A 113818-nucleotide genomic window follows, 5' to 3' on the forward strand; every position below is an offset into this window, starting at 1 on the left:
CACGACTTTAACGACTATGAAGTCGGTCGTCGTCACGCCCTGCCAATGATCAACATCCTGACCTTTGATGGCGACATCCGCGAAACCGCGGAAGTGTATGACACCAAAGGCGAAGAGTCTGACGTTTACTCCAACGCTATCCCGACTGAATTCCAGAAGCTGGAACGCTTTGCCGCGCGTAAAGCGATCGTCGCTGCCATCGATGCGATGGGCCTGCTGGAAGAGATCAAACCTCACGATCTGACCGTGCCTTACGGCGACCGTGGCGGCGTGGTTATCGAGCCAATGCTGACCGACCAGTGGTACGTCCGTGCTGACGTACTGGCGAAACCGGCGGTTGAAGCGGTTGAGAACGGCGACATTCAGTTCGTACCGAAGCAGTACGAAAACATGTACTTCTCCTGGATGCGCGATATTCAGGACTGGTGTATCTCCCGTCAGCTGTGGTGGGGTCACCGTATCCCGGCATGGTACGACGAAGCGGGCAACGTCTATGTTGGCCGTACCGAAGACGAAGTGCGTCAGGAAAACAACCTCGGCGCCGACGTTGCGCTGCGTCAGGACGAAGACGTTCTGGATACCTGGTTCTCCTCCGCGCTGTGGACCTTCTCTACCCTCGGCTGGCCGGAAAACACCGACGCGCTGCGTCAGTTCCACCCGACCAGCGTGATGGTTTCCGGCTTCGACATCATCTTCTTCTGGATTGCCCGCATGATCATGATGACCATGCACTTCATCAAAGATGAAAACGGCAAGCCGCAGGTTCCGTTTAAGACCGTCTACATGACCGGTCTGATTCGTGACGACGAAGGCCAGAAGATGTCCAAGTCCAAAGGTAACGTTATCGACCCGCTGGATATGGTCGACGGTATCTCACTGCCGGAGCTGCTGGAAAAACGCACCGGTAACATGATGCAGCCGCAGCTGGCTGAGAAGATTGCCAAACGTACCGAGAAGCAGTTCCCGAACGGCATCGAGCCGCACGGCACCGACGCCCTGCGTTTCACCCTGGCGGCGCTGGCCTCTACTGGCCGCGACATCAACTGGGATATGAAGCGTCTGGAAGGTTACCGTAACTTCTGTAACAAGCTGTGGAACGCCAGCCGCTTCGTGCTGATGAACACCGAAGATCAGGATTGCGGTTTCAACGGCGGCGAAATGACCCTGTCTCTGGCAGACCGCTGGATCCTCGCTGAATTCAACCAGACCATCAAAGCGTACCGCGAAGCGCTGGACAACTTCCGCTTCGATATCGCTGCGGGCATCCTGTACGAATTCACCTGGAACCAGTTCTGCGACTGGTATCTGGAGCTGACCAAGCCGGTAATGACCGGTGGTTCCGAGTCTGAACTGCGCGGCACCCGCAATACGCTGGTGACCGTGCTGGAAGGCCTGCTGCGCCTGGCGCACCCGATCATTCCATTCATTACCGAAACCATCTGGCAGCGCGTGAAAGTGATTTGTGGCAACACCGCAGATACCATCATGCTGCAGCCGTTCCCGGAATATAACGCGGCTCAGGTAGACGAAGCGGCGCTGGCCGATACCGAATGGCTGAAGCAGGCGATTGTTGCCGTACGTAACATCCGCGCGGAAATGAACATTGCCCCGGGCAAACCGCTGGAGCTGCTGCTGCGTGGTTGCAGCGCTGACGCAATGCGTCGCGTGAACGACAACAAGAGCTTCCTGCTGAACCTGGCGCGTCTGGAAAGCATCACCGTGCTACCTGCCGATGACAAAGGTCCGGTCTCCGTGACCAAAATCATCGACGGCGCCGAGCTGCTGATCCCGATGGCTGGCCTCATCAACAAAGAAGATGAGCTGGCGCGTCTGGCGAAAGAAGTGGCTAAAATCGAAGGTGAGATTGCCCGTATCGAAAGCAAACTGTCCAACGAAGGTTTCGTTGCCCGCGCACCGGAAGCGGTGATCGCCAAAGAGCGTGAGAAGCTGGACGGTTACGCCGAAGCCAAAGCGAAGCTGATTGAACAGCAGGCCGTTATCGCTGCGCTGTAAAAATCGTGCCCGTACGTTTGCCGGATGGCGCTTGCGCTTATCCGGCCTACGGGCAACGTCAACGTAGGTCGGATAAGCGTAGCGCATCCGACAAAACTGACGGCTCATAAATCCAATAAAGCCTCTGATGCACCCGCTCAGAGGCTTTTTCTTGAATTATCCTCGCTTGCACTCCCCCGCCCCGCAGTGTTATTAACTGCATATGTTTCACCTTTTTGCTATGAGTTCGCTATGAGTGTTATGACACCTGTCTCGGCAACGCTGCGCCGCATAACCGCCGACGACAACGCCGCCATTGCCCGCGTAATCCGCCAGGTCTCCGCCGAATACGGCCTGACCGCCGATAAAGGCTACACGGTGGCCGATCCGAATCTGGACGAGCTGTTTCAGGTTTACAGCCAGCCGGGCTCCGCCTACTGGGTCGTCGAGCAAAATGGGCAGGTGATGGGCGGCGGCGGCGTGGCGCCGTTAGGCTGTAGTGAACCGGACATTTGCGAACTGCAAAAAATGTACTTCCTGCCGAGCGTGCGCGGTCAGGGGCTGGCGAAAAAGCTGGCGCTGATGGCGCTCGATCACGCCCGCGAGCAGGGCTTTAAGCAATGCTACCTGGAAACCACGGCGTTTCTGACCGAAGCGATACGCCTGTACGAACGTCTGGGATTTGCGCACATCGACGAGCCGCTCGGCTGCACCGGGCATGTCGACTGCGAAGTGAGAATGTTAAAGCCCCTCTGATGTCGCAGGGGGCCATCGGGCTTACTGCATCTCGGCGGAGAGCGCCAGACGAATCACGCCGGCCGCGCGTGCCGTTGGCAGCTTCAGCACCTGCGTCCAGAGATCCTGCACCATTGCGCAACCCGCTTTCTCATTCCCCACGCCTTTACTCGGGTCGGCCATTATCTGAATATCCGGCCCATAGCGCTGTACCAGCTCCGGGGTGATAGTTTGCAGATCCTGGAGGGCGAGCTGCTTCTCCTCGGCGGTGACCGTGTGTTTTTCCGGGCCATAGGCAGCGCGCATCATGCTCATATCGCTCTCCATGCGTCGACTCATGATCGTTTGCGGAATGATCCGCACCGGGTTGATTCCCCCCTTCACCGCAGGGAAGAGGAAACGAAAACATTCGTCATCGCCCACTTTCGCCACCGCGGCAATCTGTTCGAGGTTAATCTTCATATATTCAATCACGTTGGCATCGGGCGCCTGCTGTAAACGCGCCATCTGTATTTGAAGGATCTGCGGCTGGATGGTATCGATAATTTGCTGTTCGCTTTTCCCTGCTTCTTTCATTTGCGCCGACTGGCTAAGGATCTTCGTCCACAGCGCGGGCTCTTGCTCCTTCAGCACCTGATAGACCGGCATCGACAGCATCGCTTTTTCGAATTTCTGCGTTTCCGTCAGGCCATAGTCCGGGCTTTCGCGCGGGATCAGGTAGTGCACATCAAACAGATTCCAGCCGATAATTGCGACGACAAAAATCACCGCACCGGAAACCTTGCCTACCCAGCCTTTTTTGCGGAAAACGCCAACGACAATAGCGATGACCGCACCGATGTAGCCCGCTAGCAATACATGTGCCCAGTTCATAAACCATCCTTATTTAAATCAAGCGTTATGGGGATTTCCTCCCCTTTATTACGTTTTGATTATTAAGGTAATGAAAGGTTTTTTCCAGCCACCCTTTTTCGTCCTCAGCGGCATCAAGGGGGACAAAAAAGGGCTAGACCGGCACACCGCTGTGGAAGCGAAACTCGTCATCCGGCGAGGAAATCAGCGCCGCTTCGACTTCACCAAAGAAGCGCACCCGTTCGCTAATATCACTATCTGAAATTTGCTGCGCCAGCGCTAAATAGTCCTGATAGTGCCGCGCTTCAGAGCGCAGAAGCGACAGATAAAACGCCTGTAAATCGGCTTCAAGGTACGGTGCCAGAGCGGCGAAACGCTCGCAGGAGCGGGCTTCGATATAGGCTCCACAAATCAGCTTATCGATAAGCGTCAACGGCTCGTGGGTACGAACCTCTTTGAGCATGCCTTTCGCGTAGCGGCTGGCGGTGATTTTGACGTAGGGAATGTTGCGATGCTGCATCGCCTCGCGCACCTGCCAGAAGTGGTGCAACTCCTCTTTGATCAGCAGCACCATGCTATCGATAAGCCTGCGGCCCCACGGATCGTCGGTTTGCGGCATCACGCTTTTGTTAATCTGCCGATTCAGCGCGGCAAAATCCGGCTCCTCACCCTCGCGAAACGCAAAGGCTTCATACGGCTTCAGCCAGTCAAGGAGCGCCTGAGCTCCCGCCTTGTCGGCGACATATTTACGCACCAGCAGCATTGCGGTTTGCGCCGCTTTCAGCTCGCAAACTAAGTGGTCGGTCAGCAGCAGGGGAAGATTGGCCGGGTCGCGGGCTTTATCGAGCCACGCCTGCGGCGTTTTGCAGTGCAGAAAGTTGAGAACGAGAGAGAGAATTTGCGGGTAATCCATCGGTTATCCTTGACCCTGCGGCAGCAGGCGCTGCCGCAGGTGAATGATGCTTAGTGACGCACACCATCGTCGTCTTCGTCGACCTCATCTTCGTCGTCGTCGTCGCCTTCTTCGCCGTTAGGATCTTCGTAGTAGGTACCCCAACCGTCATACTCAACCTCAAACTTCTCGGCCAGGGTCATCAGCTGTTCAACCTGCGCGTCGATAAGCTCGGCGTTCAGCGCACATTCGCTGAGAATGTCGCAGCAGATCACGGTGTCGCCTTCTTCCACTTCCAGCTCTTCCGGTTCAGTCACTTCATAGCCCAGCTTGAACGCTTCAACCGCCGCCTTTTCCAGCGTTTCAAAATCGTCGGCGGACAGGTGGTGTTCGATGGTGTACAGCGCGTCAGGATCGCTGCCGTCTTCCAGCAGTTCTTCAATAATCAGACGCGTCTCTTCACGCTGCTCTTCCAGGTGTTCCGGGTTTGCCATGGCTCGTTCCTCGTAATGTGGCTGATACTCTTATTGTCACATACCGTTGCCGTTGCCTCCACCTTTCCGAGAAAGATTTGTTATGGGGGTTGCAAATGAATATTCATACATATAAAGTGAATTTTAATTCAATAAGTGGCTTAAGCCAGGTGAGGGAATGATGTCTACTCTGTATAAAAAGAACTTCTTAAAATTACTCGATTTTACCCCTGCAGAAATCACCACCCTGCTGCAGCTCGCGGCAAAACTCAAAGCGGATAAAAAAAGCGGCACGGAGTCGCCGAACCTGACCGGTAAAAACATCGCGCTCATCTTCGAAAAAGACTCAACCCGTACACGATGCTCTTTCGAAGTTGCCGCTTACGATCAGGGCGCCCGCGCTACCTACCTCGGCTCCAGCGGCAGCCAGATTGGCCACAAAGAATCCATTAAAGACACCGCCCGCGTGCTGGGCCGCATGTATGACGGTATTCAATACCGCGGCTACGGCCAGGAGATTGTCGAAACGCTGGCAGAGTACTCCGGCGTACCGGTATGGAACGGCCTGACCGATGAGTTTCACCCGACCCAGCTGCTGGCGGACCTGCTGACCATGCAGGAACATTTGCCGGGCAAAGCGTTCAATGAAATGACGCTGGTTTATGCAGGCGACGCGCGCAATAACATGGGTAACTCGATGCTCGAAGCGGCGGCGCTGACCGGCCTGGATTTGCGTCTCGTTGCGCCGCAGGCCTGCTGGCCGGAAGAGAGCCTGGTCGCCGAATGCAAAGCGCTGGCGCAGAAAAACGGCGGCAACGTCACGCTGACGGAAGATATTGCCGCAGGCGTGAAAGGCGCTGACTTTATCTATACCGATGTGTGGGTATCGATGGGGGAAGCCAAAGAGAAATGGGCAGAGCGTATCGCCCTGCTGCGCGGCTATCAGGTCAACAGCGCGATGATGAAATTGACCGGTAACCCGCAGGTGAAATTCCTGCACTGCCTGCCTGCGTTCCATGACGACCAGACGACGCTTGGCAAAAAAATGGCGGCGGAGTACGGCATGCACGGCGGCATGGAAGTGACCGACGAGGTCTTTGAATCGCCGGCGAGCATCGTGTTTGACCAGGCGGAAAACCGGATGCACACCATTAAAGCGGTGATGGTCGCGACGCTGAGCAAGTAACAGCAGCCACAGGACGCCGGGTTTTCCCGGCGTCGGCATTCTCTGCGGGTGGTAGGCCGGATAAGGCGGAACGTCGCCATCCGGCTTGACCACCGCATCGTGCCTGATGGCGCTACGCTTATCAGGCCGACTTATCTTCACGCCACCAGCAGTTTCACCACCAGCTTACGCACCTTCGCCGGCGCGCCCACGGCACACAGCGGTTTGTGCACTTCTCCCGGGTAAAACACCACGAAATCACCTTCGCTCATGACCACCATTTTTTCCTGCACGCCTTCCGGCAGGAACGCAATGTCTTTGTCCGCTAACCAGTCGGTATCCGGTTTACCCGCAGGCTGGGTGCTGAACGCCATGCCTTCCTGGCCGCTCAGTACGACCTGAATATCCAGGTAACGGGCGTGGTACTCTGCACGGCGGTCGGCAAACGGCTCGGTCATGTTTTCAGACACCATATAGAACAGGCGGCTGCCGTCGATATCGTATTTCCCTTCCGGGGTTTCAGCGGTGACGTTCGCCTTAATGTGGGCAATTGCCTGACGCAGTTCTTCCGGCAGCCAGGGCTGCACATTATGGATATTGCCAATAATCATCGTTCACTCCGCAAATAAAACAATGTTTCAATTTTCAGTTGTTATACGTAAATTTGCGATACCATACCAGCACTTTTTATCCTGTTATTACCATCCTGCCGGTTTAGCGCACACTTTGCCCCCCCGTCGAAATATGAATCAATATGCACATTTTCAGCATAGTTAAGGTATGAGAATCGTTTTCGTTGATTAAAGTGTGAATTCACCGCTTGATCGCCTACTAAAGCTGCGTATAATGCCACCCGTTTTGCCGGGAGGAATTATGGTTCAGTGTGTACGACATCGCGTCTTACCGCGTCTGAAAACAGACGCTGGCCTGCCGTTTTTCCTTTCCGTTGCATCCGTATTCGTAAAGCCCCTTATTTAAGGGGCTTTTTTTTTGCGCCGTCGTCAGGAGATAACCATGGCTAATCCGCTGTATCAAAAACACATCATTTCCATAAACGATCTCAGCCGCGAAGACCTTGAACTGGTTTTGGCGACCGCCGCTAAACTGAAAGCGAACCCACAGCCGGAGTTACTCAAGCATAAGGTTATCGCCAGCTGCTTCTTCGAAGCCTCGACGCGTACCCGTCTCTCCTTCGAAACCTCAATGCACCGCCTGGGCGCCAGCGTGGTCGGCTTCTCCGACAGCGCCAATACCTCACTCGGCAAAAAGGGCGAAACGCTGGCCGACACCATTTCGGTGATCAGCACCTATGTTGATGCCATCGTCATGCGCCACCCTCAGGAAGGCGCAGCACGTCTGGCAACCGAGTTTTCCGGCGGTGTTCCGGTGCTCAACGCTGGCGATGGCGCGAACCAACACCCGACCCAGACGCTGCTGGATCTGTTTACCATTCAGGAAACCCAGGGCCGTCTTGAGAACCTCAACATCGCGATGGTCGGTGACCTGAAGTACGGCCGCACCGTGCACTCACTCACCCAGGCGCTGGCGAAATTTAACGGCAACCGTTTCTACTTCATTGCCCCGGATGCGCTGGCCATGCCGCAGTACATCCTCGATATGCTCGACGAGAAAGGCATCGCCTGGAGCCTGCACAGCGCGATTGAGGAAGTGATGGCTGAAGTGGACATTCTCTACATGACCCGCGTACAGAAAGAGCGCCTCGATCCGTCGGAGTACGCCAACGTGAAAGCGCAGTTCGTGCTGCGCGCCGCCGACCTGACCGGTGCGCGCGACAACATGAAGGTGCTGCACCCGCTACCACGCATTGATGAAATCACCACGGATGTCGATAAAACGCCGCACGCCTGGTACTTCCAGCAGGCCGGCAACGGCATCTTCGCCCGCCAGGCGTTACTGGCACTGGTACTGAATAGCGAACTGGCTCTGTAAGGGGAAATGACGATGACACACGACAATAAATTGCAGGTAGAAGCCATCAAACGTGGCACCGTAATCGACCATATCCCGGCGCAGGTCGGCTTTAAGCTGCTGACGCTGTTCAAACTGACCGAAACCGACCAGCGCATCACCATCGGCCTGAACCTGCCGTCCGGCGAAATGGGCCGTAAAGACCTGATCAAAATCGAAAATACCTTCCTGACCGACGAGCAGGTGAACCAGCTGTCGCTGTACGCGCCGCAGGCGACCGTTAACCGCATCGACAACTATGAAGTGGTCGGCAAATCACGTCCTAGCCTGCCGGCGCGTATTGATAGCGTGCTGGTATGCCCGAACAGCAACTGCATCAGCCATGCCGAACCGGTTTCATCCAGTTTTGCAGTGAAAAAACGTGCCGATGACGTTGCACTCAAATGCAAATACTGCGAAAAAGAGTTTTCTCATTATGTGGTGCTGGCCAACTAATTGCGGTTGGTATTGGTTTTACGCGTCCCTATAATGGCTACGACCTAATTACTGCAGTTCATCTGGAGATATCATGAGCAAAACTATTGCGACGGAAAATGCACCAGCCGCTATCGGCCCTTACGTTCAGGGCGTTGACCTGGGCAGCATGATCATCACTTCCGGTCAGATCCCGGTTGACCCAAAAACCGGTAGCGTGCCGGAAGACGTGTCCGCACAGGCACGTCAGTCGCTGGATAACGTGAAAGCTATCGTTGAAGCCGCAGGCCTGAAAGTAGGCGACATCGTGAAAACCACCGTATTCGTAAAAGATCTCAACGATTTCGCGACCGTTAACGCCACCTACGAAGCGTTCTTCACCGAGCACAACGCCACCTTCCCGGCACGTTCTTGCGTCGAAGTGGCGCGTCTGCCGAAAGACGTAAAGATTGAAATCGAAGCGATTGCCGTTCGTCGCTAGTTTCGATGCAGTATGAAGAAAGGCAGCCAGTGGCTGCCTTTTTTGTTTGGCTGTGGCGTTTTCAACATCCCCCCTGTAGGCCGGATAAGGCGAAGCCGCCATCCGGCAACCTGCGCCATTCTGCCTGATGGCGCTTCGCTTATCAGGCCTACAATCGAGGTTACTGCCAGCCGTAGCGGCGGGTGAAGAACCCTTTCACCATCTGCGTGAAGGTCATGTAGCCCACCAGAATCGCCACCAGCCACGGGAAGTAGCTCAGCGGTAATGCTTCTAATTGCAGATAGCCTGCCAGCGGCGAGAACGGCAGCGCGATGCCCACGGCCATCACCAGCAGCGTCATCGCAAACAGCGGCCACGCGGCGCGGCTCTGTACGAACGGAATGCGGCGGGTACGAATCATGTGCACAATCAGCGTCTGCGACAGCAGCCCTTCGATAAACCAACCGGACTGGAACAGCGTCTGCATTTCCGGGGTATTGGCCTTAAACACCCACCACATCAAACAGAAGGTCAGAATGTCAAAGATGGAGCTGATCGGCCCGAAGAACACCATAAAGCGGCCGAGATCCGCCGGATTCCAGCGCTGGGGTTTACGAATCTGTTCGTCATCCACGTTATCAAACGGCAGCGCCACCTGGGATACATCGTACAGCAGGTTCTGAATCAGTAAGTGTAACGGCAGCATCGGCAGGAACGGCAGGAAGGCGCTGGCCACCAGCACGCTGAAGACGTTACCGAAGTTAGAGCTGGCGGTCATCTTGATGTACTTGAGCATATTCGAGAAGGTACGACGGCCTTCGATCACGCCCTCTTCCAGCACCATCAGGCTCTTTTCCAGCAGGATGATATCGGCCGCTTCACGGGCGATGTCCACCGCGCCGTCCACGGAAATACCAATATCCGCCGCGCGCAGCGCAGGCGCATCGTTGATGCCATCGCCCATAAAGCCCACCACGTGCCCTTCGCGTTTCAGCAGGGTGACAATGCGCTCTTTATGCATCGGGGTCAGGCGAGCAAACAGCGTGGTGCGCTGGGCAAGCTTCGCGAGCTCGTCATCGCTCAGGTGTTCAATCTCGCTACCGACAATCACATCACCCGCATCCAGCCCCACTTCGTGGCACACTTTCGCCGCCACCAGTTCGCTGTCACCGGTGAGAATTTTCACGGTGATGCCGCTGGCCTTGAGCGCCTTGAGCGCCGGTGCGGTGGTCTCTTTCGGCGGATCGAGGAACGCGATGTAGCCCTCGAGGATCAGATCCGATTCATCAATGCGCTGATAGTCGCCTTCGCGAGCCGGGAGATATTTGCTCGCCACCGCGACCACGCGCAGCCCCTGACGGTTCAGGGTATCGGTCACGCGTTTGATGCGGCGTAGCATGGTCTCATCCAGCGGCACAATTTCGCCGTTGTGATACACCTGAGTACAGACGTTCAGGATCTCCTGCAGCGCCCCTTTGCAAATCAGCTTATGTACGTCCGGCTTTTCACTCACCACCACCGACATGCGGCGGCGTTCGAAATCAAACGGGATCTCATCCACTTTCTGCCAGGCGGTAGACAGCTCGCGGGCCGCCACTTCATCGACCCCTTCCAGCACCGCGGTATCCAGCAGGTTTTTCAGCCCGGTCTGATAGTGGCTGTTGAGCCACGCCGTTTGCAGCACACGTTCGCTCACCTTGCCGGAGATATCGGTGTGGTTCTCCAGCACGATTTTGTCCTGAGTCAGCGTACCGGTTTTATCGGTGCACAGAATATCCATTGCGCCAAAGTTCTGAATGGCGTCGAGGTGCTTGACGATCACTTTCTGTTTCGACAGCTTCACCGCGCCGCGCGCCAGCGTCGAGGTGACGATCATCGGCAGCATTTCCGGCGTCAGGCCAACGGCGACGGAAAGGGCAAACAGCGCCGCTTCCCACCAGTCGCCTTTGGTATAACCGTTGATCACCAACACAATTGGCGCCATCACCAGCATAAAGCGGATCAGCAGCATACTGACGCGGCTGATGCCCTTCTGGAAGGCGTTCGGCTCGCTCTCCTGCTCGCTCACGCGACCGGCCAGTTGCCCAAACCAGGTGTTGGCCCCGGTGGCAATCACCATCGCCTGCGCGGTGCCGCTCACCACGTTAGTGCCCATAAAGCACAGGGTGTCGCATTCCAGCGGGTTAGTTTGCTGCGGCTCTCGGGTACGCGCCACCTTCTCTACCGGCAGCGATTCACCGGTCAGCGAAGCCTGCGCGACGAACAGATCGCGCGCCTGAATCACACGCAGATCGGCGGGGATCATATCGCCAGCCGCCAGCTTAATGATGTCGCCCGGCACCAGCTGGTCGATGGGCAGTTCAACCCAGCTACTCTCGCCCTTTTCATTGATAACGCGCAGTACCGTCGCGGTGTTGCTGACCATCGCTTTCAGGGTATCGGCGGCTTTGGTTGAGCGCGCTTCCTGAACGAAATTGAGCAGCGTGGAAATGCCCACCATCAGCACAATCACGCCGGCAGCAAACAGATCTTCAGTCGCATAGGAAACGGCGGCCAGTACGGTCAGCAGGATGTTGAACGGGTTGCGATAGCACAGCCACAGATGCACCCACCACGGCTGCGGCTGCTGTGCCGGCAACTGGTTTTCACCGTGGGCAGCGCGCGCCTGCTCAACTTCGGCGGCATTCAGCCCTTCCGGATGACTATGAAACGCCTGCCACAGCTCGCGCTCGCTGAGCTGAGCCATTTTCAGGCAGTGCTCGCTAAGCGACGGTGGAATCGGCGTATTGGCGACGCTTTGCTGAGTGGGCATCGGATCGCGCTGGACTAAACGGCGCGGCAAATGGCGGCCAAGCTGTGCAAACAGCTGCCGGGTTAAATTTTTCAGCATACAAAATCCCCCTGCGACTACCGCTGGCAGACGCAGTCAGACCCACGGGTACAGTCAATCTGTACCGCACAGGCACTCAATTTTTATTGCAGGGACACGATTGTGGAATGTCACTGCCTCACGTCATCGGCAAGGCAGCGCAATACTGACTTACCGGTAGGTTACTCTCCAGCACGAGAGAGGTGTGGGATCGGGATCCATAAAGCCTCCGGTAAGGTTGATGAAATAAAACGCCGCGAATTATACGCAGAAAATCATAAGTTTTGTGACTATTTGAGCGATATAATAACGGCAAGTCATTCAACAACACGTCAACCATCTGGTCTGACGGTAAAAATATTCACGCGGGGCAACGCTATGCAAGATCGGCTGACTATCAAAGATATCGCTCGCCTGAGTGGTGTTGGCAAATCAACCGTGTCCCGCGTGCTGAACAACGAAAGCGGCGTCAGCGAACGCACCCGCGAGCGCGTTGAAGCGGTAATGATGCAACACGGTTTCTCCCCTTCCCGCTCCGCGCGCGCCATGCGCGGGCAAAGCGATAAAGTGGTCGCCATCATCGTTACGCGTCTGGATTCGCTCTCTGAAAATCTGGCGGTGCAAACCATGCTGCCCGCATTCTACGAGCAGGGCTACGACCCGATCATGATGGAAAGCCAGTTCTCGCCAGAGAAAGTGGCGGAGCATCTGGCGATGCTGAAGCGCCGCAATATCGACGGCGTCATTCTGTTTGGTTTTACCGGCGTCAATGAAGAGACGCTGGCCAACTGGCAGCCCTCTCTGGTACTCATTGCCCGCGACGCCAGCGGCTTCTCTTCCGTCTGCTATGACGATAACGGTGCCATCACGCAGTTGATGCAGCGACTGTATAAACAGGGGCATCGTCATATCAGCTTCCTCGGCGTGCCGACCAGCGACGTCACCACTGGCCAGCGCCGTTACGATGCCTATCAGGACTTCTGCCAGCGTCATCAGCTGACGCCGGTCGCCGCGCTGCCCGGCCTGGCGATGAAACAGGGCTACGACTTCGCCCGCCAGGTACTCACCCCAGAGACCACCGCACTCATTTGCGCTACCGATACGCTGGCCCTGGGCGCCAGCAAGTACCTGCAAGAGCAGCGCATCAATAGCGTGCAGCTGGCGAGCGTTGGTAATACTCCGCTCACCAAGTTCCTGCACCCGGAAATTATTACCGTCGATCCCGGCTACGCCGAGGCTGGACGCCGCGCCGCAGAGCAGCTGGTTACCCTGATCGGCGGGCGCAGCGAGCCGAAACAGATAGTGATCCCCGCCGTTCTCGCCTAAGCGTAATGTCAGCTTTAGTGTGATCGTTGCAACGTTTCGGGAACGTTCCCATTCTCCATAAACGATAAACCCGCTACGCTTATATTCAGCGTATTACTCACGATTCATATCCTGAGCCCGTCGGATCGCCAGCGTAACGGCAGTCTGCATTGACGGCTATCGGGGAGATCTTATCTCTGTTTGAAGGCCCTATCATGAGCAAAAAAATAGACCAAAAGAACATCGATAAACTTATCGAACTGGTCGGCGGACGCGACAATATCGCGACCGTCAGCCACTGCATCACGCGCCTGCGCTTTGTGCTGAACGATCCGGCCAAAGCCTCCCCGAAAGCCATTGAAGAATTGCCGATGGTAAAGGGCTGCTTTACCAACGCAGGGCAGTTCCAGGTCGTTATCGGCACCGAAGTAGGCGACTACTATCAGGCTTTACTGGCGACCACCGGGCAAAAAGAGGCGGATAAAGAACAGGCCAAGCTGGCAGCACGCCAGAATATGAAATGGCACGAGCAGTTAATTTCCCACTTTGCGGAAATCTTCTTCCCGCTGCTGCCGGCGCTGATCAGCGGGGGTCTGATCTTAGGCTTCCGCAACGTCATCGGCGACCTGCCGATGAGCAACGGCCAGACGCTGGCGCAGATGCATCCGTCGCTGCAAACCATTTATGACTTCTTATGGCTGATTGGCGAAGCCATCTTCTTCTACCTGCCGGTAGGCATCTGCTGGTCGGCGGTGAAGAAAATGGGCGGTACGCCGATTCTCGGCATCGTGCTGGGCGTCACCCTGGTGTCACCGCAGCTGATGAACGCCTACATGCTAGGCCAGCAGGTACCGGAAGTGTGGAACTTCGGCCTGTTTACCATTGCCAAAGTCGGCTACCAGGCTCAGGTCATCCCGGCGCTGCTGGCAGGCCTGACGCTCGGCTTTATTGAGACGCGCCTGAAACGCATCGTGCCTGACTACCTGTACCTGGTGATCGTGCCGGTGTGTTCCATCATTCTCGCCGTATTCCTTGCTCACGCCATCATCGGCCCGTTCGGCCGCTGGATTGGCGACGGCGTGGCCTTTGCCGTTCGTCACCTGATGACCGGCAGCTTCGCGCCAATTGGCGCCGCGCTGTTTGGCTTCCTGTATGCGCCGCTGGTGATTACCGGCGTGCACCAGACTACGCTGGCGATTGATATGCAGATGATCCAGAGCATGGGCGGCACCCCGGTATGGCCGATGATTGCCCTGTCTAACATCGCACAGGCTTCTGCGGTTGTCGGCATCATCATTTGCAGCCGTAAGGCGAATGAACGTGAGATCTCCGTCCCGGCGGCCATTTCCGCCTACCTTGGCGTCACCGAACCGGCGATGTACGGGATCAACCTGAAGTATCGCTTCCCGATGCTCTGCGCCATGATTGGCTCCGGCATCGCCGGCCTGCTGTGCGGCCTGTATGGCGTGATGGCGAACGGTATCGGCGTCGGCGGCCTGCCGGGCATTCTGTCCATTAAACCGGCCTTCTGGGGCATCTACAGCCTTGCGATGATTATCGCCGTCGTGGTGCCCATCCTTCTGACCATGGCGGTGTACAAGCGCAAGCTGCGTCAGGGCACGCTGCCGGTCGTGTAAATCTCAACTCTGTTCGGGGCGCAATTGCGCCCCTTCGCCTTCTTAAAGGACAATCCCATGAATACACTTCCCCACTGGTGGCAAAACGGCGTTATCTACCAGATTTACCCGAAGAGCTTTCAGGACACCACCGGCCGCGGCACGGGAGATCTGCGCGGTGTGACGTCTCGTCTCGACTACCTGCAAAAACTCGGCATCGACGCCATCTGGCTGACCCCGTTCTACGTCTCACCGCAGGTCGACAACGGTTATGACGTCGCCAACTATACGGCGATCGATCCGTCTTACGGTACGCTCGACGACTTCGATCAACTGGTTGCCGAGGCGCACCAGCGCGGTATCCGCATCGTGCTCGACATGGTGTTGAATCACACCTCAACGCATCACGCATGGTTCAAAGAATCGCGTAAAAAAGAGAGCCCTTACCGCTCGTTTTACATCTGGCGCGACGGTACGCCGGACGCGCCGCCGAACAACTGGCGTTCCAAGTTTGGCGGTAACGCCTGGCAGTGGGACGCCGAGAGCGGCCAGTACTATCTGCACCTGTTCGCCACCGAGCAGGCGGACCTCAACTGGGAAAACGACGCGGTGCGCGCCGAGCTGAAAAAGGTCTGCGAGTTCTGGGCCGATCGCGGCGTCGACGGCCTGCGTCTCGACGTCGTCAACCTGATCTCCAAGGATCAATCCTTCCCGGACGACCATCAGGGTGACGGCCGCCGCTTCTATACCGATGGCCCACGCGCCCATGAATTCCTCCAGGAGTTCAGCCGCGACGTCTTTACCCCGCGCCAGCTGATGACCGTCGGCGAGATGTCCTCAACCTCTCTGGAAAATTGTCAGCAGTACGCCTCGCTCGACGGTAAAGAGCTGTCGATGACGTTCAATTTCCACCACCTCAAGGTCGACTACCCGGGCGGCGAGAAGTGGACGCTGGCGCGCCCGGACTACGTCGCGCTGAAAACCCTGTTCAGCCACTGGCAGCAGGGAATGCACAACCGGGCGTGGAACGCGCTGTTCTGGTGTAACCACGACCAGCCGCGCATCGTCTCGCGCTTTGGCGATGAAGGCGAGCACCGCGTCACCGCCGCCAAAATGCTCGCTATGGTGCTACACGGCATGCAGGGCACGCCGTATATCTATCAGGGCGAAGAGATTGGCATGACCAACCCGCATTTCGCTACGATTGAGCAGTATCGCGACGTAGAAAGCCACAATATGTACGCCGAGCGGCTGGCAGAGGGGCAACGCGCCGATGAGCTGCTGGCGATCCTGGCCAGCAAATCACGCGACAACAGCCGCACGCCGATGCAGTGGGATGCCAGCACCAACGCCGGCTTTACCCGCGGCGAACCGTGGATTGGCGTCTGCGATAATTACGCCGACATCAACGTTGAGCGCGCGCTGGCCGATCCGCATTCGGTGTTCTATGCCTACCAGCAGCTGATTGCGCTGCGCAAGTCGCAGCCGGTGCTGACCTGGGGTGACTATCAGGATCTGCTGCCAGAACATCCTTCTCTGTGGTGCTACCGCCGTCAGTGGCAAGGGCAAACGCTGCTGGTGCTTGCCAACCTCAGCGGTGAGCACCAGACGTGGCAGCCAACGGAAGACCTTGCCGATGCGCGCGTGCTGATGAGCAACTACGACGATGCCGCAGCCTCCCCTACCGCCATCACCCTGCGTCCGTTTGAAGCTATCTGGTGGCTTCAGGGCTAAGCATCCTGCCCGGTAGCGCTGTGCTGCCGGGCCTGCCTGCATCTCGCTGTTTCCACGCCCTTTTCTGGACATTTATTGCGCAATAAAATTTACATAATCCATAACGCCTGCCATATGTACTCTCGCATTTTTACTTTGTCCTGAATCAATAAAAGCGCAAACAAGTTTGATGCAAATCACTACATATAGAACTTAAAATGCACCCCGGCCCAACATATGGTGTTTATCGACTATTATTGCCACAATGAGAATTACCAAAAAATAGCCGGTATGTGGATAACCTGGGCCGCGAGTGGGGGAAAGTATTGGTTAATAGCACCATTACGCCATTCACCGTTTTCCCACTTCTGTGGATAACCTGTTCTTATAAATAATGGAGTGATCATGACACCGCATGTGATGAAACGAGATGGCTGTAAAGTGCCGTTCAAATCAGAGCGCATCAAAGAAGCAATTCTGCGTGCAGCTAAAGCAGCGGGAGTCGATGACGCAGATTATTGCGCCACCGTCGCAGCAATCGTAAGCCAACAAATGCAGGGCCAGGCGCAGGTTGATATCAACGAAATCCAGACCGCCGTTGAGAACCAGCTGATGTCCGGGCCGTACAAACAGCTGGCTCGTTCCTATATCGAATACCGCCACGACCGCGATAGCCAGCGCGAGAAGCGCGGCCGCCTGAACCAGGAAATTCGTGGTCTGGTCGAGCAGACCAACTCGGCGCTGCTCAACGAAAACGCCAACAAAGACAGTAAAGTCATCCCGACCCAGCGCGATCTGCTGGCCGGTATCGTCGCCAAGCACTACGCCCGCCAGCACCTGCTGCCGCATGACGTGGTGATGGCGCACGAGCGCGGCGTGATTCACTATCACGACCTCGACTACTCGCCGTTCTTCCCGATGTTCAACTGCATGTTGATCGATCTGAAAGGCATGCTGACGCTGGGCTTCAAAATGGGTAACGCGGAAATCGAGCCGCCGAAATCCATCTCGACCGCTACGGCGGTTACCGCACAAATCATCGCGCAGGTTGCCAGCCACATTTACGGCGGTACCACCATTAACCGTATTGATGAAGTGCTGGCGCCGTTCGTGACCGAAAGCTTCAACAAACACCGCAAAATTGCCGACGAATGGCAGATTCCAAACGCCGAAGAGTATGCGCGTACCCGCACCGAGAAAGAGTGCTACGACGCCTTCCAGTCACTGGAGTATGAAGTTAACACGCTGCATACCGCCAACGGCCAGACGCCGTTCGTGACTTTCGGTTTCGGCCTCGGCACCAGTTGGGAATCGCGCCTGATTCAGCAGTCCATTCTGCGTAACCGCATCGCGGGCCTCGGCAAAAATCGCAAAACTGCGGTGTTCCCGAAGCTGGTCTTCGCGATCCGCGACGGCCTGAACCACAAGCCTGGCGATGCCAACTACGACATTAAACAGCTGGCGCTGGAGTGCGCAAGCAAGCGCATGTACCCGGATATTCTCAACTACGATCAGGTGGTTAAAGTCACCGGTTCGTTTAAAACCCCGATGGGCTGCCGCAGCTTCCTCGGCGTGTGGGAAAACGAGAACGGCGAACAGGTACACGACGGGCGTAACAACCTGGGCGTGATCAGCCTGAACCTACCGCGCATCGCGCTGGAAGCCAAAGGTGACGAAGCGGCATTCTGGGCGCTGCTGGACGAGCGCCTGGTGCTGGCGCGTAAAGCGCTGATGACCCGCATTGCGCGTCTGGAAGGGGTGAAAGCCCGCGTGGCGCCAATCCTGTACATGGAAGGGGCGTGCGGCGTGCGCCTGAAAGCCGACGACGACGTATCCGAAATCTTCAAAAACGGCCGCGCATCTATTTCGCTGGGTTATATCGGCATCCACGAAACCATCAACGCGCTGTTCGGCAATCAGCATATGTACGACAGCGAAATGCTGCGTGAGAAAGGCGTGGCGATTGTTCAGCGTCTGCGCGATGCAGTTGACCAGTGGAAAGACGAAACCGGCTACGGCTTCAGCCTGTACAGCACGCCGAGCGAAAACCTCTGCGACCGCTTCTGCCGTCTCGACACCGCAGAATTTGGCGTGGTGGAAGGCGTGACGGATAAAGGCTACTACACCAACAGCTTCCACCTCGACGTGGAGAAAAAGGTTAACCCGTACGACAAGATCGACTTCGAAGCACCGTACCCACCGCTGGCCAACGGCGGCTTCATTTGCTACGGCGAGTACCCGAACATCCAACACAACCTGAAGGCGCTGGAAGACGTGTGGGATTACAGCTATCAGCACGTGCCGTACTACGGCACCAACACGCCGATCGACGAATGCTACGAGTGCGGCTTTACCGGTGAGTTCGAGTGCACCAGCAAAGGCTTCACCTGCCCGAAATGCGGTAACCACGACGCAGCCCGCGTCTCCGTTACCCGCCGCGTGTGCGGTTACCTCGGCAGCCCGGACGCGCGTCCGTTCAACGCCGGTAAGCAGGAAGAAGTTAAGCGCCGCGTTAAGCACCTGGGTAACGGGCAGCTCGGTTAAGGCCGAGCGGTTATCCCCTCACCCTAACCCTCTCCCCACAGGGGAGAGGGGACCGTTTTACCGCTCGCTGTACGGCCGTATGCTGGCCGAAAATCTGGAACGCGAAAATGAACTTCCATCAATATTACCCGGTTGATATCGTCAACGGCCCCGGCACGCGCTGCACGCTGTTTGTTTCCGGCTGCGTGCACGAATGCCCCGGCTGCTACAACAAGAGCACCTGGCGGGTGAACTCCGGCCAGCCGTTTACGACCGAAATGGCCGACCGCATTATCGCCGACCTCAACGACACCCGCGTCAAGCGTCAGGGGATTTCGCTCTCCGGCGGCGACCCGCTGCATCCGCAGAACGTGCCGGAAATTCTCCAGCTGGTTCAGCGCATCCGCGCCGAATGCCCCGGCAAAGATATCTGGGTCTGGACCGGCTATAAGATTGACGAACTCGATGCCGCACAGAGGGAGGTCGTCGACCTTATCAACGTGCTGGTTGACGGTAAGTTTGTGCAGGATTTAAAAGACCCGTCGCTGATCTGGCGCGGCAGCAGTAATCAGGTGGTGCACCACCTGCGCTAATCGCTTTCGTCAGCCGTTTAAAACCGGCTGACGCACTCCATCGCCACCGTTTTAAACTCATCAAAACTGCGGGTGGCCGACAGCCGGGCCATGGCGCGCTCGCGCAGGAAGGTGACGAAAATATCGTAAATCGCCATCGCCTCTTCATACTCGCTTTTACTGATCGCCAGCAGGAAAATGATGTGGGCGGTTTCATCGCCCCAGGCAATACCGTCAGGCGCAATGACGGTGTAGACCACGGTCTTTTTCGCGAGCAGACCCAGCGCGTGCGGTAACGCAATGCCGTCGCCAAGCATCGTGCTGACTATCGCTTCACGCTCCACCACCGAGTCATAAAACTCCGCATCAACAAATCCTTCCTGCTGCAGCTGCTGACACAGCTCGGCAAACAGGCTTTGCTGGTCGAGCGGCCCGTCGATGACCCGGAAATGCGCAGCGTCAAAGTACTTATTCAGCATAAACGGACGCGTCCGATCCACCAGCACCAGCTTGCCAATTTGTTCCAGCTGATAGTCGGTTGGGAACGGGGCAATCGTCACAATCGGTTTGTCTTTTTCACTGATACGCACCGTCGAGATGACAAAGTCTTCGGCGATGGTCTCCCGCTGTTCGTAATCACGCTGGGAGAGCGTGGCAGCGATTTCCACCTGCGGGTATTTGCGCTGCAAAATAGCCTCGATCATACGCGCCATCGCATTACCCGCATCACAAACCAGCAGCACCTTTGGCTGGCGCTGATAGCCAATGTTGTAATGGCGCTCAAGCCCTACGCCGATGTGCAGCACCAGAAAACCGATTTCGTTTTCGCTGATGGTATACGGCGTATATTTTCCCCAGCTCGATACCGCCGCCAGCGTCATATCCCACGCCATCGGGTAGTGCTGCTTAATATTATCGAGCAGCGGATTGGGGATCATTATCTGATAGCGCACGCGGGTGATCATCGTCTTGATATGGGTGAGCAGGTCAGCGTGCAGTTGGGCATCGTCCAGCAGGTTGTAGTTATACTGCTGGTTAATGTAGCGCAGGATGTAATTCACCAGCGCTTCGTCGTCGTCCGCGCTGATGGTTTCCGGGTCGACGTCCTGCACCTGGCGAGCGGCAAGATGCACGCAGAGCCAGGCTTCTTCCGCCGACGAAAAGGGCTTTCCCGCCAGCTGCTGCAGGGCGAGGGCAACCTCATGGGCAGCATCGCGCACGTTCTGCGCGACCTCTTCCGCGCTGAAATCCGCCAACGGAAAACCTTCACTCACCCGACGTACCGCCACGGCGCCGTACAGACAGATAAAGCGCTCGCCTTCATCGGTTACGCGAACATGATGGCGAGGTAATACCTCCTGCAGCACGCCTTCCAGCAGCGTGGGAACGCTCGCATCAAATACGCCTTCGTGAACCACCGGGTTTAACGCCCCTTGCTGGCTCAGCTCCCACAGTAAATCGGTCAGGCAGGCACGAATCGACACTTCGCTACCGAACAGCTTCATCCCATGGCGCGGGCGCGTCTCCAGCGTAAGCTGATAACGCGCGAGGCGCTCACGAACGTCGACCATGTCATTTTGTAGCGTTGCCCGGCTGACGAACCACTCATCGGCCAGGTCTTCCAGCTTAATGGAAAACGCTGAGGTCAAAAAGCGTACCAGCAGAAAATGCACGCGATCCTGGACGGTGCGGGGTATATGCAGCTGCGGCTTAGGCGCCGATGCTTCCAGCGCCTGATAGCGCGAAGGGTCGTCAATTTTCAGCTGATAACCGCTGCCGCGCGCGAGAACGAACTGTGCGCCGTACTGATGCAAAAGCGCGTTGAGCGCCGTAATATCGGCGCGCACGGTGCGGGTTGAAACCGACAGCCGCTGCGCCAGTTCGTCCTGGGGCAGCGTTTCGTTTTGCAGCAGAGTGAAGAGTTGCGCTAAACGTTGATTGGGAAATCGCATGTCGGTTCCTTGATGTTATGGCTTAAGGTTGAGCAGAAATCACCATCTGCGATGGGCTGCCTACCGGGGTATAGTCCGGTAAAAACGTCAGCCGGCCGTCCTTCGGCGCGACGCTAAAACGGGTAATATTATCACTACGCTGATTCATGACGTATAGCCAATGTCCTTGTTTATCAAGCGTTAGCGTTCGCGGATAGTCCCCGCGCGTCCAGATATCCTCTTGATGCGTCAGGCTGCCATCGGCCATCACGCTAAAGTGAGCGATGCTGTTATGCAGACGGTTAGCCACGTAGAGCTGCTTACCGTCCGGGCTCAGCACCAGGCCCGCAGCAAAGCTGGTGCCTTTGTACGCTTTCGGCAATGCCGAGATCGTTTTACCTTCACGCAGCACCCCGCTTTGTTTATCAAGGTGATAGAAAGTCAGCGTGGAAGCCTCTTCGTTAATCAACCAGAGTCCATCACCCGCAGGCGTAAAGACGAAGTGCCGTGGACCGGCCCCGGCGGAAGAGGCGGCGATAAACGGCGGATCGTTCGGCGTGAGCTTGCCGCTGGCGCTGTCCATGCGGTATTGGTAGAGACGATCCAACCCCAGATCGGTGGAGTAAACAAACCGCCCGCTCGGATCGGCGGCCACCATATGCGCATGCGGGCCGTTATGATCGCTGATAGCAAAGCTACCTTCGACGGCCGCCGCTGGGCGCGCAGCCCCCGCAGGACCTTGATCCTGATGCACATCCACCGCCTCGCCAAGGCTACCGTCCTCTTTCACCGGCAGGACGGCAATCGAGCCGCTGACATAGTTTGCCACCAGAAGATGACGGCCATTTGGCGTAAGCGAAAGATAAACCGGGCCCGCGCCGCCGGAAGCCACCTGATTCAGGCTGCTTAGCTCGCCGTTCGCAGCAATGCGCCACGCCTGCACCACGCCTTTTTCCACCTCGCTGGCGGCGTAAAGCGTTTTGCCATCCTGGCTGACGGTCAGCTGCGCAACGTTCGGTAGCGAACTGACGAGCGCTTTATCGCGCAGCTCGCCGGTTTTTCCATCGACGGTAAATCGATACAGACCTTCGCCGTTAGGGTTGTAGGTGCCCACCCAAGCGTACTGGGTCTGCGCGGCGGTGCTGGCGGCAAGCAGAGAGAGTGAAGCAACAAGCAGGTGACGAGCGGTTGGCATGGTGACTCCTTGATGGTTCGGTGGGGGTTTTCCCCCTCACCCTAACCCTCTCCCCTGAGGGGCGAGGGGACCGTTCGGTGCGTTTACGCACGAGAGGCGCAAAAGGCACGGTAGTTTTTCTCCCTCTCCCCTATAGGGAGAGGGCCGGGGTGAGGGGGTTAATCGCACTACTTAACAAGCTGTTTCGTCATATCCAGCAGCTGACGCACATCCGCCGGGCGGGTATTGCCGCTCGCCTTATCAATAATCGAACTATAGATATGGGGGATAATTTTGCTTACCCCAGCATCCAGCGCAATTTTCAGGATTTCACCGTAGTTTTCCAGATCGATCCCGCCGGTAGGTTCCAGCCAGAAGTCATGCCGCGCGCAGGCTTCGGCCACGGCAATAAATTCGTCGCGGTGTTTCAGGCCGCCCATCGGGAAGTATTTGATTGAGCTGCCGCCCATATCCTTCAGCAGGGCAATGGCGGTTTCCAGCGGCACAATGCCGTCCGGCGCGTTGCTGGAGAGCGGGCCGGTGGAGATTTTAACCATGCCGACAGTACCGGTTGGCGACACCAGGCCGTTGACCACGGTCTCGCTCTGTCCCAGCAGCGCGCGACTGGTTGCCACGCCGGTGAAGACCTGGTTAACGTGCTGCGGCTGCACCTGACGGGAAATTTCGCTGACCATCGCCGACTGGTTCGGGTCGCCTGCGCCCAGACCTACAGACAGCGCGTTATCAATCCGTTTTGCGTATTCACGCATATCGGCCACCGCGCTGGCGATGTCCGGATAGTTTTTGGAGAGCACGCCCACCAGCACATGACCTTCCGCCGCTTCATAAATCTCGCTAGCGTTCTGTTTGCTGCCCGCCAGAACGTTCAGGCAGACGCGGTCACGGTAAAAGTTTGGGGTCAGTTTCATGCGTTATTCTCCTTGTTCAACACTTCGGCAATACGGCGAGCCACAATCTCCAGCTGCTGGGCATCCACGCTGCGAACATCGGCTTCAATAATGCCTTCATTCGCCTTGTAGCCGCGGAAATAGATAGCGTATTCACCCTGCTTCAGCGCGTTGACCAACGCGCCGGTATTCACGCCGGTCGTCGCCTCATCAAATTTAATTTCTGCGCGCGCGATATCTCGCCCGGCGCTGTCCCAGACGACGCGCGCGGTCACGCCGTTAAGCGTGTTGAGCTGCGCGATAAACGGCGTCATCTTCGCCACCATTTCAGCACCGCTCTCTTTGGTCGCCGTCAGGTAATGTTCAATGGCGCAGGTCAGGCCCAGAATGCCCTCTTTGCCCACCTTCATGGCGCGGCCGATGCCCATCGACTGACGTTTTACCCACTCGACGTACTGGGTTTTGCCAATCACCAGCCCGCTGGTCGGCCCTTCAATCGCCTTCGCACCGCTGTAGATAACCAGGTCAGCGCCCGCCTGGTAGTAGGCGTGCAGATCCTCTTCCGCCGCCGCATCCACAATCAGCGGCACATTATGGCTGCGCGCGACCGCCGCGGCCTGCGCGACGTTAAGCATGCTTTTCTGCACGCAGTGGTGAGATTTGATGTACAGAATAGCCGCGGTACGCGGGGTGATGGCTGCCGCCAGTTGGTCGGCAGAACACTCATTGGCATAGCCCGCTTCGACCAGCTTGCCGCCGCCCAGCGCCACCATCGTTCCCACCGGCGCGCCGAAGTTCACGTTATGCCCCTTCGGCAGCACAATTTCGTTGTTCTCAATCGGCGTCACGTGCAAATTTTCCAGCAGCCAATCGCTGTCTTTTACCAGCACCGCCGCCACGGATTGTGCGATACCGGCGGACGCACAAGACACCACCGTCGCCCCTTCTACACCCAGCAGCTTCGCGATATAAGCACCGGTTTTATTGACCAGATCTTTCATCTCAAAGTACTGGTTCATCCCGGCCATCGCCGCTTCAACCACTTCCGGGCGCGGGGTAGACACCCCGAGCGCCGTCATACGGCCTGAAGTATTAATCACTTGTTTTAAATCGTATTTCTCAAAAATCGAAGGCATTTTCCGCGCTCCCTTGTTCGGTCAAATAGCCCTTGCCCGCGCGAATCGCGGCAAGCGGCAGCAGAATCTTGTTAGCCTGTAGGCTCTCTTTTTCGGCATCCACCAGCACCGTGGGCGTCTGCGCGAGGGTAAACAGCGTGAGGTCCGCATCATAGCCAACCACCAGCCGCCCTTTGTGCGTCAGGCGAAGGCCGTCGGCGGCGTGAGTGGTCACACAGTCAATCACCTGCGGTAGCGACATACCGATAGCGAGGAATTTTGACATCACCAGCGCCAGCGAGCGCACCGGGCCGTCGATGCGGTTACGGCAGTAGATATCAGAGCTGATGGTGTGCGGCAAAATACCCATCGCAATCGCCCGGCGGGCCACTTCAAAGCTGAAGCTGGCGGTGCCGTGACCGACGTCCAGACGCACGCCGCGTTTCAGCGCCCGGACGATAGAACTGCGCAGTTCACCTTCCGGCGTCAGAATGCGGTTAGGTTTGCCGTTGTAGCAGTGGGTAATGATGTCGCCCGAACTCAGCAGTTCGGCAATCTCGTCGAGGTTTGGCGGGTTGTTGCCAATATGCACCATCAGCGGCAGGTCGCCGTTTTCTTTCTGAATCGCTTTACCCCGCTCCAGCGGCGTAATACCGTTTTCGCCGACCACGCTGCTGCTCATGCGCGCTTTCAAACCCACGATAAAGTCCGGGTGGCGCGCTACCGCTTGCTTCACCGCTTCGGCATCGATATTGGCCATATTGGCCAGTTCGTTCTGGGCAATCAGCCCGACGCGGGAAATATTGAGCAGCGCATAAACATCGGTCGCCGCTTTGCGGGTCAGCTGATAAAAGTCATCAACGTCGTCGGCGCCGGTGCTGCCCGCATCGATCACCGTGGTGACCCCGGTGGCGATACCCACGCTGTCCGGCTCGTCGTGATAAATCGGGGAATTCGGATAACAGTGGACGTGGGAGTCAATCCAGCCGGCGCTGACGTAATATTTGCCGTCCAGCACCACGGTTTTACGGGCAGGCGCGCTAATCTCGCCCAGCGCCGCGATTTTCCCGTCCAGAATGGCGATATCAGTCAGGGTATCGTCGACGAGGCGCGCACGGCGCAGGAGTAAATCAAACATATCTCTCTCCTGTTGGAATGGGGGGCGTGTAGGCCTGATAAGCGCAGCGCCATCAGGCAGCGTTGCCGGATGGCGGCTACGCCTTATCCGGCCTACCGCAAAACTTAGCTAATCGCTACCGGGAAGATGGAGCCGAGGATCATCGCCCCGAGGATCGCACCGCCGGTGATCGGCTTCTGCCAGATGTAGAACAGCAGCGCGCCCACCAGCGAACCGATACCGATAGGAATCGAAGCGGTCATGGCGCTGAGGATAATCAACGGGCCAAGGAAGCGGCCGGAGGCGTTACCCGCGCCCATCATCACGTCGGCCCCGTAGGTGGAGTCGCTCTGGTTAATGGTGAACTTACGCGCCAGGATGATGATGTAGCCAATCGCCAGACCAATCACCAGCCCGGTAATCAGGGAGGCGATAAAGTTGGTCACCGGGAACATGATGCCCGCGCCCAGCAGCAGCGCCGGGACGCCAAGGCCGACACCCGTTTGAATCGCGCCGCCGATATCAAGGATCCCCACCAGCGAACCTTCGATGATACGGGCGAACAGGAAGCTCGCGCCGAACGCCGCCACCGCGCCGTAAGCCCCGGTATCAATCCCGGCCTTCAGCATCGCCACGAAGGCCACTTCGTTGAAGGCGCCAATGCCGTAGAGGTAGTACATGTGCGTCCCGGCAAACACGCCGGAAGAGAGCAGGCCAACGAAGATCGGGAACGACCAGTCGGCATACCAAAAACCTTTATTCTGTTCCATATCAGGCTCCTGTTATTTACCGCTGATTGAGCTGTGGATCAGATCCAGCCAGTTCGGTACGGTCAGGTGGAAGGATTCAATCATCTTCATGTCGAAACCGCGGAAGAAGGCGCTCAGGACGAACAGCGCAACGATGGCGCCCATCATCACTTTGGTCACGCGGTGCCAGCCGCTCTCTTCAACGCCTTTACCAATCAGAATACCCAGCACCAGGCCCGGTACGGCGTTGCCCATAATCAGCTGCGCCGCGCCGCCGAAGATGGTGGCCCAGAAGCCGGATTTTTTGCCCGCATCGATCGCCGCCAGCCAGAAAATAACCGGCATCACGGTGTTCACCAGCAGGTTGGCTGCCGGAACCAGTACTTTAACTGCCGTCACCTGCAGCGCCTGCGGTACGGAAGAGGCGGTCAGGTTGAGGAAGGCCACCACAATCATGCCGATGATGCCGCAGGCAATCGCCATTTTTCGCGGATCATGCAGCGTCTCGCCGACGTTGCGATTCTTAATCATCAGCGCCGCCGCGCCCCAGTTCGGGATAATGCGGTGGTCAACGTCCTGGGTGAAAGAACCTGCTGCAACGGAAGAAGCCCAGGCGTTAAAGAAGAAACCGAGGCCAAAGGAGAAGTGGGAAGCCGGATCGCCTTCACAGGAGTTCAGCTCGCCCAACGTACGAAACGCCCCCATCCCCTGCGTGGTGGGCGCATGAAACATGCGTGCCGCTCCGGCGCCCACGCCGACGCCAACCAGGCCGCCGATAATGAGCGATTTTATTAAAATTATCAGGAACATAGTCTGACCCTTTGGTAAAAATCAGGTTTGCGTGACGAAATCCACTTTATCGATGTCGATGGCGGTCACGTTGACGGTAACGTCCAGCTCCACGCTGTACGTTCGTCGTTCACGGCGTAAAAAGAAGAATAAAAATGCCTCTTTTCGTACCGCTTCGCGCGCATGAACAACCGCCACATCCTGTGGCTCAATACGCAGTAGGATGCGCGATGATGTTTTCATCACCGCTGCCTGCACGTGGTTCAGGGCATCGGCGAACGCCCGTGTTTTGCTCTCGCCTTTGCCCGTGACCCTCACCGTGGTGGTGAATTGCTCTTTCATATCAAGCGCCGTACTTCTTCTTCCAGGCCTCTACCAGGCGTTCGCCCAGCTCTTCTTTGTCCATAAAGCCGAAGCCCAGCACGTTGCAGCCTTCGTTGATGGCCGTCACGCCTTCTTCCACCGAACGCATGCCGTATTTTGCTTTGTAGCCGTACTTAGTCTGTGCGGTAATAGCGCCCGCGCCGCCGCTGCCGCAGAAGGAGATGCCGAAAGTGGCGTTCTCGGCCTTCATCATGTCGCCCAGCTTCATGTCGGCGGCTACGCCCGGTACTACAACTGCACGAGCACCGGCTTTTTCCGCGCCAGCTGCCACTTTTTGTCCTTTACCCAGGCGGTCGCCAATGACTACGGTGATCTGTTCCATTTATTGCTCCTTACAGGTTGTCTTTTGCTACTTCGAAGTGAACGGAAAGCAGCCACGCCTCTTCATCAGGCAGGTTGCCGAACTCCGCGACCACTTCACGGGCAAGCATCATTGAATCGTCAGAAATCTCTTCAAACAGGCTGGCATCCACTTCCGGCAGCGGCTCGCCGCTGATGGACCGGTGGGCCATGGCCCGCACGTGGGAGGTCAGCATTTGCTCCTGCACGTCGTTAGGGGTGATGTCGCGGCGGCGTAACAGTGCGAACACCTGCTGCAACATTTTGTCGGCCAGCCGTTCGGTCTGTAGCGCCTGCTCCCCTGCGTCGTGTATTACCGCTCCGTTATTCACTCGTGTTACCCCGCTAATGTCTCTGGGGATAAACCTAACGCCGGGGGGTGGGAGTTTGTAGCGAGTTGTTTTCCACTTCGAAGTGGAAAGGTAGACGGCTTGAGTGATCGGATTCACACATTCACCACGAAAATAACGATTTCGATATATTCGCGTGATGAATGTCACGTCTGTGGGACAAGGTCATTGGAAAAGTGCATGGTAAAACGAAGGTGAAAAGTGTGATATCGGTGAAGTTTTGCGGCAGAGAAAGACGGAAGGTATCGGGCGATACCTTCCGGAGAAAGGATTAGCGGAACTTCTTGTGGTTCTCGTTGCGGGTGGTTTTGAAATCTTCCGCGGCGGCCTGAGCTTCTTTCACTTTGCCCTCGTTCGCCAGCTTCAAAGCCCCGTCAATCTGACCAATCAGGGTATCCAGACCGTGGCGATAGTCTTTCATTTCAGCGCTGTCAGCCGCTTTGCCTTCCAGCTTCGGCGGGGTCTCTTTTTTGGCATCTTCTGCTGCGGTGCGCATCTTGGTCAGCGCCGCTTTCAGCTCACCGGCGTCGGTGGACTTCTGCACGATCTGCAGATTTTCCGCCAGGGTGTCCATATCTTCGCCCAGATCGGCAAACGCCGACGCCGAACCCAGCGCCAGCGCGGAGACCGCCAGCATCGCTACCAGTTTTTTACGCATTGCTCACTTCCTTTTTATTATTTAAGTAAGCGGGCGCTGCAGGATGCGCCCGGCACGTGATTACTGCCCGGCGATTTTCATCTCCGGTAACAGTACGGAACCACATTGAATATTACTGCGTGTCTCAATATCGTCGGCGATGGTGACCATATTGCGCCACATGTCTTTCAGGTTGCCAGCGATGGTGATTTCACTCACCGGATACTGAATCTCGCCGTTTTCAACCCAGAAGCCGGATGCACCGCGTGAATAGTCGCCGGTGATGCCGCTAACACCCTGCCCCATCAGTTCTGTGACGACAAGACCCGTGCCCATCTCTTTAAGCAACTTTTCAAAACTCAGGCCGCGCCCCTTGATACGCCAGTTGTGGATGCCGCCCGCGTGGCCGGTGCTCTTCAGGCCCAGCTTACGCGCGGAGTAGTTGGTCAGCAGCCACTGGGTGAGGATGCCGTCTTTAATAATATCGCGACGCTCGGTGCGCACGCCTTCGCTGTCGAACGGCGTGGAGGCCAGCCCTTTCAGCAGATGCGGGTGCTCTTCAATAGTCAGCCACTCCGGCAGAATTTGCTTGCCGAGGGAATCGAGCAGGAAGGTGGATTTGCGGTACACCGAGCCGCCGGCGATGGCGCCCACCAGGTGACCAAACAGCCCGGTCGCGACTTCATTAGCGAAGATAACCGGCGCCTGCATGGTGGAAAGTTTACGTGGTTCCAGGCGAGACAGGGTGCGGCGCGCGCACTCTTCCCCTACCCACTCCGGCGTTTGCAGGTCGCCCAGCGCACGGCCGATGGTGTAGGCGTAATCGCGTTCCATGTCGCCGTTGGCTTCGGCAATCACGCAGCTCGACAGCGAGTGGCGGGTGGAGCTGTAGCTTTGCAGCATGCCGTGGCTGTTGCCGAACACCTTAATGCCGTAGTGGCTGTTGAAGCTGCCGCCCTCGGTATTCGTAATGCGTTTGTCCGCTTTTAGCGAAGCCTGCTCGGCGCGCGCGGCCAGTTCGATAGCCTCATCCGGGGTGACTTCCGCCGGGTGGAACAGGTCGAGATCCGGCGCATCAAAGGCCAGCAGCTCTTTATCTGCCACGCCCGCACACGGGTCCGGCGACGTGTAGCGCGCAATATCCAGCGCCGCCTGCACGGTACGGGCAATGGCGTCCGGGCTCAGGTCGGTAGAGGACGCGCTGCCTTTACGATTCTGGTGATAAACGGTGATCCCCAACGCGCCGTCGCTGTTGAATTCGACGTTTTCGACTTCACCGTAGCGCGTGCTGACGCTGATACCGGTGGTCTTGCTGACCGCGACTTCTGCGCCGTCCGATTGACCTGCCGCCAGCTCTAATGCCGTGGAGACTGCTTTTTCCAGCGCAATACGTTGTTCCGCAACTTGTGTGATCACTTTCATCGTCTAAGCCATAATCTGAGGTAAAGTTAAATGAAGTCTAACAGAGAACCCTTTCTCAGTATGCGCTCAAGCTGTTAGTATTAGCCTCTTTTTTAAGGAGCCTGAAATGACAAAGCAGCCCGAAGACTGGCTCGACGAAGTCCCCGGTGATGATATCGAGGACGAAGATGATGAAATTATCTGGGTCAGCAAGAGTGAAATTAAACGTGACGCCGAAGAGCTGAAGAAGCTTGGTGCGGAACTGGTGGATCTCGGGAAGAACGCCCTGGACAAGATCCCACTGGACGCCGACCTGCGCGCCGCCATTGAGCTGGCGCAGCGTATTAAAATGGAAGGCCGTCGCCGCCAGCTGCAGCTGATTGGTAAAATGTTGCGCCAGCGCGACGTTGAGCCGTTCCGCCAGGCGCTGGATAAGCTGAAAAACCGCCACAACCAGCAGGTTGTTGTTTTCCATAAGCTGGAGCAACTGCGTGACCGTATGGTTGATGGCAGCGATGAAGCCATCGAAGAAGTCATGAACCTGTGGCCTGACGCCGACCGTCAGCAGCTGCGTTCGCTGGTACGCAACGCCAGGAAAGAAAAGGCTGGCAACAAGCCGCCGAAATCTTCCCGCCAGATTTTCCAGTATCTGCGCGAGCTATCGGAACACCAGGATTAAGCTTCCGTAAAATGCCCTCTTCGTGAGGGTATTTTTTTGCCATTCGCTAACGTTGGCGCAGACTGTAGGCCGGATAAGGCGTTTACGCCGCCATCCGGCAATCTGCGCTTGCATCGCCTGATGGCGCTTCGCTTATCAGGCCTACCGGCCCATGACGACATCACGTAAATCGCTGTTGAAGCGCTGGTACTGCACCTCATCAATCGGCTGCGGGTAGCTCAGCACAATTAATTCGTGATCGGCGATACCGGCGTGATAGGTCGGATGCGTATGCGGCCACGGGTTAGCGAAGAACCCCATGCCCTCATAAAAACGCAGGCGCTTGTGGGCAATGTCGGTGGTCAACGGGTCAATTTCCAGAATCGTTTTCGGCGCACGTTCGAGGATCTGCCCTAGCAGACGTTTGCCGTAGCCCTGAGAGCGTAGGCTGCTGTCAACCGCCAGATGTTCAATGTAGACGTAGCCGTCAAACGTCCAGCATCCGCTCATGCCAATAAACTGCTCACCGTCGAACCACGCTTCCAGTGCGTAGTGCGGCGAGTTGAGGGCGCGCTGTTTGGCGGGGAGTTCGCGCTGTTCGTGCCAGGGAAAGGCGTGGGTGTATAGGGTGTCCAGTGGGGGGAAGAAAACGGAGTCGGTTGAGGTAATTTTTTGAGCGGTTAGCATTTTTTGGGATTCCGGGGAAAGGGCTGGATCGAGCGAGCCCCCTCACTCCGGCCCTCTCCCAAAACGGGCGAGGGAGAAAACCGGCCGGGCCTTCTGCCCGCATGGCGAGGGAGAAAACCGACCGTGCTAGCGGCTCGATCGGTCCCCTCTCCCCCGTGGGGAGAGGGTTCGGGTGAGGGGAGAAAACCCGCTCAGCGCAACATCAGCGAATTACTCCTGCTGCGCTTTCTTCGCCAGCCCGTCGAGCAGCTTCTGATGAATGCCGCCGAAGCCGCCGTTACTCATCACCAGAATATGGTCGCCTGGCTCGGCGCTTTTGACGATCATATCCGCCAGCGTATCCACGTCGGCGCTCCAGTGCGCAGGCTGCACGCAGGCCTCTGCCACTTCCGCCACCTGCCACGGGATATGCTGCGGCTGCAGCAGGAAGACTTCGTCCGCGCGGCCCAGCGATGGCGCCAGGTCGTCTTTGCAGACGCCCATTTTCATGGTGTTCGAGCGTGGCTCCAGCACGGCAATAATTTTCGCCGTACCGCCGACTTTACCGCGCAGCGCTTGCAGCGTCGCGAGGATAGCCGTTGGGTGATGTGCGAAGTCGTCGTAAACGCAAACGCTGTTAGCTTCACCGCGCAGCTCCAGACGGCGGCGGGCGTTAATAAAGCTACCCAGCGCGTTGGCCGCATCGGCCGGGGTCACACCCACATGACGCGCGGCGGCAATCGCCATCAGCCCGTTATGCATGTTGTGTTCGCCGACCAGGCCCCACTTCACTTCGCCGACTTTTTCACCGTCGAGCAGCACTTCCCACTCGGAGGCGTCGGTATTGAGTTTCTTCGCCTGCCAGTGGCCCTGTTCGCCCACCAGCTCCTGTTCGCTCCAGCAGCCCATCGCCATCACCTGCTTCAGGTTCGCGTCGTTTTCCGGCAGGATAATGCGGCCCTGGCCCGGAACGATGCGCACCAGATGGTGGAACTGTTTCTGGATAGCTTTCAGATCGTCGAAGATGTCCGCATGATCGAACTCAAGGTTGTTGAGGATCAGCGTACGCGGGCAATAATGCACGAATTTAGAACGCTTATCGAAGAACGCGCAGTCGTATTCATCGGCTTCAATCACGAAGAACGGGCTGTCGCCCAGACGCGCGGAAACCTCAAAGTTGCCCGGCACGCCGCCGATCACAAAGCCCGGCTTATAGCCGCACTCTTCGAGGATCCAGGTCGCCATCCCGGCGGTGGTAGTTTTACCGTGGGTACCGGCAACGGCCACGACCCAGCGATCGCGCAGCACGAAATCGTGCAGCCACTGCGGCCCGGACATGTACGGAATGTTCTTCTCCAGCACCGCTTCCACGCACGGGTTACCGCGCGTCATGGCGTTGCCAATGATGACCAGGTCAGGCTGCGGATCAAGCTGGCTGGCGTCATAGCCCTGAATTAAATCAATGCCTTGCTTTTCAAGCAGCGTGCTCATCGGGGGATACACATTGGCATCCGAACCCGTGACTTCGTGACCCAGCGAACGTGCCAGCATCGCCAGACCGCCCATGAAGGTGCCACAAATACCCAAAATATGAATGCGCATACGTCACTATCCTTTTTTTATCTGCCCCGCATTTTACCCATATGTTTGCCGGCAGAGAAATGCATTTCAGGATATTCCGTAGTTTGCTGGCGCGATTCACCTGTGCGATTTTTTTTTATTCTTTGTTAGTATTGTTGCAGCCGTTTTACTCAACATCCACTGTCAGGGAAAGTGTTATGAAAACGTTAGGTGAATTTATTGTCGAGAAGCAGCACGAGTTCTCTCATGCTACCGGTGAGCTCACTGCTTTGCTGTCGGCAATAAAGTTAGGTGCCAAGATCATCCACCGCGATATCAACAAGGCCGGTCTGGTCGATATCCTGGGTGCCAGCGGCGCTGAAAACGTACAGGGAGAAGTACAACAAAAGCTCGATCTGTTCGCGAACGAGAAACTGAAAGCAGCGCTGCGTGCACGTGATATCGTCGCCGGTATCGCCTCCGAAGAAGAAGACGAAATCGTCGTCTTTGACGGCTGTGAGCACGCAAAATACGTGGTCCTGATGGACCCACTGGATGGCTCATCTAACATCGACGTTAACGTCTCTGTCGGTACCATCTTCTCTATCTACCGCCGCGTGACCCCGGTGGGCACCCCGGTTACCGAAGAAGACTTCCTGCAGCCGGGTAACCGCCAGGTCGCCGCTGGCTATGTGGTTTATGGCTCCTCAACCATGCTGGTGTACACCACCGGCTGCGGCGTGCATGCCTTCACCTATGACCCGTCGCTGGGCGTGTTCTGCCTGTGTCAGGAGCGCATGCGCTTCCCGCAGCGCGGCAGCACCTACTCCATCAACGAAGGGAACTACATCAAATTCCCTAACGGCGTGAAGAAATACATCAAATTCTGCCAGGAAGAAGATAAAGCCACGCAGCGTCCGTATACCTCCCGCTATATCGGCTCTCTGGTCGCCGACTTCCACCGTAACCTGCTGAAAGGCGGCATCTACCTGTACCCAAGCACCGCCAGCCACCCGGAAGGGAAACTGCGCCTGCTGTACGAGTGCAACCCGATGGCATTCCTGGCGGAACAGGCCGGCGGTAAGGCCAGCGACGGTAAAGAACGCATTCTGGATATTCAGCCGGAAAGTCTGCACCAGCGCCGTTCGTTCTTCGTCGGCAACGACCATATGGTTGAAGACGTTGAGCGTTTGATTCGTGAGTACCCGGACGCGTAATCGCAGCATCCCGGCCTACATCACCCTGTAGGCCGGATAAGCGAAGCGTCGTCCGGCACGATGCGGTGATATAGCCGGATGGCGGCGTAAACGCCTTATCCGGCCTACAATATCGGAAACCTGATTAAGACACCTGCAACCTGAACGACGCCATTGCCGCCGTCAGCGCCTGCGACTGTTCTTCCAGCGAGCGGGTTGCCGCAGAAGACTGCTGTACCAGCGCCGCGTTCTGCTGCGCGGTTTCATCCATCTGGCTCACCGCAATATTGACCTGCTCGATGCCGCGGCTCTGCTCCTGCGAAGCGCTGGCGATTTCGCGCATCAACTTCGTCATGCGCATGACCTCACCGGCAATCTCGTCCATGGTTTCCCCGGCCTGCTGCGCCAGGTCGCTGCCTTCGTTCACGTGAGTCTGCGAGTCGGCAATCAACTGGCGAATCTCTTTTGCCGCATCGGCGCTGCGGCTGGCGAGGTTCCGCACTTCCCCTGCAACAACGGCAAAACCACGCCCCTGCTCACCGGCGCGGGCCGCTTCTACCGAAGCGTTCAGCGCCAGAATATTGGTCTGGAAGGCAATACCGTCAATCACGCCGAGGATGTCGGCAATACGTTTGGCGCTACCGGTGATATCCTGCATTTTCTCAATGACATAGCACACCATCTCGCTGCCGCGATCGGCGGTATCGGAAACCGCCTGCGCCAGTTTATGCGCCTGATCGGCGTTGTCGGCGTTCTGCTTCACGGTGGCGGTCAGCTCTTCCATACTGGCGGCGGTTTGCTCCAGCGAAGTCGCCGTGGATTCCGTACGCTGCGCCAGATGGTTGTTGCCCGCCGTCAGCTCACGGCTGCCGACATCAATCTGCGAACTGGCGTCACGCACCCGCAGCACCGAGTTCATCATCGACTCGCGCATACCGGCAATCGCCACGTTCAGGCGTTGAATCTCCGCGCCGCTGGCTTCCAGCGAGGCAGGGGTTAAATCGCCGCTGGCCACGCGCTCCAGTTGGCCAATCGCCGCCGCCAGCGGCTTCAGCAGCAGATGACGCAGCTGGAACCAGCCCAGCGCCATCACGCCGGCGGTCAGCGCGATAGCGATGATCATCAGCGTCAGTACCTGATTTTTCGTGCTGTGCACCGCCGCCACTTCGCGCTGCCCGCGCAATTCGCCCCAGTCCTGGAAAGCGTGAACGGCGTTATCAAACTGACGGGAGACGGGAATCATGGTCTTTTCCAGCAGATCATAATAGCTGTCGACATTTTGCTGATTCAGCGCCGTCAGCATCGGTTTGATCGCCTGAACGTTATAAATTTCAAAGCTTTTCGCCACATTAGCCATCAGCTTCGCGCCGTCGGCATCGTCCATCGATGACTGACTCACGCGGGTGATGATCTTCTGCGCCATAGCCACTTCCCCGTCCAGGCCTTTAACGGCTTTCGCCGCATCATCCAGCATACCGATTTCCATCAGCCTGACCGCCTGGCTGGCTTCATTACGCGCGCGCAGCAGCAGCGTGTAACCTTCGTTGAGCTGGGTCATTTGCTCGCTCTGCAGGTGGTCGATGCGCTGAAGCGAAGCGGAACTTTGGGTGAGAGCATAAATGCCGATGCCGCTGACCAGGATCAGCAGGAGGGTCATCACGGCGAGCAGGGACAGCAGGCCGGTACGGATAGAGAGCGTTTTTAGCATCATAGTGTTGTCCGGTAGCAGGGGTACTGTTTGGCGTAAATGATTGGTATCGGCTGCTACCGGAAAAACTTTAGCGTTTCAGTATGTTAGTTCTTTGTTAGCGAGACATCGACGCGGGTTACTGCGGCATTCTGCCGGTTCTCCCACATCACCGTTAGCCCGCGCTGAAGGGCGATAAAAATAAACAGCAGAACCCCGATGGCAATCTTAGTCCACCATGAACTCAGCGTGCCGTCGAAGTTGATGTAGGTCTGAATCAGCCCCTGAATCCCCACCCCGAACAGCGTCCCCAGCACCGTACCGACACCGCCGCTCAGCAGCGTGCCGCCAATCACCACTGACGCGATGGCGTCGAGCTCAACCCCCACGCCCGCCAGCGCGTAGCCCGCCTGGGTGTAAATTGAGAAGACAATGCCCGCCAGCGTTGCCAGCCCCGTCGACAGCATATAAATACGCACGATGGTGCTGCGGGTTGGGATGCCCATCAGATTGGCCGAGGTGGCGTTACCACCAATAGCGTAGACCTGGTTGCCAAAGCGCGTGCGGTGGGCAAGAAATATCCCCAGCACCACGATCAACAACATCAGTAGCCCCATGGCGCTTAGCCGTCCGCCGCCGGGGATCGTCCACGCCAGGCCGGAAAGCGTGTCGTACAGCGGATGATCGATAGGAATCGACTCTTCAGACACCAGATAGCTGACGCCGCGCAGGAAGAACATCCCGGCCAGCGTAATAATAAATGCCGGGATCTTCAGTGCATCAATCAGCCAGCCCATAAACGCACCGAAAGCGCAGCCCATCACCAGCACCAGCGGGAAGGCCACCAGCGGCGACAGCCCCCAGTAGCCAATCGCTTTGGCAAGGAAAACGCCGGTAAAGGCGATCACCGAACCCACGGAAAGATCGATACCGCCAGAGAGGATCACAAAGGTCATCCCCACTGCCACAATGCCCAAAAAAGCGTTGTCGGTCAGAATATTGCAGATGACCCGCGTCGATGCGAAGCCGGGAAACTGGGTCAGGCAGTAGAGATAGCCAAGCACAAACACGCCCAGGGTGATCATCAGCGGCAAATGACGTTTTATCATGGCCCCCGCCTCCTCTTCAGCAGTTGAATAAATCGCGGAGACTGGACGATGAGAACGCACATCACCACCACCGCTTTGACCACCTGATTTAGCTCCGGCGGGAAGCCGGAGAGCAAAATCCCGGTGTTCATCCCCTGAATAATGAGCGCACCGACGACCGACAGCAGCAGGTTAAAGCGCCCGCCCATCAGCGAGCCGCCGCCGATCACCACCGCCAGAATGGCGTCCAGCTCCAGCCACAATCCGGCGTTGTTGGCATCGGCGCCGCGAATATCCGCCGCCACGATGGTACCGGCAATCGCCGCGCAAACGCCGCTCAGCACATAGGCCAGCATCACCACAATACGGGTATTCACACCGGCGTTTTTCGCCGCACGAATGTTGATGCCCACCGCTTCAATAAACATCCCGAGCGCGGTTTTACGGACCAGCACCCAGAAGATCACCAGCGTAAGCAGCGCGATAATCACCGGGGTCGGAAATAACAGCAGCTTACCGCTGCCGATCCACGCCAGCGACGGCGAATCGAAGGTAACGATCTGCCCGGAGGTGATCAGCTGCGCCACCCCGCGTCCAGCCACCATCAGGATCAGCGTGGCGACAAACGGCTGGATTTTAAGGAGCGCCACCAGAATGCCGTTCCACAGCCCCGCCAGCACGCCGGCACCCAGCGCCGCCAGCAGCACAACCGGTAGACTGTGCCCGGCGACGGTCATGGAGGCAGCGGTCGCACCAGCAATGGCCATCACCGCACCGACGGAAAGATCGATACCGCCGGTGGCAATCACCAGCGTCATGCCGATCGCCAGCAGCGCCACCGGGGCCGCGCGGTTGAGAATATCAATCGGGCTACCGAACAGGCGGCCGTCCTGAAGCGTGACCTGGAAAAAGTGCGGTGCCACCAGACTATCGACCAGCAGCACCAGAATTAACGCCGCAATCTGCGGCATGCCCGGTGGCCAGCGGAAACGGCGCTCGGGCTTAGCGGGTTGAGGAACGGTTCGGGGCATCACGGTTAACTCCTTAGGCCGCAATAGCGTTCATGATGGCGGGAACGGAAAGCTCAGCGAGCGGGATCTCCGCCACCTGTTGGCGATCGCGCATGATGATCACCCGGTCGGCGTAGCCCACCAGCTCTTCCAGCTCGGACGAGATCACCAGCAGCGCCAGGCCATCCGCACAAAGGGTTTCGATCAGGCGGATAATCTCCGCGTGCGCGCCCACGTCGATCCCGCGCGTGGGTTCATCCAGGATCAGGAACTGCGGCCGCGTCAGCAGCCAGCGCGACAGCAGCACCTTCTGCTGATTGCCGCCGGAAAGAAACTCCACCGGCTGCTCGGCGCTGGGCGTGCGGATCGCCAGCTGGCGGATAAAGCGCGCCGCAATCTCGTTTTGCTCTTTACGCGGAATCGGCCGTAGCCAGCCGCGCTGCGCCTGGAGCGCCAGAATGATGTTTTCCCGCACCGACGCGGCGGCAATAATGCCGTCGGTTTTGCGATCCTCCGGGCAGAAGCCGATCCCCAGACAGGAGGCCTGATGCGGCGATCGCAAGGTTTGCGGTTTTCCTTTGATCGTCGCCTGGCCGCTGTCGGCGGGATGAATGCCGAAGATTACCTCCGCGGTTTCGGTGCGCCCGGATCCGAGCAATCCCGCCAGGCCAACGATCTCGCCGGGCCTCACGTGCAGATCGAACGGCGCGATGGTGCCTTTTTTGCCGTACCCCTCGAACGAGGCGACCGGTTTATCGCTCAGTAACGTACGCCCGGCGCGCTGCAACGCCTGATGCTCCAGCTCACGGCCGAGCATCATTTTGACCAGTTCAATTTGCGGCAGCTCGCGCGTTTCCCGGCAGCCGACGAACGATCCGTTGCGCAGTACCGTGATCCGATCGCTGACCGCATACACCTGATCGAGGAAGTGGGTGACGAAGATCAGGCTAACGCCCCGATCGCGCAGCTGGCGCATCAGGGTGAACAGCATCTCAACCTCTTTGGTATCCAGACTGGCGGTGGGTTCATCGAGGATCAGCACTTTTGCCGACAGGTCGATCGCCCGGCAGATAGCCACGATCTGCTGCATCGCTACGGAAAAACGGTTCAGCGGCTCACGCACGTCGAGGGAAAAACCGTAGGACGCCATCAGCGCCGTGGCGCGTCGCTCCATCTCTTTACGCCGCAGAAAGCCACATCGCTTCGGCTCACGGCCAATAAACAGATTATCCGCCACCGACATGTTCGGCAGCAGGTTCACTTCCTGGTAGACCGTGCCGATACCCAGCTGCTGGGCATGGGCGGTGTTTTTCGGCTGAATTTGCTGGCCTTCAAGCCAGATGCTGCCGCCGTTGGGGTGATAAACGCCGGTCAGCGCTTTGATAAGCGTGGATTTGCCCGCACCGTTTTCGCCGAGCAGCGCCATAATTTCACCGCGCCGCAGGCTGAAGTTGACGTTATCCAGCGCTTTGACGCCGGGAAAGTACTGACAGAGCCCCTCGGTGCGGAGGATTTCCGGGTTGGTTTCAGTGGTCATGGTGCGCTCCCCCTCACCCTGGCCCTCTCCCCAAGGGGAGAGGGGACGTATTGTGCCTGACTTGCAGCCCGCACCGCTCGGCGAGGGGCTCGCTCCTGTAGGCCGGATAAGGCGCGACAGCGTCGCCATCCAGCATGGTTGCATTGCCTGATGGCGCTTCGCTTATCAGGCCTACCGGTTTGCAGGCCCGATATGTGAAGCGCCATCAGAGGGGGTTATCCCTTAGTACCCCATATTTTTCTTCTTCTCTAACTCTTCTTTCGCCGTATCCGGCAGGTACAGCGTAGACTTGGTGAGGGTCACTTTTTCCGGCAGGGTGCCGTCTTTTTTGAATTTCTCCAGCGCATCAAACGCCGGGCCGGCCATATTTGGCGTCAGCTCGACGCTGGCGTTGGCTTCGCCGGCAATCATCGCTTTGTAGATATCCGGTACGCCGTCAATCGAGCCGGTGAGAATATCTTTGCCCGGCTTCAGTCCGGCCTCTTTGATGGCCTGAATCGCCCCAATCACCATGTCGTCGTTATGCGCGTAAACCATGCAGATATTCTTGCCGTTGTTCTCCGCCTTGATGAAGCTCTCCATCACCTCTTTGCCCTTACTGCGGGTAAAGTCGCCGGACTGGGAACGGATAATCTTGATGTTAGAGGCTTTAGAAATCGCATCGGCAAAACCTTTCTTACGGTCAATCGCCACGCTCGCACCCACCGTCCCTTGCAGCTCCACCACGTTACACGGTTTGCCATCAACGGTTTTAATCAGCCATTCGCCAATCAGCTGCCCTTCCAGCACGTTATTGGCGGTGACGGTGGTCATGTACAGCGATTTGTCTTTCACATCGATAGAGCGGTCGAGCAGGAAGACCGGGATGTTGGCCTCTTTGGCTTCTTTCAGCACCGGCTCCCAGCCGGTGGCCACCACCGGGGCAATAAAGATAGCGTCCACACCCTGGGCGATGAACGAGCGGACGGCTTTAATCTGGTTTTCCTGTTTTTGCTGGCCGTCGGCAATCTTCAGCGTGATGCCGCGTTTTTCCGCTTCCTGCTTCGCGACGCTGGTTTCCGCCGCGCGCCAGCCGGATTCAGAGCCGACTTGCGAAAATCCTACCGTTAAGGGTGCAGCCATGACCATAGACGACATGGCTGCGGAAACTGCTGTAACAAGAAGTAAGCGTTTCCACATAGAGGTATCCTCGTAGGGTTATTGTTGGTCAGAGATTCATCTGCGGAAAAACTATAGACAATAGGGTATGTAACGGAATGCGTTACATCACACTTCAAAAAAGTAAATTAGTTGTTAAGCAACGGTACAATGAGGAGTTCAGGGAGGAGTAGGCGTTGCGCACCCATTGACGGCTATCGTTTTTGTGGAAATTTTGCACGCCGTGCGGTCATTTTTCACCGTGATGTAAACGGTTTCACGTTTTTATTCAGTATGCAGCTAACTTTATGGATTTTTCGGTCATCGGAAGGGGCTGAAAAGTGCAGGTCTGCAGGCGCCCGCGATAAAACAGCTCAAGACTTTCGCAGCGAGTTGGCTATAATACCGGGCACTAGTTTGCCACACATTCTAAAGGAAACAGACATGAGCTTACTCAACGTCCCTGCGGGTAAAGATCTGCCGGAAGACATCTACGTAGTTATCGAAATCCCGGCTAACGCAGATCCTATCAAATACGAAGTCGACAAAGAGAGCGGCGCGCTGTTCGTTGACCGTTTCATGTCCACCGCGATGTTCTATCCGTGCAACTACGGTTACATCAACCACACCCTGTCTCTGGACGGTGACCCGGTTGACGTACTGGTCCCGACCCCGTACCCGCTGCAGCCGGGTTCTGTGATCCGTTGCCGTCCGGTTGGCGTACTGAAAATGACCGACGAATCCGGTGAAGATGCGAAACTGGTTGCGGTACCGCACACCAAGCTGAGCAAAGAATACGATCACATCAAAGATGTGAACGACCTGCCGGAACTGCTGAAAGCGCAGATCACCCACTTCTTCGAGCACTACAAAGACCTCGAAGCGGGCAAATGGGTTAAAGTTGACGGCTGGGACAACGCTGAAGCGGCTAAAGCTGAAATCGTTGCTTCCTTCGAGCGCGCGAAGAAATAAGATTTCTTCCCGAGCCAACAAAAACACCGCCTTCGGGCGGTGTTTTTGTTTGTAGGCCGGATACGACAATGCCGCCATCCAACAAATGTGCACGCTATTGCCTGATGGCGCTGCGCTTATCAGGCTTACCAAAAAATAACGCCACCCGAAGGTGGCGTTGTTGTCATATTCAATACTGGTCTTTATCCAACCAGTTGCCGCTTTCTATCAGCTTCAGCCCGTCGACCGGGCGCTGATAGACGTACATCCAGGCGCTGCCATAGGGCGTCTGGATGAGATGACGTGCATATTCGCCCGCTTTGGTGCGCAGCGCATCCAGTTCGGCCAGCGTCGAGGCGTCAATCCGATAAACTTCACCGTGTACTGTGCCATCGCCGGGCACCGCGCCTGGATAGTGGCCCAGGCTGTACAGTTGATAATCGGTCACGCTGTGATCGCCCAGCCACTGAGCGTTGGTCATCCAGTGGCTGTTGCCTTGTTTGCGCCGTAAACTGCCGTAAACAAATATTCGCATTGCTAAAACTCAAACTGATAGAGCAAATCGAGCGCCTGGTCTACGCCAGACACCGCTTCCAGATACAGCTTAGGCATCAGGCGATAGCGTAACGTGAGCGTCGCTAACGAGTCAAAGATCCCAACGCCATATTTCACCTGCAGACCCGGCAATACGTAACCGCTGACCACCACCTGGGAGGAGTCGCCCACCCCTTGGGTATCCAGCGCCAGATTACTTACGCCAAACGTCTCGCCGATTTTACCCACAACCTGACCACTTTGTGCAACCCCCATACCAATAAGCATGGAAGTCATCGCGGCGCTGTCGCTCTGACCGCTGTCTAATCCCTGTCCACGAATCAGGTAAGAGAGCGCTTCTTGCTGCGACATTGCCGGATCGGAGAAGACTTCCGCCTTCGGCTGATCGGCCGTACCGGTGACGCGAACACCGGCGATCACGTCGTTTTCTGTCGCATCCGGGTTACGAATAGCTTCAATATTCAGCAGCGGCTGATCCGGCGGGCCGGAGAACAGCAGCTCACCTTTACGCACAATCAGATCCTGCCCGTAGGCGTGGAAGCGCCCTTCCGGGATATTGATCTGCCCGTTCAGGCCCAGCCCCTGTTTATCCTGCGCAACTTTCAGATCGCCGGTCAGACGCGCTTTCAAGCCAAATGCGTCCAGCCGTACGTTGTTGCCGACGTGAATAGTCAGGTTGCTGTTGATCGGGATCGATGCCGATTTGGTCTCTTTCGGCTGCAGATCGTTATTCAACATCACTTCATCGCTGGAGACGCCCACCGCGCTTTCCGGGACCTCTTTCACCACAATGCGCGCCCACGGTACATCGACGCTGCCATCGAGCGTAAACAGGCTCGGCGTGGCGTTAAATTCGACGTCCGGTGAAACATCAAGGCGTACCATCGGCGGTACGGTAATCCGCACCCGCGAGCCTTTCGCGGCAATGCGCGCGCGCCAGTTTTCAATCTGCCGCCAGTCCGCGTCGCCGTTCAGGCTAATCTGCCCCTGCGAGGTACGCACTTCGCCCTGCAGCGTCGACGTCGCGCCGTTGAAGTTCATTGTCAGCTGGCTTGGCTGCATATCGAACGGCATAAAGTTACCGTCCACATCGATACCGTTAAGCTGCATCTGACCGAACATCAGCGGGCTTTTCACGTCGCCACCGAGGCGCAGATTCGCATTGACCGTACCGGCCGCTTTTTCGCCGCGCGAGAAAATCGGGTTGATCATCGCTAGCGAGAAGTTACGGACGTTGACGTTACCGCCCAGATTACGCCGTCCCTGTGGGTCGGTAACCTGCACCTGTCCATCTAACTGGCCGTTGTTGGTCAGACGAATCAACCAGCCCAACTCGGCGCGGTTGTTGTGCAGATCGGCGCTGAGGTTAAGCGTATCGAACGCCACCGGCAGCGGCGCGTTGTTGACGATTTGCGTCACCTTAACGTTACGCCCGGAGAGCGTCACTTTGCCCTGCGGCAGCCCTTCTTTGGTGGTATCCCATGCCACATCCGCATTGCCGCTGAATACGCCGCTGGCCTGGGTTTCCTCTGGCATAAACGGCTTGAGCATCGCCAGGTCGAAGCGGTTAAGATTCACCACCGCGCGCCCCGCCGCGCCGGCATCAATCGTCTGCGGCACGCACAGCTCGGCGTTCGGGTTCACCCAGCAGTGTGGCCCGATGCTGATTTTCTGCTCCAGATTGCGGTAGTCCAACGCGATATCGCGGTTGATAGACCACGGGCCGACCGGCGTCTGGAAGCGGGTATTGCTTAACGCGCCCTTCCAGCGTTCTTCTTTACGGTCGAAGCTACCCGCCAGCGCCAGCTGGCCGGAGACCGGCTCGCCCTGAATTTGCAACTGCAAGGAATGCTGCTTTTCGTTGCCCTTCGCCGCCAGATGTACCAGCCCAATATTGACGTCCGGCTGAACGATGCGTTCAACGCGCACGTCAAGGTTGCCGCCGATCTGGTCGGTGGATTTCACGTCGCCATCAACGCGCACCAGGCCAATCGACAGCGCCTGCCAGCGCAGGCCGCGTGCGGTGATATCGGCCAGCAGCTGCGGCGCGTCAACCGTACCACGCACCTTCACCAGCCCTTTGGCGGTACCGCCGAGCCCCGGCAGCATGTTGTCGAGCTTCGGCGCATCGATATTGGCGTCAAGCTCGAGGTCTTTCACCCCCAGCTCGCCTTTCACATCCATGGTGTTGTTGCCCAGCGCGACATGCAGCCCAGGAATGGTCCATTGCAGGTAGCTGTTACCGCGCAGCGCGCCGTCAACGTTGACTTTGTTCTGCTTCACGTTGCCGGTAATTTTCACTTCCGGCACGTTCATCTGCCAGCTGCCGCCGTACAGGCTGCCGTTGGTTTTGATAAGCCCGTCCAGCTTCGACGGCCAATCGGGTGCCAGCTTCGCGGTGTTAATCCCGCGTAGCGCCAGCTCGCCGCGCCAGCTGATCGCCTGCTGCCAGTCCAGCAGCGCGGTCAGCTCGGTTTTGCCTTCCAGCGCCGCCACGGTGAACTTATCGAGGCTCACCTGGCGTTCGTTACCTTTGGCATCCACCGTGATATCCGCCGGCGGCACGCCCTGCCCTTTCACTGCGGTGCGGAACGACAGCGTGTAGTCGGTCATCTTGCCGCCCAACTTCAGCTTCAGATCGTCGGCCTGGAACTGCTTCTCGCCGGTAAATGGCCAGTACAGCTGCTTGCTGTTGACCTCAAGGTTGAACGGCAGCCCGGCTTCTGCCAGCTGCGCCTGCGCCCGAATGGCCATATCAACCGGGCCGGAGAGGTTAACCCCCACTTCCAGCTGCTTGCGCACCGCGCCGCCCACCTTCAGCTTCACCTTTTCCCCCTTCAGCGGGTCAATATTGAGCGTGCTGTTGAGGGTCAGGTCGACCGGCCAGTCGTTAATGAGCGTCGCGGTTCCGCTGGCGTTCACCGTGCCCTGGCTGGAGTCGATGTCCAGCGTGTCGAGCTTCATGTTGCCGTCGATGCTGCTCACCTTCAGCAGCATTTTGTACACCGTCAGGTCGGTGTCGCCGGTGATGCGCAGCTGCTCACCGCTAAAGGATTCGATATTCAGGTTGAGCGGCAGATGAACGTCGGTCATCTCCGGCAGCACCGGTTTGGAGAACAGCTCGGTCAGGGTTTCGCCCAGCGGTTTTTCCTGCGGCTGCGGGTTGTCGATTTTCGGCTCAACCACCTCTTTCTGCGCCACATCGGCGACTTTCGGCAGCGCGATCAATAGCCCTTGCAAGGTCGTCGGCGTCAGCGTCAGGTTCTTCTCCTGCCACGTCAGGCCGCTGGAAAAGTCCATGACCGACACCGTAGTATCATCAATCTTGATATTGACGTTATTCAACGCCACCCGGTTCAGGGTGATGGGATACGGGGTGGAGAGATTCAGCGGGCCGCTGTCTTCTTCCTTTACCGGCGCAGCGGGCGGCATTTTACTGCTGTCGATTGCCACGTTGATGTCGCGCAGCGCGATGTCGTTCACGCACAGGTTGCTGTGCCACAGGCAGCGGAGGTTAACGGCAAGATGAAACTCACCGGCATCTACCGCCACGCCCGGCTGGGTATAGCGCACCTTTTTGAGCGTCAGGTCACGCCAGCCGCCGGTTACCTGGCCAATTTCCAGCCCCGGTACCCAGCGGTTCGCCGCGTTAAACAGCAGATGCAAACCCGTGGTGGTGCCAATCAGGAAGCCGACGATGCCGAGCAGCAGCACCAGAAAAATCAGTACCCCGAGGCTTATTTTTTTCCATAACTTCATAGCTCAGGCCCCAGACCGATATAAAACTGCAATCCATGTTCATCTTTGTCGCCGACCGGAACGGCAAAGTCGAGCTTGATGGGCCCCACCGGCGACTGCCAGCGTACGCCCACGCCCGCGCCTTTTTTCCAGTCGCTCTGGCGAATATCGCTGACCGCTTCACCGCCGTCGACGAACACCGCCCCCCACCATTTCCCGCTGACGTTGTACTGATACTCCAGCGAGCCGGTGGCCAGCTTTGAGGCACCAATCAGCTTGCCGTTATCATCCCGCGGGGCGATGGATTTGTATTTATAACCGCGAATGCTGCGGTCGCCGCCGGCGAAGAAACGCAGATCCGGCGGTACGCGATCGAAGTCGCCGGTTTCAATCCAGCCGAGGTTACCGCGCATCACGAAGCGGTGGCGATCGTAGAGGGTGCGAATCCAAACGTTCTGCGCCTGAATCACCGAGAAGTCGACGTCCGAACCCCATGCGGTATTGGAGTAGTCAATCGAGTAACGCTGAGAATCGCCCCAGGTTGGCATCAAACCACCGCGCGAACGCGTGCGGCTGATAGACACGCCAGGATAGAACAGCATCGTGGTATTGGTGACGTTTGCCTGGGTAAAGTGGTCGAGGCTCCAGCGCAGGTTAATCGCCCGCTGCCAACCGCTGGACAGATCCCAGAAACGCGAGACGGCAAGCGTGGTGGAGTCCGCTTTGGTGTCGTTGAGGTCGGTGCTTTTAAAACCGCCCTGCACCAGATAGTACTGTTCCAGCGGATTTTTCAGCAACGGCATCTTGTAGCTGAAGTCGAGCTGCTGTTCCGGCGACGAGACGCTGACGCTGGTCGTCAGGCTGTGGCCGTAGGAGTTAACCCACGGTTTACGCCATGACGCTTTCACTCGTGGTCCCACGTCGGTAGAAAAACCGCCGCCCAGCTCTACGGTGTTTTCGCTGCGCGGCGAAACAACGCCATGCAGCGGTAAAACCTTAGTTTTTCGGGATTTATCAAACTCTGGCGCCACCACTACCGAGTTAAACCATCCGGTCGCTGACAGACGACGGTTCAGTTCAGCCAGATCGCTGGACTGGTAGTCATCGCCTTTTTTGAACGGCACCAGATGCTGCAGATAGTCTTCACGAATCTGCGAACCTTCGAAGGTCACATCGCCGAAGCGGTAACGTTCGCCGCTGTCGTAGTCAATGTCCCAGAACGCCTGATGGCGGTCGAGCGCAATGCCAAGCTGGCTCTTTTTAAACTCGCTGTCAAAGTAGCCTTTACGCAGCGCCACGCTGGTTAACGAACTTTTGAAATGATCGTAATCACCATGATTGAGCACCGTGCCGATTTTCGGCCGGGTTTTCAGCAGCGCTAAATAGTCGCTGTCGGTGCGCGCCCCGCCGCGCAGGATGACATCGGTGCCGCCAATGCGCACCGGTTCCCCCGGCGTCACTTTCGCCAGCAGCACCTGACGGCCTTTCGCCGGCGGCGGCTTCAGTTCGAAGTCGATGGTCGGTTCATAATAACCGAGCGCCTTTAGCCCCTCACGAATGGCATCGTCCACGCGCGCACGGAAGCGGCGATCCGGCGTCACCTCATCGCTGTCGATCGTCGAAAGCTGGGCTCGCACATTTTTTTGTAGTTCACCGGAAAGCCCTTCAACCTGTAGACGGATGTTTGCTGCACTGGCAATGCCGCTGGTCAACAGTAGGCTCACCACACATAAATGGCCGATTTGTCGCACTTTTTCTCCTGAATATCCTTGTTCCCACCCCAACGGGAAACGAAAGTCCGCTCCGCGGCCACGACTGCGTTTTTGTCTGTTTCACGCTCTGACGGCGCGCGACATTCAACGTCAGCACAAAAAACCCACTCTTTGTCGGGTTGAAATAAAGACAGAGCCCCAAATTATTCTTATGTTTAAATTTAGACGTATTCGGCGCGTTTATTGTGTTAAAAGACACGTCAGGTTACAACCTTAACGGAAATTACTGTTCCCCGGAGGCCATCCTCATGAGCTTGTTTGACAAAAAAAATATTGTATCTCAATCGGATGCACTACCCGGAAGAAATACACCCATGCCGGTCGCTACGCTCAATGTTGTGACGGAACACTCAATGACCCACGTACCGGAAGGTATGGAGGTCGCGCTGTTCGCGATGGGCTGCTTCTGGGGCGTTGAGCGCTTGTACTGGCAGCTACCCGGCGTTTACAGCACCGCAGCGGGCTATACCGGCGGCTACACGCCAAACCCGACCTACCGGGAAGTATGCAGCGGCCAAACCGGGCACGCCGAAGCGGTACGCGTGGTATACGACCCCGCGGTAGTCAGCTACGGCGAACTGCTAAAAGTATTCTGGGAAAACCACGACCCGGCTCAGGGAATGCGCCAGGGCAATGACCACGGCACCCAGTACCGCTCGGCCATCTACCCGCTAACGCCGGAGCAGGATCGGGAAGCGCACGCTAGCCTGCAGCAGTTCCAGGACGCTATGCGCAGCGCGGGCGACGCGCGGGACATCACGACCGAAATTGCCGCCGCGAAACCATTCTATTATGCGGAAGATGAGCACCAGCAGTATCTGCACAAAAACCCGTACGGCTACTGCGGCATCGGCGGCATTGGCGTGTGTCTGCCGCCTCAGCTCCAGGGCTAACCGTCCAGCGCCACGCGCGCCGCATGCCGCGTGGCGTTCGCCACGGTACCAAAGTCCATGACTTTCCCCTGCAATAAAAGGTTGTAGACCGGCGACTGTGGCCGGTTGAGCCGCGTTTGCAGCAGATGCACGGCTTCGATGCCCAAATCGCGGCACGGCACGCGAATGCCGGTCACCGGCGTCGACAGGCTGTTTTGCAGATTCCACGTAAAATCGGTGGTAATCAGTGAGATATCCTGCGGAACGCGCAGGCCGTGGCGTTGCAAAGCATTTATCACCCCCTCAGTCATGCTGGTGCTGTTCGGAAAGATCACATCCGGCCACAGCGCACGATCGTGCGCCTTCAGCCAGGCGTCCAGCGCCCGCTCCGCCTCTTCTGCCGTGAACCATTCGGTGACCAATAAGTCATGCTGAGGATTGAACGGTACATGGTAATAGCGGTACGCCTCCTTAATACCGTCCAATCGGGCATAGAGGGTTTCCCGCCGCAGGCAGGTCATGGTCAAGACGCGCCGATGCCCCTGTTCGAAGAGGTAGCGCATCGCGGTAAAACCGATAGCCCGATGATCGGGAGAAACGCAGTCCAGCGCCATTTCTCGATCGATAGAGTTAATCAGCACGCACGGCTTATTCAGCGTGCTGGCGAGCTTAAGGATCGTCGGGTCGTCCGTGCCGATAATCACCACCGCGTTGATATTCTTCTGGCCGGCTTTTTCGAGGAACAGCTTCACATCGGCGTGCTGCTCTTCCAGCGCACAGTGGCTGATCCAGACGTCATGCGGCGCGCTGGCCTCGGCGATGCCTTTCGTCACTTCCAGATAAAACGTATCGCCCCGGCCCTGGAAAGTACGCTCTGGCGCAAACACCGCAATGCCGTTAATCAGCAGACGACCGTTTGCCAGCGAATCGAGCACGCCAAGCTGGCGAGCACACTGGACGATAGACTCTCGCGCCTTGTCGCTGGTGTAGGATTTGCCGCTGAGCACCCGGGAAACGGTGCTGATGGAGTAGCCGGTACGGGCGGCTATTTCATCCATTTTTAGCTTGCCTGCCATTGTGTGACCTCGCTCGCAATCATATTTTGCAAATTTTTGCAGATGCAGTTCACTGATTTTAAAACCGATTTTCAGTTCTCCGCGCATATTCCTTTTCTACCTGCGAGCATTCTCACAAATTCCGTTTGTCGGCCTTCACCGCCTTCCCTATTTTCAGATTTCAGTCATTCCTATCACGTAAGGTGCAACATGGATAAGGTGCGTTTTGGCATTATCGGCGTGGGTAACATCGGGACCGTTCACGCCCGCTACCTGCTGGCAGGTACGGTGAAAGAGGCCTGCCTGACGGCAGTGTGCGACAACAACCTCAGCAAGCATCCGGCGATTCGCACGCTGGTCGGCGAGGACGTCACGCTGTTCAGCGACGCCGAAGCGATGCTGAACAGCGGCCTGATTGATGCAGTGATTGTCTCCACGCCGCACTACGACCACCCGGGGCTGTCAATGCTGGCCATGCGCAACGGCATTCACACGCTGTGCGAAAAACCCGCGGGCGTTTACACCGCGCAGGTGCGCGAAATGAACGAATTTTCCCGCGGCTGCAACGTGGTGTTCGGCATGATGTTCAACCAGCGCCCGAACCCGCTATACCAGAAGGTCAAAGACCTGATAGACAGCGGCGAACTCGGTGAACTGCGTCGTTCCAACTGGATCATCACCAACTGGTATCGCTCGCAGAGCTACTACAACTCCGGCGGCTGGCGCGCCACCTGGAAAGGCGAAGGCGGCGGCGTGCTGCTCAACCAGGACCCCCACCAGCTCGATTTATGGCAGTGGCTGGTCGGTATGCCGGTGCGCATGCGCGCGTTCTGCCAGTTCGGCAAGCATCGCGATATTGAAGTCGAAAACGAAGTGACCGCCTACGCCGAATACGCCAACGGCGCCACCGGGGTCTTCATTACCACCACCGCCGAAGCGCCGGGCACCAACCGCCTGGAGATCGCTGGCGATCGCGGCAAAGTGGTGGTGGAAGACGGCAAGCTGCGCTTCTGGCGGCTGCGCGAATCGGAAACCACCTTTAACGCGCGCTGGGAAAACGGCTTCGGCGAGCCGGAGTGCTGGGAAGTCACTATCCCTGTGGCGCCGGAGTGCAGCGATCACCACGTCATCACAGCCAACTTTGCCGCCGCGGTGCTGCACGGTACGCCGCTGCTGGCACCGGGTACCGACGGTATTCACGGTCTGACGCTCTCCAACGCGATGCATCTGTCGACCTGGACCGACGGCTGGGTTGACCTGCCGTTCGACGAAGCACGGTTTAAACAACTGCTTGATGAGCGCATCGCGGGCTCCGTCGACAAGCAGGTCGAAAGCAAAACGCTTGATGCCTCAGGCACCTGGTAACGCGCAAGAGGAAAACGACATGCTACGCATTGCGATTGTGGGAACCGGGAACATCTCACACAACCATATTCAGGGATATCAAGCATTTGCTGACCGCTGCCAGATTGTTGCGCTGGTCGATATTTACCCGGAAAAAGCACACGAGAAAAAGACGCGTTACGGGCTGAGCGACGCCCGCGTCTTCAGCAGCCATCAGGAAATGCTGGCGTCCGGTATTGAAGTGGACATTGTTGACGTTTGCACCCCACCGTATGTGCACGCGGAAATCAGTATTGATGCCCTCAGCGCCGGGAAACACGTGCTGTGTGAAAAGCCAATGGCGGCGTCGCTGGAGGAGTGCGACGCGATGATCGCCGCCCAGCGCGCCAGCGGCAAAATACTCTCCATTATTGCCCAGAACCGCTTTACCGACGCCTTCTGGCGCTTAAAGCAGGTGGTGGATTCGGGCGAGCTGGGGAAAATCTGCCACGCGCAGGTGGACTCGTTCTGGTGGCGCGGCCACTGCTACTACGACCTGTGGTGGCGCGGCACGTGGGAAAAAGAGGGCGGCGGCTGCACCCTCAACCATGCGGTACACCATATCGATGCTATTCAGTGGATGCTCGGCTTCCCGAAAGAAGTGGTGGCGATGATGACCAACGTCGCCCACGACAACGCCGAAGTGGAAGATCTTTCCGCCGCGATTTTCCGCTACGACAGCGGTGCGCTGACTCAGCTGACCGCCTCGGTGGTGCATCACGGCGAAGATCAGAAAATCGTTATTCAGGGCGATAAAGCGCGCGTCTCGGCGCCCTGGGACGTGTGGGCCAGCGTGTCCGCCGATAACGGCTTCCCGCAAGAACAGCACGACGATGCACGCGAAGCCCGGCTGGATGCGCTGTTCCGCAATACGCCAAAGCTCAAGTACACGCTGCATACCGGGCAGATTAACGACCTGCTCAATGCCGTTGAGCAATGCGGCGAACCGCTGATTGACGGCGTGCAGGGCAAGCGTTCGCTGGAGCTGATTACCGCCATTTATCAATCCTCAATAACCGGGCGGGTGGTGACGCTGCCCGTCAGCCCGGATGAGCCCTGGTATAAAACCGGAGGCCTGGTTTCCCTCGCCCCTCATTTCTATGAAAAAGGCGCGTCGGTGGAAAATTTCTCTGAGGTGGGCGCAATCCCGCTGGGTAAAGATTTGGACAAAGGAGCATAAACATGAGCATCAAAGACGGTATGAACTACGCCCCGGTGGGCAAACCGCAGCCGGTCGTCGGCGAAGGCGAGTTTATTATTGCCGCCGCCGCGCTGGACCATGGCCATATCTACGGCATGTGTAACGGGCTGATTGAAGCTGGCGCCACGCTCAAGTGGGTTTATGATCCCGACCCCGCGAAAGTTGATAAATTTGTTCAGCAGTACCCGCAGGCGCAGATTGCGCCGACGCTGGAGACCCTTCTCAACGACAGCAGCGTGCAGCTGGTTGCCGGTGCCGCCGTACCGTCCGAGCGCTGCGCGCTGGGGCTAAAGGTGATGGACGCCGGGAAAGACTACTTTACCGACAAAGCACCGTTAACCACCCTCGCCCAGCTGGAAGCCGCTAAACGCAAAGTGGCGGAGACCGGGCGGAAATATGCGGTCTATTACAGCGAGCGTCTGCACGTCGAGAGCGCGGTGTTTGCCGGGCAACTGGTGCAGCAGGGCGCGATTGGCCGAGTGATGCAAACGCTCGGCGTCGGCCCGCATCGCGAGGGGGAAGGCCGCCCGGACTGGTTCTACGAAAAGGAATTCTTCGGCGGCATCCTCTGCGATATCGGCAGCCACCAGATTGAACAATTTCTGTTTTACACCGGCAACAGCGATGCGCGTATCGTTGCCAGCCAGGTGCGTAACGTCAACCATCCGCAGTACCCGCAGTTTGAAGACTTCGGCGACGCGATGCTGGCGGGCGACAACGGCGCAACCGGCTACTTCCGCTGCGACTGGTTTACGCCAGACGGCCTTTCCAGCTGGGGAGATGGCCGTCTGACGCTGCTCGGCACCGAGGGCTACATCGAAATCCGCAAATACGTCGACATCACCCGCGGCGAGCAGGACGTGGTGTACCTGGTCAACAGAGAAGGCGAGTTCCGCTACCCGGTGGCCGGACAGGTGGGCTTCCCCTACTTCGGTCAGCTGATTCAGGACTGTCTGCACCGTACGGAGAATGCCATGACCCAGGCGCACACGTTTAAAGCGGCCGAGCTGTGCGTGAAAGCGCAAATGCTGGCGAACGCGGTGGAATAACAGGAGGCGGCGATGAAAACACGTCATGCAGCGATTATTGGCTGTGGCGCTATCCACACCTGTCACGTGGATGCGCTGCGCCACGTACCGGGCGCGGTGGTGCGCGCGGTAGTCGATATTGATAGTGAAAAAGGGAGCCGGCTGGCGGCCGACTATGGCTGTCAGTTTTATCAGGACTATCATGAAATGCTGCTGGATGCCGCCATTGACGTGGTACACATCTGCACGCCGCATTATCTGCATAAGCCGATGATCCTTGCCGCACTCGCGGCTGGGAAACAGGTATTCTGCGAAAAGCCAGTGGTGATGAACCCGCAGGAGGTAGCCGACATTCAGGCCGCCGCCGCGATGGCCCAACGCCACGTGGGCGTCTGTTATCAGAACCGCCTTAACCCCACGAGCCTGGCGATTCAACGCTGCGTTGAGGAAGGACGGCTTGGCAACCTGCGCGCCATAAAAGCGGTGCTCACCTGGTCACGTTCCGGCAACTACTACGCCGCCAGCCCGTGGCGCGGCAGTTTTGCCACCGAAGGCGGTAGTCTGCTGATTAACCAGGCCATCCATACACTAGACCTGATGCAGTGGTTTGGTGCAGGCGTGCGGTGCCTGAAGGGCGTGGTCGACAGCACTCTGCTGGCCGATGAAATAGAAACCGAAGACAGCGCGATGGTGACGCTGTGCTTTAACAACGGCGCGCGCGGGCTGTTTTACGCCAGTAACTGCCACACCAGCGACTCACCGCTGCTGCTGGAGCTGGAGTTCGAGCACGGTATGCTGCGCCTGACTGACAACGCGCTGTGGCAAGTCTGCGGCGATACGCGCACGCTGATAGCCAGCGATGCCTCGCCGGACGGTATCGGCAAAAGCTACTGGGGGATTGGCCACCAGCAGGCGATACAGCATTTCTACCAGGCGCTCGACAACACCGCCTCCGCCACCTTCTGCGATATTCGCGAAGCGGCAAAATCATTACAGATGGTTAATGCCATTTACCAATCGTCACTATTGAGGAAATGGGTGAATATCACCGAGTGATCGTTATCCGATTTTTCCTGCTGTCAATAATATAAGGTGCAGGGGCAACTCTGCACTGACACCCTACCAGTACAGGAATAATAATATCATGGTGAAACCAACCGAGCGTCGCGTTGGCTATGGCACTGCCATTGGCTACGGCGTGACCGATTTATTTGGCGGCGGCGCCTTTGCCGTTATAGGAACATGGCTTTTATTTTTTTACACTACGTATTGTGGCTTAAGCGTATTAGAGGCCGGCTCAATATTTGCCATTGCGCGTATTATTGATGCTATTTTAAGTCCAGTGATGGGCTACATCACGGATAATTTCGGCAATACCTGGCTTGGTCGTAAATTTGGCCGCCGCCGTTTCTTCCTGCTGATCGGCTCACCGCTGATGTTCCTCTATGCCCTCGTCTGGATAACCGATATGAACTATTGGTACTATCTGGGCACCTATCTTTCTATTGAGCTGCTGTCCGCCATGGTGCTGGTACCCTGGGAGACGCTGGCCGCTGAGATGACCAACCGGTTCAGCGAACGCACGCGACTGTCCGGCGTGCGAATGATGTGCTCCTCGCTCGGCGGCTTTCTGGCCGTGTCGGTTCCCGGCATTATTATGCAATATACCGGTAAGGATAATGCCTTCACCTACACCCTGACTGGCCTCGTTTTCGCAGTCATTTACTGTGTTGCGGTATTAGCAACCTGGGCCTGCACCTGGGAAGCCAAAGACGTACGCGAAGAATATGAATTTCAACCGGATAATCAACGCAGCCGCGGTCTTTTAAATCATTTAAAGTACCTGGTTATTGATCTTATTTCCTCTTTCAAAATAAGGATATTTCGTCAGCATATTTTAATTTATATTTGTTCTTTTACCGCCATGGACGTATTTGGTTCAGTATTTACCTATTACGTTGTTTATGCGCTGCACCGTGATGCGGAAATGGTTTCCGGGCTATTAAGCATTGCCGCTTTTGTCTCTATCCCCGGCACCTTCGGCTTCATGATGCTGATGAACAAATTTAATCTCACCCCTTCCGGCGCGCTGCGGCTTTCCTACAGCGGTCACGTATTCAATGTGTAGATCGGCTCATTGCAAGTAGTGCTCACGCTCAATGAATGTACCGATAATTTTGTCATGCATTTCTACTGATTTCGAGTATCCGAGGGTCTTACGATTAAGCCGCTTTAGCCGGTTGCGAAGGTTCAGGTTTTCACGCTCTATCCGTTGTGTATAAAGCTTGCCTGTGATGTGCTTTTCATTCGGTAACATGTCGTAAACGCTGAAGTTATCTGTGCACCAGAAGACAACATTAAAGCCCACTAACAGCTTCAATAACTTACGCAAAGTCTTTTTGCTTCGACGGCCAAAAGCATGGGCAATAATACGTTTGAGGCGAGGCTCCCATGCATACCACAACCAACGCTGCTGCTTCTTGTTGCCCACAAATGACCACATTTCATCAATTTCACAAATCAGCTGGATTTGCAGGTTGTCCAGTGGAAGCGTAGTTACCCGTCGCGGCGAGAGTTTTTTAAGGTGCGCACAACAGCATTAATGCTGATATGTAGCGCTCTTGCAGTATCGCGGATCCCCGAGTTGTTCATCGCAAGGTCAACAATTTGCTCTTTCATGCCGTGCTGGCAGGCACGATAAGCGTAATCAAGCTGGAAAGTTCGGCTACATGACTGACAACGATAGCGCTGGTGCCCGGCAGTGCCCAGACCATGCTTTTTAACCGCATCAATGCGTCCACAGAAGGGACATTTCACGTCAACCTGAGCCATAAATTCTCACCCGTAAATCAGTCATTCTACAGGGTGATCAACGGATTGAATACATGACCCCTACAGCAGCATTCTACTCGTTCTGGCGTTTCTGTTTACCGTCTATATCGGCCATCTTCAGGTACCCATGCTGCTGTTCTCTGCGGTGTTCATCCTGCTGGGGCTGGCAAAAGCCGGGCTGTATTATATTCCATGGAATATCTACAGCTTCATCCCCGACGTTGATGAACTGGTCACCCGTCAGCGCCGCGAAGGGATTTTCGCCGGGGTGATGGTCTTAACCCGTAAAAGCACGGTTGCGCTAGCCATTATGCTGATTGGCATCGTCCTGGAAGAGAGCGGTTTTGTGAAAGGCGGCGGTACGCAGCCCGCCAGCGCGCTGCACGCCATTATCGGCCTTATGGTGTTCGCCACCGCCGGGCTGCTGGCCGTCAGTTTTTACATGACCTATCGCTTTAAGCTGACGCAGAAAACGCATAGCATCCTGATCAAAGAAGTGGCGCGCCGCAAGCTCGGCGGCCATGCGGAAGACTGCGATGCGGAAACCCGTGAAGTCATTCATGCGCTAACCGGCTATACCTACAACCGAGTATGGGATGCCGACGCGAAAGGGCACCTAAAAACCCACCCGCAACCGACTAACGGTTAACCTCTGGCAGCTTTACAGTCCCTTACGCTATACTAACCTCTGAAATTGCCGGCCCATCTCCTTCGGGCCGGTTTTCAATGTGTATTTCACACGGATTTATCAACTTCCCTTCCGAGGATCTGGCCCCACGGGTTAGATAAAATATGTTAAACAGTATATTCATCATACTTTGCCTGATCGCCGTCAGTGCGTTCTTCTCAATATCTGAGATTTCACTTGCCGCATCGCGCAAAATCAAACTGAAACTGCTTGCCGATGAAGGCAACATCAACGCCCAACGCGTGCTCAAAATGCAGGAAAACCCGGGGATGTTTTTCACCGTGGTGCAAATTGGTCTGAACGCGGTCGCCATTCTTGGCGGTATCGTCGGCGACGCAGCGTTCTCTCCGGCGTTCCACTCGCTGTTCTCTAACTACATGTCGCCGGAACTCTCCGAGCAGCTGAGCTTCATCCTCTCCTTCTCGCTGGTGACCGGTCTATTTATTCTGTTTGCGGACTTAACTCCGAAACGCATCGGTATGATTGCGCCTGAAGTGGTGGCACTGCGTATCATCAACCCGATGCGCTTCTGCCTGCTGGTCTTCCGGCCGCTGGTGTGGTTCTTCAACGGTATGGCCAACATCATCTTCCGCATCTTTAAGCTGCCGATGGTGCGTAAAGACGACATCACCTCCGACGATATCTACGCAGTGGTAGAAGCCGGCGCGCTGGCGGGCGTGCTGCGTAAGCAAGAGCACGAGCTGATTGAAAACGTGTTTGAGCTGGAATCACGTACCGTGCCGTCGTCCATGACGCCGCGTGAAAACGTCATCTGGTTCGATCTGCACGAAGATGAGCAAAGCCTGAAAAACAAGGTTGCCGAACACCCGCACTCCAAGTTCCTGGTGTGTAACGAAGATATCGATCACATCATCGGCTACGTTGACTCCAAAGACCTGCTGAACCGCGTGCTGGCGAACCAAAGCATGGCGCTGAACAGCGGCGTGCAGATCCGCAATACGCTGATCGTGCCGGACACGCTGACGCTGTCTGAAGCGCTTGAAAGCTTTAAAACCGCCGGTGAAGACTTCGCGGTTATCATGAACGAATATGCGCTGGTCGTGGGTATCATCACCCTTAACGACGTAATGACCACGCTGATGGGCGACCTGGTCGGCCAGGGCCTGGAAGAGCAGATCGTCGCACGCGATGAGAACTCATGGCTGATTGACGGCGGCACGCCGATCGACGACGTGATGCGCGTGCTGGATATCGACGATTTCCCGCAGTCGGATAACTACGAAACCATCGGCGGTTTCATGATGTTTATGCTGCGTAAAATCCCGAAACGCACCGATGCCGTGAAGTTCTCCGGCTACAAGTTCGAGGTGGTGGATATTGATAACTACCGCATCGACCAGCTGCTGGTCACGCGCATTGATAACAAGCCAACGGTACTGGTTCCGAAGCAGTCGGATATTGTCGAAAGCGGCCAGGGTGCGGCCTGAACTAGCGTGGGCGCCGGCAGATGCCGGGCCTGAAAACATCAACGGCTCCCATAGGGAGCCGTTTTTAATTCTACCGTGTGGTGCCTGCGTTACGCCATTTCGGTCTGGAGACGCAGTACGTGACGGTTTACTTCAGACATCACAGAAAGGTGCTGGATGTCTCTGACTTTTGGGATAAGAATTTTACCCTTATCAAATTCAAAAGCGCCAACGTCCTTGATATACAACCGTCCACGAAACAGGGTCTTAACATACTTCGCAACCTGAAGCGGGTTGTAGCGTTGGAAAATTTTCATTCTAATCTCCTGCGAGTACTACGCCCTAGTTGATCCACATTTGGCTTCAACGCTCCGGGGCGCAAAGTGAAGTACTCGTTAACTATAGTCCATAACAACAGAGGCCCCCTATCGTAGCGGTCCTAATTTACCTTTTTATTACATTAATTCAGAATTTTCTTTTCAGCTATACGACGAAGACAGTATAAGGCTTCATTTTCATAAGATTGTGTGCGTTCCTCCACAAACTGGCACCGTCTTTGCGGGAAAACTTCATCAATCGCACTTATGATTAAAACTATCGGCCAAGTGGTCGGATCACCTGCATAAAAAAAGGAAAAACCATGACTCTACGTACGCTACTGGCGGTTTCATGCCTGTTAATGCCGTTAATGGCTGCCGCACATAATTTCACAAACGGACAACGTGTTGCGCCTGTCGGCGTGGCCGATCGCGGGGAACTCATTCTCGATAATGATAAGTTTAGCTATAAAAGCTGGAATAGCGCGCAGCTGCCTGGCAAAGTGCGGGTAGTGCAACATATTGCCGGACGTTCCTCCGCAAAAGAGAAAAATGCGTCGCTGATTGAGGCGATTAAAGCGGCCAACCTGCCGCATGACCGCTACCAGACCACCACAATTGTGAATACTGACGATGCCATTCCCGGCTCATCAATGTTTGTCCGCAGCAGCATCGAAAGTAATAAAAAGCTGTTCCCATGGTCACAGTTTATCGTCGATAGCGACGGCGTGGTGCGGAAAGCCTGGCAGCTGGATGAAGGCAGTTCGGCCATCGCCGTGCTGGATAAAGATGGCCGAGTACAGTGGGCAAAAGACGGCGCGCTGACGGCCGCAGAAGTGCAGCAGGTGATTGCCCTGCTGCATAAGCTGCTGAATTAAAAAATCGAGACGCGGAAACCGGGGTTGAGGAACGACTCGCGCGGGGTGTAATCCAGCGTTTTACCCTGCCAGTCGTTCACGTGCGCGCCGGCGGCGACCGCGACCGCGTGCCCTGCTGCGGTGTCCCAGATATTGGTCGGCCCGAAGCGCGGATAAAGCTGCGCTTCGCCTTCCGCCACCAGACAGAACTTCAGCGACGAACCAATCGCAGCCGTATCATGCTCGCCAAGCTGCTGCAGATACTCTTTGAGTTCATCATCATTCGCATAGTGAGAGCGGCTCACAACCACCTTCGGCGGGTTTGCATCGCGAACCTGAATCGGCTTGCGCACGCCGCATTCTTCTTTCCACGCTTTGCCGTTGGCCGCGCTATACATGACCTTCAGCACCGGTGCGAACACGACGCCCATCACCGCTTTGCCGTTCTCAATCAGCGCGATGTTAACGGTAAATTCACCGTTGCGCTTAATGAACTCTTTAGTGCCGTCCAGCGGGTCAACCAGCCAATAGCGCTGCCAGTGCTGGCGGACATCCCAGCCCGGCGGATCTTCTTCTGAGAGGATCGGCACGTCCGGCGTCATCGCCTTCAGGCCTTTAACAATCACGTGGTGTGCGGCGATATCGGCCGCAGTCACCGGTGAGTCATCTTTCTTGCTGGCGACGTCTAACGGCTGCTTGCCATCGTACACATCCATGATGGCATCACCCGCGTCGCGCGCAAGTTGACAGACTTGTTCTAACATTTTCCACCTCGTTAAAATTACAGTGGTGTTAACTTATTGTTTTATTTATATCGTATTGCCGCGCAATTCGCTATTCCCATCATTGGTCCGGATAACTGTGAACCGCTGCCGATTTCCCATCCTGATTTTCTGGCATGATTCACATCCTCATAAGCAACAGAAAACAAATACATTTAAATCTGTGTCTTAGATCGATAAAAAGGATGCCTCTGATGATCAAGTTTAGCGCAACGCTTCTGGCCACGCTGATCGCTGCCAGCGTCAATGCCGCCACGGTGGACCTCCGCATTATGGAAACCACCGATCTTCATAGCAATATGATGGATTTTGATTACTACAAAGATACCGCGACCGAGAAGTTCGGCCTGGTGCGCACGGCGAGCCTGATCAATGCCGCCCGCAGCGAGGTGAAAAATAGCGTACTGGTGGATAACGGCGACGTCATTCAGGGCAGCCCGATGGGCGACTATGCGGCTGCGAAAGGGCTGAAACAGGGTGATACCCACCCGGTATACAAGGCGATGAACCTGCTCGACTATACCGTGGGTAACCTCGGTAACCATGAATTCAACTACGGTCTGGATTACCTGCACAAAGCGCTGGCTGGCGCGAAGTTCCCTTATATTAACGCCAATATTATCGACGTTAAGACCCAAAAGCCGATGTTCACACCGTACCTGATCAAAGAGACGGAAGTGACCGATAAAGACGGCAACAAGCATCCGCTGAAAATCGGCTATATCGGCTTTGTTCCGCCACAGATCATGACCTGGGATAAGGCTAACCTCAGCGGTAAAGTGACGGTCAACGATATCACTGAAACTGCACGCCACTATGTACCAGAGATGCGCGCGAACGGCGCGGACGTCGTCGTGGTGATTGCCCACTCCGGCCTCTCTGCCGATCCGTACCAGGCGATGGCGGAAAACTCGGTATATTACTTAAGCCAGGTGCCAGGCGTTGACGCCATCATGTTCGGCCATGCCCACGCCGTGTTCCCAAGTAAAGACTTTGCCGACATCAAAGGCGCGGATATCGCCAAAGGCACCCTCAACGGCATTCCTGCGGTGATGCCCGGCATGTGGGGCGACCACCTCGGCGTTGTCGATCTGGTGCTGAATAACGACAGTGGGAAATGGCAGGTTACCTCCGCCCAGGCACAGGCGCGCCCGATTTACGATGCCGCGACCAAGAAATCACTGGCAGCAGAAGATAACACGTTGGTGCAGGCGCTGAAGGCCGACCACGACGCCACCCGCGAGTTCGTCAGCAAGCCTATCGGTAAATCATCCGACAACATGTACAGTTTCCTCTCACTGGTGCAGGACGATCCGACCGTACAGGTCGTCAACATGGCGCAAAAAGCCTACGTTGAGCACTATATTCAGGGCGACCCGGACCTGGCGAAGCTGCCGGTGCTGTCTGCCGCTGCCCCGTTCAAAGCGGGCGGTCGTAAGAACGATCCGGCCAGCTATGTTGAAGTGGAAAAAGGTCAACTGACCTTCCGCAACGCTGCCGATCTTTACCTCTACCCCAACACTCTGGTAGTGGTTAAAGCCAGCGGCAAAGAGGTGAAAGAGTGGCTGGAGTGCTCCGCCGGGCAGTTCAATCAGATTGACCCGCACAGCAGCAAGCCGCAGTCGCTGATTAACTGGGACGGTTTCCGCACCTATAACTTCGACGTTATCGACGGCGTGAACTATCAGGTTGATGTGACCCAACCGGCCCGCTACGACGGCGAATGCCAGAGCATTAACCCGCAGTCCGAGCGTATTAAGCATCTGACCTTCAACGGTAAGCCGATCGACCCGAACGCCATGTTCCTCGTCGCGACCAACAACTATCGCGCCTACGGCGGTAAGTTCGCGGGCACCGGCGATAGCCATATCGCTTTTGCCTCACCGGATGAGAACCGTTCGGTGCTGGCCGCCTGGATTAGCGCAGAATCGAAGAAAGCGGGCGCAATCCATCCGGCCGCGGACAACAACTGGCGACTGGCGCCTATCCACAGCGACAGCCAGCTGGATATTCGCTTTGAGACCTCACCGTCAGAAAAAGCGGCGGCGTTTATTAAAGAGAAAGCGCAGTATCCGATGAAGCAGGTCGCCACCGATGATATTGGCTTTGCTATTTATCAGCTGGATTTGAGCAAGTAAAAACCGTACCGGGTGACGGCTACGCCTTGCCCGGCCTACTCTTCAGGCCGGATAAGGCGCTGCCGCCATCCGGCAAAAACCTCACCGGGACAGGACGCTCACGCCGGGATCTGCTGCGCCATCACCTGCGGCAAATTCACCTCAATCCAATCCGCCAGCGCCGCCACCTTCTCACTGACCGCTTCGCCGAGCGGTGTCAGGCTATACTCTACGTGCGGCGGCACCACCGGGTAAGACATGCGGTTGATAAAGCCGTCCTGCTCCAGAGCCTGAAGCGACTGGGCGAGCATTTTTTCGCTGACGCCGCCCATTTTCCGGCGCAGATCGCTAAAGCGGTGCGTACCCTCGCGCAGCGCCACCAGAATCAGCACGCCCCAGCTGCTGGTCACGTGCTTGAGCACCTCCCGCGACGGGCAGTTGGCCGAGAACAGATCGCCATCGCGCATCTTTTGCGTCAGGGTCGCATTACTTTCTTTCATACTTACCTTTTTGTACGTACTTACTAAAAGTTAGTTATGGTGTTAGCTTACCACAACACCCGATGAACACGAAGGAGAATACCCATGATCGCCATTACCGGAGCCACCGGCCAGCTGGGCCAACACGTGATTGCCAACCTGCTTAACACCACCGCCGCCGCACAATTGGTTGCCGTTGTTCGTAACCCGGCGAAAGCCGCCGCGCTGAGCCAGCAGGGGGTTAGCGTACGCCAGGCCGACTACGGCGACGAAACCGCGCTAACGCAGGCGCTACAGGGCGTCGAGAAGCTGCTGATTATCTCCTCCAGCGAAGTCGGCCAGCGTGCGCCGCAGCACCGTAATATCATCAAGGCGGCAAAGACGGCGGGCGTTAAATTCATTGCCTACACCAGCCTGCTGCATGCCGATACTTCACCGCTAGGCCTCGCCGTCGAACACATTGAAACCGAAAAAATGCTGGCCGATTCCGGTATCCCTTATGCCCTGCTGCGTAACGGCTGGTATACCGAAAACTATCTGGCCAGCGCGCCGGCAGCCCTGGAGCATGGCGTGTTTATCGGCGCAGCCGGTGAAGGCAAAATTGCCTCTGCGACCCGCGCAGACTATGCCGCCGCCGCCGCACGCGTGATGACGGAAGACGGCCACGCAGGGAAAGTGTATGAACTTGCGGGCGATAACGGCTGGACGCTCAGCGAGCTGGCCGCCGAACTGACCAAACAGAGCGGCAAAAACGTGGTTTACCAGAACCTGGGCCAGGCCGATTTCGCCGCGGCGCTGAAGAGCGTAGGCCTGCCTGCCGGGCTGGCGGATATGCTGGCTGACTCAGATATCGGCGCCGCCAAAGGCGGTCTGTTTGACGGCAGCCATACCCTGAGCACGCTGATTGGTCGCCCGACCACCTCGCTTGCCGACAGCGTCAAAGACCTGCTGTAAGCGTTAAATAATCGTTAAAGAGGGTAGCGCCCCCACGGGTCATCTCGGATAATAAAAAGAAGGCCCAGGGGGAGTTTAACGTGCAAGGTGTACCGGAACAGTTCAGCGACGAGAAAGACAGCGCGCGCTTTCGCCACCTGGCGCAGGTGCCGGGCGTCGAGCTGTACCATGCGCATATTTCGCGCTATGCCTTTGAACCCCACACTCACGAAGCGTTCGGCATTGGCGTCATTGAGGCCGGGGCCGAGCGTTTCCGCTACCGCGGCAGCCAGCACATCGCCCCCGTTCATTCAGTGGTGACCATGAACCCCGACGAGCTGCATACCGGTGAGGCGGAAACCGCCGACGGATGGCGCTATCGGATGATTTATCTGCAGCCCGATCTGCTTGAGGAAGTGACCGGTATCCGCCATTGGTGGTTTGCCGATGCCACCCGCCACGATCCGCAGCGTTCTTTGCTGATTGGCCGCCAAATCCACGCCCTGTGGCATACCGACGATCCGCTGGCACAGAAAGGCCTGCTGCTGGAGATGATCGACACCTTCCGACCGCTCGCCTGCCACGCCCCTGTGCGAACAGAAGCCGTCCATCGCTTTGCCCGCGTACGCGATTATCTTTACGACAACTACATGCATCCCATTACCCTTGATGAATTAGCGGGCGTCGCGGCGCTCAGTCCGTGGCACTTCCAGCGTCAGTTTAAAGCCCATTTTCACGTTACGCCGCACCAGATGCTGATGGCGGTGCGCCTGTGGCGAGCAAAAGAATTTCTCACCCACGGCATGCCCGCCGCCGCCGTTGCCGCCGCGACCGGGCTCACCGATCAGTCGCATCTGACCCGCGCCTTCACCCAGCGCTACGGCATAACCCCGGTGCGTTACCAAAAACAAGTGATCCGTCGCTAATCAGCAATCTCATACAATACGCCGCGCGCTTCACCTCCTACACTTTGCGCATGTTTAACATATCAGGATGTGATGATGATTAGCGGTGTGCTGTACGCCCTGTTAGCCGGTTTAATGTGGGGACTGATTTTTGTCGGACCGCTTATCGTGCCGGATTATCCGGCTGTCTTGCAGTCGATGGGGCGCTATCTGGCGCTCGGGCTGATTGCCCTGCCGTTGGCCTGGCTCGGCCGCGCCCGTTTACGCCAGCTCACGCGCCAGGATTGGTGGACGGCGCTGGCGCTCACCCTGGTTGGCAACCTTATCTATTATGTGTGTCTCGCCAGCGCGATTCAGCGGACCGGCGCGCCCGTTTCCACAATGATTATTGCTACCCTGCCGGTAGTGATCCCCATTTTCGCCAACCTGCTGTATAGCCAGCGCGACGGCAAGCTGTCCTGGCTACGCCTGATGCCTGCGCTGGTGCTGATTGCGAGCGGACTGCTGTGCGTCAACGTGGCCGAGCTGCGTCAGGGCCTGCCGGACTTTAGCGGATGGCGCTATGGCTCAGGCATTGCGCTGGCGACGGTGTCGGTGGTGTGCTGGGCGTGGTATGCGCTGCGTAACGCCCGCTGGCTGCGGGAAAATCCGCATCAGCCGCCGCTTATGTGGGCCACCGCACAGGCGCTGGTGACGCTACCGGTTTCGCTGTTCGGCTACGTTGCGGCCTGCCTGTGGCTACACGCTCAGACGCCCGATTTCGCACTGCCTTTCGGTCCGCGTCCGACGGTATTTATCGGCCTGATGATCGCCATCGCCGTACTCTGTTCATGGGTGGGCGCGCTATGCTGGAACGTGGCGAGTCAGCGGCTGCCGACGGTGATCCTCGGGCCGCTGATTGTTTTTGAAACGCTAGCGGGGCTGCTTTACACCTTCCTGCTGCGCCAGGAGATGCCGCCGATATTAACGCTGAGTGGAATAACGTTATTGGTGATTGGGGTCGTCATCGCGGTTCGGTCAAAACCGCAGAAACCGGCGGTGGTGCCGATTTCAGGTGATGCCTGATGGCGCTTGCCTATCGGGCCTGCACGATTAATATAGGCCCGATAAGGCGTTTACGCCGCCATCCGGCAATCAAGGACCGGCACTCATGCCGGTCTTTGATGCTGGGCCTTAGAACGTTTCCCAGTTTGCTTCGGTCAGCGGCGCCGATTTAGCCGCTGGTGCGGACGTTCTTTTCACTGGTGTTTTCTGCATCGTCTGCTGGTGGTTGATTTTAAACACCGCCACGGTTTGATTCAGACGCGCGGCCTGTTCTTCCAGCGCGGCGGCGGCGCTGGCAGACTCTTCCACCAGCGAGGCGTTTTGCTGAGTCACGCGATCCATCTCGGCGACCGCCTGGCCGACCTGATCGATGCCGCGGCTCTGCTCATCGGAAGCAGAGGCGATTTCGCCCATAATATCGCTCACGCGGGTTACCGCATTCACGATCTCAGCCATCGTCTCTCCGGCCTCGTGCACCAGCGCGGAGCCGGCGTTGACGCGGTTGCCCGAGTCATCAATCAATCCCTTAATTTCTTTTGCCGCCTGGGCGCTGCGCTGCGCCAGCGTGCGGACTTCGCCTGCCACCACCGCAAAACCACGACCCTGTTCACCGGCGCGGGCGGCTTCCACCGCCGCGTTCAGCGCCAGAATGTTGGTCTGGAAGGCAATGCCATCGATCACGTTGGTAATTTGTGCGATTTTGCTGGAACTGGCAGCGATTTCATCCATCGTTCGCACCACGCCGTCGACCACGTTACCGCCCTTCTGCGCGGTCTCAGAGGCATTCTGCGCCAGCTGCGTCGCCTGACGCGCGTTGTCGGCGTTTTGTTTCACCGTCGCGGTGAGCTGCTCCATGCTGGCCGCCGTCTCTTCCAGCGATGCCGCCTGCTGCTCGGTCCGCGAAGAGAGATCGTTGCTGCCTGCGGAAATTTCACCCGCGCCGGTATAGATGGTGTCAGCGCCTTCGCGCACCACGCCCACCGTATTCGCCAACGACTGCTGCATGTCGTTGACGTTACGTGCCAGCAGCGCCATTTCGTTACTGCCTTCGGTATTGATGTTGTTGGTCAGATCGCCTTCGGCAATATGGCGGATATGCGCCATCACCTTATGCAGCGGCTTGAGCAGCACGCGTTGCATCGCGACCCAGCTCATCACGATGACCACCACAACCAGCAGCATAATGGCGCCCAGGGTCCACATAATACGCACATAGTCGCTTTCGTTCTGTTGGATGCCAGCGTTGGTCAACGATGCCTGTGCCGCACGCCACTCCTGGTACACCGCCTGCATGGCCTGCTGTTTCTGTTCGGCGTTTTGCTTGAACATCTCTTCCAGCTTGCCCTCTGCCAGCAGTTCGTTCATGCGCGCCAGCGTCGCGGAGTAGATGCCGTATTGCTTCTCAAGGCTGTCCGAGAGATGGCTATTCAACCCCGGCGTTTCCGGCAGTGCGTAATATTTGTCGTAGTGGCGTTTAGCCTCTGCCAACAGGTTGTTCGCCGTATCCACCAGCGTTTTCAGCTCCCCGCCGTTGACGCTACTTGCCATCGTCCCCTGCAGGCGCAGCATGCCACGGTTCAGGGTCACACGCGCCTGGTTAAGGCTAATCCACGCATCGGTAAACTCGGCCACGTTCTGGCTGGAGAGCTGCGAGACGGTAAAGTTCTGCTTGTCGTTATTCAGCGCGCGTACAAATACGCCCGCTGATATCAGCTGCATCGCGCCCAGCGCGACCAGCACGACAATCAGTACGGTAATCACTTTTATTCGTTTAAACATCATTTGCCTTTTTGTGCAGGTGGTCTGAAGTCTCACTATCGGCAGCCCAGCGGGGTTATTTAATCGATTCAGGTCCTACCAGCATGATTATCAATAAGATTCAGCACGTTAAAGGCACAATAATTTTTTGTGACGGCCATCACCTATATCCGCTCCCCATAAAGGGGTATATCCTTGTCGTAAAGATGCATTTAAAATACATCTTATATTATTGATGACGAGGTAACTGCTATGGCCTTTCGCGACCAACCTTTAGGCGAGCTGGCGCTCTCCATCCCGCGCGCATCCGCGCTGTTCCGTAAATATGATATGGATTACTGCTGCGGCGGTAAGCAGACGCTGGCTCGCGCAGCCGCCCGCAAGGAACTGGACGTCGACGTGATTGAAGCCGAACTGGCAAAACTGGCCGAGCAGCCGGTTGAGAAAGACTGGCGCACCGCATCCCTTGCCGAAATCATCGATTACATCATCCCGCGCTACCACGACAGACACCGTGAACAGCTGCCGGAGCTGATTTTACAAGCGACCAAAGTGGAACGCGTTCACGCCGACAAACCGAACGTGCCTAAAGGCCTGGCAAAATACCTGACCATGCTGCACCAGGAACTGTCCAGCCATATGATGAAAGAGGAGCAGATCCTGTTCCCGATGATTAAGCAGGGCATGGGCAGCCAGGCAATGGGGCCTATCAGCGTGATGGAAAGCGAACATGACGAAGCGGGCGAACTGCTGGAAGTGATTAAGCACACCACCAATAACGTCACCATTCCGCCGGAAGCCTGCACCACCTGGAAAGCAATGTATAACGGCATTAACGAAATGATCGACGATCTGATGGAGCACATCAGCCTCGAAAACAACGTGCTGTTCCCACGCGCGCTCAAAGGCGAATAAGATGACTCAGCGCCTCTCCTTGCGGGAGGCGTTTTCTATTACAGCAGCCCTTTCTGGCGGAAGGTTTCCCGCGTCGCCACGTTCAGGTCCATGTCGGCCAGCGCTTCGGGTTTCACCCAGGCGATCGCCTGAAATTCTTCATTGAAAGTGATATCCCGGTTGGCGCTCACGCAGTCAAAGATAAGATAAATCATATAGATCTGTTCGGTCGTTCCGTCGGCGTAGGTTTTTACCCGCACGTCATCGCGGAAGGTCCATGGCTTCACCTCGGTAATCTCCAGCGCTTCGCCCAGCTCTTCACCAATTTCGCGTCTCAGCGCCTCTTCCATGGTTTCGCCCGGCTCCATCCCGCCGCCGGAAATCGCCCACTGGCCGGGAAAAACGCCGCGGTCATCGGCCATTTTACACAGCAGGTATTCGCCCTCGTTTTGAATCACCGGGCAGACAATCGTTCTCTGACGCATTTCATCTCCATACGCTATCCGTTTGTGGCGGGGACGTTAGCACGTTGCGAAAAGTGGGGCTACGAGGCGGGGCTCAAAAATAAAGAAAGCGCCACGATGGGCGCTTTGTGTCGTTTCCCCTCACCTCGTTGGGTAGAGGGTTAGGGGGGAATTTGCTTACTTAGCCAGCTTGTTCTTACGCAGGAACATCCAGCCCAGGCCCAGCACGATAAACCAAATCGGCGTTACCATCAGCGCTTCGCGGGTATCCGCTTCCAGCGTCAGCAGCACCAGTACGAAGGCGAAGAACGCCATGCACACCCAGCACATCACTTTGCCCAGCGGCATTTTGTACTTTGAGGATTCGTGCAGATGCGGGCGCTGTTTACGGTACACCAGGTAAGAGCACAGGATAATCGTCCAGACGAACATAAACAGAATCGCCGATACGGTGGTGATCATGGTGAAGGCCGCAATGACGCTAGGGTTCACCATCAGCATAACGACGCCGCCCAACAGACAGATACAGGAGAAGGTCAGCCCTTTCGCCGGTACCGCACGTTTAGACAGCTTGGCAAACAGGCTCGGCGCCACGCCATCCTGCGCCAGGCCGAACAGCATACGGCTGGTTGAGAACACGCCGCTGTTGGCAGATGAAGTGGCGGAGGTCAGCACGACAAAGTTGATGATGCTCGCCGCCGCCGGCAGACCGACCAGCATGAACAGCTCAACGAACGGGCTCTTATCCGGCACCACGGAGCTCCACGGCGTCACCGACATAATGACGATCAGCGCGAAGACGTAGAACATGATGATACGAATCGGAATGGAGTTAATCGCGCGCGGCAGCGATTTTTCCGGATCTTTGGTTTCTGCGGCGGTGGTCCCCACCAGCTCAATACCCACGAAGGCAAACACCGCTATCTGGAAGCCGGCAAAGAAACCGCTGATACCTTTCGGGAACCAGCCGCCGTCGTTCCACAGGTGGGCGAACGACGCTTCGACGCCGGTCGGCGATTTGAAGTGCATCATCACCATCACCAGGCCAACGACAATCAGCGCCACAATAGCGACGATTTTAATCATCGCAAACCAGAACTCCATCTCGCCGAACATCTTCACGGTAGCGAGGTTGAGGCCCAGCAACAGCAGCACGACTGCCAGCGAGGCGACCCAGTCGGAGAGCCCGGGGAACCAGAATTGGGCGTAGGCGGTGATCGCCACCACGTCCGCCATGCCGGTCACCACCCAGCAGAACCAGTAGGTCCAGCCGGTAAAGTAGCCTGCCCACGGACCGAGCAGATCGGCGGCAAAATCGCTGAACGACTTATATTCCAGATTGGACAGCAGCAGCTCGCCCATTGCGCGCATCACGAAGAACAGCATAAAGCCGATGATCATATAAACGAAAATGATCGACGGCCCCGCGAGACTGATTGTTTTTCCGGAGCCCATAAACAGCCCGGTGCCGATGGCCCCGCCGATGGCAATCAGCTGAATATGCCGGTTAGTAAGGTTGCGCCGTAGCGACTGTTCAGCCGGCTCCTGCTCTGCGGCAGTAGCGACTTTTATCTGATCAACCATGTGATTTTCTTCCTGTTGTTTCTGTCTGTGTTGTGCGGGCTCTACTGGCCCTTTATGTCGTCATGCAAGACGATCCCATCTATAGGATGTCTCGATATTAGGTAAGAATCGGAGGGATGAATACTATGATTTAAATATAATGTTAATTATATGTTTAAAGTGAGTGTTATATCACCTCACCAATGGGAAACAGCTCACAAAAATACACGCAACAGCGCCATTTGCAAGATAAAATCCCAGGATATATCAAACTTAAGAATTTTGTGCCCTCTCCCCCAATGGAGAGAGGACAAAGGCAGGGCTTACAGGATTTCCAGCAGCTCAACCTCGAAGACCAGGGTGCTGAACGGCGGAATGGAGGCACCCGCGCCGCGCTCGCCGTAGGCCAGGCTGTGAGGGATAGTCAGTTCCCACTTCGAGCCAACCGGCATCAGGGTCAGCGCTTCGATCCAGCCTGCGATAACGCCGTTAACCGGGAACTCAGCCGGTTCGCCGCGCGCGACGGAGCTATCAAACACGGTGCCATCGATCAGTTTACCGGTGTAGTGTACTCGAACGTGGTCGGTACGCGCCGGGATCGGGCCTTCACCCTGAGTCAGTACGCGGAACTGCAGGCCGGATTCGGTGCTGTTCACGCCTTCTTTCTCACGGTTTTCTTCCAGGTATTTCACGCCATCTTCCGCCATTGCGGCAAAACGCTCGCGACGCACCGCGTCAGCACGTTCATGAATTTCACGCAGCGCGCGATGAACAACGTCAACCGGCACAGCCGGCTGTTTGCCTTCCAGCGCATCGGCGATACCGGCAACCAGCGCTTCCGGCAGTAAACCCTGCAAACCAGACTCGCTCAGCTGCTGTCCTACCTGCAGGCCAATGCCGTAGCTTGCCTGTGCTTCAATGGTGTCAAAAGTCGGGGTGGCCATCGTCTTTCCTTTCTTCGGGTATAAAGTAGCGGGCAGCATAGCAGCCGCGCCGCACAGGGTAAAACTTTGTGTCAGGAAAGATGACAAATTGCCGGGAAAAAGAAACAATACGCTAAGCCCATAGGATATGATGAACATACGCTTTGCCACGTTCATCAGGCAGTTATCTATAATGGATAGCAATGACACGGAGCAGGAGGAAAGCCATGCCCGGGAGATTTGAATTAAAACCTTTGCTGGAGAAAATCTGGCATGCGCCGGACAACCTTCGCATCCTGGATCCGCTGCCGCTCGCGCACCGTCGTGGCGTGATTATCGCTGCTCTGGCCGTCATTGTGGGCTTCTTGTTGCCTTCCGCTGACGACACGCCGGTCGCACCGGTCAGCCGTAGTGCGCAGCTGGACTTCCAGTCACAATCGCAGCCGCAGCCGGATGCGCAGCCGCTGCATGCCCAGCTGATTACGCCGTCGAGCGATCCGGACCAGGTCGCACCGGTCGCGCCAGAGCCGATTCAGGATGAGCAGCCGAGCGAACAGGCTCCTGCGCCGCGCACTCAGCCGTACCAGGAAAGCCGCAGCAGCGGCAACGAATGGCGCACCTATCAGGTAGAGGCCGGCAAAACGCTGGCGCAGCTGTTCCGTGACAATAATCTGCCGCCGACCGATGTCTACGCGATGGCGCAGGTTGAAGGCGCGGGCAAGCCGTTGAGCAACTTGAAAAATGGCCAGAAAGTGCAGATTCGTAAGAACGCCAACGGCGTGGTCACCGGGCTGACCATCGAATCCGACAACGGGCAGGTGCTGTTTACCCGTCAGCAGGACGGTAGCTTTATTCGCGCACGTTAATCATGTAGAGAGCCGGATGGCGGCTTTGCCTTATCCGGCCTACCAAAACCGTGAACGCAGGCCTGATAAGCGCAGCGCCATCAGGCATTACCGCTTCACCTTATTCACCCACCAAATCCCGGAACAGACCAGCACCAGCGCGATCGCGTATTTCCATTCCAGAATGTTTTCGCCCAGAAAAATCGCCGACAGCACGGAGCCCGACACCGGGATCAGGAAGTTAAACGGCGCAATCATCCCCACCCGGTTGTACTTGAGCAGAATACTCCACAGCGCAAACGCAACCGATGAAAGCAGCGTCAGATAACCAAGAATCGCCACCGATGGGAGACCGTGGAAGGTCAGCGTACCGCCGCTCAGATCCCCCCCTACCACCAGCGCCAGGCCGCCGATCGCCAACTGGTAGCCGGTCATCACCGTTGGATCGACCGTCTGCGAAATACGTTTACCGTACAGCGACGCCGCCGACAGAATAAACGCCGCCAGCACCACCGAACCGTCGCCCAACAGGCTAAAGCTGAAATCCAGCAGGCCGCTATTAAAATTCACCACCATCACCCCGGCAAAGCCGAGAATACAGCCGAGCGTCTTGTTATAGCTGAGCTTATCGTTCTGGTAGATAAAGTGCGCCAGCAGCACGCTGAAGAAAGTGCCGGTGGCGTTCATGATCGAGCCTTTCACCCCGGTGGTGAAGGCGAGGCCAATGTAGAAAAAGATGTACTGTAGCGAAGTCTGCGTCAAACCCAGCAGCGTCAGTTGGCCAAACTGCCGCGGGGTTAATCGGGCAATCGGTTTGCGCTGTGCCATGGCCAGCAGCAACAGCAGCATGCCGGCGAAGAGGAAGCGGTAGCCGGCAAAAACGATTTTGGTCGGGATGTCGTCGGCGGCGATCTGGAACAGCTCATACCCGCTCTTGATGGCAGGATAGGCGCTCCCCCACAGCAGACAGCAGAAGGCGGCACAGAGATAAACGATGTTCTTGCGGGAAAATAGCGGATGCTGGCGGAGAGTTTCCATTCTTTCACCAAAAATTAAAATATTGTTTTAATTTTTAGATTATCGCCAAAAGGATGAAAGATAGCCAGTTGAAAAGCGGTGGGCCAAAAAAGCAAAACGCCGGCACGAGGCCGGCGATTTGTTGTTATCAAAACGTGGGTTGCAGATTACTCAGCAACAACGTTGATGATAACTTTAGCGAACACTTCGCTGTGAACCTGGAAGTCCACTTCGTGCTCACCAGTGGTACGCAGAACGCCGTTCGGCAGACGAACTTCGCTCTTAGCAACTTTAACGCCTGCTGCAGTAACAGCGTCAGCGATGTCGCGAGTACCGATGGAACCGAACAGTTTACCTTCGTCGCCAGCTTTAGACGCGATGGTTACGGATTCCAGTGCGTTGATTGCTTCAGCACGTGCGTTAGCAGCGGTCAGAACGTCAGCCAGTTTAGCTTCCAGTTCAGCGCGGCGTGCTTCGAAGAATTCAACGTTTTTCTTGGTAGCAGGAACAGCTTTACCCTGCGGGACCAGGAAGTTACGAGCGTAGCCCGCTTTAACGTTAACCTGATCACCCAGGCTACCCAGGTTTGCTACTTTATCAAGCAGAATAACTTGCATTACCTTATCCTCTCAAAGTCGTATTAATGGACCGTGACCGATTACTGATGACGATCAGTGTACGGCAGCAGGGACAGGTAGCGAGCGCGTTTGATAGCGCGAGCCAGCTGACGCTGATATTTTGCACGGGTACCGGTGATACGGCTTGGGACAATCTTACCGCTTTCGGTGATGTAGTTTTTCAGCGTAGCGATATCTTTATAGTCGATCTCTTGAACGCCTTCCGCGGTGAAACGGCAGAACTTGCGACGACGGAAATAACGTGCCATATGGCTAGTCTCCAGAATCTATCAATTCAATCTGCTCGGCATGCAGTACCATTTTGCTCAGGCCATTCTTTGCTTTGTGGCAACAGATAAAGCCCTGCACGGTGACTGCGCTACCGACCGTTATACTGTGAGTAATGGCCTGGTTTTCCTGCCCGCTGATTATTACAGGCATTTGGCACCACGCCTGCCGGTGAAACCCGGCTTCCTCCTGCACAGAACGATGCTCAAGCACGAACTGGCAATGAGGAATTCCTGATGGACTGACCTTTCGAAGGGGCATCCTGCACACGGTGCCGGACAACACCAGACGGTTGGTCATCAGAAATTACTCTTCAGAATCCCCAGCTTCAGCATCATCTGCGGTTTCGTTAGCGAAATCATCGCGACGTTCACGACGCTCGTCTTTCGCTTTAACCATCGGAGATGCTTCAGTAACAGCGTGTTTAGTACGCATAACCATGCTGCGGATAACGGCATCGTTGAAGCGGAAAGTAGTTTCCAGCTCATCGATAACTTCCTGCGGCGCTTCAACGTTCAGCAGAACGTAGTGAGCTTTGTGCAGTTTGTTGATCGGATAAGCCAGCTGACGGCGGCCCCAGTCTTCCAGACGGTGGATCTTGCCTTCTGCACCAGTGATGGCAGCAGAGTAACGCTCGATCATGCCCGGAACCTGTTCGCTCTGGTCAGGATGGACCATAAAAACGATTTCGTAATGACGCATCGAATTGCTCCTTACGGATTATTCAGCCTCCTGTCTGGGTCAGCCGCGGCCCATGGAGGCAAGGAACGTGTTAAAGGGCGGCTGAAAAATTGACGCGTCATAATACTTGCGCCCCCCCAGAAACTCAAGTTAATTGCGCAAAAATTCGCACAAAGCGTGAAGCACACCTAAGTTAGTGATTTAAAATTGAACAGTAGCGGATGATGCATTTTTTTGAACGACAGCATCAGAAATGGTCGTGATACCTCTGCGAAAGAGTGGTTACACTTTAATCAGAAGCCCCCCATAGACACAGGAGAGCCGATTACCCCATCAGGACCGTGAGTCAGGAGTTGCGTATGAAAAATATCATTTTTGCCGCCATCGCGATGCTACTGGTTAGCGTTAGCGCACAGGCCGCCATTAAGATCGATAGCCATCAGGCGCGTAACATGGACGATGTCCACAGCCTGGGGGTTATCTATATCAACCACAATATCGCCACTGAGCAAGAGGCCGACCAGGCGCTCAGTCAGGAGAGCGACGCCCAGGGGGCAAAATTCTTCCAGCCTATCCTGGTGCATGAGCCGGGCAGCGGCGGGTTAATCCACGCCAGCGCAGCGCTGTACCGCTAGCCCCGTTCCCAACGCTTCGCCTCCGCCCGGGGGCGAAGTATCAAAAAGGCTCCGGAATCAGACCAGTAACATCCCGAAGGCGTACAAATCCCGGAGCACTGTATGATACACGTATCGTCGCCTATTACTGCCCATAGTAGGCGTCAGGGCCGTGTTTGCGCATGAAGTGTTTATTCATCAGATAAGCATCGATAGGCTGTAAGCCGGGGTTAATCCCGCGCGCGATCCACGCCATTCTCGCCACTTCTTCCATCACCACCGCATTGTGTACCGCGTCGTGTGCATCTTTACCCCAGGCAAACGGGCCGTGTTGGTATACCACCACGCCCGGCGTATGCATGGGCTCGCCGTCACCCAATGTTTCGATGATCACCTTGCCGGTATTGCCTTCATAATCGCCCTGCACTTCAGCTTCACTCAGCCCGCGGGTGCAAGGAATATCACCAAAGAAATAATCAGCGTGGGTGGTCCCGAGTGCCGGGATTGCCAGACCGGCCTGGGCCCAGGCCGTAGCGTGAGTCGAGTGAGTATGCACAATACCGCCAAGCGATGGGAAGCGACGATACAGCGCCAGATGCGTTGCGGTATCAGAGGAAGGCCGGAACGCCCCTTCCACAACGATGCCCTCAAGGTCGACCACGACCATGTCATCCACGCACATCGTCTCATACGCCACGCCGCTGGGCTTAATCACGACAAGACCACGCTGACGATCGATAGCGCTGACGTTGCCCCAGGTGAAGGTCACCAGCCCATAACGCGGCAAATCCATATTTGCCTCAAAGACCTGCTGTTTCAACGTTTGCATCATGCCGCCTCCACTAGCCCGGCGCGGGCCATCCGCGCTTTGACCCAGTCGCGCGCTTTCGCTACTTCGGCAATCGGATCGGCCGCCGTTTCGCTCCACATCTCAATCAGATACGGCCCGCAATAGCCGCTCTCCCGCAGCGTACTGAAGCAACGTTCAAAATCGACAACCCCTTCGCCAAACGGCACGTTCTTGAAGACGCCGGGTTTCGTGTCCTTCACGTGCACGGCCACAATGTGCCCTATACCGGCCTGCAGCTCCATCTGCACATCGTTATCCCAGGCCGACAGGTTGCCGATATCCGGGTAGAGTTGAAACCACGGGTTATTAAGATAATGCGCATAGCCCAGCGCCTTGCTGATGGAGTTCATCAATGGATAATCCATGATCTCCATCGCCAGCGTCACCTGCGCGCGGCTCGCCATTTCAACGCTCTCTTTCAGCCCGTCGCGGAAGCGGCGGCGCGTCTCGTCGTTCGCCTGCTGGTAGTACACGTCATAGCCCGCCAGTTGGATAACGCGAATGCCAATATCCTGAGCAAACTGGATGGCTTTACGCATGATCTCCAGCCCCTGGCGGCGAACATCGTCGTCTTCACTGCCGAGCGGGAAGCGGCGGTGCGCGCTAAGGCACATCGACGGCACCCGTACGCCGGTTTCCGCTATGGCGGCGATCAGCGCTAAACGCTGCTCGCGGCTCCAGTCGAGACGGGCCAGCCGCGCGTCGGTTTCATCCACCGACATTTCCACGAAATCAAAGCCAAGCGTATTCGCCAGCAGCAGTCTTTCCCGCCAGCACTCCCCTCCGGGGAGCGCTTTTTCATAGATGCCGAGCGGCGTCTGTTTCGTCAGCATAACCGCTCCTTAGCCCCAAAGCTGGGCGATGGAGCGTTTAAACTGGCGCGCGGCCTCCACCGGTGAGGCGGCATCGCGGATGCTGCGCCCGGCGATAAAGACGTGGATAGGAATGCCTTTAAACAGCGGTAAATCTTCCAGCGCCAGTCCACCGGTGACGGTGACTTTAAAGCCCATATCCGCCAGGCGTTTGATGGCGCTGATATCCGCCTCACTCCACGCCACGCCAGCCGCCTGCGCATCACGGCTGCGGTGATACACCACCTGCCCGATACCCGCCGCGCGCCACTCTGCCGCCTGCTCCCAGGTCCAGAAGCCGGTCAGCTCAATCTGCACGTCACCGTTGAATTCCTTCGCCACATCCAGCGCGCCTTTCGCGGTGTTGATATCCGCACAGCAGATCACCGTTATCCAATCGGCATTCGCTTCAAAGCACATCCGAGAGAGAATTTTGCCCGCGTCGGCAATTTTGGCGTCCGCCAGCACGATTTTGTTTGGGTACAGCGCCTTGAGGTCGCGAACCGCACGCACCCCTTCCGCCACGCACAGGATGGTGCCGACTTCAATAATATCCACTTCATCGGCAATCAAACGCGTTGTTTCATAAGCTGAAGCCATTGATTGGTTATCCAGCGCAACCTGCAACATCGGTAATGACATTTCACTCTTCCTTTTAAACGGCCGCCGCGTTGGCGTTATCAATTAAATCGAGCACTTCCTGCGCGGTGCGGCAGGCGCGTAAGCGGTCAAAATTAGCTTCGTCATCAAACAGATTGACGATCTGCATGATGCCCACTTCCTGGTGCGTATTGGCGTCGACCGCCGCCATGGTGATCAGGATATCGACCGGATCGTTATCTTCGTGGTTAAACACCAGCGGCGTTTTTAGCGTGACCAGCGCAAAACCGGTTTTCTTCACCCCCTCTTCCGGGCGGCCGTGCGGCATTGCCAGGCCCGGCGCAATCACAAAGTAGGGTCCATGCTGGGCCACGCCATCAAGAATGGCCTGGTAATAGCGCGGCTCAACAACATCGGCCTTAACCAGAAGGTCAACGCCCAGCTTGACCGCTTCCTGCCAGGTTGCCGCGTCGGCCTGTAAAAGAATGGCGTCGTTATCCGCCAACGAATCGCGTAATTTCATGGCGCGTCCTTACTTCACGTCCTGCGGAAAATGTTCTTTGATCACGTCTAACAGCTTCGGACCAAAGTCAGCAGGCGACAGCATGTTGCGCACGCCAACCACGTATTTATTGCCCGACACGGTAATTTCACCGGCAATATGGGTAGAGGCGATAATGATATCGGCCCCGGCCAGCTCGCTTTTGTACTCCCCTACCGCGCAGCTGTTAACCGTATGGTCAATGTTGGACTGCGTCAGGAACTGATCTACTTTCATCTTCATAATCATGGAACTGCCTTGCCCGTTACCACATACGGCCAGAATACGTACGGTCATAGTCAAAACTCCTTATTAAGCAGAGGCGTCTGCCAGTTGTTTTTCAGCATCTTCCTCAGCGCGCAGCGCGCGTCCGGCGAAGACCATATAAGCCAGTGCAATCACAATAATGACGGCCATAAACACGATGCCGACGGAGGCGAAGCCTTGCATCATCGGCGGCGCCAGAATTGACCAGTCAGCCATGCCCATCCAGGCGCTCATGCCGGTCAGCTTCACCGCCCAGACGCAGCCGAAGATTTCAATCATCCCCATCACCAGGCAAATCTTGAGCGCAGCGCGCCAGCCGCCAAAGTGGTTGGCAAACACGCCGATGGTGGCGTTGGAGAAGAACATCGGGATAAAACCGGGAATAATCAGAATAGAGGAGCCGCAGCCCACCAGAATTGCCACGGCAATCAGCTGGCCGATAGTGCCCCACATAAAGCCCCACACCACCGCGTTCGGCGCGAAGCTATAGATAGCCGCACAGTCGATAGCCAGCACCGCACCGGGGATCAGGCGCTGGGAAATACCGTTAAACGCTTCGGACAGTTCCGCCACAAACATGCGCACGCCCTGAGTGATGATGAAGATCGCCACCGCGAACGAGAAACCGGTTTGCAGGATATAGACCGTCCAGTGGGTTTTCCCCGCCATGGCCTGAACCACATCAATGCCGAAGGAGAGCAGGATCGCGCCAAAAAAGAGGGTCATCACAATCGCCGTGGAGACGATGTTGTCATGGAAGATATTCAGCCAGCCAGGCAGCTTGAGATCTTCAACGCTTTCCTCTTTCTTGCCCAGATATGGCGCGACTTTATAGGCAAGCCACGAGGCGAACTGCTGCTGGTGACCAATGGAGAAGCCGCAGCCATCCGTCACTTCCTGCGTCGGCTTATACATCATGTTGGACGTAATGCCCCAGTAGAGCGACACCAGCACCGAAGTGCAAATAATGGTGGTCCACATGGAATAACCACAGATATAGAAGAACACCGCAATCAGACCGGCCTGCTGGAACATAATATGGCCGGTAAGCATGATGGTGCGAATGCCGGTGATGCGCCGCAGCAGCACGTAACAGATATTGAGCGCCAGCGCCAACAGCACCGCGTACCCAACCCAGCTATAGGCGTCGCCCATGCGCTCGATAGTCGCCATCATTGAAGCGTAGGTATCAGAAATGGCGCCATTGATCCCGTAAACCTCGGACATTTTCGCCACAACGGGTTTGAACGTACTGGTCAGGATGCCGGACCCCGCCTGTAAGAGCATAAAGCCGATGATCGTTTTGATGGTGCCTTTGATTATCACGCTCACGCTTTTACGCAGCAGGATGTAGCCGATGCAGGTCACGATACCCAGCAGCAGCGGGGCGTTGGTCATCACCTGATTAAAAAAGACGGTAAAGATGTTGTAGAGGATCTCCATAACGCTCTCCAGTAAATGAGGGAGCTGAACCAACAGCCCTGTTCAGCCGGGTGACACACACTCTAATAATCAAAAATAATCACAACAAGATTTAATTTGATTAAGTGTGATGCACGCCGCAATAATAAACCTACTGTTACAATGGAATAGAGATCCATCGAATACCGTTAAAAATAATCAATTCAAATCAATTAAATAGATAAAAAACATAGATTAAAGCCAGTTTCTATAGTGATGCTGGCGGTGGTAAAACGTCTCTTCCGCTGAAAACACCCCATTGCAATCGTGAAAAAACGGTGAGATTATTAATCACAATAAATCACCAAATGATCGCAAATGACATATTCAAGAGGAAAACACGATGAGCAAAGTAGAGACCATCTCGCGAGAATCCTGGATCCTGAGCACGTTTCCGGAGTGGGGAAGCTGGCTGAATGAAGAAATTGAGCAAGAACAGGTCGCACCAGGCACCTTTGCCATGTGGTGGCTGGGCTGTACCGGAATCTGGCTGAAATCAGAAGGCAGTGCCAATATCTGCGTCGATTTCTGGTGCGGCACCGGGAAACAAAGTCATGGTAACCCATTGATGAAACAGGGCCACCAGATGCAGCGCATGGCAGGGGTCAAAAAATTACAGCCCAACCTTCGCACCACGCCTTTTGTGCTGGATCCTTTTGCTATTCGCCAGATTGATGCCGTGTTGGCCACGCATGACCATAACGATCATATCGACGTGAACGTTGCCGCCGCCGTCATGCAGAACTGCGCCAGCGACGTGCCGTTTATCGGCCCACAAACCTGCGTTGACCTGTGGATCGGCTGGGGCGTGCCAAAAGAGCGCTGCATCGTGGTCAAACCGGGCGACGTGGTGAAAGTGAAAGACATTGAAATTCATGCGCTTGACGCCTTTGACCGCACCGCGCTGATCACGCTGCCGGCAGATCAAAAAGCCGCAGGCGTGCTGCCGGACGGCATGGACGCCCGCGCGGTGAACTATCTGTTTAAAACGCCGGGCGGTACGCTTTATCACAGCGGCGACTCCCACTACTCCAACTACTACGCAAAACACGGCAACGAGCATCAGATTGACGTCGCGCTGGGCTCCTACGGCGAGAACCCGCGAGGCATTACCGATAAAATGACCAGCGCCGATATTCTGCGTATGGGTGAAGCGCTGAACACCAAAGTCGTCATCCCCTTCCACCACGATATCTGGTCAAACTTCCAGGCCGACCCGCAGGAAATTCGGGTGCTATGGGAAATGAAGAAAGATCGCCTGAAGTACGGGTTCAAACCTTTCATCTGGCAGGTTGGCGGCAAATTCACCTGGCCGCTGGATAAAGACAACTTTGAATACCACTACCCGCGCGGCTTTGACGACTGTTTTACCCTTGAACCAGACCTGCCGTTCAAATCGTTCCTGTAATTAGCGCAGTGACTTCCCGGCGTCTCCCGCCACGGTGAGACGCCGTTATCCGCCACCCAGACAATAGTTTTAGTATTTTAGCGACATTTCAAATATCATCTTTACTCATCATTTTTTTTCGGATTAGCTCATGACGGAAGCGCAAAGACATCAGATTCTACTGGAACTGCTGGCACAAGCGGGCTTTGTTACAGTAGAGCAGGTGATTTCCCGTCTGGGGATCTCACCCGCGACGGCACGCAGGGACATCAATAAGCTGGATGAAAGCGGCAAGCTGAAGAAAGTGCGCAACGGCGCCGAAGCCATCAGCCAGCAGGCACCGCGTTGGTCGCCGATGAACATTCACCAGGCGCAGAATCACGACGAGAAGGTACGTATTGCCAAAGCGGCTGCTCAGCTGGTCATGCCGGGCGAAAGCGTGGTGATCAACTGCGGATCGACCGCCTTTCTGGTCGGCCAGGAGATCTGCGGCAAACCGGTACAGATCATTACTAACTATCTGCCGCTGGCGAATTACCTCATCGACAAAGAGCACGACAGCGTCATTATTATGGGCGGGCAATATAATCGCAGCCACGCCATTACGCTCAGCCCGCAGGGCAGCGAGAACAGCCTCTATGCCGGGCACTGGATGTTCACCAGCGGCAAGGGGCTGACGGCAGAAGGGCTTTATAAAACCGATATGCTGACGGCGATGGCAGAGCAGAAAATGTTGAACGTGGTCGGCAAGCTGGCGGTACTGGTCGACAGCAGTAAGGTTGGCGAGCGCGCGGGCATGCTGTTCAGCCGCGCCGAGGAGATCGATCTGCTGATTACCGGTAAGCAGGCTGACGCCACGATCCTCAAAAAGCTTGAGGATCAGGGCGTTCAGGTGATTCGCGTTTAAAGCCGCTCGCGGAAAAACGCCACTGCACCGTCCAGCGCCTCGGGGGTAATACGATGCCGCACGCCGGCCTGCCAAAGGCAGGTTAATCGCGCATCCAGCCCGGCCTCGCGCAGCGCCTGTTGAAGGCGGAAGGTTTCCCCGGCGGGAACCACATCATCCTCTTCGCCGTGCCACAGCAGCAGCGGACGGTCGGCAAGAGCCGCCAGCTGGTGACCCACCTCCCATTTCGCCAGCAGCGGCTGCAGGCGTGCCTGCTGTGCCTCCGGCGCAGGGAAGAGCGTGGTTGCCAACGACGTAAAATAGCCCGAGCCCATCAGGCTGGCCACGCATTTTAACTCGGGATGCTGCGCCATCAGCCCCAATGCGGTCATACCGCCCATTGACGCCCCGGCGACCGCCAGACGCCCCTCGCTGACCAGTCCGCTGGTCAGCAGCGCATCACGCAGCGGGGAGAATTCGTTAAAATTCTGCAGCAAAATCTGCCAGAAACGCTGCAAACGCCCCGCGCTATCGCCGTTAAAACGCTCGCCGTGCTCGGCCGCGTTGGGCATGACCACCCGAAAACCCGCCTGTGCCAGGGCGACGGCAAAATAGCTATACACCACGTTAGAGGACGTAAAACCGTGATAAAACACGATGGTAGGCAACGCTTTTTCTGCACATCCCTTAGGGTAAGCATGCAGAATTTGTTGCCCGGCCAGGGTGCGCGTTTCCAGTTCAATCATAGGGCTTCCTTTAACGATGATGAGATATGATACGAAAATTGATGCACTAATATGACGACAATACCCCTGATTGATAACATTGAGAACCCGGTTACGGTTTCGTGATATTTTCATTCGAAAATAGCGCTATGGTTAACAAATCAGGAACATTAACCCAAAAGGGAAATTTTTCCCCACTACACTATGGCTATCAGGAAACGGGAAATGGCGATAAAACGGTTAATCCCACTGTTGCTGGCGCTCTTGCTGAGCGGTTGTAGTTTGCTGGAAGGCTCGCCTGAAGCGCCGCCTCCGGTCACCGACCACCCGCAGGAAATTCGCCGCAACCAGACGGAAGGTTTGCAGCGCATGGGCACGGTTAGCGCACTGGTCTACGGCTCGCCGATGGACGTTGAAGAGACGATTAAGGCGAAAGTCGCCGCGCAGAAAGCGGATTACTACGTGATCGTGATGATAGACGATACCGTCGTGCCGGGGCAGTGGTACTCCCAGGCCATCCTCTACCGTAAGTAACCTTGAGCAGTTTTACATTGGTTTGCACCGTTTCACGTTTCCCTGATGCACAATGACGCCGCTATCGAAAAACAGGATATGCGTCTGCTATGGACTGCCCTACTGGGTTATGTGAAATGGAGCTGACGATGAAACAATCACTTACCTTATCTACCCTGCTTTTGCCGGGCGTTTCGCACGCTGCTGCGGCGCAATCAGCAGAATTCGCCAGCGCAGATTGTGTCACCGGGCTCAATGAGATCGGGCTGATTTCGGTGAACAACGTGACCGGAAGCCTGGAAGACGTCGAACAGGTGATCGCCCGCAAAGCGGATGAACAGGGCGCATCCTGGTATCGCATTGTTCAGATGTACGAAGAACCCCAGCCGGATAACTGGCGTGCACAGGCGATTATCTATGCCTGAGACCAGCCTATAGTGGAAGATGCGTTATTGTGTCACGCCTCTTCCACTCCCCCAATGGTTTACCTTCCCCCGCCCGTTGCCCGATGTAATACTTCGCTTATCACCTGTTCATGCAGCAGCACCCCGCCGCGCGGATCGAGCATCATTCGACACCAGGCCTGAGCCATCGGTGGCGACGCATAGCGTAGCATTTGTGCCCCCACGCCCAGCAGATAAAGCTGACCGGTGATTTCCCGGCCCTGCGCTTCACCAGGCCGACGTAGCCGCTGCTGAAGCTGACGCCAGTGGCGGTCGAAATGACGGTCCTGGCCTTTCACGTCTGCACACTCGGCGGCCAGCAGCGCGACGGCATCCGGCTGCTTCATCAGTACGCGCAGCACATCGAGGCACATAATATTACCGGAGCCTTCCCAGATACTGTTCACCGGCATCTCACGGTACAGCCGCGGCAGCTCGCTCTCTTCACAGTAACCTACACCCCCGAGCACCTCCATGGCCTCAGCGACAAACGGAATCCCCGCCTTACAAATGGCGAACTTCGCGGCAGGCGTAAACAGCCGCGCCCACAGCGCCTCCTGCGGCACGTTCGGCTGGCCCCAGGCGCTGGCGAGGCGGAACATAAACGCCGTCTGCCCTTCCAGCTGAAGGGCCATTCGGCCCAGCACCTGACGCATGAGCGGCAGGTCAACCAGATTATGGCCAAACGCCTGACGCTGGAAAGCGTGATATAGCGCCACCGAAAACGCGCGGCGCATCAGACTATGGCTGCCCAACGCACAGTCAAAACGCGTCAGACCGCCCATTTTCAGGATCTGGCGAATACCGTCGCCCTCTTCACCAACCGCCCAGCCCAGCGCCTGCTGAAACTCCGCTTCGCTGCTGGCGTTCGCGCGATTGCCGAGCTTATCTTTTAAACGCTCAAGACGAATGGCGTTGCGCGAGCCATCGGGCAGAAAGCGCGGGACGAAGAAGCAGGTCAGCCCACCGCGAGCCTGTGCCAGCACCAGATGAGCATCGCTTTGCGGTACCGAGAAAAACCACTTATGTCCGGTAAGCTGGTAGTTTCCCTCGGCAAGACGCTCCGCGCGCGTACTGTTGCTCAACACATCGGAACCGCCCTGCTTTTCGGTCATGCCCATGCCAATCAACAGCCCGCGTTTCTGCACGCCTGGCTGCTGATGCGGATCGTAGCGATCGCTCAATAATGCCGTTCGCCATTCGGCAAACGCCGTCGGCAGCGCCTGGAGCAACAGCGGCGTCGCGGCAAAGGTCATCGTAATCGGGCACAGTGATCCGGATTCCACCTGCGCATGGAGCATAAAGCGTGCGGCGCGCGCCACAAATGCGCCGCTGCGTGCCTCCACGTCCCAGGGAAGGTTATGCACGCGGTTCGCACACAGCCCCTGCATCAGCAGATGCCAGGCGGGATGAAAGCGCACATCGTCCAGCCGCTGGCCCTGCGGATCATAGCGTAAGAGTTCAGGGGGATGAGCGTTGGCGAGCCTGCCGAGCTCCAGCGATTCGGCGGTGCCAAGCTGTTGGCCGATGCTCGCCAGCAGCTCGCTGTCCCAACCAGCATCATAGCGGGTCACCGCATCACGTAGCGCAACGTCAGATAAAAACAGGTTACTGTTATTTAAGGGAATAGGTTGATTAAAAACGGTATGTGTTTGCCAGTTCATTGTGTCTCCCTCCGTCAATGGGCAACCTTTTAAGTATGGACGGTCGGGGGAGATGCACAATAAAAAAGCCACCCGAAAGGGTGGCTTAGGTCATACAGAGCGTGGTTTGACGCAGAACCCGGCGGCGCTTCGCTTGGCCGGGCTACAGGATTTGTAGGCCTGATAAGCGTAGCGCCATCAGGCGGTTAGCTGCGCTGACGTACCGCCTCAAACAGGCAGATGCCGGTTGCTACGGAGACGTTCAGCGACGACACGGTGCCCGCCATCGGAATGCTGATCAGCTCATCGCAGTGTTCGCGAGTCAGACGACGCATGCCTTCACCTTCCGCCCCCATCACCAGCGCCATGGAGCCGGTCATTTTACTTTGGTACAGGGTATGCGTAGCTTCACCGGCAGTACCGACAATCCAGACGTTCTCTTCCTGCAGCATACGCATGGTGCGCGCCAGGTTGGTCACGCGGATCAGCGGTACGCTTTCCGCCGCGCCGCAGGCGACTTTTTTCGCCGTAGCGTTAAGTTGGGCAGAGCGATCTTTCGGCACGATAACCGCGTGCACGCCCGCCGCATCGGCGCTACGCAGGCAGGCGCCCAGGTTATGCGGGTCGGTCACGCCATCAAGAATCAGCAAGAACGGGTTGTCGAGCGAAGCAAGCAGATCCGGCAGATCGTTTTCCTGATACTGACGCCCCGGCTTAACGCGCGCAATGATCCCCTGGTGCACGGCACCTTCGCTTTTCTCATCGAGGTACTGACGGTTCGCCAGTTGGATCACCACGCCCTGCGCTTCCAGCGCATGGATCAGCGGCATCAGACGCTTATCGTCGCGGCCTTTCAGAATAAACACTTCCTGAAAACGTTCAGGCGCGCGCTCCAGCAGTGCCTGCACTGCGTGGATGCCGTAAATCATTTCACTCATTGAACATACTCGTTTGTGGCGGTGTGCGCCGGGTTAATTAGGCCGTGAATCGAGGTCACTTGCGCCTATTATAACCGACAAAGCGTTCAAATCGACTTTTGTCCGCCCCCCACGGGCAATTAACCCAAATGACGCTTCGCCTCCTGCCTCACCCGATGCAGAACCCGATGTTTAATATCGCTGTACTGCGGGTGTTCCGCCAGCGTTTCAATGTCCCGTTCACGCCCAAATGGCAGCACGATCTCTTCGACGATCCTGCCCGGTTTTGCCGACATGATAAGAATGCGATCGGCCAGGAACAGCGCCTCTTCCACGTCGTGCGTCACAAAGAGCAACGTAGTGCCGGTAGAGAGCCAGGCTTCGCGCAGCAGCTCCTGCATCATCAAACGCGTCTGCGCGTCCAGCGCGCCAAAAGGCTCATCCAGCAGCAGCACTTCCGGGCCCGGTAGCCAGGCTCGCGCCAGGGCGACGCGCTGCTTCATGCCTCCGGAAAGCTGCCAGGGCGCGTGATGCTCAAAGCCTTTTAAGCCTACCCGTTCAAGCCACGTTTGCGCCTCGGCGTTGGTTTCCTCTTTGAGGTGTTTACCCAGTCGTGGACCAAAGGTGACGTTCTCCAGCACCGATAGCCACGGAAACAGATTCGGCTGCTGGAAAATCATCCCGCGATCGGGGCCGGGCTGGCGCACCGTTTTCCCGCCGGCCGCCACGCGCCCGCGATCCGGTTTATTAAATCCCGCGACCAGGTTGAGAATGGTCGATTTTCCGCAGCCAGATGGCCCCAGCAGCACCACAAACTCCCCCTGATTGAGGGAAAGATTAATATCTTCCAGCACCGTAAACGGCTGCGGCTTTGCCGCAAAGGTCAGTGAAACGTTTTCCAGCGTAATCGCGCTCATTATTCTTTCCCCGCCCAGGGTACAAAGAGACGCTGCAGCCCGAGAAGCAGCAGATCCAGGAGATAACCAATGCCGCCCAGCAGCAGAATACCCAGCATCACAATATCGGTTCGCAGATAGGCGCTGGCGTTGATCACCATCCAGCCCAGACCGGAGCTGGCGGCCACCATTTCAGCCGCGATAAGCGATGTCCAGCCGATACCAATAGAGAGCCTGACGGTGGTAAAGAGGTCCGGTAACGCGTCCGGCATCACCACGCGCAGGAAAATTTGCTGACGAGATGCGCCCAGCGTTTGGGCCACGCGAATGCGCGCACGCCCGATTCTCTCTACCGCGGCCGCAGCGCCCACGACGACGCTCAAAAACGTGGCGATAAAAATCAGGAAAAATTTCGACGACTCACCGATCCCCAGCCAGACGACCGCCAGCGGGATAAGGGCTATCTTCGGCAGCGGGCGCAGGAACTGAACGAACGGATTCAGTACGGCCGAGAGCCCTTCTGACAGCCCCATCAGCAGCCCGAGCGGAATACCAATAATAATAGCTGCCGCAAAAGCGCTCAGCGCGCGCGCTAAACTCACGGCGACATGCTCCCACAGCGGCACCTGGCGGTAGCCATCCGCCAGTAGCTCTTCCGTGGTCAACCCAATATCAGTGAGCGAAGGCAACAGCAGTGGGTCAACCCACTGCCGCATGGCCGCCACCTGCCAAAGGGTAAAAAAGACCGCCACCGATAGCACGCTGATGGCGATGTGCTGACTTAATCTCATTGCGCCGCCACCGCTGCATCGCGAATGTAGCGGGAGTTAATGGCGCTATCCCAGTTTGCCGGAATATCGCGCTGGCGCAGTTCACCAATACCCGCGAGGAAGTGTGATGTTTTGGTCAACGCTTTACCGATGCCGCTGTTGGTGGTTTGAGTACCATTACCCAGCCAGTCGGCGGTGCCCTGCTGCACCAGCGTCGGGTATTCCAGGCCGCCCAGCGTGTTCGCTGCGGTGGTTACCGGTGCCCCCACCTCTTTTGCCACAATAGCCGCCGCGCGCTCCGGATCTTTTTTGAATTCATCAACCTTCTGCTGATGCACTCGCAGGAACGCGCTTACCGCCTGCGGATACTGTTCGGCAAAGGCTTTGCGCACGACGTAGTTGTTGTAAATCAGATAGCCATCTTTCTGCAGGTCTTTGGTGGCAAACACCTGATGGCCGCCGGACGTTTCCAGCTCCTGAGCAAACGGCGCCCAGACGTAGCCCGCATCAATATCACCGCGTTTCCATGCCGCGACCATTTCCGCCGGGCGCAGCGGCAGTAGCGTAATTTTGCTGCGGTCTAATTTGTTCACGCTGATAGCGGCTTCCAGCGCATATTGCGCCGTGGAATTTGGCGGATAAGCCACGCGTTTACCTTCAATATCCTTGATACTTGTGATGCCTTCTTTACCAATCAGCCGTTCATAGCTGGCAATCACGCCGGACACGCCAATAATCTCCACCGGCAATTTACGTACGATACCGGCGGTTGCCGGGCTCGAACCAAAATTAGCAATATCAATAGCATTACTGGCGAAATAATTTAATGCATCGGCGCCTGAGGCAAATTGCACCCATTTCACTTTGCTGTTTAACGCTTTATCTAAAGAGCCGTCGGCTTTTGCCAGCATTAATACCTGGGAACCACCGCTATAGGCAACGCGGACTTCCGCCGGATTATCCGCAAAGCTGAAATTGGCCCATAGCCCACCCGCAGCGATTAATAAGCTGAGTGCTTTTTTCATTTTATTTATCCTTTTAAGAATTTATTAACCCGATGCCGGGTCGGAAAGTCAGTTACGAAAATCTTATTGATAGGCCTGCCATAAAGACGAACATCGCTCCGCCAGCGCTTGCGACGGGTCGTAGGTCAAATGAAGAAACGGTGCGCGCACAGCCTCCAGCGCTACCGGCACTTCGGTACACGCCAGCACCAGCTTCTGCGCGCCGCGCGCAAACAGCGCGCTTGCCTGATGCCCCAGCAGCTTGCCACCTTCGCGCAGCGCACCGCGCTTGACGGCGTAGCAGCCGGGGACAAACCATTCCCGCAGCTCATCCGCCGTCGGTAGCAGCGATTCAATATCATGAGCGGCCAGCTTTTGCTGATACCAGCCTGCGTTAAGCGTCCCTTCCGTAGCGATAATCCCTACCCGCTGCGGGCGAGTCACCTGCTTAGCCAGTGCATCCAGCGTCGCATCCACGATATGCACAATGGGCGCATCGCTGGCCTCCGCAAGCGCGTCATACCAGTGGTGAGCGGTATTGCAGGGAATAGCAATATGGCTCGCCCCCGCCTCGTTGAGTTTTTTAATCCCGTAAATCAGCTGCGGTAAAGGCGATGGCCCCATTCCCGCCAGCGCCTTCTGCCGGTCGGCAATTTGTGGCACGTTCCACACCACCGACGGCAGCTGCTGTTGATCGCTCTGTGCCGGAGTCGCCTCCAGCAAGCGGCGCTGAAAATCGAGCGTCGCAAGCGGCCCCATACCACCGAGTATGCCCAGCAGAAACGTCTCAGACATGTTCCAGCACCTGGCGATAGCCAAACAGCCCCGCCGAACCACCGGTGTGAATAAACACGACGTTTTCATCCTTGCGGAAATGTCCCTGACGAATAAGGTCAATCAGCCCCGCCATGCCTTTTGCGGAATAAACCGGGTCAAGAAGAATGCCTTCGTGGCGCGCCAGTAGCGTCAACGCCTCCAGCGTACCGGCCGTCGGCAGGCCGTAGCCATCACCGACATAGCCGCTGTTCGCCACGACCGCATCTCGCGGCAGCTCGCCGGAGACGCCCAGCAGCGCCAGCGTTTTTGATGCCAGGTTCCAGACGTTATCTTCCTGCTTAACCTTCGGCGCCCGGACGCTAATGCCCAGCACGGGAACCCGGCTGTTGGTTGCGGTAAAGCCCGCGACCAGACCCGCCTGTGTGCCGGTGCTGCCGGTCGCATGTACAACGTGGTCAATACGCAGACGGTGTTGCGAAGACTGATACAGCAGCTCTTCGGCGCAGGCAACGTAACCTAACGCACCAATCGGGTTAGAGCCGCCGCCAGGAATCACATAGGGACGATGCCCCTGTTCACGAAGCGTATCGGCATAGGTTTCCATCGCCTGCTGCATGTCGGTGCCGCCGGGCAGATGGGCAACAATTTCGCCACCGAGCAGCGTATCGAGCAGGACGTTGCCATTATGCTGATAATCATCGCCAAAATCAGAAACGCGCTTTTCCAGCAGCGCTTTGGCTTTCAGCCCCAGACGCGCCGCGCCGGCTATCGTCTGACGCACGTGGTTTGACTGCGTCGCCCCCTGGGTGATGATCACATCGGCATTTTTCTCTAGCGCATCAGCCAGTAAAAACTCCAGCTTACGGGTTTTATTTCCTCCACTCGCCAGCCCCGTTGCGTCATCACGTTTGATCCATATTTGGGGGCCGCCCAGTAGCTTGCTTAAATTATTTAATGGCTCCAGCGGCGTCGGGAAATGACCAAGAGAAACTCTCGGAAAGCGGGCCAAATGCATATATGCTCCTTGCTCAAGAAGAGGGCAATCTGAATCGTGGGATTCACTATACACATCTGCGGAATATGGCTAATCAAATAGAACAAATAAGGATTTCCCAAAAATAACTAAGCAGGGAACAAGGGGATAAAACGAGAATATCTATGCGGTTACGGAATGTCTTACGTCAAAAAAGAATAACCCCTTCCAGTTGGAAGGGGTTATTCGCAGTGTATTACTTGTCGGCGTTTTTCTTCGCGGCCCGCTTCGCTTTGGTTGCGGCGGCGATTTTCTGCGTTTTAGCGGAAGGCTTTTTGGCCTTCTTCGCACCGCCTTTCTCACCGCCCTTCTCGCCAGAAGCCGGTTTGGCCTTCGCCTTACCTTTCTTCTCGCCGCGGAAGGCGCTGTCTGGCTCGAAGTTTACGCGCTTGCCAACCTGACGACGTTTGCCGCCGCCCGGTTTGCCGTTCGCTTCTTTCTTCGATTTTTCGCGCTCGGTTTTACCGACGTTGCGCGGGCCGCGCTCGCTGGAGATCAGCGAGAAGTCGATCTTACGCTCGTCCATATTCACCGCTTCCACGCGGACTTCTACGCGGTCGCCCAGGCGATAAGTCTGGCCACCGGATTCGCCAATCAGACGCTGGCCAACCTGGTCAAAGCGATAGTAGTCGTTATCCAGCGAGGAAACGTGCACCAGGCCGTCAATAAACAGTTCGTCCAGACGCACGAAGAAGCCAAAACCGGTCACGCTGGCAATCACGCCTTTAAAGACGTTGCCCACCTGATCCTGCATAAAGTCGCATTTCAGCCAGTCGGAAACGTCACGCGTCGCTTCATCGGCGCGGCGTTCGGTCATTGAACAGTGCTGGCCCAGCTGCAGCATCTCTTCCATGGAATAATGGTAGCCGCCGGTTTCCGTGCTGTTACCCTTGTGCCCCTGCTCTTTCGCCAGCAGATACTTGATGGCGCGGTGCAGCGACAGGTCAGGATAGCGGCGAATCGGCGAGGTGAAGTGCGCATAGGACTGCAGCGCCAGACCAAAGTGACCGCGGTTTTCCGGATCGTAGATAGCCTGCTTCATCGAACGCAGCAGCATGGTTTGCAGCATTTCCGCGTCCGGCCTATCGGCAACGGATTCCAGCAGCTCGGCGTAATCGCGCGGCTCCGGCTTATTGCCGCCCGGCAGTTCCAGCCCCAGTTCAGACAGAACGGAACGGAAAGCGGTGATCGCTTCGGTGGTTGGCTTATCGTGAATACGGAACAGCGCCGGCTCTTTGGCTTTCTCAACGAAACGGGCCGCCGAGATATTGGCCAGAATCATGCACTCTTCAATCAGCTTGTGCGCATCGTTACGCTGGGTCTGTTCAATACGTTCAATCCGCCGATCGGCGTTGAAGATAAATTTCGCTTCTTCGCTTTCAAACGAGATCCCGCCGCGCTCGGCGCGCGCCTGATCCAGGACTTTGTAAAGGTTGTGCAGCTCTTCGATAGGTTTGACCAGCGGTGCGTACTGTTCACGCAGCTCCTGGTCGCCCTGTAGCATGTGCCAGACTTTGGTGTAGGTCAGACGCGCATGCGAGCTCATAACCGCTTCATAGAATTTAAAGCCGGTTAAACGCCCTTTGGTTGAGACGGTCATTTCACAGACCATACACAGACGATCAACCTGCGGGTTCAGCGAGCACAGGCCGTTAGAGAGCACTTCCGGCAGCATCGGGACTACCTGCGTTGGGAAGTATACCGACGTCCCGCGGCTACGGGCTTCGTTATCCAGCGGCGTCGGCGGACGAACGTAGTAGCTGACGTCGGCAATGGCCACCCACAGGCGCCAGCCGCCGCCGCGTTTTTTCTCGCAGTAGACCGCATCATCAAAGTCGCGGGCGTCTTCGCCGTCGATGGTGACCAGCGGTAAATCACGCAGGTCAACGCGGCCGATTTTCGCCTCTTCCGGCACCTGCTCTTTCAATCCGGCAACCTGTGCTTCTACCGCTGGCGGCCAGACATGAGGAATTTCATGGGTGCGCAGCGCCATTTCAACGGCCACGCCGGTGCCCATGTTATCGCCGAGAACTTCGACGATTTTACCGATCGCTTTGGTGCGGCGGGTTGGGCGCTGGGTCAGTTCAACCACCACCACAAAGCCCATGCGCGCGCCCATCAGCGATTCAGGCGGGATGAGGATATCAAAACTCAGACGGCTGTCGTCCGGGACCACAAAGCCCACGCCCGCGTCCATAAAGTAGCGGCCGACAATTTGCGCGTTACGCGGCACCAGCACGCGCACGATGCGCGCTTCACGGCGACCTTTACGGTCTGCGCCCAGCGGCTGCGCCAGCACTTCATCGCCGTGCATGCACATTTTCATCTGCTCGCTCGACAGGTACAGATCGTCCTTACGCCCTTCAACGCGCAGGAAGCCGTAACCATCTCGGTGCCCGATAACCATGCCTTTCAGCAGGTCCAGACGCTCCGGCAGCGCGTAGCACTGGCGGCGAGTGAAGACCAGTTGCCCGTCGCGCTCCATCGCGCGCAGGCGGCGGCGAAGCGCTTCGATTTGCTCTTCGCCTTCAATGTTCAGCTCGACGGCCAGTTCTTCACGATTAGCCGGCTTTTCACGTTTTGTTAAGTGTTCGAGGATAAATTCCCGGCTAGGGATAGGATTAGCGTATTTTTCTGCTTCGCGTTCCTGGAAAGGATCTTGTGACATCTCGGTTCCTCCGTTGTCATCTCTGGTGGAGATATTCGTCATTCCACCAGCAATAATTTGTATAGTGGTTGATTGTGTTCAACCAAATCGGCCAGTGTGTAGTTATCCAGCTCCTTGAGAAAACTTTGCACGGCTTGAGAAAGCGCCTGTTTCAAACGACAGGCCGGCGTAATATGGCAAAATTCGCTGCTGCAGTTCACCAGCGATAGCGGTTCGAGTTCGCGCACCACGTCCCCCACACGAATATCCTTCGCGGGTTTCCCCAGCCGGATACCGCCATTTTTCCCGCGCACGGCCGTTACGTACCCGGCACGGCTCAGCTGGTTGATAATTTTAACCATATGGTTACGCGACACGCCGTAGACCTCGGTCACCTCCGAGATGCTGGTCATATTGCCTTCCGGCAGTGACGCCATGTAAATCAGCGCGCGGAGTCCATAATCGGTAAAACTTGTTAACTGCACATCAACCTCAAGGAAAAGGGGAAAACAGGGTGAGCCTGTTGATATTAATTATATTGATGATAAACCAGCCAGCCTGTGAGCCGCTAATTTATTTCTTTCGAGAAGGGAAAAAGCGAGGGTTTAACGCACGATAAAGCCGGATGGCGACGCTTTGCGTCTTATCAGGCCTACAAAGCGAGTAGGCCTGATAAGCGCAGCGCCACAGGGCGCTGCACCTTGAACCAGAATTACGCGTCGAACGGGTCGCGCAGAATCATGGTTTCAGTACGATCCGGGCCGGTTGAAATAATATCAATCGGTACGCCGGTCAGTTCTTCAATACGCTTGATGTAGTTCAACGCTGCCTGCGGCAGGCCGCTACGCTCTTTCACGCCAAAGGTGGTTTCAGACCAGCCCGGCATGGTTTCATAGATTGGTTCAATACCTTCCCAATCATCCGCCGCCAGCGGGGTCGTCGTCACTTCACGGCCGTCCGGCATGCGGTAAGCCACGCAAATTTTCACTTCTTTCAGGCCGTCCAGAACGTCCAGCTTGGTCAGGCAGAAACCAGACAGGGAGTTGATCTGTACAGCGCGACGCACGGCAACGGAGTCCAGCCAGCCGGTACGACGACGACGGCCGGTAGTCGCGCCATATTCGTTACCCTGCTTGCAGAGGAACTCGCCGGTGTCATCAAACAATTCGGTCGGGAACGGACCGGCGCCCACGCGAGTGGAGTAAGCTTTGATGATACCCAGCACGTAGTCAACATAGCGCGGGCCAAGGCCAGAACCGGTTGCTACGCCACCTGCGGTGGTGTTGGAAGAGGTCACGTACGGATAGGTACCGTGGTCGATATCCAGCAGCGTACCCTGCGCGCCTTCGAACATCACGAAGTCACCGCGTTTACGCGCCTGATCCAGCAGGTCGGAAACGTCAACCACCATGCCGGTCAGGATGTCGGCAACGGCCATCACATCGTCCAGCACCTTCTGGTAGTCAACCGCGTCGACTTTATAGAAGTTCACCAGCTGGAAGTTGTGATACTCCATCACTTCTTTCAGTTTTTCAGCGAAGGTCGCTTTATCGAAGAGATCGCCCACACGCAGACCGCGACGAGCCACTTTATCTTCATAAGCTGGGCCGATACCACGACCGGTAGTACCGATAGCCTTAGAACCACGTGCTTTTTCGCGAGCGTTATCCAGCGCGACGTGATAGTCGAGGATTAACGGGCATGCTTCGGAAAGCAGCAGACGTTCGCGAACCGGGATACCACGGTCTTCCAGGCCTTTCATCTCTTTCATCAGCGCAGCCGGAGACAGCACAACACCGTTACCGATGATGCTGGTAACATTCTCACGGAGAATACCTGATGGAATAAGATGGAGGACGGTTTTTTCACCGTTGATTACGAGAGTATGGCCCGCGTTGTGGCCACCCTGATAGCGAACAACATATTTTGCACGCTCAGTCAGAAGATCGACGATCTTCCCTTTACCTTCGTCACCCCATTGGGTGCCCAGTACGACGACGTTGTTTCCCATTTTTCAAAATCACCGATTGCTTAAAAATGGATTCTACCATCGCTTTTTCAGATATACAGCACTTTTTAACCACAAAATGGCGCTTTAACGCTGTCTTTTTAATCAGCCAATCGTTTTCGTCAACATGTAGTAGATGACAACGCCAGCAACCACAAGACCGCCACCAAATCGACGCAACATCGTATCCGGTAATTGGGTCATCGTAGAAATCATCTTGCGCCAGGCCTTCGGATAAAGCATCGGCCCCAGACCCTCAAGCACTAACACCAGCGCAAGCGCCAGCCAGATCGTCGAATTCATTTTTCATCCTTATAAAAGAAAACCACCGGCTCCCAAAGGAGGCGGTGGTTTTTATCAGGCTACCGCGCGCTTAGCGAGCGGTGGTCCCCGGGTTTTTCATGTAGCGGAAGAAATCGCTATCCGGGCTCAGGACCATCACGTCCTGGTTGCTATCGAAGCTGGCTTCATAAGCGCGCAGGCTACGGATAAAGGCATAGAAGTCCGGATCCTGGCTAAACGCATCGGCGAACAGCTTGGCTGCTTCGGCATCGCCTTCACCACGCAGGATACGACCCTGACGCTCCGCTTCTGCCAGCGTCTTCGTCACTTCATAGTCGGCGGTCGCACGCAGTTTTTCTGCCTCTTCCTGGCCCTGAGAACGGTGACGACGGGCAACGGCTTCACGCTCAGCGCGCATACGGTTGTAAATCGCTTCCGAGACTTCGGTCGGCAGGTTGATCTGCTTGATACGCACATCGACAACTTCAATCCCTAACGCCGCCATACTGTTCGGGTTAATGGTTGGCCCTTTGATGTTTGCCTGCTGCTCTACGCGCTCTGCGGCTTCCGCAATCGCGCTATCGGCTGCCGGCGTAGCCACTTCATCTTCCGCGCCGGAAGAACCGGAGTTCAGGGCATCGCGAACTTCCAGGGTCAGACGACCGCGGGAGTCGGTCACGATGTCTTTCACGTCCAGACGACCAATCTCAGAACGCAGACGGTCAGAGAACTTACGTTTCAGCAGCACTTCGGCCTGGGAGACGTCGCCGCCGCCGGTCGCCAGGAAGTAACGGCTGAAGTCGCTGATGCGCCACTTGATGTAAGAGTCGACGATCAGGTCTTTCTTCTCTTTAGTGACGAAACGATCGGCCTGGTTATCCATGGTCTGGATACGGGCATCAAGCATTTTCACCGACTGAATGAACGGCACCTTGAAGTGCAGGCCTGGCTCATAAATCAACGGTTTCTTATCGCTGTCGCGCACCACGCTGCTGAACTGGAACTTAATTCCGCGCTCGCCTTCTTTAACCACAAAGATAGAGGTATACAGCACTACCAGCACGATGATGATAATCGCAATAACTGACTTACGCATCGTTATTCCCCCTGACGCTGGTAGTCGTTACGCTGCGCGTTAGCGCGGCGTTGGTCCATGATATTGCCCTGACTGGCAGACGAGGTGTTGCTCGCGCTACTGCTGGAAGAGGACGCAGGCGGCAGGCGCAACAGGTTATTGGCACCACTGCTATCGCTCTTTGCTGCCGGCGCATTGCCGCTTTTCAGCATCTGATCCAACGGCAGTACCATCAGGTTGCCATTCTTGTTGTCGCTAACCAGCACTTTGCGGGTATGGCTCAGCACTTTTTCCATGGTCTCGATATACAGACGCTCGCGGGTAATCTGCGGTGCGGCCTTATATTCCGGCAGGATCTTGGCAAAGCGCGCCACTTCACCCTGTGCTTCCAGAACGGTCTGAGTCTTATACGCACGCGCTTCTTCCAGAATACGCTGCGCCTGACCGTTAGCACGCGGCTGAACTTCGTTGGTGTACGCTTCCGCTTCACGGATGTACTGCTGCTCGTTCTCACGTGCGGCAATCGCATCATCGAAGGAAGACTTCACCTCTTCCGGCGGACGAGCGGCCTGGAAGTTGACGTCCAGCAGGGTGATGCCCATGTTGTACGGACGGATGGTCTCTTCCAGCTCGCGCTGGGTATCGCTACGAATAACGGTACGACCTTCGGTCAGAATACGGTCCATGGTGTATTTACCGATGACGCCACGCAGGGCGCTGTCGGTGGCCTGGCGCAGACTGTCGTCGGCGCTGGTCACGCTAAACAGGTAGCGCTGCGGATCGGTCACACGGTACTGCACGTTCATTTCAACGCGCACGACGTTTTCGTCGGAAGTCAGCATCACGCCAGACGCGGCCAGTTCGCGTACGGCTTCTACGTTCACCGGCGTCACTTCGTCGATGAAGGTTGGTTTCCAGTTCAGGCCCGGCTCAACCAGGTGGCTGAACTTACCAAAGCGCGTCACAACGCCACGCTCGGCTTCTTTAATGGTATAGAACCCGCTGGCCGCCCAAATGACGACCACGGCAGCCGCTGCAATACCGACAATGCGCCCGCCCATCGGGCTACGCGGCCCTTGAGACGAACCGCTGCCGGAACCGCCTTTACCGCCCCCAAAACCACCGAGCTTTTTGCTCAGCTTACGGAAGATATCATCCAAATCCGGCGGCCCCTGATCGCGACCGCCTTTATTTCCATTCCCCCCGGAGTTGCCGCCTTGATTATTGCTGCTTCCCCACGGGTCGCGGTCTTGTCCGTTATTACCGGGCTGATTCCACGCCATGTTTATGCTCCATATTTGTTATGCGGTGATATACCTTTTCCCAGTCCAGATCATTTGGCTGATAACCGCGACGCCGTCCTGGTTGTCGCGGTCGCGCGGAGGCGACCTGAACCGCTGGGTGCCCAAAGGGCTAATGTTTTCAGGCAAGCTGCACGGTCAGACGACGTAGTCTGCCAGTGTCGGTTCTTGTTTACAGAGGCGACGCCAGTCGACAATCGGCATACGAACCTGCAAATTGACGCAGCCGTCTTCCTCCATCCACTCTTTTTCGATTGCCTGAAGCTGATAAAAGCGGCTACGCAAACGCCCTTCCTGCGGAGGTAAACGCAGCGTGTGCTGCGCCACTTCGCCGGACAGTCGTTCGGTCAACGCCTGAAAAAGGAGTGGTATCCCTACCCCGGTTTGCGCGGACAGCCACACCCGGATAGGTTTGTTCTCTTCATCACGATCGATACGCGGCTCAAAATCATCCAGCATATCGATTTTATTCATCACCAGCAGGGTTGGAATCTCGTGCGCGTCGATCTCTTCGAGAACGGTATTCACTGCATCGATATTTTCCTGCACGCGCACATCCGCTGCGTCAATCACGTGCAGCAGCAGCGTGGCTTCACGGGTTTCCTGCAATGTGGCTTTAAACGCCGCAACCAGGTCGTGCGGCAGGTGACGAATAAAGCCTACGGTATCGGCCAGCACCGTTTCCCCGACATCCGCTACGTCAATACGTCGTAGCGTTGGGTCGAGGGTCGCAAACAGCTGGTCAGCGGCGTAGACCTCCGCCTGCGTAATATGGTTAAACAGCGTCGATTTCCCGGCGTTGGTGTAGCCCACCAGCGATACCGTTGGCACATCGGCCTTCACGCGGGCGCGGCGCCCCTGCTCGCGCTGTTTCTCCACGCGCTCAATGCGCGAGAGGATTTGCATAATACGGTTACGCAGTAAACGACGGTCAGTTTCGAGCTGGGTTTCACCCGGGCCGCGCAAACCGATACCGCCTTTTTGACGTTCAAGGTGCGTCCAACCGCGCACCAGGCGCGTCGCCAGATGGCGAAGCTGCGCCAGCTCAACCTGCAGCTTACCCTCATGGGTACGCGCACGTTGGGCGAAAATGTCTAAGATCAGACCGGTACGATCGATAACCCGGCATTGACACAGGGCTTCAAGGTTACGCTCCTGGGCTGGGCTTAGTGCATGATCAAACAGCACAACGGAAGCACCTGTCGCTTTAACGGCTTCCGCAATTTCGACAGCCTTACCTTCACCAACAAAATATTTTGGGTGCGGCGCTTTACGGCTACCGGTAATCACCTGCATTGCGTCGACACCAGCGGAAGAGACCAGAGATTCAAACTCCTGGAGGTCTTCCATATCTTTGTCTTGCGTAAAATAGATGTGTACCAGCACCGCCTGCTCACCGGCGTCATAACGGTCAAACAAGCGTTATATCTCCTGAAATACCAGCGGGGAACCCGGATACTCCGGCTCCCCGACATGGATAGACAGCCACCAAACTTATTCGGTTTCTTCGCTGTCTTGCTGTGCAGAACCCTGCGCGTTGCTACCGTGATGGTAGTTGCTACCGGTGCCGCCGCCAGCATTGTTGCTGTGATGGGAAACCGGACGGGACGGAACAACGGTAGAAATTGCGTGCTTATAGACCATCTGACTGACCGTGTTTTTCAACAGGATCACGAACTGATCGAAAGACTCAATTTGCCCTTGCAGCTTAATACCATTCACCAAATAAATAGAAACTGGAACACGTTCCCGACGCAGTGCGTTCAGGAACGGATCTTGTAAAGATTGCCCCTTAGCCATTCTCTCTTTTCCTTATATGCTTATTTGTACTTATACACGTCATCCCTCAAGCCACTTCTGCGTTATCTGCTTTGATTCAGCTCGAACGATGTTGCGTATGAACCTTACGATTCCGAAAATTGCGCACGATACGACTCAATTGTACACATTCAGTCTACACTAGCACCCACTACCTGTAATAGTTGGTTAAACGACTGCTCCGGCTGTTCACTATCTAACCAATGAACCCCTTCCCAACCGCGTAACCACGTCACCTGGCGCTTGGCTAGCTGTCTCGTGGCACAAACTCCTCTATAAACCATTTCATCGTATGAAATCTCGCCTTCGAGGTATGACCACATCTGGCGGTATCCCACGCAACGAATGGAAGGCATATCCGTATGCAAATCTCCACGGGCAAATAGCGCCCGCACTTCTGCTTCAAAACCCGAAGCCAACATCTGATGAAAACGCTGCTCAATGCGCTGATGGAGCAGTTCACGGCTCGCCGGGGCGATGGCGAACTGATGCACCTTGTAGGGCAGAGCGTCTCCTGACGTTTGCGTCAGCTCCGTTAAAGTTTTACCCGAAATGAAAAAAACTTCCAGTGCTCGGGAAAGTCTTTGCGGATCATTCGGATGAATGCGCTCTGCGGCGACGGGGTCAATTTCCCGTAGCTGCTGATGCAGCGCCATCCATCCGTGCTCTGCTGCCTGCTGCTCTATCCTGGCCCGGACGTCCGGGTCTGCCGACGGCAGCGGTGATAAACCTTCAAGCAACGCCTTGAAATACAACATGGTTCCACCGACCAGCAGTGGAATTTTCCCTGCTGCGACGATCTCCGCCATATGCGCCAGCGCATCGCGGCGGAAGTCCGCCGCCGAATAGGCCTGCGCAGGGTCAAGAATATCCAGCAGCCGATGCGGCGCAGCGCGCTGCTCTTCCGCGCTCGGCTTAGCGGTGCCAATGTCCATCCCTCGATAAATGAGGGCGGAATCCACACTAATCAACTCTACGGGCAAAACTTTACGCAGCGCAATGGCCAGCGCCGTCTTGCCCGAAGCGGTTGGCCCCATTAAAAAAATTGCCTTAGGCAGGCTTGCCTCGGTTACGTCACTCATGTCTCAGGGCGTTCATCGCAGAATCTAAATCAACGGGTTGTAACAAACCACCCGGCGGAGCTTTGACCAGCTGCGGGCAAAGACGTTCAACCTCTGCCAGCATCGCGATGGCCTGCGCGGTATTCCACTGCGCGTGGTCGCTTGCCAGATGACGGGCTAACCACTGTGCCACGTCCTCAGCATCAACCTGAGATTTATCCACCAGGTAGCCTATCAGTTCAGGAATCAAGATTTGTAAATTTTGTTGTCGTAAGGGTAAAGGCACCGCGCGAATCGTCACATGCTGCCCTTCAAGCAGGATTTCAATGCCCAACTGACTGAGCATTTCCCGCGTATTTTCAAGGGTTTTACGTTCATTCTCAGCAGTTTTCAGCCGCAGCGGAATCAGCAACGGCTGAGCGCAGATGGTTGCTTCACCCGGCGTTAGCTGAGCCTGACGCAGCCAGCGCTCCGCCACCGGTAATGACAGCAGATTCAGTTTACCGTGACGCTCCAGCAGCGCACAGCAATCGTCAATGATTGCCAGCACGCGGCCAAAGCTCTGAGAATGCCCGGCAAGGTTCTCGGAGGTCGGCTTAACGGGCTCTGGTCGGCTGGCCGGCGTATCAAGCAGTTGGCGATAAAGCGCCCCTTGCTGCTTTTGATAGCCCGGCTGCGCATTCGGCCAGCTTACGCCCGCGCTGCGCCCGCTGCCTCCGGTAGCGGAGGGATAGCGTGGAGCCTCCGGTTCACGCGCCGTCGCGGGCTCGGCAAACTGGTTACGCCCGGCCGCGATGCGGTTTTCCGGCAGCGCGCGCGGGGCGGGCTCATCGTCTTCAGCCAGCGGTAACGGCGCGTCCAACTGCTGTTGCAGCACGCTCAGTACCCCCTGGTAGATAAAATCATGTACCAGCCGCGACTGATGAAAACGGACCTCATGCTTCGCCGGGTGAACGTTGACATCCACCTGGTGCGGATCGATCTCCAGGTACAGCACAAACGCCGGCTGCTGGTCTGCACCGAGCTTGTCTTCGCAGGCCTGACGAATGGCGTGATTAATCAACCGGTCGCGCATCATGCGGCCATTAACGTAGCAATACTGAATCTCCGCCAGCGCCGCGGTGGTATGTTTCGGGTCTGCCACCCAGCCGTGCAGTGCCAGATCGCCGTGCTGCCATTCGATGGCCAGCGCCTGTTCGAGGAACGGCGTACCGCAGATGGCTCCCAGACGACGCTCTTTTGAAGCGCCCTCTGCCACCGCACGATACTGGCGGATCATTTTGCCGTTATGGGTCAGGTTGAAGCTCACATCGAAGCGCGCCAGCGCGATGCGGCGAATGATCTCATCGATATGATTAAATTCGGTTTTTTCGGTGCGCATAAACTTGCGGCGCGCCGGCGTGTTGTAGAACAGATCCAGCACTTCCAGCGTGGTGCCGACCGGATGCGCCGCGGGTTTAACGGTCACATCCTGATCGCGCCCCTCCGCGTAGGCCTGCCAGGCCTCCTGCTGCTGCTCCGTGCGTGAGGTGAGCGTCAGGCGGGATACCGAACTGATACTCGCCAGGGCTTCGCCGCGAAAGCCGAGGCTAATAATGGCTTCCAGATCGTCGAGCGAAGCAATTTTACTGGTGGCATGGCGGGCCAGCGCGAGGGCCAGCTCGTCTTTTTTGATACCGCAGCCGTTATCGCGAATGCGGATAAGCTTGGCCCCACCGCGTTCGATATCCACATCGATGCGGGTGGCGCCCGCATCGAGGCTGTTCTCTACCAGCTCTTTCACTACCGATGCAGGCCGTTCAACCACTTCACCCGCGGCAATCTGGTTCGCAAGCTGCGGCGGTAAAACCTGAATCGGCATGAAAACTCCTTAGTTAACGAGCGTCCTGTCTGATGACGCGGCGCTGGCGGTCTGCGACTGTTCGTCACGCGGGCCGGATTGTATCGGATGCGCCGTAAAATAGTTACGTAAACCGTTATAAATGGCTTCCGCGATCTTCTGCTGATAGTCATCGCTGCCCAGCAACTGCTCTTCGCCGCTATTGCTGATAAAGCCGGTCTCGACCAGAATCGACGGGATATCCGGCGAGCGCAGCACGCCGAGGCTGGCGTGTTCCGGGCGACGTTTATGCAGATTGCCCACCCGCTGCAGCTGGCTGATGACGTTAGTCGCCACATCATACCCTACGCGCTGAGAATGGCCGAACTGCAGATCCAGCACCGCCTGGCTGAGGTACGGGTCCGCCTGACTGTTCGCCAGCACGTCGCCCGCGCCGCCCAGCAGCTCAGACTGTTTCTCATGCTGCTCCAGCCAGCCCGCCATTTCGCTGTTGGCACGACGGTTAGACAGCACCCACACCGAAGCACCGGTGGCATCCCGGTTCGGCGCGGCATCGGCGTGAATCGACACCAGGAAGTGGGCATTTTGCTTACGCGCCACGTCAGAGCGCCCCATTACCGAAATAAAATAGTCGCCGTCGCGGGTCAGTACGCCACGGAACATCGGGTCGTCGTTAAGCAGCGTCCGCAGCTTACGCGCAATCGCGATAGTGACGTTTTTCTCACGGGTCCCGCCCGGACCAATAGCGCCAGGATCCTGACCACCGTGCCCCGCATCAATAGCGATAATGACCTTGTCGCCGGAAACGCTGCGCGCGCGGGCCGCCGGACGCGGCGCGGGGGCGGTACTGCTGGCTATCGCCGGCTGGCGTTCATGACTGGCGCTGCCGCCGCTGCTGCTGTTAAACGGATTACGCGCGGGTTGACTCGGCACCGGCGCGGGCGTGACGATGGGGGCTTCGACACGCTTAGCCACCACCGGTGGCGGCGGCGGTGGCGGAACATCGGCGTTGATGGTAAACACCACGGTATAGTTAGCGCCGTTTTGCTGTTTCACCGCGCGGGTTTTACCATTTTCAGTGAGATCGACCACCAGCCGCAGCGACTGATCGTCTTTCGGTGTGCCTGCGTGGATCGCTTTGACCAGGTTATTGCCGCTGAAGCGCAGCGGCAGCCCCTGAATAACGCCCGTTTGCTTGATGTCGAGCACCACGCTGCGTTTGTCATCCTGGCTAAAATTGTATTCCGGGTCGCCCATAAAGCTAAAGGTGATCCGCGCCTGCGTTTCACTGTTAGCCACCTGAATATCGGACAAACTCGCCGCCATTGCCGGTGCGCCGATCAGCATCAGCGCCGCCATCAACCACCCTTTTGCGCGAAAAATCATCCTGGGATCCCTTAAATTAACCGGCCAACCGCGCCAGAAGAGACTCACCTAATGAGGAGACCGCGGCAATGCGCGCCTCACGCCCTTGCGCCTGGTAATCTAAGTGTATTTCGATATCCGGCTCGGGCAGAACACCTGCGCCCTGTTGCGGCCATTCCACCAGGCAAATGGCATCGTTAGCAAAATAATCGCGGATCCCCATAAATTCGAGCTCCTCAGGATCCGCAAGACGGTAAAGATCGAAGTGATAAACCATCAGGCTATCGAGCTGGTATGGCTCGACCAGCGTGTAGGTCGGGCTTTTGACGTTGCCGCCGTGGCCCAGCGCCTGCAGGAAGCCGCGGCTGAAGGTGGTTTTACCCGCGCCTAAATCGCCGTACAGATAGATGACCGTGGCCCCTGCGCAGGCCTTCGCCACTCGGTTGCCAAGGTCCAGGGTTGCCTGCTCGTCTGGTAAAGGAATTACTCGATTAATCATGGTCTACGTCAATCACATCCGGGTTAACAACACGCCGCAGCGTGGAAAAGAGATCGGTCGCCAGCATTCCGCGGGTACCCTCGCGCGCGGCCAGCCTGTCAGCCGCCGCGCCGTGGGCGATACAGCCCGCGCACGCAGCATCATACGGCGATAAGGCCTGCCCCAGCAATGCGCCGATGATACCCGACAGCACATCGCCCATTCCGCCGCTGGCCATACCGGCGTTACCGGCATCAATGATGCTAAGGGTGCCCTGTTCATCGGCCACCACGGTTCCCGCCCCCTTCAGCACCGCCACGCCACCGTACCGTTGTACCAGACGCTGTGCAGAAAGTAAGCGATCGTTCTCAATTTCTGCCACCGGGCAGTTGAGCAAACGCGCGGCCTCGCCGGGGTGCGGCGTGATCACGCGATTGTGACGTTTATCCGGATTGAATGCCAGCAGGTTCAGCGCATCGGCGTCCCAAAGCATCGGCTTGCGGATGTTTTCCACTTTACGCAGCGCCTGCTTCCCCCATTCAGCCTGACCCAACCCGGGGCCAATGATCACCACATCCGCCCACGCCAGAGCATCCTCCAGCGACTGCGGCGTCAGTTCGTGCACCATCAGTTCCGGCCGCGCGGTAACGATCGGCGCGACGTTTTCCGCACGGGTCAGCACGCGCACTAACCCCGCGCCTGCCCGCAGCGCGGCTTCACCCGCCATACGGATAGCCCCGCCGGTGCCATGGTCGCCGCCAATCACCACCAGGCGACCGTGATCGCCTTTGTGCGAGGTCGGGCGGCGCGGAGGCAGCCACTGTGCCAGCTGTGAGGCATCCAGTCGGTGAATAGCGGTAGGATGTTCTGCCAGCCAGGACTCTAATCCCAGCGCATGGTGATGCAGCGTTCCGACCACATCACGCGCTTTACCGGTCAGTAGCCCCGGCTTCAGGGCAATAAAGGTGACGGTATGCGCCGCGTGGATAACCGCGCCCGGCGTCGTACCGGTCTGGGCGTTAAGTCCAGAGGGAATATCCAGCGCGATAATCGGTGCCGGGTAACGATTCGCCCGCGCGATCGGGCTGGCCATGTCATCGCGCGGCGCATTCTGCAGGCCGGTTCCCAGCAGGCCGTCAATGATCAGATCGCCATCCTGCGGCCACGGCATGTCCGTCGACTGAATGACGCCGTCGGCCTCAAGCCAGGCCGCGCGTGCGGTATACGCCTCTTCCGGCAGCGGCCTGTCGCTTACCTGCGCCAGCAGCGTGACGCGAATACCTGCCGCCTGCGCAAGGCGTGCCACCACATAGCCATCGCCGCCATTATTACCGTGACCGCAGAGAATCAGCCAGTGGCGTGACGCAGGGTATGCCGCACGAGCCACATCGAATGCCGCCTTACCGGCACGCTGCATGAGTTCGTAGAGGGAGATGCCGAGGCTTTGCGCCGCCGTTTTTTCCGCACGACGCAGCGCATCCGCAGGCCAAATGGAGTGTGGTATACTGTGGAGGTTTCTTGTCAATGTATGGTCCGTCATGTCACAGCCCCTCGATCTCAATCAATTAGCGCAACAAATCAAACAATGGGGCACTGAACTGGGCTTTCAGCAGGTCGGCATTACCGATACCGATCTCAGCGCCTCCGAGCCCAAGCTACAGGCATGGCTGGATAAACAATACCACGGCGAGATGGAATGGATGGCACGTCACGGCATGATGCGTGCGCGCCCCCACGAACTGCAGCCCGGAACGCTCCGGGTGATTAGCGTTCGTATGAACTACCTTCCCGCCAATGCGGCCTTTGCCCGCACGCTAAAAAACCCCGAGCAGGGTTACGTCAGCCGTTATGCCCTGGGGCGTGATTATCATAAGCTATTGCGTAACCGCCTTAAAAAGCTCGGCGAAATGATTCAGGAACAGTGCGTCTCGCTGAATTTTAGACCGTTTGTCGACTCTGCGCCTATTCTTGAGCGGCCATTGGCGGAAAAAGCGGGTATTGGCTGGACAGGTAAGCACTCACTTATCCTTAACCGCGACGCAGGATCGTTCTTTTTTCTCGGCGAACTGCTGATTGATATCCCCCTGCCCATCGACCAACCCGTCGCCGAGGAGTGCGGGCGCTGCGTCGCCTGTATGACCATCTGCCCCACCGGTGCCATCGTAGAGCCCTACACCGTCGATGCGCGTCGCTGTATCTCTTACCTGACGATTGAGCTGGAAGGCGCTATTCCCGAAGAATTTCGGCCGCTGCTCGGCAACCGCATCTACGGCTGCGACGACTGTCAGCTGATCTGCCCGTGGAACCGCTTCTCTCAGCTCACCGACGAAGCCGACTTCAGCCCGCGTCAGGCGCTCCACGCCCCAGACCTGATTGAACTGTTTGCCTGGAACGAAGCCCATTTTCTGAAAGTGACGGAAGGGTCCGCCATTCGCCGCATTGGCCACCTGCGCTGGCTGCGAAATATTGCCGTTGCGCTGGGCAATGCACCGTGGAGCGAAGCCGCGCTCAATGCGCTGGAAAGTCGCCGAGGTGAGCACCCACTTCTCGACGAACACATTACGTGGGCGGTTGCGCAGCAGCTTGCCCGGCGAAAAGAGGGGGCCGTAGAGGTCCAGCTACCGAAGAAACAGCGCCTGGTCAGGGTGGTAGAAAAAGGCCTGCCGCGCGATGCCTGATATATTCACAGCCTGTGAGTAAAAATAAAAAGGCATTGCGTTTCAACACGCCAAAGTTCGTCAAGCGATCTTGCTAACATTTTGAAATGATATATCTCTTTATAAATCATAGAGATAAAAAATAATGTAAAAATCTCAAAAAAGTTAGCGTGCGAAGAAACGGACGACAGCCTGTGGATAAGTCTGTTTACAAGAGTATTTCAGGAACGAAAAAAACGACCTCAACGGCGATTGCGTTGTGGAAGTGATTTTGTTTTGGAAGAAAATTTGGAGCGGGAAACGAGACTCGAACTCGCGACCCCGACCTTGGCAAGGTCGTGCTCTACCAACTGAGCTATTCCCGCTTGGGTGTGTCTACTGCTTTCAAATTTTGGAGCGGGAAACGAGACTCGAACTCGCGACCCCGACCTTGGCAAGGTCGTGCTCTACCAACTGAGCTATTCCCGCTTGGGTATGTCGACTACTACTGCTTTCAAATTTTTGGAGCGGGAAACGAGACTCGAACTCGCGACCCCGACCTTGGCAAGGTCGTGCTCTACCAACTGAGCTATTCCCGCAAAATCTGGCAATTTTTGTTGCTGTCGTAATTCGCATTTCTGCTTCGTTACGGGAGGCGCATTATACGAGAATTCTTTTCTCCTGCAACCCCCCCTGAAGCGATTTTTTAAAAATTTCGTTCAACTGCTGGATAAATCGGCAGGTTGATTACTTTAACGCCGATTCATTCTCATTTCACCTTAAAGTTGAATAAAATGCTCGCGATAGTAAGCCAGTTCCGCTACCGACTCGCGGATGTCGTCCATCGCCTGGTGCGTACCCTGTTTTTTAAAGCCCGGCAGAATTTCCGGCTTCCAGCGACGCGCCAACTCTTTCAGGGTGCTGACATCCAGATAGCGATAATGGAAGTAGGATTCCAGTTCCGGCATATATTTAAACAGGAAACGGCGGTCCTGGCCGATGCTATTACCGCAAATGGGTGACTTGCCTGCCGGCACCCACTGCTTGAGAAATTCCAGCGTCGCCAACTCGGCTTCGCGATCGCCCATAGTACTCGCCTTCACGCGCTCTACCAGGCCGCTGCCGGTGTGGGTACGCACGTTCCAGTCATCCATCAGCGCCAGCTGCGCGTCGGATTGGTGAACGGCAATGGTCGGCCCTTCTGCCAGAATATTCAGCTGTGCATCGGTCACCAGCGTGGCGATTTCAATAATGCGATCGCGCTCGGGATCCAGACCCGTCATCTCCAGATCGATCCAAATCAGGTTGTTTTCATCTGCACTCATGCTATTTTCCACCCTTCTTGTCATACCTGCCGCGGTAGGTTAACTAGTATTAATTAGCGTGTATCATAGAGGTTTTGCCCGACATGGGCGACCAGGAGCCAGCACGATTGAGTAAAAATAAACTCTCCAAAGGTCAGCAGCGCCGCGTTAAGGCCAACCACCAGCGCCGCCTCACGACGGCCGCGGAGAAGCCAGATTACGACGATAACCTGTTTGGCGAAGCCGCCGAAGGTATCGTCATCAGCCGCTTTGGTATGCATGCCGACGTGGAGTCCGCCGATGGCGAAACCCACCGCTGCAACATTCGCCGCACCATCCGTTCGCTGGTCACCGGCGACCGCGTCGTCTGGCGTCCGGGTAAAGCCGCCGCAGAAGGCGTCAACGTCAAAGGGATTGTCGAAGCGGTGCACGAGCGCACCTCGGTACTGACCCGCCCGGATTTCTACGACGGCGTGAAGCCGATCGCAGCCAATATCGATCAAATCGTTATTGTCTCGGCTATTTTACCCGAGCTCTCGCTGAACATTATCGACCGCTATCTCGTCGCCTGCGAAACGCTCAACGTTGAGCCGCTGCTGGTGCTGAATAAAATCGACCTGCTGGACGATGAAGGCATGGCGTTCGTCAACGAGCAGATGGATATCTATCGTAAGATTGGCTATACCGTCCTGATGGCGTCCAGCCATACCCAGGATGGCTTAAAGCCGTTGGAAGAAGCCCTGACCAACCGCATCAGCATCTTTGCCGGGCAGTCCGGGGTGGGCAAGTCCAGCCTGCTGAATGCCCTGCTGGGGCTGAACGATGACCGTATTCTGACTAACGACGTTTCCGACGTCTCCGGCCTGGGTCAGCACACAACTACGGCGGCGCGCCTGTATCACTTCCCGCACGGCGGCGACGTGATCGACTCCCCCGGCGTGCGTGAGTTTGGCCTGTGGCACCTCGACCCGGAACAAATCACCAACGGGTTTGTCGAATTCCATGACTACCTTGGTCATTGCAAATATCGCGACTGCAAGCACGACACAGACCCGGGCTGCGCCATCCGTGCGGCCGTAGAGGAAGGAAAGATCGCCGAGACGCGTTTTGAAAATTATCACCGCATTCTGGAAACCATGGCGCAGGTAAAAACGCGTAAAAACTTTTCAGACATAGATAATTGAGAACTATGATTTTGCCGACTGACATTTTCGTCAACACTCGCTAGAATCGGCCGCTTTTCTTGAAAGATCCAACGCCTGGCGTTGGATCAGGATCGACACATAATGGCCTGGAGGCTACCTTGTTAAACTCGTTTAAACTTTCACTGCAATACATTCTGCCTAAACTGTGGCTTACGCGTCTCGCAGGCTGGGGTGCGAGCAAACGAGCGGGATGGCTGACCAAACTGGTTATCGATCTGTTCGTGAAGTTCTACAAGGTGGATATGAAAGAGGCGCAGAAGCCGGATACCGCCAGCTATCGCACCTTTAACGATTTCTTCGTTCGCCCGCTGCGTGAAGATGTCCGCACGATCAACACCGACCCAAGCGTGCTGGTGATGCCGGCCGACGGCGCCATCAGCCAGTTGGGTGCGATTGAAGGCGACAAAATTCTGCAGGCGAAAGGCCACGACTACACGCTGGAAGCGCTGCTGGCCGGTAACTACATCATGGCCGACCTGTTCCGTAACGGCACGTTTGCCACCACCTACCTGTCGCCGCGTGACTACCACCGCGTCCACATGCCGTGCAACGGTATCCTGCGTGAAATGATCTACGTACCGGGCGATCTGTTCTCTGTGAACCACCTGACCGCGCAGAACGTACCGAATCTGTTTGCCCGCAACGAACGCGTTATCTGCCTGTTCGATACCGAATTTGGCCCGATGGCGCAGATTCTGGTCGGCGCGACGATCGTCGGCAGCATCGAAACCGTCTGGTCCGGCACCGTGACCCCGCCGCGTGACGGCATCATCAAGCGCTGGACCTATCCAGCGGGCGATCGGGAAGGCTCCATCGCGCTGCTCAAAGGCCAGGAAATGGGTCGCTTCAAGCTGGGCTCAACGGTGATTAACCTGTTCGCGCCGGGCAAAGTGACGCTGGTTGAACATCTGCAAAACCTCTCCGTCACCCGTCTGGGTGAGCCGCTGGCCGTTTCGACTGAAGCCGTCGCTGAGCCCGCCGCTGAGGTGGTCGCTGAGCCAGTCGTCGAAACGGTGGTTGAGCAGGACGTTGTGCCGCAGGCCGACGATACGCAAGAAAAAAGCTAATTACTGAATAAGGGTCTGACGTGCGCCTGATTATCACTTTACTGATGGCCTGGTGCCTCAGCCAGGGGGCGTACGCAGCGACGGCCCCCAACGCCCGGCAAATTGCCCAGGAATTAGAACAGGCGAAGGCGGCTAAGCCCGCCCAGCCTGAAACCGTCGAGGCGCTGCAAAGCGCCCTCACCGCGCTTGAAGAGCAAAAAGGCTCGCGCGAGCGGGCCGCGCAGTACCAGCAGGTTATCGACAACTTTCCCAAGCTCTCCCAGACGCTTCGCAATCAGCTCAACAACCTGCGCGATGACCCGCGCCAGGTGCCGGAAGGCATCACCACCGACGCGCTGAATCAGGAAATTTTACAGATCAGCAGCCAGCTGCTGGAGAAGAGCCGTCTGGCCCAGCAGGAGCAGGAACGCGCCCGCGATATCGCCGACTCCCTAAACCAGCTGCCGCAACAGCAGACCGACGCACGCCGTCAGTTGAACGATGTGGAGCGCCGTATGGGGACGCAGACCGGCAATACGCCGCTGGCGCAAGCGCAAGCCCTTAGCCTGCAGGCCGACGCCAGCAAGCTTAAAGCGCTGGTCGATGAACTGGAGCTGGCGCAGCTGTCCGCCAACAACCGCCAGGAACTCGCGCGAATGCGCTCCGAGCTCGCACAGAAGCAAAGCGAGCAGCTCGATGCTTATCTGCAGGCGCTACGTAACCAGCTCAACAGCCAGCGCCAGCGTGAAGCCGAGCGCGCGCTGGAAAGCACCGAACTGCTGGCAGAAAACAGCGAAAATCTGCCAGCCGGTATCGTGGAGCAATTCAGAATTAACCGCGAGCTGTCGCAGGCGCTGAACCAGCAGGCCCAGCGAATGGACCTGGTCGCCTCTCAGCAACGCCAGGCCGCTAACCAGACGCTACAGGTGCGTCAGGCGCTGAACACGCTGCGCGAGCAGTCTCAATGGCTGGGCTCATCAAACCTGCTGGGCGAAGCCCTGCGCGCGCAGGTCGCCAGGCTGCCAGAGATGCCTAAACCTCAGCAGCTCGATACGGAAATGGCGCAGCTGCGTGTCCACCGCCTGCGCTACGAGGATCTCCTTAACAAACAGCCGCAGCTGCGGCAAATTCGCCAGGCCGACGGTCAGCCGCTGACCACTGAAGAAAACCGTATTCTCGAAGCCCAGCTGCGGACCCAGCGCGAGCTGCTGAACTCGTTGCTTCAGGGCGGAGATACGCTGATTCTCGAACTGACCAAGCTGAAAGTCTCCAACAGCCAGTTGGAAGACGCGCTGAAAGAGGTCAACGAAGCCACCCACCGCTATCTGTTCTGGACCTCCGACGTCCGCCCGATCGATTTCAACTGGCCGCTTGAAATCGTGCAGGACCTGCGGCGTCTGATTTCACTGGATACCTTCAGCCAGTTAGGCAAAGCCAGCATGATGATGCTCACCAGCCGTCAGACGCTGATCCCACTGTTTGCCGCGCTGCTGCTGGTTGGCTTTAGTATCAGCTCCAGAAAGCACTTCACGCGTTTCCTCGAGCGCTCCAGCGCCCGCGTCGGGAAAGTCACTCAGGACCATTTCTGGCTGACCATGCGCACGGTATTCTGGTCGATTCTGGTCGCCTCGCCGCTGCCGGTGCTGTGGGCTACGCTCGGCTACGGCCTTCAGGAGGCGTGGCCCTATCCGCTCGCCGTAGCGATTGGCGACGGCGTCACCGCCACCGTCCCGCTGCTGTGGGTTGTCATGATCTGCGCCGCCTTTGCCCGCACCAACGGCCTGTTTATCGTGCACTTTGGCTGGCCACAGCACCGCGTCGCGCGCGCTATGCGCTACTACCTGATGAGCATCGGCTTTATCGTGCCGCTGATTATGGCGCTGATCATGTTCGATAATCTCAACGATCGTGAATTCTCCGCATCGCTCGGCAGGCTGTGTTTTATCTTGATCTGCGGCGCGCTGGCGATCGTCACGCTGAGCCTCAAGCGCGCCGGAATTCCACTGTATCTCGACAAAGAAGGCAGCGGCGAAAACCGTATCAACCTGCTGCTGTGGAACCTGATGATCGGCGCCCCGCTGGTCGCCATTTTCGCCGCCGCCGTAGGCTATCTGGCAACCGCTCAGGCTCTGCTGGCGCGACTGGAAACCTCGGTCGCTATCTGGTTCCTGCTGCTGGTCATTTATCACGTCATCCGCCGCTGGATGCTGATTCAGCGCCGTCGTCTGGCCTTTGATCGTGCTAAGCACAAGCGCGCGGAGATGCTGGCGCACCGCGCCCGTGGGGAAGAAGAACCGCATGCAACCAGCCTCGAAGGATCGGCCGAGATGGAGGTGAGCGAAGTCAACCTCGATACCATCAGCGAACAGTCGCTGCGCCTGGTACGCTCGATTCTGATGCTGGTTGCGCTGGTCTCGGTCATTATCCTGTGGTCTGAAATCCACTCGGCGTTTGGCTTCCTGGAAAATATTTCGCTGTGGGACGTTACCTCAACGGTACAAGGCGTAGAGAGCATTGAGCCGATCACTCTGGGCGCCGTGCTGATTGCCATTCTGGTGCTTATCATCACGACTCAGCTGGTGCGC

General features: G+C 56.7%; 107 protein-coding genes, 3 tRNA genes and 3 pseudogenes (2 of these 113 only partly in view). 40 read left to right on the forward strand and 73 right to left on the reverse strand.

What is annotated here, in order from left to right; all coding sequences use genetic code 11:
* Both H7R58_RS21045 and H7R58_RS21050 read left to right on the forward strand, forming a co-directional pair.
* Window positions 1-2013 carry the 3' portion of a valine--tRNA ligase gene (locus H7R58_RS21045; protein WP_182929564.1) on the forward strand. Its footprint begins 843 nt before the window's first position, so the window shows 2013 of its 2856 coding nt (coding positions 844-2856); its start codon lies beyond the left edge, outside the window; it ends in the stop codon at window positions 2011-2013.
* A gap of 231 nt (window positions 2014-2244) precedes the next feature.
* Window positions 2245-2748 carry a GNAT family N-acetyltransferase gene (locus H7R58_RS21050; RefSeq protein WP_182929565.1) on the forward strand — a complete coding sequence of 168 codons (504 nt, stop codon included), beginning with the start codon at window positions 2245-2247 and terminating at the stop codon, window positions 2746-2748.
* 21 nt (window positions 2749-2769) lie between these two features.
* Here the strand turns inward: H7R58_RS21050 and H7R58_RS21055 are convergent, their stop codons facing one another.
* From H7R58_RS21055 to rraB, 3 genes are all read right to left on the reverse strand, one after another.
* Window positions 2770-3600 (reverse strand): topoisomerase II, encoded by an 831-nt coding sequence (locus H7R58_RS21055; RefSeq protein WP_106927602.1) that lies wholly within the window; start codon window positions 3598-3600, stop codon window positions 2770-2772.
* 133 nt (window positions 3601-3733) lie between these two features.
* Entirely contained in the window at window positions 3734-4492 is a 759-nt protein-coding gene (gene miaE / locus H7R58_RS21060) for a tRNA isopentenyl-2-thiomethyl-A-37 hydroxylase MiaE (RefSeq protein ID WP_182929566.1), read from the reverse strand.
* A 50-nt stretch (window positions 4493-4542) separates the two neighbouring features.
* Window positions 4543-4965 (reverse strand): ribonuclease E inhibitor RraB, encoded by a 423-nt coding sequence (gene rraB, locus H7R58_RS21065; RefSeq protein WP_106927598.1) that lies wholly within the window; start codon window positions 4963-4965, stop codon window positions 4543-4545.
* Between the two features lie 95 nt (window positions 4966-5060).
* Here rraB and argL point away from each other — a divergent pair, with 95 nt between their 5' ends.
* Window positions 5061-5126: a putative translational regulatory protein ArgL gene (gene argL, locus H7R58_RS25660; RefSeq protein ID WP_374956744.1), complete on the forward strand. Its 66-nt coding sequence runs from the start codon at window positions 5061-5063 to the stop codon at window positions 5124-5126.
* The gene (argF, locus tag H7R58_RS21070) at window positions 5126-6130 is read left to right on the forward strand and encodes an ornithine carbamoyltransferase (protein WP_106927626.1); all 1005 of its coding nucleotides are present in this window, start codon (window positions 5126-5128) and stop codon (window positions 6128-6130) included. Before argL ends, argF begins: the two co-directional genes overlap by 1 nt.
* Window positions 6131-6267: 137 nt before the next feature.
* Here the strand turns inward: argF and H7R58_RS21075 are convergent, their stop codons facing one another.
* A complete protein-coding gene (locus H7R58_RS21075) occupies window positions 6268-6720 on the reverse strand; it encodes a YhcH/YjgK/YiaL family protein (protein WP_106927596.1) in 453 nt (150 codons plus the stop codon).
* A gap of 262 nt (window positions 6721-6982) precedes the next feature.
* Between H7R58_RS21075 and H7R58_RS21080 the strand changes: the two genes are divergently transcribed.
* The 4 genes from H7R58_RS21080 to ridA all read left to right on the forward strand — a co-directional run bounded on the left by H7R58_RS21080 (window position 6983) and on the right by ridA (window position 8993).
* Window positions 6983-7087 carry a pyrBI operon leader peptide gene (locus tag H7R58_RS21080; RefSeq protein ID WP_072351778.1) on the forward strand — a complete coding sequence of 35 codons (105 nt, stop codon included), beginning with the start codon at window positions 6983-6985 and terminating at the stop codon, window positions 7085-7087.
* 36 nt (window positions 7088-7123) lie between these two features.
* Window positions 7124-8059, forward strand: a complete 936-nt coding sequence (pyrB, locus tag H7R58_RS21085) for an aspartate carbamoyltransferase (RefSeq protein ID WP_106927594.1) — start codon at window positions 7124-7126, stop codon at window positions 8057-8059.
* Window positions 8060-8071: 12 nt separating this feature from the next.
* Complete coding sequence (gene pyrI / locus H7R58_RS21090; protein ID WP_106927592.1) at window positions 8072-8533, forward strand: aspartate carbamoyltransferase regulatory subunit; 462 nt, start codon at window positions 8072-8074, stop codon at window positions 8531-8533.
* Window positions 8534-8606: 73 nt separating this feature from the next.
* Complete coding sequence (ridA, locus tag H7R58_RS21095; protein ID WP_000047540.1) at window positions 8607-8993, forward strand: 2-iminobutanoate/2-iminopropanoate deaminase; 387 nt, start codon at window positions 8607-8609, stop codon at window positions 8991-8993.
* A 160-nt stretch (window positions 8994-9153) separates the two neighbouring features.
* Here ridA and mgtA read toward each other — a convergent pair whose 3' ends face one another.
* The gene (gene mgtA, locus H7R58_RS21100) at window positions 9154-11862 is read right to left on the reverse strand and encodes a magnesium-translocating P-type ATPase (protein ID WP_182928406.1); all 2709 of its coding nucleotides are present in this window, start codon (window positions 11860-11862) and stop codon (window positions 9154-9156) included.
* A gap of 150 nt (window positions 11863-12012) precedes the next feature.
* A complete protein-coding gene (gene mgtL, locus H7R58_RS25665) occupies window positions 12013-12063 on the reverse strand; it encodes a mgtA regulatory leader peptide MgtL (protein WP_219906270.1) in 51 nt (16 codons plus the stop codon).
* Between the two features lie 156 nt (window positions 12064-12219).
* Here mgtL and treR point away from each other — a divergent pair, with 156 nt between their 5' ends.
* The 5 genes from treR (at window position 12220) to nrdG (ending at window position 19591) form a co-directional block, all read left to right on the forward strand.
* Window positions 12220-13167 (forward strand): trehalose operon repressor TreR, encoded by a 948-nt coding sequence (gene treR, locus H7R58_RS21105; RefSeq protein ID WP_106927588.1) that lies wholly within the window; start codon window positions 12220-12222, stop codon window positions 13165-13167.
* Window positions 13168-13361: 194 nt separating this feature from the next.
* Window positions 13362-14783: a PTS trehalose transporter subunit IIBC gene (treB, locus tag H7R58_RS21110; protein WP_182929567.1), complete on the forward strand. Its 1422-nt coding sequence runs from the start codon at window positions 13362-13364 to the stop codon at window positions 14781-14783.
* Between the two features lie 57 nt (window positions 14784-14840).
* Window positions 14841-16496 (forward strand): alpha,alpha-phosphotrehalase, encoded by a 1656-nt coding sequence (gene treC, locus H7R58_RS21115; RefSeq protein ID WP_182929568.1) that lies wholly within the window; start codon window positions 14841-14843, stop codon window positions 16494-16496.
* A gap of 384 nt (window positions 16497-16880) precedes the next feature.
* Window positions 16881-19019, forward strand: coding sequence for an anaerobic ribonucleoside-triphosphate reductase (nrdD, locus tag H7R58_RS21120; RefSeq protein WP_182928407.1), 2139 nt, complete (start codon window positions 16881-16883; stop codon window positions 19017-19019).
* 107 nt (window positions 19020-19126) lie between these two features.
* Complete coding sequence (gene nrdG / locus H7R58_RS21125) at window positions 19127-19591, forward strand: anaerobic ribonucleoside-triphosphate reductase-activating protein (protein WP_106927580.1); 465 nt, start codon at window positions 19127-19129, stop codon at window positions 19589-19591.
* Between the two features lie 17 nt (window positions 19592-19608).
* Here the strand turns inward: nrdG and H7R58_RS21130 are convergent, their stop codons facing one another.
* From H7R58_RS21130 to pmbA, 12 genes are all read right to left on the reverse strand, one after another.
* Window positions 19609-21522 (reverse strand): BglG family transcription antiterminator, encoded by a 1914-nt coding sequence (locus H7R58_RS21130; RefSeq protein WP_106927578.1) that lies wholly within the window; start codon window positions 21520-21522, stop codon window positions 19609-19611.
* Between the two features lie 22 nt (window positions 21523-21544).
* Window positions 21545-22696: a lactonase family protein gene (locus H7R58_RS21135; protein ID WP_182929569.1), complete on the reverse strand. Its 1152-nt coding sequence runs from the start codon at window positions 22694-22696 to the stop codon at window positions 21545-21547.
* A 167-nt stretch (window positions 22697-22863) separates the two neighbouring features.
* Window positions 22864-23604 (reverse strand): 2-dehydro-3-deoxy-phosphogluconate aldolase, encoded by a 741-nt coding sequence (dagF, locus tag H7R58_RS21140; RefSeq protein WP_106927574.1) that lies wholly within the window; start codon window positions 23602-23604, stop codon window positions 22864-22866.
* Window positions 23601-24719: a DgaE family pyridoxal phosphate-dependent ammonia lyase gene (locus tag H7R58_RS21145; protein WP_182929570.1), complete on the reverse strand. Its 1119-nt coding sequence runs from the start codon at window positions 24717-24719 to the stop codon at window positions 23601-23603. The genes dagF and H7R58_RS21145 overlap by 4 nt, the downstream gene beginning before the upstream one ends.
* On the reverse strand, window positions 24703-25836 hold the full coding sequence (locus H7R58_RS21150; RefSeq protein ID WP_182929571.1) for an amidohydrolase/deacetylase family metallohydrolase: 1134 nt from the start codon (window positions 25834-25836) through the stop codon (window positions 24703-24705). Before H7R58_RS21150 ends, H7R58_RS21145 begins: the two co-directional genes overlap by 17 nt.
* A gap of 104 nt (window positions 25837-25940) precedes the next feature.
* Entirely contained in the window at window positions 25941-26585 is a 645-nt protein-coding gene (locus H7R58_RS21155; RefSeq protein ID WP_065358444.1) for a DUF4310 family protein, read from the reverse strand.
* 12 nt (window positions 26586-26597) lie between these two features.
* The gene (locus H7R58_RS21160) at window positions 26598-27374 is read right to left on the reverse strand and encodes a DUF4311 domain-containing protein (RefSeq protein WP_065358445.1); all 777 of its coding nucleotides are present in this window, start codon (window positions 27372-27374) and stop codon (window positions 26598-26600) included.
* A gap of 21 nt (window positions 27375-27395) precedes the next feature.
* Window positions 27396-27695, reverse strand: coding sequence for a DUF4312 family protein (locus H7R58_RS21165; protein WP_182929572.1), 300 nt, complete (start codon window positions 27693-27695; stop codon window positions 27396-27398).
* 1 nt (window position 27696) lies between these two features.
* Window positions 27697-28059, reverse strand: a complete 363-nt coding sequence (locus H7R58_RS21170; RefSeq protein ID WP_004206501.1) for an SFCGS family glycine-rich protein — start codon at window positions 28057-28059, stop codon at window positions 27697-27699.
* A 10-nt stretch (window positions 28060-28069) separates the two neighbouring features.
* A complete protein-coding gene (locus H7R58_RS21175) occupies window positions 28070-28408 on the reverse strand; it encodes a glycine dehydrogenase (protein WP_182929573.1) in 339 nt (112 codons plus the stop codon).
* Window positions 28409-28697: 289 nt separating this feature from the next.
* Entirely contained in the window at window positions 28698-29084 is a 387-nt protein-coding gene (gene cybC / locus H7R58_RS21180; RefSeq protein WP_106927565.1) for a cytochrome b562, read from the reverse strand.
* A gap of 60 nt (window positions 29085-29144) precedes the next feature.
* Window positions 29145-30485, reverse strand: a complete 1341-nt coding sequence (gene pmbA / locus H7R58_RS21185; RefSeq protein WP_182929574.1) for a metalloprotease PmbA — start codon at window positions 30483-30485, stop codon at window positions 29145-29147.
* 106 nt (window positions 30486-30591) lie between these two features.
* On the opposite strand from pmbA, the gene yjgA reads away from it, so the two are divergent.
* On the forward strand, window positions 30592-31143 hold the full coding sequence (gene yjgA / locus H7R58_RS21190) for a ribosome biogenesis factor YjgA (protein ID WP_182929575.1): 552 nt from the start codon (window positions 30592-30594) through the stop codon (window positions 31141-31143).
* A 141-nt stretch (window positions 31144-31284) separates the two neighbouring features.
* Here the strand turns inward: yjgA and H7R58_RS21195 are convergent, their stop codons facing one another.
* Entirely contained in the window at window positions 31285-31809 is a 525-nt protein-coding gene (locus H7R58_RS21195; RefSeq protein WP_182929576.1) for a GNAT family N-acetyltransferase, read from the reverse strand.
* Window positions 31810-32019: 210 nt separating this feature from the next.
* A complete protein-coding gene (gene mpl / locus H7R58_RS21200) occupies window positions 32020-33390 on the reverse strand; it encodes a UDP-N-acetylmuramate:L-alanyl-gamma-D-glutamyl-meso-diaminopimelate ligase (RefSeq protein ID WP_182929577.1) in 1371 nt (456 codons plus the stop codon).
* 176 nt (window positions 33391-33566) lie between these two features.
* Here mpl and fbp point away from each other — a divergent pair, with 176 nt between their 5' ends.
* Window positions 33567-34565, forward strand: coding sequence for a class 1 fructose-bisphosphatase (gene fbp, locus H7R58_RS21205; protein ID WP_106927555.1), 999 nt, complete (start codon window positions 33567-33569; stop codon window positions 34563-34565).
* A 124-nt stretch (window positions 34566-34689) separates the two neighbouring features.
* On the opposite strand, the gene H7R58_RS21210 is transcribed toward fbp, so the two are convergent.
* From H7R58_RS21210 to ytfQ, 5 genes and pseudogenes are all read right to left on the reverse strand, one after another.
* Window positions 34690-36252, reverse strand: a complete 1563-nt coding sequence (locus H7R58_RS21210; RefSeq protein WP_182930676.1) for a methyl-accepting chemotaxis protein — start codon at window positions 36250-36252, stop codon at window positions 34690-34692.
* Between the two features lie 86 nt (window positions 36253-36338).
* A complete protein-coding gene (gene yjfF, locus H7R58_RS21215) occupies window positions 36339-37340 on the reverse strand; it encodes a galactofuranose ABC transporter, permease protein YjfF (RefSeq protein ID WP_106927553.1) in 1002 nt (333 codons plus the stop codon).
* Window positions 37330-38350: pseudogene (gene ytfT, locus H7R58_RS21220) on the reverse strand (galactofuranose ABC transporter, ATP-binding protein YtfT); the annotation flags it as partial. The gene yjfF and the pseudogene ytfT, both read right to left, overlap by 11 nt.
* Window positions 38351-38363: 13 nt before the next feature.
* A complete protein-coding gene (ytfR, locus tag H7R58_RS21225) occupies window positions 38364-39866 on the reverse strand; it encodes a galactofuranose ABC transporter, ATP-binding protein YtfR (protein ID WP_182929580.1) in 1503 nt (500 codons plus the stop codon).
* A 222-nt stretch (window positions 39867-40088) separates the two neighbouring features.
* The gene (gene ytfQ, locus H7R58_RS21230) at window positions 40089-41045 is read right to left on the reverse strand and encodes a galactofuranose ABC transporter, galactofuranose-binding protein YtfQ (RefSeq protein ID WP_182934524.1); all 957 of its coding nucleotides are present in this window, start codon (window positions 41043-41045) and stop codon (window positions 40089-40091) included.
* A gap of 402 nt (window positions 41046-41447) precedes the next feature.
* On the opposite strand from ytfQ, the gene ppa reads away from it, so the two are divergent.
* Window positions 41448-41975, forward strand: a complete 528-nt coding sequence (gene ppa / locus H7R58_RS21235; RefSeq protein WP_004109025.1) for an inorganic diphosphatase — start codon at window positions 41448-41450, stop codon at window positions 41973-41975.
* 169 nt (window positions 41976-42144) lie between these two features.
* Here ppa and H7R58_RS21240 read toward each other — a convergent pair whose 3' ends face one another.
* From H7R58_RS21240 to tamA, 3 genes are read right to left on the reverse strand one after another with little or no spacing between them, the layout of a single operon-like run.
* Window positions 42145-42489: a gamma-glutamylcyclotransferase family protein gene (locus tag H7R58_RS21240; RefSeq protein WP_064546942.1), complete on the reverse strand. Its 345-nt coding sequence runs from the start codon at window positions 42487-42489 to the stop codon at window positions 42145-42147.
* A gap of 2 nt (window positions 42490-42491) precedes the next feature.
* Complete coding sequence (gene tamB, locus H7R58_RS21245; RefSeq protein ID WP_182934525.1) at window positions 42492-46268, reverse strand: autotransporter assembly complex protein TamB; 3777 nt, start codon at window positions 46266-46268, stop codon at window positions 42492-42494.
* A complete protein-coding gene (gene tamA / locus H7R58_RS21250) occupies window positions 46265-47998 on the reverse strand; it encodes an autotransporter assembly complex protein TamA (protein ID WP_106927543.1) in 1734 nt (577 codons plus the stop codon). The genes tamB and tamA overlap by 4 nt, the downstream gene beginning before the upstream one ends.
* A gap of 269 nt (window positions 47999-48267) precedes the next feature.
* Here tamA and msrA point away from each other — a divergent pair, with 269 nt between their 5' ends.
* Window positions 48268-48912, forward strand: a complete 645-nt coding sequence (msrA, locus tag H7R58_RS21255; RefSeq protein ID WP_182929582.1) for a peptide-methionine (S)-S-oxide reductase MsrA — start codon at window positions 48268-48270, stop codon at window positions 48910-48912.
* Here msrA and H7R58_RS21260 read toward each other — a convergent pair.
* Window positions 48909-49967, reverse strand: a complete 1059-nt coding sequence (locus tag H7R58_RS21260; protein ID WP_182929583.1) for a LacI family DNA-binding transcriptional regulator — start codon at window positions 49965-49967, stop codon at window positions 48909-48911. The two genes, msrA and H7R58_RS21260, sit on opposite strands and share 4 nt — an antisense overlap.
* Before the next feature lie 189 nt (window positions 49968-50156).
* Between H7R58_RS21260 and H7R58_RS21265 the strand changes: the two genes are divergently transcribed.
* From H7R58_RS21265 to H7R58_RS21285, 5 genes and pseudogenes are all read left to right on the forward strand, one after another.
* Window positions 50157-51311: a Gfo/Idh/MocA family protein gene (locus H7R58_RS21265; RefSeq protein ID WP_182929584.1), complete on the forward strand. Its 1155-nt coding sequence runs from the start codon at window positions 50157-50159 to the stop codon at window positions 51309-51311.
* Window positions 51312-51330: 19 nt separating this feature from the next.
* The gene (locus H7R58_RS21270; RefSeq protein ID WP_182934526.1) at window positions 51331-52509 is read left to right on the forward strand and encodes a Gfo/Idh/MocA family protein; all 1179 of its coding nucleotides are present in this window, start codon (window positions 51331-51333) and stop codon (window positions 52507-52509) included.
* A gap of 2 nt (window positions 52510-52511) precedes the next feature.
* Entirely contained in the window at window positions 52512-53579 is a 1068-nt protein-coding gene (locus H7R58_RS21275; RefSeq protein ID WP_182929585.1) for a Gfo/Idh/MocA family protein, read from the forward strand.
* A 12-nt stretch (window positions 53580-53591) separates the two neighbouring features.
* Window positions 53592-54614 (forward strand): Gfo/Idh/MocA family protein, encoded by a 1023-nt coding sequence (locus tag H7R58_RS21280; RefSeq protein WP_182929586.1) that lies wholly within the window; start codon window positions 53592-53594, stop codon window positions 54612-54614.
* Between the two features lie 88 nt (window positions 54615-54702).
* Window positions 54703-55683, forward strand: a pseudogene (locus tag H7R58_RS21285) (MFS transporter); the annotation flags it as partial.
* Window positions 55684-55692: 9 nt separating this feature from the next.
* Here H7R58_RS21285 and H7R58_RS21290 read toward each other — a convergent pair.
* Window positions 55693-56390 (reverse strand): IS1 family transposase gene (locus H7R58_RS21290; RefSeq protein WP_182929052.1). Its coding sequence is split into 2 segments (ribosomal slippage): window positions 55693-56141 and window positions 56141-56390, totalling 699 coding nucleotides; the frame shifts between segments, so codons are not numbered across the junction.
* Between the two features lie 61 nt (window positions 56391-56451).
* Between H7R58_RS21290 and H7R58_RS21295 the strand changes: the two are divergent.
* Window positions 56452-57039: pseudogene (locus tag H7R58_RS21295) on the forward strand (MFS transporter); the annotation flags it as partial.
* Between the two features lie 143 nt (window positions 57040-57182).
* Entirely contained in the window at window positions 57183-58526 is a 1344-nt protein-coding gene (locus H7R58_RS21300) for a polyamine export protein PaeA (RefSeq protein ID WP_106927529.1), read from the forward strand.
* An 89-nt stretch (window positions 58527-58615) separates the two neighbouring features.
* Here the strand turns inward: H7R58_RS21300 and H7R58_RS21305 are convergent, their stop codons facing one another.
* On the reverse strand, window positions 58616-58822 hold the full coding sequence (locus tag H7R58_RS21305) for a DUF1107 domain-containing protein (protein ID WP_064546918.1): 207 nt from the start codon (window positions 58820-58822) through the stop codon (window positions 58616-58618).
* A gap of 323 nt (window positions 58823-59145) precedes the next feature.
* On the opposite strand from H7R58_RS21305, the gene H7R58_RS21310 reads away from it, so the two are divergent.
* Window positions 59146-59700: a YtfJ family protein gene (locus H7R58_RS21310; RefSeq protein ID WP_106927527.1), complete on the forward strand. Its 555-nt coding sequence runs from the start codon at window positions 59146-59148 to the stop codon at window positions 59698-59700.
* On the opposite strand, the gene cysQ is transcribed toward H7R58_RS21310, so the two are convergent.
* The gene (gene cysQ, locus H7R58_RS21315) at window positions 59697-60443 is read right to left on the reverse strand and encodes a 3'(2'),5'-bisphosphate nucleotidase CysQ (RefSeq protein WP_106927525.1); all 747 of its coding nucleotides are present in this window, start codon (window positions 60441-60443) and stop codon (window positions 59697-59699) included. The two genes, H7R58_RS21310 and cysQ, sit on opposite strands and share 4 nt — an antisense overlap.
* 212 nt (window positions 60444-60655) lie before the next feature.
* Between cysQ and H7R58_RS21320 the strand changes: the two genes are divergently transcribed.
* Window positions 60656-62599, forward strand: coding sequence for a bifunctional 2',3'-cyclic-nucleotide 2'-phosphodiesterase/3'-nucleotidase (locus H7R58_RS21320; RefSeq protein ID WP_106927523.1), 1944 nt, complete (start codon window positions 60656-60658; stop codon window positions 62597-62599).
* Window positions 62600-62697: 98 nt separating this feature from the next.
* Here H7R58_RS21320 and H7R58_RS21325 read toward each other — a convergent pair whose 3' ends face one another.
* Window positions 62698-63078: a winged helix-turn-helix transcriptional regulator gene (locus H7R58_RS21325; RefSeq protein ID WP_182934527.1), complete on the reverse strand. Its 381-nt coding sequence runs from the start codon at window positions 63076-63078 to the stop codon at window positions 62698-62700.
* An 84-nt stretch (window positions 63079-63162) separates the two neighbouring features.
* Here H7R58_RS21325 and H7R58_RS21330 point away from each other — a divergent pair, with 84 nt between their 5' ends.
* The 3 genes from H7R58_RS21330 (at window position 63163) to H7R58_RS21340 (ending at window position 65960) form a co-directional block, all read left to right on the forward strand.
* Window positions 63163-64011, forward strand: a complete 849-nt coding sequence (locus tag H7R58_RS21330; RefSeq protein WP_182929588.1) for an SDR family oxidoreductase — start codon at window positions 63163-63165, stop codon at window positions 64009-64011.
* A gap of 80 nt (window positions 64012-64091) precedes the next feature.
* A complete protein-coding gene (locus H7R58_RS21335; RefSeq protein WP_182929589.1) occupies window positions 64092-64916 on the forward strand; it encodes an AraC family transcriptional regulator in 825 nt (274 codons plus the stop codon).
* Window positions 64917-64991: 75 nt separating this feature from the next.
* The gene (locus H7R58_RS21340) at window positions 64992-65960 is read left to right on the forward strand and encodes a DMT family transporter (RefSeq protein ID WP_106927515.1); all 969 of its coding nucleotides are present in this window, start codon (window positions 64992-64994) and stop codon (window positions 65958-65960) included.
* 108 nt (window positions 65961-66068) lie between these two features.
* Here H7R58_RS21340 and H7R58_RS21345 read toward each other — a convergent pair whose 3' ends face one another.
* Window positions 66069-67718, reverse strand: a complete 1650-nt coding sequence (locus tag H7R58_RS21345; RefSeq protein WP_182929590.1) for a methyl-accepting chemotaxis protein — start codon at window positions 67716-67718, stop codon at window positions 66069-66071.
* 231 nt (window positions 67719-67949) lie between these two features.
* Here H7R58_RS21345 and ytfE point away from each other — a divergent pair, with 231 nt between their 5' ends.
* Entirely contained in the window at window positions 67950-68612 is a 663-nt protein-coding gene (gene ytfE / locus H7R58_RS21350) for an iron-sulfur cluster repair protein YtfE (RefSeq protein WP_106927511.1), read from the forward strand.
* A gap of 38 nt (window positions 68613-68650) precedes the next feature.
* On the opposite strand, the gene nudI is transcribed toward ytfE, so the two are convergent.
* The 3 genes from nudI to fklB form a co-directional block, all read right to left on the reverse strand.
* On the reverse strand, window positions 68651-69076 hold the full coding sequence (gene nudI, locus H7R58_RS21355) for a nucleoside triphosphatase NudI (RefSeq protein ID WP_106927509.1): 426 nt from the start codon (window positions 69074-69076) through the stop codon (window positions 68651-68653).
* Window positions 69077-69232: 156 nt separating this feature from the next.
* Window positions 69233-70639, reverse strand: coding sequence for a D-serine/D-alanine/glycine transporter (gene cycA / locus H7R58_RS21360; RefSeq protein ID WP_106927507.1), 1407 nt, complete (start codon window positions 70637-70639; stop codon window positions 69233-69235).
* Between the two features lie 302 nt (window positions 70640-70941).
* Window positions 70942-71562, reverse strand: a complete 621-nt coding sequence (gene fklB, locus H7R58_RS21365; protein WP_181358011.1) for an FKBP-type peptidyl-prolyl cis-trans isomerase — start codon at window positions 71560-71562, stop codon at window positions 70942-70944.
* A 206-nt stretch (window positions 71563-71768) separates the two neighbouring features.
* On the opposite strand from fklB, the gene H7R58_RS21370 reads away from it, so the two are divergent.
* Window positions 71769-72407: an OapA family protein gene (locus tag H7R58_RS21370; RefSeq protein WP_106927503.1), complete on the forward strand. Its 639-nt coding sequence runs from the start codon at window positions 71769-71771 to the stop codon at window positions 72405-72407.
* 87 nt (window positions 72408-72494) lie between these two features.
* Here the strand turns inward: H7R58_RS21370 and H7R58_RS21375 are convergent, their stop codons facing one another.
* From H7R58_RS21375 to rpsF, 5 genes are all read right to left on the reverse strand, one after another.
* Window positions 72495-73424, reverse strand: coding sequence for a DMT family transporter (locus tag H7R58_RS21375; RefSeq protein ID WP_182929591.1), 930 nt, complete (start codon window positions 73422-73424; stop codon window positions 72495-72497).
* Between the two features lie 146 nt (window positions 73425-73570).
* On the reverse strand, window positions 73571-74020 hold the full coding sequence (rplI, locus tag H7R58_RS21380) for a 50S ribosomal protein L9 (protein WP_106927499.1): 450 nt from the start codon (window positions 74018-74020) through the stop codon (window positions 73571-73573).
* Window positions 74021-74061: 41 nt separating this feature from the next.
* Entirely contained in the window at window positions 74062-74289 is a 228-nt protein-coding gene (rpsR, locus tag H7R58_RS21385; protein ID WP_000135199.1) for a 30S ribosomal protein S18, read from the reverse strand.
* 4 nt (window positions 74290-74293) lie between these two features.
* The gene (gene priB / locus H7R58_RS21390; protein ID WP_064546888.1) at window positions 74294-74608 is read right to left on the reverse strand and encodes a primosomal replication protein N; all 315 of its coding nucleotides are present in this window, start codon (window positions 74606-74608) and stop codon (window positions 74294-74296) included.
* Between the two features lie 6 nt (window positions 74609-74614).
* Window positions 74615-75010, reverse strand: a complete 396-nt coding sequence (gene rpsF / locus H7R58_RS21395; protein ID WP_042321529.1) for a 30S ribosomal protein S6 — start codon at window positions 75008-75010, stop codon at window positions 74615-74617.
* A 338-nt stretch (window positions 75011-75348) separates the two neighbouring features.
* On the opposite strand from rpsF, the gene H7R58_RS21400 reads away from it, so the two are divergent.
* Window positions 75349-75624 carry a YdgH/BhsA/McbA family protein gene (locus H7R58_RS21400; protein WP_106927495.1) on the forward strand — a complete coding sequence of 92 codons (276 nt, stop codon included), beginning with the start codon at window positions 75349-75351 and terminating at the stop codon, window positions 75622-75624.
* Between the two features lie 124 nt (window positions 75625-75748).
* Here the strand turns inward: H7R58_RS21400 and H7R58_RS21405 are convergent, their stop codons facing one another.
* Genes H7R58_RS21405 through ulaA form a run of 6 tightly spaced genes read right to left on the reverse strand, consistent with a single transcriptional unit; the run spans window position 75749 to window position 80155 of the window.
* Window positions 75749-76432 (reverse strand): L-ribulose-5-phosphate 4-epimerase, encoded by a 684-nt coding sequence (locus H7R58_RS21405; RefSeq protein WP_182930677.1) that lies wholly within the window; start codon window positions 76430-76432, stop codon window positions 75749-75751.
* Window positions 76432-77286 carry an L-ribulose-5-phosphate 3-epimerase gene (locus tag H7R58_RS21410; RefSeq protein ID WP_106927493.1) on the reverse strand — a complete coding sequence of 285 codons (855 nt, stop codon included), beginning with the start codon at window positions 77284-77286 and terminating at the stop codon, window positions 76432-76434. Before H7R58_RS21410 ends, H7R58_RS21405 begins: the two co-directional genes overlap by 1 nt.
* 9 nt (window positions 77287-77295) lie before the next feature.
* Complete coding sequence (locus tag H7R58_RS21415; protein ID WP_106927491.1) at window positions 77296-77946, reverse strand: 3-keto-L-gulonate-6-phosphate decarboxylase UlaD; 651 nt, start codon at window positions 77944-77946, stop codon at window positions 77296-77298.
* A gap of 13 nt (window positions 77947-77959) precedes the next feature.
* Window positions 77960-78427, reverse strand: a complete 468-nt coding sequence (ulaC, locus tag H7R58_RS21420; RefSeq protein WP_106927489.1) for a PTS ascorbate transporter subunit IIA — start codon at window positions 78425-78427, stop codon at window positions 77960-77962.
* Window positions 78428-78436: 9 nt separating this feature from the next.
* Window positions 78437-78742 carry a PTS ascorbate transporter subunit IIB gene (ulaB, locus tag H7R58_RS21425; RefSeq protein WP_106927487.1) on the reverse strand — a complete coding sequence of 102 codons (306 nt, stop codon included), beginning with the start codon at window positions 78740-78742 and terminating at the stop codon, window positions 78437-78439.
* Between the two features lie 15 nt (window positions 78743-78757).
* Window positions 78758-80155 (reverse strand): PTS ascorbate transporter subunit IIC, encoded by a 1398-nt coding sequence (gene ulaA, locus H7R58_RS21430; protein WP_181358010.1) that lies wholly within the window; start codon window positions 80153-80155, stop codon window positions 78758-78760.
* Window positions 80156-80516: 361 nt separating this feature from the next.
* Between ulaA and ulaG the strand changes: the two genes are divergently transcribed.
* Together ulaG and ulaR are read left to right on the forward strand one after the other, a co-directional pair.
* Window positions 80517-81581 carry an L-ascorbate 6-phosphate lactonase gene (ulaG, locus tag H7R58_RS21435; RefSeq protein ID WP_182929592.1) on the forward strand — a complete coding sequence of 355 codons (1065 nt, stop codon included), beginning with the start codon at window positions 80517-80519 and terminating at the stop codon, window positions 81579-81581.
* Window positions 81582-81711: 130 nt separating this feature from the next.
* Window positions 81712-82467, forward strand: coding sequence for an HTH-type transcriptional regulator UlaR (gene ulaR / locus H7R58_RS21440; protein ID WP_182929593.1), 756 nt, complete (start codon window positions 81712-81714; stop codon window positions 82465-82467).
* Here the strand turns inward: ulaR and yjfP are convergent.
* Window positions 82464-83192, reverse strand: a complete 729-nt coding sequence (gene yjfP / locus H7R58_RS21445; RefSeq protein WP_182929594.1) for an esterase — start codon at window positions 83190-83192, stop codon at window positions 82464-82466. The genes ulaR and yjfP overlap by 4 nt on opposite strands.
* Before the next feature lie 204 nt (window positions 83193-83396).
* Here yjfP and bsmA point away from each other — a divergent pair, with 204 nt between their 5' ends.
* The gene (bsmA, locus tag H7R58_RS21450) at window positions 83397-83705 is read left to right on the forward strand and encodes a biofilm peroxide resistance protein BsmA (protein ID WP_219906269.1); all 309 of its coding nucleotides are present in this window, start codon (window positions 83397-83399) and stop codon (window positions 83703-83705) included.
* A 128-nt stretch (window positions 83706-83833) separates the two neighbouring features.
* Window positions 83834-84109, forward strand: coding sequence for a DUF1471 family protease activator YjfN (gene yjfN, locus H7R58_RS21455; RefSeq protein WP_219906268.1), 276 nt, complete (start codon window positions 83834-83836; stop codon window positions 84107-84109).
* A 59-nt stretch (window positions 84110-84168) separates the two neighbouring features.
* Here the strand turns inward: yjfN and H7R58_RS21460 are convergent, their stop codons facing one another.
* The 20 genes from H7R58_RS21460 to nnr all read right to left on the reverse strand — a co-directional run bounded on the left by H7R58_RS21460 (window position 84169) and on the right by nnr (window position 106567).
* A complete protein-coding gene (locus H7R58_RS21460; RefSeq protein WP_182929595.1) occupies window positions 84169-85791 on the reverse strand; it encodes an isovaleryl-CoA dehydrogenase in 1623 nt (540 codons plus the stop codon).
* 185 nt (window positions 85792-85976) lie between these two features.
* Window positions 85977-86708 carry a 23S rRNA (guanosine(2251)-2'-O)-methyltransferase RlmB gene (gene rlmB / locus H7R58_RS21465; RefSeq protein ID WP_106927471.1) on the reverse strand — a complete coding sequence of 244 codons (732 nt, stop codon included), beginning with the start codon at window positions 86706-86708 and terminating at the stop codon, window positions 85977-85979.
* Window positions 86709-86827: 119 nt separating this feature from the next.
* Window positions 86828-87604: an ABC transporter ATP-binding protein gene (locus H7R58_RS21470; RefSeq protein WP_106927469.1), complete on the reverse strand. Its 777-nt coding sequence runs from the start codon at window positions 87602-87604 to the stop codon at window positions 86828-86830.
* Window positions 87604-88374 (reverse strand): ABC transporter permease, encoded by a 771-nt coding sequence (locus H7R58_RS21475; protein ID WP_182929597.1) that lies wholly within the window; start codon window positions 88372-88374, stop codon window positions 87604-87606. Before H7R58_RS21475 ends, H7R58_RS21470 begins: the two co-directional genes overlap by 1 nt.
* Window positions 88371-89378 (reverse strand): taurine ABC transporter substrate-binding protein, encoded by a 1008-nt coding sequence (locus tag H7R58_RS21480; RefSeq protein ID WP_182929598.1) that lies wholly within the window; start codon window positions 89376-89378, stop codon window positions 88371-88373. The genes H7R58_RS21475 and H7R58_RS21480 overlap by 4 nt, the downstream gene beginning before the upstream one ends.
* A gap of 63 nt (window positions 89379-89441) precedes the next feature.
* Complete coding sequence (locus tag H7R58_RS21485) at window positions 89442-90152, reverse strand: cysteate racemase (RefSeq protein ID WP_106927463.1); 711 nt, start codon at window positions 90150-90152, stop codon at window positions 89442-89444.
* On the reverse strand, window positions 90145-91149 hold the full coding sequence (locus H7R58_RS21490) for a D-cysteate sulfo-lyase (protein ID WP_182929599.1): 1005 nt from the start codon (window positions 91147-91149) through the stop codon (window positions 90145-90147). Before H7R58_RS21490 ends, H7R58_RS21485 begins: the two co-directional genes overlap by 8 nt.
* A gap of 214 nt (window positions 91150-91363) precedes the next feature.
* Window positions 91364-93835 (reverse strand): ribonuclease R, encoded by a 2472-nt coding sequence (gene rnr / locus H7R58_RS21495; protein WP_182929600.1) that lies wholly within the window; start codon window positions 93833-93835, stop codon window positions 91364-91366.
* Window positions 93836-93873: 38 nt separating this feature from the next.
* Window positions 93874-94299, reverse strand: coding sequence for a nitric oxide-sensing transcriptional repressor NsrR (gene nsrR, locus H7R58_RS21500; RefSeq protein ID WP_064546863.1), 426 nt, complete (start codon window positions 94297-94299; stop codon window positions 93874-93876).
* A gap of 227 nt (window positions 94300-94526) precedes the next feature.
* Window positions 94527-95825 (reverse strand): adenylosuccinate synthase, encoded by a 1299-nt coding sequence (gene purA / locus H7R58_RS21505; protein WP_106927457.1) that lies wholly within the window; start codon window positions 95823-95825, stop codon window positions 94527-94529.
* Window positions 95826-95927: 102 nt separating this feature from the next.
* Window positions 95928-96125, reverse strand: a complete 198-nt coding sequence (locus tag H7R58_RS21510) for a DUF2065 domain-containing protein (protein WP_064546860.1) — start codon at window positions 96123-96125, stop codon at window positions 95928-95930.
* A gap of 70 nt (window positions 96126-96195) precedes the next feature.
* On the reverse strand, window positions 96196-97200 hold the full coding sequence (gene hflC, locus H7R58_RS21515) for a protease modulator HflC (RefSeq protein ID WP_106927455.1): 1005 nt from the start codon (window positions 97198-97200) through the stop codon (window positions 96196-96198).
* A 2-nt stretch (window positions 97201-97202) separates the two neighbouring features.
* Window positions 97203-98462 carry an FtsH protease activity modulator HflK gene (gene hflK, locus H7R58_RS21520; protein WP_182929601.1) on the reverse strand — a complete coding sequence of 420 codons (1260 nt, stop codon included), beginning with the start codon at window positions 98460-98462 and terminating at the stop codon, window positions 97203-97205.
* Window positions 98463-98618: 156 nt separating this feature from the next.
* Window positions 98619-99899 (reverse strand): ribosome rescue GTPase HflX, encoded by a 1281-nt coding sequence (hflX, locus tag H7R58_RS21525; protein ID WP_106927451.1) that lies wholly within the window; start codon window positions 99897-99899, stop codon window positions 98619-98621.
* 75 nt (window positions 99900-99974) lie between these two features.
* On the reverse strand, window positions 99975-100280 hold the full coding sequence (hfq, locus tag H7R58_RS21530; protein ID WP_052284691.1) for an RNA chaperone Hfq: 306 nt from the start codon (window positions 100278-100280) through the stop codon (window positions 99975-99977).
* A 149-nt stretch (window positions 100281-100429) separates the two neighbouring features.
* Window positions 100430-101380: a tRNA (adenosine(37)-N6)-dimethylallyltransferase MiaA gene (gene miaA, locus H7R58_RS21535; protein WP_106927449.1), complete on the reverse strand. Its 951-nt coding sequence runs from the start codon at window positions 101378-101380 to the stop codon at window positions 100430-100432.
* Window positions 101373-103220 carry a DNA mismatch repair endonuclease MutL gene (gene mutL / locus H7R58_RS21540; protein ID WP_182929602.1) on the reverse strand — a complete coding sequence of 616 codons (1848 nt, stop codon included), beginning with the start codon at window positions 103218-103220 and terminating at the stop codon, window positions 101373-101375. The genes miaA and mutL overlap by 8 nt, the downstream gene beginning before the upstream one ends.
* Window positions 103221-103229: 9 nt before the next feature.
* Complete coding sequence (gene amiB, locus H7R58_RS21545) at window positions 103230-104585, reverse strand: N-acetylmuramoyl-L-alanine amidase AmiB (protein WP_106927445.1); 1356 nt, start codon at window positions 104583-104585, stop codon at window positions 103230-103232.
* A 16-nt stretch (window positions 104586-104601) separates the two neighbouring features.
* Entirely contained in the window at window positions 104602-105063 is a 462-nt protein-coding gene (tsaE, locus tag H7R58_RS21550; RefSeq protein ID WP_106927443.1) for a tRNA (adenosine(37)-N6)-threonylcarbamoyltransferase complex ATPase subunit type 1 TsaE, read from the reverse strand.
* Complete coding sequence (gene nnr, locus H7R58_RS21555) at window positions 105056-106567, reverse strand: bifunctional ADP-dependent NAD(P)H-hydrate dehydratase/NAD(P)H-hydrate epimerase (protein ID WP_182929603.1); 1512 nt, start codon at window positions 106565-106567, stop codon at window positions 105056-105058. Before nnr ends, tsaE begins: the two co-directional genes overlap by 8 nt.
* A gap of 13 nt (window positions 106568-106580) precedes the next feature.
* On the opposite strand from nnr, the gene queG reads away from it, so the two are divergent.
* Window positions 106581-107720, forward strand: coding sequence for a tRNA epoxyqueuosine(34) reductase QueG (gene queG / locus H7R58_RS21560; protein WP_182929604.1), 1140 nt, complete (start codon window positions 106581-106583; stop codon window positions 107718-107720).
* Window positions 107721-107988: 268 nt separating this feature from the next.
* Here queG and H7R58_RS21565 read toward each other — a convergent pair.
* The 4 genes from H7R58_RS21565 to orn form a co-directional block, all read right to left on the reverse strand.
* A tRNA-Gly gene (locus tag H7R58_RS21565) sits at window positions 107989-108064 on the reverse strand.
* A gap of 27 nt (window positions 108065-108091) precedes the next feature.
* Window positions 108092-108167: transfer RNA gene (locus H7R58_RS21570), tRNA-Gly, on the reverse strand.
* Between the two features lie 34 nt (window positions 108168-108201).
* A tRNA-Gly gene (locus H7R58_RS21575) sits at window positions 108202-108277 on the reverse strand.
* A 180-nt stretch (window positions 108278-108457) separates the two neighbouring features.
* Window positions 108458-109003 (reverse strand): oligoribonuclease, encoded by a 546-nt coding sequence (gene orn, locus H7R58_RS21580; protein ID WP_106927437.1) that lies wholly within the window; start codon window positions 109001-109003, stop codon window positions 108458-108460.
* Window positions 109004-109110: 107 nt separating this feature from the next.
* Here orn and rsgA point away from each other — a divergent pair, with 107 nt between their 5' ends.
* From rsgA to mscM, 3 genes are all read left to right on the forward strand, one after another.
* Window positions 109111-110166 (forward strand): small ribosomal subunit biogenesis GTPase RsgA, encoded by a 1056-nt coding sequence (rsgA, locus tag H7R58_RS21585; RefSeq protein WP_181358009.1) that lies wholly within the window; start codon window positions 109111-109113, stop codon window positions 110164-110166.
* Between the two features lie 119 nt (window positions 110167-110285).
* On the forward strand, window positions 110286-111254 hold the full coding sequence (gene asd / locus H7R58_RS21590; RefSeq protein WP_106927434.1) for an archaetidylserine decarboxylase: 969 nt from the start codon (window positions 110286-110288) through the stop codon (window positions 111252-111254).
* A 20-nt stretch (window positions 111255-111274) separates the two neighbouring features.
* Window positions 111275-113818, forward strand: the 5' portion of a protein-coding gene (mscM, locus tag H7R58_RS21595) for a miniconductance mechanosensitive channel MscM (protein WP_182929605.1). It continues 780 nt past the right edge of the window; 2544 of the gene's 3324 nt are visible here — the first part of the coding sequence; it begins with the start codon at window positions 111275-111277; the stop codon falls past the right edge of the window.

The organism is Klebsiella sp. WP4-W18-ESBL-05 (genome assembly GCF_014169075.1).
GTDB lineage: Bacteria > Pseudomonadota > Gammaproteobacteria > Enterobacterales > Enterobacteriaceae > Kluyvera > Kluyvera ascorbata_B.

What these genes read in the sequence shown, in the direction of transcription:
- ulaR (WP_182929593.1), top strand. Translation starts at nt 81,712, where the DNA reads ATGACGGAAGCGCAAAGACATCAGATTCTACTGGAACTGCTGGCACAA.
- ppa (WP_004109025.1), top strand. Translation starts at nt 41,448, where the DNA reads ATGAGCTTACTCAACGTCCCTGCGGGTAAAGATCTGCCGGAAGACATC.
- rplI (WP_106927499.1), bottom strand. Translation starts at nt 74,020, where the DNA reads ATGCAAGTTATTCTGCTTGATAAAGTAGCAAACCTGGGTAGCCTGGGT.
- H7R58_RS21265 (WP_182929584.1), top strand. Translation starts at nt 50,157, where the DNA reads ATGGATAAGGTGCGTTTTGGCATTATCGGCGTGGGTAACATCGGGACC.
- H7R58_RS21345 (WP_182929590.1), bottom strand. Translation starts at nt 67,718, where the DNA reads ATGTTTAAACGAATAAAAGTGATTACCGTACTGATTGTCGTGCTGGTC.
- treC (WP_182929568.1), top strand. Translation starts at nt 14,841, where the DNA reads ATGAATACACTTCCCCACTGGTGGCAAAACGGCGTTATCTACCAGATT.
- argF (WP_106927626.1), top strand. Translation starts at nt 5,126, where the DNA reads ATGTCTACTCTGTATAAAAAGAACTTCTTAAAATTACTCGATTTTACC.
- rnr (WP_182929600.1), bottom strand. Translation starts at nt 93,835, where the DNA reads ATGTCACAAGATCCTTTCCAGGAACGCGAAGCAGAAAAATACGCTAAT.
- H7R58_RS21340 (WP_106927515.1), top strand. Translation starts at nt 64,992, where the DNA reads ATGATTAGCGGTGTGCTGTACGCCCTGTTAGCCGGTTTAATGTGGGGA.
- nrdD (WP_182928407.1), top strand. Translation starts at nt 16,881, where the DNA reads ATGACACCGCATGTGATGAAACGAGATGGCTGTAAAGTGCCGTTCAAA.
- H7R58_RS21375 (WP_182929591.1), bottom strand. Translation starts at nt 73,424, where the DNA reads ATGGAAACTCTCCGCCAGCATCCGCTATTTTCCCGCAAGAACATCGTT.
- H7R58_RS21135 (WP_182929569.1), bottom strand. Translation starts at nt 22,696, where the DNA reads ATGCCAACCGCTCGTCACCTGCTTGTTGCTTCACTCTCTCTGCTTGCC.
- rpsR (WP_000135199.1), bottom strand. Translation starts at nt 74,289, where the DNA reads ATGGCACGTTATTTCCGTCGTCGCAAGTTCTGCCGTTTCACCGCGGAA.
- cycA (WP_106927507.1), bottom strand. Translation starts at nt 70,639, where the DNA reads ATGGTTGATCAGATAAAAGTCGCTACTGCCGCAGAGCAGGAGCCGGCT.
- H7R58_RS21150 (WP_182929571.1), bottom strand. Translation starts at nt 25,836, where the DNA reads ATGTTTGATTTACTCCTGCGCCGTGCGCGCCTCGTCGACGATACCCTG.
- mgtA (WP_182928406.1), bottom strand. Translation starts at nt 11,862, where the DNA reads ATGCTGAAAAATTTAACCCGGCAGCTGTTTGCACAGCTTGGCCGCCAT.
- nrdG (WP_106927580.1), top strand. Translation starts at nt 19,127, where the DNA reads ATGAACTTCCATCAATATTACCCGGTTGATATCGTCAACGGCCCCGGC.
- hflK (WP_182929601.1), bottom strand. Translation starts at nt 98,462, where the DNA reads ATGGCGTGGAATCAGCCCGGTAATAACGGACAAGACCGCGACCCGTGG.
- H7R58_RS21475 (WP_182929597.1), bottom strand. Translation starts at nt 88,374, where the DNA reads ATGAGATTAAGTCAGCACATCGCCATCAGCGTGCTATCGGTGGCGGTC.
- H7R58_RS21080 (WP_072351778.1), top strand. Translation starts at nt 6,983, where the DNA reads ATGGTTCAGTGTGTACGACATCGCGTCTTACCGCGTCTGAAAACAGAC.
- H7R58_RS21155 (WP_065358444.1), bottom strand. Translation starts at nt 26,585, where the DNA reads ATGGAACAGAATAAAGGTTTTTGGTATGCCGACTGGTCGTTCCCGATC.
- queG (WP_182929604.1), top strand. Translation starts at nt 106,581, where the DNA reads ATGTCACAGCCCCTCGATCTCAATCAATTAGCGCAACAAATCAAACAA.
- H7R58_RS21510 (WP_064546860.1), bottom strand. Translation starts at nt 96,125, where the DNA reads ATGAATTCGACGATCTGGCTGGCGCTTGCGCTGGTGTTAGTGCTTGAG.
- tsaE (WP_106927443.1), bottom strand. Translation starts at nt 105,063, where the DNA reads ATGATTAATCGAGTAATTCCTTTACCAGACGAGCAGGCAACCCTGGAC.
- rraB (WP_106927598.1), bottom strand. Translation starts at nt 4,965, where the DNA reads ATGGCAAACCCGGAACACCTGGAAGAGCAGCGTGAAGAGACGCGTCTG.
- H7R58_RS21260 (WP_182929583.1), bottom strand. Translation starts at nt 49,967, where the DNA reads ATGGCAGGCAAGCTAAAAATGGATGAAATAGCCGCCCGTACCGGCTAC.
- ytfR (WP_182929580.1), bottom strand. Translation starts at nt 39,866, where the DNA reads ATGACCACTGAAACCAACCCGGAAATCCTCCGCACCGAGGGGCTCTGT.
- fklB (WP_181358011.1), bottom strand. Translation starts at nt 71,562, where the DNA reads ATGGCCACCCCGACTTTTGACACCATTGAAGCACAGGCAAGCTACGGC.
- H7R58_RS21460 (WP_182929595.1), bottom strand. Translation starts at nt 85,791, where the DNA reads ATGAACTGGCAAACACATACCGTTTTTAATCAACCTATTCCCTTAAAT.
- H7R58_RS21480 (WP_182929598.1), bottom strand. Translation starts at nt 89,378, where the DNA reads ATGAAAAAAGCACTCAGCTTATTAATCGCTGCGGGTGGGCTATGGGCC.
- H7R58_RS21310 (WP_106927527.1), top strand. Translation starts at nt 59,146, where the DNA reads ATGACTCTACGTACGCTACTGGCGGTTTCATGCCTGTTAATGCCGTTA.
- H7R58_RS21410 (WP_106927493.1), bottom strand. Translation starts at nt 77,286, where the DNA reads ATGCTGACGAAACAGACGCCGCTCGGCATCTATGAAAAAGCGCTCCCC.
- msrA (WP_182929582.1), top strand. Translation starts at nt 48,268, where the DNA reads ATGAGCTTGTTTGACAAAAAAAATATTGTATCTCAATCGGATGCACTA.
- ytfQ (WP_182934524.1), bottom strand. Translation starts at nt 41,045, where the DNA reads ATGTGGAAACGCTTACTTCTTGTTACAGCAGTTTCCGCAGCCATGTCG.
- H7R58_RS21305 (WP_064546918.1), bottom strand. Translation starts at nt 58,822, where the DNA reads ATGAAAATTTTCCAACGCTACAACCCGCTTCAGGTTGCGAAGTATGTT.
- H7R58_RS21490 (WP_182929599.1), bottom strand. Translation starts at nt 91,149, where the DNA reads ATGCATTTGGCCCGCTTTCCGAGAGTTTCTCTTGGTCATTTCCCGACG.
- H7R58_RS21415 (WP_106927491.1), bottom strand. Translation starts at nt 77,946, where the DNA reads ATGTCATTACCGATGTTGCAGGTTGCGCTGGATAACCAATCAATGGCT.
- miaE (WP_182929566.1), bottom strand. Translation starts at nt 4,492, where the DNA reads ATGGATTACCCGCAAATTCTCTCTCTCGTTCTCAACTTTCTGCACTGC.
- treR (WP_106927588.1), top strand. Translation starts at nt 12,220, where the DNA reads ATGCAAGATCGGCTGACTATCAAAGATATCGCTCGCCTGAGTGGTGTT.
- amiB (WP_106927445.1), bottom strand. Translation starts at nt 104,585, where the DNA reads ATGATTTTTCGCGCAAAAGGGTGGTTGATGGCGGCGCTGATGCTGATC.
- hfq (WP_052284691.1), bottom strand. Translation starts at nt 100,280, where the DNA reads ATGGCTAAGGGGCAATCTTTACAAGATCCGTTCCTGAACGCACTGCGT.
- H7R58_RS21280 (WP_182929586.1), top strand. Translation starts at nt 53,592, where the DNA reads ATGAAAACACGTCATGCAGCGATTATTGGCTGTGGCGCTATCCACACC.
- cybC (WP_106927565.1), bottom strand. Translation starts at nt 29,084, where the DNA reads ATGCGTAAAAAACTGGTAGCGATGCTGGCGGTCTCCGCGCTGGCGCTG.
- ulaA (WP_181358010.1), bottom strand. Translation starts at nt 80,155, where the DNA reads ATGGAGATCCTCTACAACATCTTTACCGTCTTTTTTAATCAGGTGATG.
- ulaB (WP_106927487.1), bottom strand. Translation starts at nt 78,742, where the DNA reads ATGACCGTACGTATTCTGGCCGTATGTGGTAACGGGCAAGGCAGTTCC.
- H7R58_RS21055 (WP_106927602.1), bottom strand. Translation starts at nt 3,600, where the DNA reads ATGAACTGGGCACATGTATTGCTAGCGGGCTACATCGGTGCGGTCATC.
- H7R58_RS21270 (WP_182934526.1), top strand. Translation starts at nt 51,331, where the DNA reads ATGCTACGCATTGCGATTGTGGGAACCGGGAACATCTCACACAACCAT.
- yjfF (WP_106927553.1), bottom strand. Translation starts at nt 37,340, where the DNA reads ATGATAAAACGTCATTTGCCGCTGATGATCACCCTGGGCGTGTTTGTG.
- cysQ (WP_106927525.1), bottom strand. Translation starts at nt 60,443, where the DNA reads ATGTTAGAACAAGTCTGTCAACTTGCGCGCGACGCGGGTGATGCCATC.
- H7R58_RS21165 (WP_182929572.1), bottom strand. Translation starts at nt 27,695, where the DNA reads ATGAAAGAGCAATTCACCACCACGGTGAGGGTCACGGGCAAAGGCGAG.
- H7R58_RS21145 (WP_182929570.1), bottom strand. Translation starts at nt 24,719, where the DNA reads ATGCCTTCGATTTTTGAGAAATACGATTTAAAACAAGTGATTAATACT.
- yjfP (WP_182929594.1), bottom strand. Translation starts at nt 83,192, where the DNA reads ATGATTGAACTGGAAACGCGCACCCTGGCCGGGCAACAAATTCTGCAT.
- rlmB (WP_106927471.1), bottom strand. Translation starts at nt 86,708, where the DNA reads ATGAGTGAAATGATTTACGGCATCCACGCAGTGCAGGCACTGCTGGAG.
- bsmA (WP_219906269.1), top strand. Translation starts at nt 83,397, where the DNA reads ATGGCGATAAAACGGTTAATCCCACTGTTGCTGGCGCTCTTGCTGAGC.
- hflC (WP_106927455.1), bottom strand. Translation starts at nt 97,200, where the DNA reads ATGCGTAAGTCAGTTATTGCGATTATCATCATCGTGCTGGTAGTGCTG.
- H7R58_RS21370 (WP_106927503.1), top strand. Translation starts at nt 71,769, where the DNA reads ATGCCCGGGAGATTTGAATTAAAACCTTTGCTGGAGAAAATCTGGCAT.
- priB (WP_064546888.1), bottom strand. Translation starts at nt 74,608, where the DNA reads ATGACCAACCGTCTGGTGTTGTCCGGCACCGTGTGCAGGATGCCCCTT.
- nudI (WP_106927509.1), bottom strand. Translation starts at nt 69,076, where the DNA reads ATGCGTCAGAGAACGATTGTCTGCCCGGTGATTCAAAACGAGGGCGAA.
- ulaG (WP_182929592.1), top strand. Translation starts at nt 80,517, where the DNA reads ATGAGCAAAGTAGAGACCATCTCGCGAGAATCCTGGATCCTGAGCACG.
- H7R58_RS21130 (WP_106927578.1), bottom strand. Translation starts at nt 21,522, where the DNA reads ATGCGATTTCCCAATCAACGTTTAGCGCAACTCTTCACTCTGCTGCAA.
- miaA (WP_106927449.1), bottom strand. Translation starts at nt 101,380, where the DNA reads ATGAGTGACGTAACCGAGGCAAGCCTGCCTAAGGCAATTTTTTTAATG.
- ulaC (WP_106927489.1), bottom strand. Translation starts at nt 78,427, where the DNA reads ATGAAATTACGCGATTCGTTGGCGGATAACGACGCCATTCTTTTACAG.
- H7R58_RS21240 (WP_064546942.1), bottom strand. Translation starts at nt 42,489, where the DNA reads ATGCGAATATTTGTTTACGGCAGTTTACGGCGCAAACAAGGCAACAGC.
- rpsF (WP_042321529.1), bottom strand. Translation starts at nt 75,010, where the DNA reads ATGCGTCATTACGAAATCGTTTTTATGGTCCATCCTGACCAGAGCGAA.
- treB (WP_182929567.1), top strand. Translation starts at nt 13,362, where the DNA reads ATGAGCAAAAAAATAGACCAAAAGAACATCGATAAACTTATCGAACTG.
- fbp (WP_106927555.1), top strand. Translation starts at nt 33,567, where the DNA reads ATGAAAACGTTAGGTGAATTTATTGTCGAGAAGCAGCACGAGTTCTCT.
- H7R58_RS21195 (WP_182929576.1), bottom strand. Translation starts at nt 31,809, where the DNA reads ATGCTAACCGCTCAAAAAATTACCTCAACCGACTCCGTTTTCTTCCCC.
- orn (WP_106927437.1), bottom strand. Translation starts at nt 109,003, where the DNA reads ATGAGTGCAGATGAAAACAACCTGATTTGGATCGATCTGGAGATGACG.
- H7R58_RS21470 (WP_106927469.1), bottom strand. Translation starts at nt 87,604, where the DNA reads ATGAGCGCGATTACGCTGGAAAACGTTTCACTGACCTTTGCGGCAAAG.
- H7R58_RS21325 (WP_182934527.1), bottom strand. Translation starts at nt 63,078, where the DNA reads ATGAAAGAAAGTAATGCGACCCTGACGCAAAAGATGCGCGATGGCGAT.
- ridA (WP_000047540.1), top strand. Translation starts at nt 8,607, where the DNA reads ATGAGCAAAACTATTGCGACGGAAAATGCACCAGCCGCTATCGGCCCT.
- H7R58_RS21405 (WP_182930677.1), bottom strand. Translation starts at nt 76,432, where the DNA reads ATGCAAACGTTGAAACAGCAGGTCTTTGAGGCAAATATGGATTTGCCG.
- H7R58_RS21275 (WP_182929585.1), top strand. Translation starts at nt 52,512, where the DNA reads ATGAGCATCAAAGACGGTATGAACTACGCCCCGGTGGGCAAACCGCAG.
- H7R58_RS21320 (WP_106927523.1), top strand. Translation starts at nt 60,656, where the DNA reads ATGATCAAGTTTAGCGCAACGCTTCTGGCCACGCTGATCGCTGCCAGC.
- H7R58_RS21160 (WP_065358445.1), bottom strand. Translation starts at nt 27,374, where the DNA reads ATGTTCCTGATAATTTTAATAAAATCGCTCATTATCGGCGGCCTGGTT.
- pmbA (WP_182929574.1), bottom strand. Translation starts at nt 30,485, where the DNA reads ATGAAAGTGATCACACAAGTTGCGGAACAACGTATTGCGCTGGAAAAA.
- mutL (WP_182929602.1), bottom strand. Translation starts at nt 103,220, where the DNA reads ATGCCGATTCAGGTTTTACCGCCGCAGCTTGCGAACCAGATTGCCGCG.
- yjgA (WP_182929575.1), top strand. Translation starts at nt 30,592, where the DNA reads ATGACAAAGCAGCCCGAAGACTGGCTCGACGAAGTCCCCGGTGATGAT.
- H7R58_RS21330 (WP_182929588.1), top strand. Translation starts at nt 63,163, where the DNA reads ATGATCGCCATTACCGGAGCCACCGGCCAGCTGGGCCAACACGTGATT.
- H7R58_RS21170 (WP_004206501.1), bottom strand. Translation starts at nt 28,059, where the DNA reads ATGGAACAGATCACCGTAGTCATTGGCGACCGCCTGGGTAAAGGACAA.
- H7R58_RS21075 (WP_106927596.1), bottom strand. Translation starts at nt 6,720, where the DNA reads ATGATTATTGGCAATATCCATAATGTGCAGCCCTGGCTGCCGGAAGAA.
- H7R58_RS21050 (WP_182929565.1), top strand. Translation starts at nt 2,245, where the DNA reads ATGAGTGTTATGACACCTGTCTCGGCAACGCTGCGCCGCATAACCGCC.
- pyrI (WP_106927592.1), top strand. Translation starts at nt 8,072, where the DNA reads ATGACACACGACAATAAATTGCAGGTAGAAGCCATCAAACGTGGCACC.
- H7R58_RS21485 (WP_106927463.1), bottom strand. Translation starts at nt 90,152, where the DNA reads ATGTCTGAGACGTTTCTGCTGGGCATACTCGGTGGTATGGGGCCGCTT.
- pyrB (WP_106927594.1), top strand. Translation starts at nt 7,124, where the DNA reads ATGGCTAATCCGCTGTATCAAAAACACATCATTTCCATAAACGATCTC.
- purA (WP_106927457.1), bottom strand. Translation starts at nt 95,825, where the DNA reads ATGGGAAACAACGTCGTCGTACTGGGCACCCAATGGGGTGACGAAGGT.
- ytfE (WP_106927511.1), top strand. Translation starts at nt 67,950, where the DNA reads ATGGCCTTTCGCGACCAACCTTTAGGCGAGCTGGCGCTCTCCATCCCG.
- H7R58_RS21210 (WP_182930676.1), bottom strand. Translation starts at nt 36,252, where the DNA reads ATGCTAAAAACGCTCTCTATCCGTACCGGCCTGCTGTCCCTGCTCGCC.
- tamB (WP_182934525.1), bottom strand. Translation starts at nt 46,268, where the DNA reads ATGAAGTTATGGAAAAAAATAAGCCTCGGGGTACTGATTTTTCTGGTG.
- yjfN (WP_219906268.1), top strand. Translation starts at nt 83,834, where the DNA reads ATGAAACAATCACTTACCTTATCTACCCTGCTTTTGCCGGGCGTTTCG.
- mpl (WP_182929577.1), bottom strand. Translation starts at nt 33,390, where the DNA reads ATGCGCATTCATATTTTGGGTATTTGTGGCACCTTCATGGGCGGTCTG.
- H7R58_RS21300 (WP_106927529.1), top strand. Translation starts at nt 57,183, where the DNA reads ATGTTAAACAGTATATTCATCATACTTTGCCTGATCGCCGTCAGTGCG.
- H7R58_RS21400 (WP_106927495.1), top strand. Translation starts at nt 75,349, where the DNA reads ATGAAAAATATCATTTTTGCCGCCATCGCGATGCTACTGGTTAGCGTT.
- dagF (WP_106927574.1), bottom strand. Translation starts at nt 23,604, where the DNA reads ATGAAACTGACCCCAAACTTTTACCGTGACCGCGTCTGCCTGAACGTT.